54 protein-coding genes, 73 pseudogenes and 1 riboswitch are annotated in these 107,525 nt (G+C 72.8%); of the genes and pseudogenes, 53 read left to right on the top strand and 74 right to left on the bottom strand.

Translation table 11 applies throughout. The annotated features are described in order from the left end of the window. Nucleotides 1-5,164: 5,164 nt before the first annotated feature. The 9 genes and pseudogenes from UK94_RS64570 to UK94_RS24835 form a co-directional block, all read right to left on the bottom strand. Nucleotides 5,165-5,747 (bottom strand): annotated as a pseudogene (locus UK94_RS64570) (non-ribosomal peptide synthetase); the annotation flags it as partial. Between the two features lies 1 nt (nucleotide 5,748). Beyond that, nucleotides 5,749-7,060: pseudogene (locus UK94_RS64565) on the bottom strand (condensation domain-containing protein); the annotation flags it as partial. A gap of 1 nt (nucleotide 7,061) precedes the next feature. Continuing rightward, nucleotides 7,062-9,555 (bottom strand): annotated as a pseudogene (locus UK94_RS64560) (amino acid adenylation domain-containing protein); the annotation flags it as partial. A gap of 1 nt (nucleotide 9,556) precedes the next feature. After that, the coding region (locus tag UK94_RS64555) for a condensation domain-containing protein (protein ID WP_268761606.1) at nucleotides 9,557-9,781 on the bottom strand (225 nt) is incomplete at its 3' end. Between the two features lie 1,236 nt (nucleotides 9,782-11,017). After that, nucleotides 11,018-11,590 (bottom strand): dihydrofolate reductase family protein, encoded by a 573-nt coding sequence (locus UK94_RS24850; protein WP_055751755.1) that lies wholly within the window; start codon nucleotides 11,588-11,590, stop codon nucleotides 11,018-11,020. 158 nt (nucleotides 11,591-11,748) lie between these two features. Continuing rightward, nucleotides 11,749-12,582, bottom strand: coding sequence for a sulfatase-like hydrolase/transferase (locus UK94_RS64550; RefSeq protein ID WP_235489694.1), 834 nt, complete (start codon nucleotides 12,580-12,582; stop codon nucleotides 11,749-11,751). A 239-nt stretch (nucleotides 12,583-12,821) separates the two neighbouring features. Beyond that, nucleotides 12,822-13,272 (bottom strand): annotated as a pseudogene (locus UK94_RS64545) (alkaline phosphatase family protein); the annotation flags it as partial. Nucleotides 13,273-13,748: 476 nt separating this feature from the next. After that, the coding region (locus tag UK94_RS24840) for a polysaccharide deacetylase family protein (RefSeq protein WP_235489691.1) at nucleotides 13,749-14,475 on the bottom strand (727 nt) is incomplete at its 3' end. A gap of 217 nt (nucleotides 14,476-14,692) precedes the next feature. Then, nucleotides 14,693-15,548, bottom strand: an 856-nt coding sequence (locus UK94_RS24835) for a polysaccharide deacetylase family protein (RefSeq protein ID WP_235489675.1), incomplete at its 3' end; no start/stop codon positions are given. A gap of 1,702 nt (nucleotides 15,549-17,250) precedes the next feature. On the opposite strand from UK94_RS24835, the gene UK94_RS24825 reads away from it, so the two are divergent. Continuing rightward, on the top strand, nucleotides 17,251-17,604 hold the full coding sequence (locus tag UK94_RS24825; RefSeq protein ID WP_055751754.1) for a VOC family protein: 354 nt from the start codon (nucleotides 17,251-17,253) through the stop codon (nucleotides 17,602-17,604). A 112-nt stretch (nucleotides 17,605-17,716) separates the two neighbouring features. Here UK94_RS24825 and UK94_RS24820 read toward each other — a convergent pair. The 3 pseudogenes from UK94_RS24820 to UK94_RS31880 form a co-directional block, all read right to left on the bottom strand. Then, nucleotides 17,717-18,096 (bottom strand): annotated as a pseudogene (locus UK94_RS24820) (Uma2 family endonuclease); the annotation flags it as partial. A 1-nt stretch (nucleotide 18,097) separates the two neighbouring features. After that, nucleotides 18,098-18,271, bottom strand: a pseudogene (locus UK94_RS64540) (Uma2 family endonuclease); the annotation flags it as partial. A gap of 137 nt (nucleotides 18,272-18,408) precedes the next feature. Beyond that, nucleotides 18,409-19,359, bottom strand: a pseudogene (locus UK94_RS31880) (TIGR02679 family protein); the annotation flags it as partial. Between the two features lie 770 nt (nucleotides 19,360-20,129). On the opposite strand from UK94_RS31880, the gene UK94_RS64535 reads away from it, so the two are divergent. Then, nucleotides 20,130-20,330: hypothetical protein (locus UK94_RS64535; protein WP_235489674.1), on the top strand; the 201-nt coding region annotated here is incomplete at its 5' end. 238 nt (nucleotides 20,331-20,568) lie between these two features. On the opposite strand, the gene UK94_RS64530 is transcribed toward UK94_RS64535, so the two are convergent. Then, nucleotides 20,569-20,775, bottom strand: a 207-nt coding sequence (locus tag UK94_RS64530; RefSeq protein WP_235489671.1) for a hypothetical protein, incomplete at its 3' end; no start/stop codon positions are given. A 184-nt stretch (nucleotides 20,776-20,959) separates the two neighbouring features. On the opposite strand from UK94_RS64530, the pseudogene UK94_RS64525 reads away from it, so the two are divergent. The 4 genes and pseudogenes from UK94_RS64525 to UK94_RS64510 form a co-directional block, all read left to right on the top strand. Further along, a pseudogene (locus tag UK94_RS64525) lies at nucleotides 20,960-21,623 on the top strand (helix-hairpin-helix domain-containing protein); the annotation flags it as partial. A gap of 1 nt (nucleotide 21,624) precedes the next feature. Further along, a pseudogene (locus UK94_RS64520) lies at nucleotides 21,625-22,354 on the top strand (AAA family ATPase); the annotation flags it as partial. Between the two features lies 1 nt (nucleotide 22,355). Continuing rightward, a pseudogene (locus tag UK94_RS64515) lies at nucleotides 22,356-22,797 on the top strand (ATP-dependent RecD-like DNA helicase); the annotation flags it as partial. Between the two features lie 12 nt (nucleotides 22,798-22,809). After that, nucleotides 22,810-23,188 (top strand): ATP-binding domain-containing protein (locus tag UK94_RS64510; protein ID WP_235489669.1); only part of this gene is annotated, 379 nt, incomplete at its 5' end. A gap of 67 nt (nucleotides 23,189-23,255) precedes the next feature. Here the strand turns inward: UK94_RS64510 and UK94_RS64505 are convergent. From UK94_RS64505 to UK94_RS64495, 3 genes and pseudogenes are all read right to left on the bottom strand, one after another. Further along, a pseudogene (locus tag UK94_RS64505) lies at nucleotides 23,256-23,529 on the bottom strand (DUF1298 domain-containing protein); the annotation flags it as partial. Nucleotide 23,530: 1 nt separating this feature from the next. Beyond that, a pseudogene (locus UK94_RS64500) lies at nucleotides 23,531-23,738 on the bottom strand (DUF1298 domain-containing protein); the annotation flags it as partial. A 16-nt stretch (nucleotides 23,739-23,754) separates the two neighbouring features. Then, a partial coding sequence (locus tag UK94_RS64495; RefSeq protein WP_313949590.1) for a wax ester/triacylglycerol synthase family O-acyltransferase occupies nucleotides 23,755-24,578 on the bottom strand: 824 nt, incomplete at its 3' end. A gap of 630 nt (nucleotides 24,579-25,208) precedes the next feature. Between UK94_RS64495 and UK94_RS24790 the strand changes: the two genes are divergently transcribed. The 7 genes and pseudogenes from UK94_RS24790 to UK94_RS74975 form a co-directional block, all read left to right on the top strand. Continuing rightward, complete coding sequence (locus UK94_RS24790; protein WP_095212969.1) at nucleotides 25,209-25,964, top strand: hypothetical protein; 756 nt, start codon at nucleotides 25,209-25,211, stop codon at nucleotides 25,962-25,964. Between the two features lie 6,432 nt (nucleotides 25,965-32,396). Further along, nucleotides 32,397-33,167: CHAT domain-containing protein (locus tag UK94_RS64490; protein ID WP_235489667.1), on the top strand; the 771-nt coding region annotated here is incomplete at its 5' end. 159 nt (nucleotides 33,168-33,326) lie between these two features. Next, nucleotides 33,327-34,349 (top strand): annotated as a pseudogene (locus tag UK94_RS24770) (BTAD domain-containing putative transcriptional regulator); the annotation flags it as partial. 1 nt (nucleotide 34,350) lies between these two features. After that, the coding region (locus UK94_RS64485; protein ID WP_235489663.1) for a response regulator at nucleotides 34,351-34,703 on the top strand (353 nt) is incomplete at its 5' end. Nucleotides 34,704-39,089: 4,386 nt separating this feature from the next. Next, a pseudogene (locus UK94_RS64480) lies at nucleotides 39,090-39,796 on the top strand (aldehyde dehydrogenase family protein); the annotation flags it as partial. A gap of 1 nt (nucleotide 39,797) precedes the next feature. Next, a pseudogene (locus tag UK94_RS64475) lies at nucleotides 39,798-40,545 on the top strand (aldehyde dehydrogenase family protein); the annotation flags it as partial. Nucleotide 40,546: 1 nt separating this feature from the next. Continuing rightward, the coding region (locus UK94_RS74975; RefSeq protein WP_268761602.1) for a hypothetical protein at nucleotides 40,547-40,622 on the top strand (76 nt) is incomplete at its 5' end. 906 nt (nucleotides 40,623-41,528) lie between these two features. On the opposite strand, the gene UK94_RS24735 is transcribed toward UK94_RS74975, so the two are convergent. Then, nucleotides 41,529-41,822: a hypothetical protein gene (locus UK94_RS24735; RefSeq protein ID WP_231861073.1), complete on the bottom strand. Its 294-nt coding sequence runs from the start codon at nucleotides 41,820-41,822 to the stop codon at nucleotides 41,529-41,531. Nucleotides 41,823-42,043: 221 nt separating this feature from the next. On the opposite strand from UK94_RS24735, the pseudogene UK94_RS24730 reads away from it, so the two are divergent. Continuing rightward, nucleotides 42,044-42,366: pseudogene (locus UK94_RS24730) on the top strand (MarR family transcriptional regulator); the annotation flags it as partial. Between the two features lie 90 nt (nucleotides 42,367-42,456). Here the strand turns inward: UK94_RS24730 and UK94_RS64470 are convergent. Both UK94_RS64470 and UK94_RS74970 read right to left on the bottom strand, forming a co-directional pair. After that, nucleotides 42,457-42,638 (bottom strand): annotated as a pseudogene (locus UK94_RS64470) (helix-turn-helix domain-containing protein); the annotation flags it as partial. Between the two features lies 1 nt (nucleotide 42,639). Beyond that, nucleotides 42,640-42,777, bottom strand: a pseudogene (locus tag UK94_RS74970) (transcriptional regulator); the annotation flags it as partial. A 304-nt stretch (nucleotides 42,778-43,081) separates the two neighbouring features. Here UK94_RS74970 and UK94_RS64460 point away from each other — a divergent pair. Both UK94_RS64460 and UK94_RS64455 read left to right on the top strand, forming a co-directional pair. Then, nucleotides 43,082-43,563, top strand: a pseudogene (locus UK94_RS64460) (MFS transporter); the annotation flags it as partial. A 1-nt stretch (nucleotide 43,564) separates the two neighbouring features. After that, nucleotides 43,565-44,212 (top strand): annotated as a pseudogene (locus UK94_RS64455) (MFS transporter); the annotation flags it as partial. 384 nt (nucleotides 44,213-44,596) lie between these two features. Here UK94_RS64455 and UK94_RS64450 read toward each other — a convergent pair. From UK94_RS64450 to UK94_RS24690, 10 genes and pseudogenes are all read right to left on the bottom strand, one after another. Then, nucleotides 44,597-44,983 (bottom strand): annotated as a pseudogene (locus UK94_RS64450) (hypothetical protein); the annotation flags it as partial. Between the two features lie 1,191 nt (nucleotides 44,984-46,174). Further along, nucleotides 46,175-46,957: cytochrome P450 (locus tag UK94_RS24705; protein WP_313949589.1), on the bottom strand; the 783-nt coding region annotated here is incomplete at its 3' end. A gap of 937 nt (nucleotides 46,958-47,894) precedes the next feature. Continuing rightward, nucleotides 47,895-48,038 (bottom strand): DUF1059 domain-containing protein, encoded by a 144-nt coding sequence (locus UK94_RS31875; protein WP_011605334.1) that lies wholly within the window; start codon nucleotides 48,036-48,038, stop codon nucleotides 47,895-47,897. A gap of 199 nt (nucleotides 48,039-48,237) precedes the next feature. After that, nucleotides 48,238-48,328: pseudogene (locus tag UK94_RS76480) on the bottom strand (hypothetical protein); the annotation flags it as partial. 1 nt (nucleotide 48,329) lies between these two features. Continuing rightward, nucleotides 48,330-48,375: pseudogene (locus UK94_RS76475) on the bottom strand (hypothetical protein); the annotation flags it as partial. Nucleotide 48,376: 1 nt separating this feature from the next. Next, a pseudogene (locus tag UK94_RS76470) lies at nucleotides 48,377-48,432 on the bottom strand (hypothetical protein); the annotation flags it as partial. Nucleotide 48,433: 1 nt separating this feature from the next. Then, the coding region (locus tag UK94_RS76465; RefSeq protein WP_313949588.1) for a DUF6624 domain-containing protein at nucleotides 48,434-48,792 on the bottom strand (359 nt) is incomplete at its 3' end. Between the two features lie 132 nt (nucleotides 48,793-48,924). Continuing rightward, on the bottom strand, nucleotides 48,925-50,070 hold the full coding sequence (locus tag UK94_RS24695) for a sigma factor (protein ID WP_041940717.1): 1,146 nt from the start codon (nucleotides 50,068-50,070) through the stop codon (nucleotides 48,925-48,927). Between the two features lie 14 nt (nucleotides 50,071-50,084). Beyond that, nucleotides 50,085-50,226, bottom strand: a pseudogene (locus UK94_RS74965) (hypothetical protein); the annotation flags it as partial. A gap of 1 nt (nucleotide 50,227) precedes the next feature. Beyond that, a partial coding sequence (locus UK94_RS24690; RefSeq protein WP_235489661.1) for a YciI family protein occupies nucleotides 50,228-50,504 on the bottom strand: 277 nt, incomplete at its 3' end. A gap of 531 nt (nucleotides 50,505-51,035) precedes the next feature. Here UK94_RS24690 and UK94_RS24680 point away from each other — a divergent pair. From UK94_RS24680 to UK94_RS24670, 4 genes and pseudogenes are all read left to right on the top strand, one after another. After that, complete coding sequence (locus UK94_RS24680; RefSeq protein ID WP_055751749.1) at nucleotides 51,036-52,154, top strand: NADH:flavin oxidoreductase; 1,119 nt, start codon at nucleotides 51,036-51,038, stop codon at nucleotides 52,152-52,154. Between the two features lie 164 nt (nucleotides 52,155-52,318). Further along, nucleotides 52,319-52,646, top strand: a pseudogene (locus UK94_RS64440) (hypothetical protein); the annotation flags it as partial. Between the two features lies 1 nt (nucleotide 52,647). Next, nucleotides 52,648-53,311, top strand: a 664-nt coding sequence (locus UK94_RS24675; protein WP_235489659.1) for a TauD/TfdA family dioxygenase, incomplete at its 5' end; no start/stop codon positions are given. Between the two features lie 772 nt (nucleotides 53,312-54,083). Continuing rightward, on the top strand, nucleotides 54,084-55,217 hold the full coding sequence (locus UK94_RS24670; RefSeq protein ID WP_083866839.1) for a hypothetical protein: 1,134 nt from the start codon (nucleotides 54,084-54,086) through the stop codon (nucleotides 55,215-55,217). Between the two features lie 955 nt (nucleotides 55,218-56,172). Here the strand turns inward: UK94_RS24670 and UK94_RS64435 are convergent. The 3 genes and pseudogenes from UK94_RS64435 to UK94_RS64425 form a co-directional block, all read right to left on the bottom strand. Next, a pseudogene (locus UK94_RS64435) lies at nucleotides 56,173-56,398 on the bottom strand (bifunctional 5,10-methylene-tetrahydrofolate dehydrogenase/5,10-methylene-tetrahydrofolate cyclohydrolase); the annotation flags it as partial. Between the two features lies 1 nt (nucleotide 56,399). Next, nucleotides 56,400-56,534 (bottom strand): annotated as a pseudogene (locus UK94_RS64430) (bifunctional 5,10-methylene-tetrahydrofolate dehydrogenase/5,10-methylene-tetrahydrofolate cyclohydrolase); the annotation flags it as partial. 1 nt (nucleotide 56,535) lies between these two features. Further along, the coding region (locus tag UK94_RS64425) for a bifunctional 5,10-methylenetetrahydrofolate dehydrogenase/5,10-methenyltetrahydrofolate cyclohydrolase (protein ID WP_235489657.1) at nucleotides 56,536-57,039 on the bottom strand (504 nt) is incomplete at its 3' end. A 183-nt stretch (nucleotides 57,040-57,222) separates the two neighbouring features. On the opposite strand from UK94_RS64425, the pseudogene UK94_RS24660 reads away from it, so the two are divergent. Beyond that, nucleotides 57,223-57,847: pseudogene (locus UK94_RS24660) on the top strand (class I SAM-dependent methyltransferase); the annotation flags it as partial. Nucleotides 57,848-58,008: 161 nt separating this feature from the next. Here the strand turns inward: UK94_RS24660 and UK94_RS24655 are convergent. The 10 genes and pseudogenes from UK94_RS24655 to UK94_RS64390 all read right to left on the bottom strand — a co-directional run. Continuing rightward, nucleotides 58,009-58,578: an adenylate kinase gene (locus UK94_RS24655; RefSeq protein WP_063822720.1), complete on the bottom strand. Its 570-nt coding sequence runs from the start codon at nucleotides 58,576-58,578 to the stop codon at nucleotides 58,009-58,011. A 180-nt stretch (nucleotides 58,579-58,758) separates the two neighbouring features. Continuing rightward, nucleotides 58,759-58,877 (bottom strand): annotated as a pseudogene (locus tag UK94_RS64420) (Scramblase); the annotation flags it as partial. Between the two features lies 1 nt (nucleotide 58,878). After that, a pseudogene (locus tag UK94_RS64415) lies at nucleotides 58,879-59,009 on the bottom strand (Scramblase); the annotation flags it as partial. Between the two features lies 1 nt (nucleotide 59,010). Next, nucleotides 59,011-59,063, bottom strand: a pseudogene (locus UK94_RS64410) (hypothetical protein); the annotation flags it as partial. A 1-nt stretch (nucleotide 59,064) separates the two neighbouring features. Further along, nucleotides 59,065-59,361: pseudogene (locus UK94_RS64405) on the bottom strand (Scramblase); the annotation flags it as partial. Between the two features lies 1 nt (nucleotide 59,362). Next, on the bottom strand, nucleotides 59,363-59,658 hold a 296-nt coding region (locus tag UK94_RS64400; RefSeq protein WP_235489656.1), incomplete at its 3' end, for a DUF2510 domain-containing protein. Nucleotides 59,659-59,771: 113 nt separating this feature from the next. Continuing rightward, a complete protein-coding gene (locus tag UK94_RS24645; RefSeq protein ID WP_055751748.1) occupies nucleotides 59,772-61,415 on the bottom strand; it encodes an ABC-F family ATP-binding cassette domain-containing protein in 1,644 nt (547 codons plus the stop codon). Between the two features lie 82 nt (nucleotides 61,416-61,497). Next, nucleotides 61,498-62,248: pseudogene (locus tag UK94_RS24640) on the bottom strand (radical SAM protein); the annotation flags it as partial. A gap of 1 nt (nucleotide 62,249) precedes the next feature. Further along, nucleotides 62,250-62,436 (bottom strand): annotated as a pseudogene (locus UK94_RS64395) (radical SAM protein); the annotation flags it as partial. Nucleotide 62,437: 1 nt separating this feature from the next. Then, nucleotides 62,438-62,598: pseudogene (locus UK94_RS64390) on the bottom strand (radical SAM protein); the annotation flags it as partial. A gap of 63 nt (nucleotides 62,599-62,661) precedes the next feature. On the opposite strand from UK94_RS64390, the pseudogene UK94_RS64385 reads away from it, so the two are divergent. Then, nucleotides 62,662-62,998 (top strand): annotated as a pseudogene (locus UK94_RS64385) (pyridoxamine 5'-phosphate oxidase family protein); the annotation flags it as partial. Nucleotide 62,999: 1 nt separating this feature from the next. Beyond that, nucleotides 63,000-63,216, top strand: a pseudogene (locus UK94_RS64380) (TIGR03668 family PPOX class F420-dependent oxidoreductase); the annotation flags it as partial. A gap of 156 nt (nucleotides 63,217-63,372) precedes the next feature. Here UK94_RS64380 and UK94_RS64375 read toward each other — a convergent pair. From UK94_RS64375 to UK94_RS64345, 12 genes and pseudogenes are all read right to left on the bottom strand, one after another. Next, a partial coding sequence (locus UK94_RS64375) for a DUF402 domain-containing protein (protein WP_235489687.1) occupies nucleotides 63,373-63,672 on the bottom strand: 300 nt, incomplete at its 3' end. A 556-nt stretch (nucleotides 63,673-64,228) separates the two neighbouring features. Continuing rightward, complete coding sequence (locus tag UK94_RS24625; RefSeq protein ID WP_157734420.1) at nucleotides 64,229-64,849, bottom strand: dephospho-CoA kinase; 621 nt, start codon at nucleotides 64,847-64,849, stop codon at nucleotides 64,229-64,231. A 174-nt stretch (nucleotides 64,850-65,023) separates the two neighbouring features. Continuing rightward, nucleotides 65,024-65,206: pseudogene (locus UK94_RS64370) on the bottom strand (N-acetyltransferase); the annotation flags it as partial. Between the two features lies 1 nt (nucleotide 65,207). Further along, the coding region (locus UK94_RS24620) for a GNAT family N-acetyltransferase (RefSeq protein ID WP_235489654.1) at nucleotides 65,208-65,563 on the bottom strand (356 nt) is incomplete at its 3' end. 569 nt (nucleotides 65,564-66,132) lie between these two features. Then, nucleotides 66,133-66,471, bottom strand: a pseudogene (locus tag UK94_RS64365) (hypothetical protein); the annotation flags it as partial. Nucleotides 66,472-67,353: 882 nt separating this feature from the next. After that, on the bottom strand, nucleotides 67,354-67,677 hold a 324-nt coding region (locus UK94_RS24605), incomplete at its 3' end, for a hypothetical protein (RefSeq protein WP_235489652.1). Nucleotides 67,678-68,999: 1,322 nt separating this feature from the next. After that, nucleotides 69,000-69,281: a hypothetical protein gene (locus tag UK94_RS24595; RefSeq protein ID WP_157734419.1), complete on the bottom strand. Its 282-nt coding sequence runs from the start codon at nucleotides 69,279-69,281 to the stop codon at nucleotides 69,000-69,002. 1,342 nt (nucleotides 69,282-70,623) lie between these two features. Continuing rightward, a pseudogene (locus UK94_RS24585) lies at nucleotides 70,624-71,654 on the bottom strand (alpha/beta hydrolase-fold protein); the annotation flags it as partial. A 163-nt stretch (nucleotides 71,655-71,817) separates the two neighbouring features. Further along, nucleotides 71,818-72,151: pseudogene (locus tag UK94_RS64360) on the bottom strand (phosphatidylglycerol lysyltransferase domain-containing protein); the annotation flags it as partial. Between the two features lies 1 nt (nucleotide 72,152). Further along, a pseudogene (locus tag UK94_RS64355) lies at nucleotides 72,153-72,711 on the bottom strand (phosphatidylglycerol lysyltransferase domain-containing protein); the annotation flags it as partial. A gap of 1 nt (nucleotide 72,712) precedes the next feature. Then, nucleotides 72,713-72,938: pseudogene (locus UK94_RS64350) on the bottom strand (phosphatidylglycerol lysyltransferase domain-containing protein); the annotation flags it as partial. 1 nt (nucleotide 72,939) lies between these two features. Next, nucleotides 72,940-73,653: pseudogene (locus UK94_RS64345) on the bottom strand (hypothetical protein); the annotation flags it as partial. 643 nt (nucleotides 73,654-74,296) lie between these two features. On the opposite strand from UK94_RS64345, the pseudogene UK94_RS24575 reads away from it, so the two are divergent. Next, a pseudogene (locus tag UK94_RS24575) lies at nucleotides 74,297-75,116 on the top strand (ParA family protein); the annotation flags it as partial. Between the two features lies 1 nt (nucleotide 75,117). Beyond that, nucleotides 75,118-75,232, top strand: a pseudogene (locus tag UK94_RS64340) (ParA family protein); the annotation flags it as partial. Nucleotides 75,233-76,033: 801 nt separating this feature from the next. On the opposite strand, the pseudogene UK94_RS24565 reads toward UK94_RS64340, so the two are convergent. Continuing rightward, nucleotides 76,034-77,447, bottom strand: a pseudogene (locus UK94_RS24565) (MFS transporter); the annotation flags it as partial. A 416-nt stretch (nucleotides 77,448-77,863) separates the two neighbouring features. Continuing rightward, complete coding sequence (locus UK94_RS24560; protein WP_256788931.1) at nucleotides 77,864-78,433, bottom strand: TetR/AcrR family transcriptional regulator; 570 nt, start codon at nucleotides 78,431-78,433, stop codon at nucleotides 77,864-77,866. Nucleotides 78,434-78,579: 146 nt separating this feature from the next. On the opposite strand from UK94_RS24560, the pseudogene UK94_RS76460 reads away from it, so the two are divergent. From UK94_RS76460 to UK94_RS64290, 13 genes and pseudogenes are all read left to right on the top strand, one after another. Further along, nucleotides 78,580-79,464: pseudogene (locus tag UK94_RS76460) on the top strand (alpha/beta hydrolase); the annotation flags it as partial. Nucleotide 79,465: 1 nt separating this feature from the next. Further along, nucleotides 79,466-79,550: pseudogene (locus UK94_RS64330) on the top strand (hypothetical protein); the annotation flags it as partial. A gap of 1 nt (nucleotide 79,551) precedes the next feature. Further along, nucleotides 79,552-79,845: prolyl oligopeptidase family serine peptidase (locus UK94_RS64325; protein ID WP_235489650.1), on the top strand; the 294-nt coding region annotated here is incomplete at its 5' end. A gap of 406 nt (nucleotides 79,846-80,251) precedes the next feature. Then, a pseudogene (locus UK94_RS64320) lies at nucleotides 80,252-80,839 on the top strand (universal stress protein); the annotation flags it as partial. A gap of 1 nt (nucleotide 80,840) precedes the next feature. After that, on the top strand, nucleotides 80,841-81,163 hold a 323-nt coding region (locus UK94_RS64315; RefSeq protein WP_235489649.1), incomplete at its 5' end, for a universal stress protein. 88 nt (nucleotides 81,164-81,251) lie between these two features. After that, nucleotides 81,252-81,320: pseudogene (locus tag UK94_RS74960) on the top strand (hypothetical protein); the annotation flags it as partial. Nucleotides 81,321-81,340: 20 nt separating this feature from the next. Next, nucleotides 81,341-81,827, top strand: a pseudogene (locus UK94_RS64310) (sulfite exporter TauE/SafE family protein); the annotation flags it as partial. Between the two features lies 1 nt (nucleotide 81,828). After that, nucleotides 81,829-82,157: sulfite exporter TauE/SafE family protein (locus tag UK94_RS64305; RefSeq protein WP_235489647.1), on the top strand; the 329-nt coding region annotated here is incomplete at its 5' end. After that, entirely contained in the window at nucleotides 82,154-82,594 is a 441-nt protein-coding gene (locus tag UK94_RS24540; protein WP_011605371.1) for a DUF1634 domain-containing protein, read from the top strand. The genes UK94_RS64305 and UK94_RS24540, both read left to right, overlap by 4 nt. Nucleotides 82,595-82,801: 207 nt before the next feature. Continuing rightward, complete coding sequence (locus tag UK94_RS24535; protein WP_231861079.1) at nucleotides 82,802-83,065, top strand: cold shock domain-containing protein; 264 nt, start codon at nucleotides 82,802-82,804, stop codon at nucleotides 83,063-83,065. 205 nt (nucleotides 83,066-83,270) lie between these two features. Beyond that, nucleotides 83,271-83,385: riboswitch (SAM riboswitch) on the top strand. Between the two features lie 23 nt (nucleotides 83,386-83,408). After that, nucleotides 83,409-84,227: pseudogene (locus UK94_RS64300) on the top strand (aminotransferase class V-fold PLP-dependent enzyme); the annotation flags it as partial. 1 nt (nucleotide 84,228) lies between these two features. Next, nucleotides 84,229-84,480: pseudogene (locus UK94_RS64295) on the top strand (aminotransferase class V-fold PLP-dependent enzyme); the annotation flags it as partial. A gap of 1 nt (nucleotide 84,481) precedes the next feature. Further along, nucleotides 84,482-85,001, top strand: a 520-nt coding sequence (locus tag UK94_RS64290) for an aminotransferase class V-fold PLP-dependent enzyme (RefSeq protein ID WP_235489643.1), incomplete at its 5' end; no start/stop codon positions are given. Between the two features lie 123 nt (nucleotides 85,002-85,124). Here UK94_RS64290 and UK94_RS24525 read toward each other — a convergent pair. Then, nucleotides 85,125-86,018 (bottom strand): class I SAM-dependent methyltransferase, encoded by an 894-nt coding sequence (locus UK94_RS24525; RefSeq protein WP_050997409.1) that lies wholly within the window; start codon nucleotides 86,016-86,018, stop codon nucleotides 85,125-85,127. Nucleotides 86,019-86,406: 388 nt separating this feature from the next. On the opposite strand from UK94_RS24525, the gene UK94_RS24520 reads away from it, so the two are divergent. The 9 genes and pseudogenes from UK94_RS24520 to UK94_RS64255 all read left to right on the top strand — a co-directional run. Further along, entirely contained in the window at nucleotides 86,407-87,600 is a 1,194-nt protein-coding gene (locus UK94_RS24520; RefSeq protein WP_083866841.1) for a methylenetetrahydrofolate reductase C-terminal domain-containing protein, read from the top strand. A gap of 1,384 nt (nucleotides 87,601-88,984) precedes the next feature. Next, nucleotides 88,985-89,146, top strand: a pseudogene (locus UK94_RS64285) (ATP-binding cassette domain-containing protein); the annotation flags it as partial. Nucleotide 89,147: 1 nt separating this feature from the next. Further along, nucleotides 89,148-89,598: pseudogene (locus UK94_RS64280) on the top strand (ATP-binding cassette domain-containing protein); the annotation flags it as partial. A 1-nt stretch (nucleotide 89,599) separates the two neighbouring features. Then, a pseudogene (locus UK94_RS64275) lies at nucleotides 89,600-89,704 on the top strand (ABC transporter ATP-binding protein); the annotation flags it as partial. 191 nt (nucleotides 89,705-89,895) lie between these two features. Beyond that, nucleotides 89,896-90,594 (top strand): ABC transporter permease subunit (locus UK94_RS24505; RefSeq protein ID WP_235489641.1); only part of this gene is annotated, 699 nt, incomplete at its 5' end. A 119-nt stretch (nucleotides 90,595-90,713) separates the two neighbouring features. Beyond that, nucleotides 90,714-91,010 (top strand): annotated as a pseudogene (locus UK94_RS64270) (ABC transporter substrate-binding protein); the annotation flags it as partial. Between the two features lie 57 nt (nucleotides 91,011-91,067). Further along, nucleotides 91,068-91,409: pseudogene (locus UK94_RS64265) on the top strand (ABC transporter substrate-binding protein); the annotation flags it as partial. A gap of 1 nt (nucleotide 91,410) precedes the next feature. Further along, nucleotides 91,411-91,865, top strand: a pseudogene (locus UK94_RS64260) (ABC transporter substrate-binding protein); the annotation flags it as partial. A gap of 57 nt (nucleotides 91,866-91,922) precedes the next feature. After that, nucleotides 91,923-93,021: pseudogene (locus UK94_RS64255) on the top strand (FAD-binding oxidoreductase); the annotation flags it as partial. Nucleotides 93,022-93,492: 471 nt separating this feature from the next. On the opposite strand, the pseudogene UK94_RS74955 reads toward UK94_RS64255, so the two are convergent. The 14 genes and pseudogenes from UK94_RS74955 to UK94_RS24450 all read right to left on the bottom strand — a co-directional run. Next, a pseudogene (locus tag UK94_RS74955) lies at nucleotides 93,493-93,541 on the bottom strand (PPOX class F420-dependent oxidoreductase); the annotation flags it as partial. A 1-nt stretch (nucleotide 93,542) separates the two neighbouring features. Continuing rightward, nucleotides 93,543-93,804 (bottom strand): annotated as a pseudogene (locus tag UK94_RS24490) (pyridoxamine 5'-phosphate oxidase family protein); the annotation flags it as partial. Between the two features lies 1 nt (nucleotide 93,805). Next, nucleotides 93,806-93,891 (bottom strand): annotated as a pseudogene (locus UK94_RS64250) (PPOX class F420-dependent oxidoreductase); the annotation flags it as partial. A 111-nt stretch (nucleotides 93,892-94,002) separates the two neighbouring features. Beyond that, the gene (locus tag UK94_RS24485; RefSeq protein WP_055751696.1) at nucleotides 94,003-95,619 is read right to left on the bottom strand and encodes an NAD(P)/FAD-dependent oxidoreductase; all 1,617 of its coding nucleotides are present in this window, start codon (nucleotides 95,617-95,619) and stop codon (nucleotides 94,003-94,005) included. Continuing rightward, a pseudogene (locus UK94_RS64245) lies at nucleotides 95,616-95,941 on the bottom strand (creatininase family protein); the annotation flags it as partial. The pseudogene UK94_RS64245 and the gene UK94_RS24485, both read right to left, overlap by 4 nt. A 1-nt stretch (nucleotide 95,942) precedes the next feature. Next, nucleotides 95,943-96,389, bottom strand: a 447-nt coding sequence (locus UK94_RS64240; protein ID WP_235489639.1) for a creatininase family protein, incomplete at its 3' end; no start/stop codon positions are given. After that, complete coding sequence (locus tag UK94_RS64235) at nucleotides 96,386-97,003, bottom strand: hypothetical protein (RefSeq protein WP_235489685.1); 618 nt, start codon at nucleotides 97,001-97,003, stop codon at nucleotides 96,386-96,388. The genes UK94_RS64235 and UK94_RS64240, both read right to left, overlap by 4 nt. 84 nt (nucleotides 97,004-97,087) lie before the next feature. Next, nucleotides 97,088-97,612, bottom strand: a 525-nt coding sequence (locus UK94_RS64230) for an LLM class flavin-dependent oxidoreductase (protein ID WP_235489637.1), incomplete at its 3' end; no start/stop codon positions are given. 108 nt (nucleotides 97,613-97,720) lie between these two features. Next, a complete protein-coding gene (locus UK94_RS24470) occupies nucleotides 97,721-98,281 on the bottom strand; it encodes an XRE family transcriptional regulator (RefSeq protein ID WP_041939474.1) in 561 nt (186 codons plus the stop codon). After that, a complete protein-coding gene (locus UK94_RS24465) occupies nucleotides 98,278-99,444 on the bottom strand; it encodes an amidase family protein (RefSeq protein ID WP_235489636.1) in 1,167 nt (388 codons plus the stop codon). The genes UK94_RS24470 and UK94_RS24465 overlap by 4 nt, the downstream gene beginning before the upstream one ends. Then, nucleotides 99,441-99,645, bottom strand: a pseudogene (locus UK94_RS64225) (DUF3225 domain-containing protein); the annotation flags it as partial. The gene UK94_RS24465 and the pseudogene UK94_RS64225, both read right to left, overlap by 4 nt. Nucleotide 99,646: 1 nt before the next feature. Beyond that, the coding region (locus UK94_RS24460) for a DUF3225 domain-containing protein (RefSeq protein WP_235489634.1) at nucleotides 99,647-100,886 on the bottom strand (1,240 nt) is incomplete at its 3' end. Further along, the gene (locus UK94_RS24455; protein ID WP_063845345.1) at nucleotides 100,883-101,311 is read right to left on the bottom strand and encodes a cupin domain-containing protein; all 429 of its coding nucleotides are present in this window, start codon (nucleotides 101,309-101,311) and stop codon (nucleotides 100,883-100,885) included. The genes UK94_RS24460 and UK94_RS24455, both read right to left, overlap by 4 nt. Nucleotides 101,312-101,357: 46 nt before the next feature. Beyond that, a pseudogene (locus UK94_RS24450) lies at nucleotides 101,358-102,006 on the bottom strand (cysteine hydrolase); the annotation flags it as partial. A gap of 1,058 nt (nucleotides 102,007-103,064) precedes the next feature. Between UK94_RS24450 and UK94_RS64220 the strand changes: the two are divergent. From UK94_RS64220 to UK94_RS64205, 6 genes and pseudogenes are all read left to right on the top strand, one after another. Beyond that, a pseudogene (locus tag UK94_RS64220) lies at nucleotides 103,065-103,190 on the top strand (acetamidase/formamidase family protein); the annotation flags it as partial. Nucleotide 103,191: 1 nt separating this feature from the next. Continuing rightward, nucleotides 103,192-103,346 (top strand): annotated as a pseudogene (locus UK94_RS74945) (acetamidase); the annotation flags it as partial. Between the two features lie 309 nt (nucleotides 103,347-103,655). Further along, a complete protein-coding gene (locus UK94_RS24440) occupies nucleotides 103,656-104,417 on the top strand; it encodes a helix-turn-helix transcriptional regulator (RefSeq protein WP_235489681.1) in 762 nt (253 codons plus the stop codon). Between the two features lie 25 nt (nucleotides 104,418-104,442). After that, nucleotides 104,443-104,836: pseudogene (locus UK94_RS64215) on the top strand (LLM class flavin-dependent oxidoreductase); the annotation flags it as partial. Between the two features lies 1 nt (nucleotide 104,837). After that, a pseudogene (locus UK94_RS64210) lies at nucleotides 104,838-105,308 on the top strand (LLM class flavin-dependent oxidoreductase); the annotation flags it as partial. Nucleotide 105,309: 1 nt separating this feature from the next. Next, nucleotides 105,310-105,528 (top strand): annotated as a pseudogene (locus tag UK94_RS64205) (LLM class flavin-dependent oxidoreductase); the annotation flags it as partial. Nucleotides 105,529-105,620: 92 nt separating this feature from the next. On the opposite strand, the gene UK94_RS24430 reads toward UK94_RS64205, so the two are convergent. The 3 genes from UK94_RS24430 to UK94_RS64195 all read right to left on the bottom strand — a co-directional run. Then, on the bottom strand, nucleotides 105,621-106,400 hold the full coding sequence (locus UK94_RS24430) for a class I SAM-dependent methyltransferase (RefSeq protein WP_055751689.1): 780 nt from the start codon (nucleotides 106,398-106,400) through the stop codon (nucleotides 105,621-105,623). A gap of 526 nt (nucleotides 106,401-106,926) precedes the next feature. Then, nucleotides 106,927-107,187 (bottom strand): ATP-dependent Clp protease proteolytic subunit (locus UK94_RS64200; protein WP_235489632.1); only part of this gene is annotated, 261 nt, incomplete at its 5' end. A gap of 22 nt (nucleotides 107,188-107,209) precedes the next feature. Continuing rightward, on the bottom strand, nucleotides 107,210-107,523 hold a 314-nt coding region (locus tag UK94_RS64195; protein ID WP_268761600.1), incomplete at its 3' end, for an ATP-dependent Clp protease proteolytic subunit. Nucleotides 107,524-107,525: the final 2 nt, after the last annotated feature.

The raw sequence follows: 107,525 nt of genomic DNA, 5'->3' as shown, positions 1-107,525 counted from the left end.
TCACCAAACGACAACGACACACCCCCACACACCACCGCCACCTCACCACCACCAGCAGCCACCACCCCATCCCACACACCCACCACCGACGAGAATCCGCCGGAACTCGACGGAGTGCCCGCGACGCTCACCTGCGCGCCGCTCCATTCCTCCACGAGGTCGCGGCGCTCCTCCGCCGACAGGACGTCGAGCTGGGAGAGGGAGATTTCCGGCTGGCTCGCGAGGCGGCCGAGCACGTCGAGGAAACGCCGCAGAATGGTCCGGGCGGTCTGCTCGGAGAACAGGTCCGGGCGGTATTCCAGTTTGATGCGCAGCTTGTCCTGGTCGGGCATGAGCAGCAGGGTCAGCGGGTAGTGCGTGTATCCGCGGGGCAGGCCGACTTCGGCGGTCACTCCGCCGGAACGGGCCGGGTCGAGCAGGTCGGTCGTCTCCAGCGGGAACGTCTCGAACACCATGAGCGTGTCGAAAAGCCGGCCGCCGCCGATGCCGGCGGCGCCCTGGATCTCGGTCAGGCCGAGGTACTGGTGGTCGAGTACCGCGATCTGAGCCTCGTGCAGCCGGCCCAGCAGGACCCCCGCGGTCTCCCCCGGCGACCAACGGACCCGGACGGGAATGGTGTTGATGAACAGGCCGACCATCGACTCAACCCCGGTGATCTCCGGCGGCCGGCCGGAGACCGTCACCCCGAAGACGACGTCGTCGGAGCCGGTCAGCCGTCCGAGCACCAGGCCCCAGGCGGCGCTGAGCAGCGTGTTGACCGTGACGCCACGCCGGCGGGCGGTGCCGGTGAGCTGCGCGGTCACCGCGGCCGGNACGACGTCGAGGACGGCGTCGGGGATGACGCCGGTCTCGCGCACGTCGGGCCCGGCCAGCAGGGTGGGCTCGTCGACCCCCTGGAGGATCTCCGCCCAGGCGGCTCGGGACTCTGCGCGGTCCTGGCCGGCCAGCCAGGCGAGGAAGTCCCGGTAGGGCCGCGGCCGGGTGAGGGTGACGTCCGCCTGGCCTGACGACTGGTAGAGGGCGAGGAGGTCGCGGATGACCAGCGGGGTGGACCAGCCGTCGAGCACGAGGTGATGGGTGGTCACCACGAGCCGGTGTTCGCGGGCTCCGAGTCGGACGAGGGTGAACCNCAGNGGNGGCTGGACGTCCAGGTCGAACCGGGTGGTGCGATCGGTCGCCAGGAACTCCTCGAGCGCGGTCGCGGCTGCCGCCTCGCTCTCCGCGGTGGAGTCCTGGGTGGTGGTGGTGTCCTGGACGGTGGTGGGGTCCTGGACGGTGGTGGGGTCCTGGACGGTGGTGGGGTCCTGGACGGTGGTGGGGTCCTGGACGGTGGTGGGGTCCTGGACGGTGAGGTCGAGGACGCCGAACGCGGGTTCGACGTCGCCCAGCACGACCTGGACGGGTGCGGTTTCGTCGTCGACGAAGACGGTGCGCAGGGCCGGGTGCAGGTCGAGCAGTGCGCGGGCCGCCGTCCGCAGCCGGCGGACGTCCAGTGCTCCTCGCAGGTCGATGACCAGTTGGACGGCGTAGAAGTCCACGCCGTCCGCGTCGAAGCGGGCGTGGAAGAACAGCCCCTCCTGTAGCGGGGACAGCGGCAGCACGTCGACGAGCCCGGGGTGGCGGGCCTGCCAGCGTTCGATGTCCGCCGGGGTCGCGGCGACCAGGGGAAGGTCGGCGGGCGTCCACCCGCCGGCGCCCCGGCTCCGCGTCCCCGGGGCCGACGGTTCCACTCCGGTGGCCTCGGGCGGGGCGGTGGCCGCCGCGAGCGCGGCGACGGTGCGAAGCTCGAAGACCTGACGGGGGCGCAGGGGCAGGCCGGCCGCGCGGGCCCGCGCGACGAGCTGGATGGACATGATGCTGTCGCCGCCGAGCTCGAAGAACGAGGCGTCGGCGCCGACGTTCTCCCGACCGAGGACCTGAGCGAACAGGTCGGCGAGGATTCGCTCCGCGCCGTCGGCGGGCGGTCGCCCGCCGGGCGGCGCCGCGGCGAGGTCAGGGGCGGGCAGTGCCGCGCGGTCCAGCTTGCCGTTCGCGGTGAGGGGCAGCGCGTCGAGCACCGTCAGCACCGCGGGCACCATGTGCTCGGGCAGGCGTCCGGCCNGGTACTCCCGAATCGCTGCGACGTCCGGCCGCCGATCGTCGCCCCGCCCGTCGCCCTGCCCGTCGCCCTGCCCGTCGCCGTGCCCGTCGCCGTGCCCGTCAAGGTGCCCGGGGGCGTGTCCGGCGGTGTGCCCGCCGCCGTGCCCGGCGACGTAGCCGGCGAGGTAGGCGCCGCCGGGCCGGTCGGTCCGGACGGTGACCGCGGCGGCGGCGACCGCCGGGGCGGTCGCGAGGACGGACTCGATCTCGGCGGGCTCGATCCGGAACCCGCGGATCTTCACCTGGTCGTCGGAGCGACCCAGGTACTCCAGCTCACCGGCGGCGGTCCAGCGCGCGAGGTCACCGCTGCGGTAGAGCCGACCGCCCGGCGCGCCGAACGGGTCGGCCACGAACCGGGTCGCGGTCAGCCCGGCGCGGCCCAGGTACCCCCGGCCGACCTGCGGACCGGACAGGTACAGCTCGCCGACGGTGCCGTCGGGCACCGGGCGCAGCCCGCCGTCCAGGACGTACACGCCGAACCCGGGCAGGCCGGCGCCGATGACACTCGANGACGAGGTGAACGCGTCCGCGGTCAGCTCGCGGTGCGTCACGTGCACCGTGGTCTCGGTGATCCCGTACATGTTGACCAGCCGCGGCGCGTCGGGACGGCGCGCGTGCCAGCCGGCGAGCCGGGCCGGGTCGAGGGCCTCCCCGCCGAAGATCACGGTCCGCAGCGCGAGGCGGCTGCCCGGCTGGTCGGCGTCCGCGGCGGCAATCTGGTAGAAGGCCGACGGCGTCTGGTTGAGCACGGTCACGCCGTGGCGGGCGAGCAGGTCGAGGAAGTCCGCGGGCGAGCGGGAGACGTCGTGCGGGACGACGACCAGCCGGCCGCCGTGCAGCAGCGGCCCCCAGGTCTCCCAGACCGAGAAGTCGAACGAGAAGGAGTGGAACAGCGTCCACACGTCGTCGGGGCCGAACGTGAACAGCGGCCGGGCCGCGGTGAACAGCGCGACGACGGACCGGTGGGGGACGATCACCCCCTTGGGCACGCCCGTCGACCCCGAGGTGTAGATGACGTACGCGGCCTGCTCGGGCCGGCCGGGCAGGCCGGGCCGGGCCGTCGACGCCGCACCGTCGGGCGCGAGTCGGGGCGGGGCGGTGGCGGGCAGGTCGCGCCCGGCCTCCGTGATCACGGCGACGGGCCGTGCGTCGCGCAGGGTGAACGCGATGCGGTCGGCCGGGTAGGCGGGGTCGACCGGCAGGTAGCCCGCGCCGGCCTTGAGCGCGGCGAGCGCGGCGACGACGAGGTCGGCCCCGCGGGGCAGCAGGACGGCGACCAGCCGTTCGGGGCCCGCCCCGAGGGCGATCAGGCGGTGGGCCAGCGCGTTCGCGCGGGCGTCGAGCTCGGCGTAGGTGAGGGTGTGCGTGTCCCACTCGACGGCGACGGCGCCAGGCGTGCGGTCGACGACCGCCTCGAACAGCTCGTGCAGCGTGGCATCGGCGAGGTCGAGCGGGCCGTCGCCGAGGGCGCGGCGCAGGATCGCCGCCGACTCGTCGTCCGCCAGGACCCGCACCGACGCGACGGCGGCCCCGGGGTCCGCGACGATCGACGCGAGCACGCGGCGCAGCCGGGCGAGCAGCAGCCGGGCGCCGTCCGCGCCGACCTCGCGCGGGCGGTACTTGAGCGTGACCTCGAGGCCCCCGCCGGACGGCATCACCATGAGCGTCAGTGGGTAGTGCGTGGAGATCGGCCGGTGCACCCCGGCGGCGCGCAGGCCACCGGCGGCGAGGGCACCGTCGATCGCCGCGCCGTCGAACGGGAACGACTCGAACACCACCAGGCTGTCGAACAGCTCGCCGGTGCCGAAGCCCACGGCCTGCTGGACGTCGGCCAGCCCGCAGTGCTGGTGGTCGAGCAGGTCGACCTGCTCGCGCTGCAGGCGGACGGCGAGTTCGGCCACCGACTCGGCCGCGCGCAGCCGGACCCGCACCGGCACCGTGTTGATGAACAGGCCGACCATGGCCTCGACCCCGGGCAGGTCGGCGGGCCGGCCGGAGACCGTCGCCCCGAAGACGACGTCGTCGGTGCCGGTGAGCCGGCCGGCGAGGATCCCCCAGGCGAGCTGGACCAGCGTGTTCAGGGTGACGCCCAGGGAGCGGGCGAGCCCGGTCAGCCCCGCCACCAGCTCGGCGGGCAGCATCTCCACCAGCTCGTCGGGCAGGACCGTGGGTTCCCCCTGGGCGGCGGGCACCAGGTGCGTCGCCGCCGTGACGCCGTCCAGCGCGGCCCGCCAGGCGTCGAGGGACGCCGCCGTGTCGCGCGCGGCGAGCCAGGCGAGGTGGTCGCGGTACGGACGGACGGCGGGCAGCGCGGGCACGGCCCCGTCGCTGGCCCCGTCGGTGGCCCCGGGGGTGGCCCCGTCGCTGGCATAGAGGGCGAACAGGTCGCGCATCAGCAGCGGCGTCGACCAGCCGTCCATGATCACGTGATGGTTGGTGAGCACGAACCGGTGCCGGTCCGGGCCGAACACCAACAGCATGGCGCGCAGCAGCGGCGGCCGGCGCAGGTCGAAGCTGCGCCGGCGGTCGGCCGCGACGAGCCCGTCGGCACGGCGCTCGGCCTCCGCCAGGTCAACCCCGGCCCGGTCAGCGCCGGCCCGGTCAGCGCCGGCCCGGTCGGAACCGATCGCGTCGGAACCGGTCAGGTCGGAACCGGTCAGGTCGGAACCGGTCAGGTCGATCTGGGTCCAGGGAACCTCGACCGTGCGCAGCACGATCTGGACCGGCTTGCCGACGTCCAGGACGAACCCGCTGCGCAGAGCGGAGTGCCGGGCCGCCAGCGCGTTCGCGGCGCGGCGCAGCCGGGCGGGGTCGAGGGGGCCGTCGAGGTCCACGACGAGCTGCGCCACATAGGCGTCCGTGCCGGCGCCCGCACCGGCTCCGGTGCCAGTGCCGGCGGTGGCGGTGGCGCCGATGTCGGCGGGGCCGGGGGCGGGGACGTCATCGGCCAGGGCGGCGTGGAACACCAGGCCCTTCTGCAACGGGGACAGCGGGAGAATGTCCTCGATCGCGGAACCGCCGGCGCTCACGTCGTCCTCCACATCGCCTCGAGGGCGTCGAGCTGGTTCTGGTCCACCGAGACCAGGGACAGGTCCGAGGGGGTCCGCCCGCCGGCTCCCGCGCCGGCGGCATGCCGGACGAGGGCCTCCAGGGCGGCGCACCACCGGGCCGCGAGGTCGGCGACCGGCGCGGCGTCGAAGAGCCCCTCGGCGTACATCCAGTGCGCCACCAGGCGCGGACCCTCGGGGGTGTCCTCGGTGACCGCGTTCACGACCAGGCCGGCGGGCAGCGGCATGCCCGGGCCGTAGGCGGCGCCGACGCCGTCGGCGGCGACCCGCCAGCCGGCGCCGCCCGATGGCTCGAAGCGGCCCAGGTAGTTGAAGCCGATCTGCGGCACGGGCCGGGCGGCGAGCTGCGCCGCCGAATCCGGATCGAGGTGGCGCAGCATGCCGTAGCCGATGCCGTGGTCGGGCAGGGAACGCAGGTGCTCCTTGACCCGCTTGATGACCGTCCCGGCGGCGGGGCCGCCGGCGAGCGCGTCGTCGAGGTCGACACCTCGGGTGTCGAGCCGGACGGGATGCTGGCTGGTGAACCAGCCGACGGTGCGGNCCAGGTCGCTGCCGGCGACCGCGGCCTCCTGGCGCCCGTGGCCCTCGAGTAGCACGAGCGCGCAGCGGCCCGCGTCCTCGGGGGCGGCCGGCCACGATCCGAGGGCGAGCGCGAGCCCGGCGAGCAGCACGTCGTCGACCCCGGCGAAGAACGCGGCGGGCACCGAGGTCAGCAGCGGCTCGGCGACGTCCGGGGCCAGCCGGACGGTGTGGGTCCGCACGGTCGACCAGGTGTCGCGGGCCGGATCGGCGCGGCGGCGGCCCAGCAGTCCGTCGGGACCGTCGAGCAGCTCCCGCCACCGGGCCGTCTCCGCCGAGCGCGCGGCGGCGGCGCGGGCGAGGCCGCGGGCCCACGTCCGGAAGGACGTCGGCACGGGCGCGAGGGCGGGTTCGCGGTCGGCCGCCGCGTCCTGGCAGGCCCCGGCCAGGTCCTCGACGATGATCCGCCACGACACCCCGTCGACGACGAGGTGGTGGGCGACGAGCAGCAGCCGCGCGGGCCGGGCCGGCCCGGCGTCGAGCAGCACGGCCTGCAGCAGTCGGCCGTCGGCGGGCGCCAGCCGGGACGCCGCCGCGGCGAGCTCGTCCTCGACGCGGTCCGCGGACACCGGGCCGTCGGTGGTGACCCGGCGCAGCACCGACGCCGCGGGCACCGACCCCACCGGGCCGAACGTGAGCGCGGGCGGCGCGGCGGCCCGGTCGAGCCGGGCCCGCAGCGCGTCGTGACGGTCGAGGACGGCCTGCAGGGCCCGTTCCAGCGCCGCCGCGGCGGGCGCCGCGGGGAGTTCCACGACGACCGACATCCGGTGCTCGTCGGCGAGGGGGCCGCGCTCGGCGAACGCGCGCATGATCGGCGTCAGCTCGACCGGGCCGACGCCGTCGGCGTCCCCGGGTGCCGCGGTGGGCCCGCCGTCCGCATCGGTGACGACGGTCGTGGCGGCGGCCGCCAGCGACTCCACCGTGCGGTGCGCGAACACCTCCCGGGGGGTGAACAGCAGGCCCTCCCGGCGGGCGCGGCTGACCAGCCGGATCGCCAGGATGCTGTCGCCGCCGAGCTCGAAGAACGACGTGTCGAGCCGCACCGACTCGACTCCGAGGATGTCGGCGAACAGGGCGGCCAGCGTCGTCTCGGCGCCGCTCGCGGGCGGTCGCGCCGGGCTGGCGGCGGCCGGGTCGGCGCCGAAGCGGGGGGCGGGCAGGGCGCGCCGGTCGACCTTGCCCGACGGCGAGAGCGGGAGCGCGGGCAGGAAGGTCAGCGTCGCGGGCACCATGTGGTCGGGAAGGGTCGCGGCGGCGTGGGCACGCAGGGCCGCNGCATCCGGTTGTGCGCCGTCGGCGAGCACCAGGTAGGCGGCCAGGTACCGGCCGCCGGGGCCGTCGGTGCGGGCGGCCACCGTGGCCTGGGCGACGCCGGGGGCGGCGAGCAGGACGGACTCGATCTCGCCGAGCTCGACCCGGTGGCCGCGGATCTTGACCTGGTCGTCGACGCGGCCGAGGAACTGCAGCGCCCCCGACGGCAGCCGCCGCATCAGGTCGCCGGTGCGGTAGAGCCGCGCACCGGGCGGCCCGTAGGGGTCGGCGACGAACCGGGACGCGCTCAGCCCCGGCCGGTTGAGGTAGCCGCGGGCGAGCTGCGCCCCGCCGATGTACAGCTCGCCGGGCACGCCGAGGGGGGCGAGGCGCAGGTTCTCGTCGAGGACGTGGCAGGTCGTGTTGGCCACCGGCGACCCGACGGGGACGGCGCCGACGGTTCCAGTCCCGTCGGGGGCGGCGTCCACCGGGTGCAGCAGGGCGCCGACCGTCGTCTCGGTCGGGCCGTACTCGTTGATGACGGCGAACCGGTCGTCCGCCGGCCGCCTCCACTTCCACTGGTCGAGGGCCTCGCCGCGCAGCTCCTCGCCGGCGATGACGAGGGTGCGCGGGCCGTCGTCGGCGAAGCGCACCGACGCCAGCAGCGGCAGGTGACTCGGCGTGATCTTGAGGAAGGTGGCCGCGCCGGCGGCCCGGGCGATGGCGTCCGGCGAGTCGGCGCACAGCTCGACCGCGCCGCCGCAGGTCAGGGTCGCCAGCAGCGGGGTGACCGAGAAGTCGAACGAGATCGAGGAGTGCATGAGGGTGTGGCCGGCCAGTCCGGGGAAGCGCGCCACGGCCCAGTCCAGGTGGTTGGCGAGCGCCCGGTGGGCGACGACCACGCCCTTGGGCACGCCGGTCGACCCGGAGGTGTAGATCACGTACGCCGGGTGCTCGGGGTGCAGGGGGGCGACCAGCTCGGCGTCGGTCAGGTCGTGGTCGGGCAGCGCGCCGAGGCGGGCGAGGGTGTCCGCGGCGTCGAGCAGCACCGCGCGCAGGCCGTCGACGGCGGGCAGCGCCCCCTGCCCGGCGGCGGTGGTGAGCAGCAGGACGGGCCGGGAGTCGGTCAGCATGAGCCGCACCCGGTCGGGCGGATAGTCCGGGTCGACCGGCACGTAGGACGCGCCCGCCCTGGCGACGGCGAGCACCGCCACGACCATGTCGGCCGAGCACGGGATCCCCAGCGCCACCACCGACTCGGGGCCGGCGCCGTGCTCGACGAGCAGCCGGGCCAGCCGGTTCGCCCGGCGGTCGAGCTGCCGGTAGGTCAGCCGCTCGCCGTCGGCCAGGACGGCCGGCGCGTCGGGCGTCGCCGCCGCCTGGGCGGCGAACCGTTCGGGCAGCAGCTGCGGCGCCGGGACGGCGGCGGTGTCGTTCCACGCGACGAGGAGCTGGTCGCGCTCGGTGTCGCCGAGCAGCTCGATGTCGCGCAGCGCGACGTCGGGGCGGGCGAGCACCACGTCGAGCAGCCGGTCGAGGTGACCGAGCAGGCGGGCGACGAGGGCACGGGCCGGGCCGGTCGACGGGTGGTTGGCCTCGACGGTGACGGTGTCGCCGTCGATCTCGACGGCGAGGGTCAGGTCGAAACGGGCGTCGTCGCCGGGCACGTGCCGGCGCCGTGCGCTGATCCCGGCCGCCCGGAACGGCTCCAGCATCGAGGCCCGCAGCGAGAGCACGACGCCGAACAGCGCGGCGTCGCCCCGCGCCCGCTCGGGGTCCGCCGCCCGGCCGATGTCGTCGAGATCGACGTCCTGGTGGGCGTAGGCGGCGAGGCAGACCCGGCGCGCCTGGGCGACGACGGCGGCGAAGGTGTCCGCGTCATCCAGGCGCAGCCGCAGCGGGATCGTGTTGCCGAGGTAGCCGACGACCTCGGCGCCCCCGTCGACGTCCCGGTTGACGACCGGCACGCCGATGACCACGTCGCGCGCCCCGCCGTAGCGGCGCAGCAGCACGGCGACGGCGGCGGTGAGGATCATGAAGGTGGACGCGCGGTGCTCGCGGGCCGCCTCCCGGAACCGGGCGGCCAGCCCGGCGCCGAGCACCCGCGTCTGGTCGACGCCGCCGGCACCCCGGTCGGCGGCGGTGAGCTCGGGCAGGACGAGCGGCTCCGGCGGCGGGTCGAGGACGCCGCGCCAGAAGGCGAGCCCGGCCGCGGGGTCCTCCGTCACCGGGCGCAGCGCCACGTCGGCGAACTGCGGCGCGGCGGGCAGGACGGCGCAGCGATCGCGCAGGAACGCGACCAGCTCGCCGAAGAAGATCGCCGTGGTGCTGTCGTCCCAGGCAATGTGATGGGCGACGACGATCAGAGTCAGGGCCTGCGGGCCCGTGGTGAACAGGCCGAGGCGCAACGGGGAGTCAGCGGACAGGTCGAACGGGGTCGCGGCGAGCGCGGCGCACAGCTCGCCCGCGCGGGCGGACCGCTCGCCGGCGGGAAGGTCGGTGAGATCCCGCTGGTCGANGACCGGCGCGAGCGCCGGATGGACCACCTGAACCACCTGGCCGGCGCCGTCCATCCGGTAGGTCGTCCGCAGCACGTCGTGCCGGGCGACGACCGCCTCGGCCGCGGCGCGCAGGGCGTCCGCGCGTACCGGTCCGGTCAGGTCCAGCGCGAGCCGGACGTTGTACCCGGTCGTGCACGGGTCGAGGTTCTGCAGCGACCACATCCGGCGCTGTCCGGCGGACAGCGGCCGGTCGCCCCGGGCGGACGTCCCCCCGGCACCGACCGGCGCCGAGGTCGAGCCGGGCGCCGATGCGGATGTGGCGGCGGATACAGGCGTGGGCGCGGAGGGGGGTGTGGACGCGGGGGGACCGCTCGGGCGCGGTGTGGAGGCGAGGCCCTGTTCGGCGAGTCGCCGCCGGGCCAGCTCACGGCNCAGGGACCGCGGGTCCTTCGCTCGCTCGTCGACGCTCACGGCGCGGCCGTCCGGCCCCGGCCGTCCCGCGCCACAACCGGCCCCTCGCTGTTCGTCGGGTCGAAGAAGTGACCGCCGTCGTCGTCGAACGGGTTCACGGCCATGCGGCCAACCTCCGATTTCATCGCCTTTGGGCATGCGGAACCAAGCCGTTGGCTCTGTGCGTCGCAAACGGCAAAGAGAGAACGGATCAGAGAACGAATTGGCGCAGGGGAAAGCCCAGGTTCATCTCGGTCGGGTGAACACGAGGGCNACCCTGGCNCTAAGATCGGCGTCGCCTGGGTGGCATGCCTCCGGGCTTCGCGGAGATCGGGCCCACCGAGGCGGTGATCCGGTGGCGCGCGGAGCCGCGGGTCGGGTGTGTCCCGTGGGCGTGACACCTCCCGTCAGCGGTGGCCAGCGGCGCGCGTCGATAAGGTTAGGTTTAGCTAAGCTGGTGCCAGCTTGCAGTCGGTCATGCCTTCTGTCAAGGGAACGGCCCCTACCGACCCGGGCCGCGGGCAGCGCNAAGGACCCGGCACGGCCGGCCGAAGCCGCCGATCCGCAGGTGTTGGCTGCCAGCCTGGGTAGGCGATGACGCTCTGACGGCCTGTCCGCGCCACGCGATCCGGACCAACCAGGCGTGGACGTCGGAACACAGCGTGACCATGGAACTCGAGATCGCCATCACCCGGCGCCTCCGAGACACCGGAGTTCGCAGCCGACGGCGTGGCGGCGGAGTGGACACGACACCAGAACCGCCGCTCGCCGAGGATCGTCCACGACGCAGAGTCGACCGGAGCGGAGAGAAACGTGCTCCACCGGGCGCGTGACGCGGTTCCGCGGAACCCCGTGATGCAACAGGGCGGGGATGGGATCAGACTGCGATCTTCCCGTACCCCACCGATCACGCCCAGATGCGGAGATCGGTCCGCGGCAGTCCCCGGCCGGCGGGTAGCAGGCCGGGGACGGCGGCGGGGCCGTCCGAGGAGGCGGCGGCACGGCGCGATGCCGGCACCGGCGCCGGCATCAGTGGACGACGTCGAAGACGTTCTTCTGCAGGCCGTTGGCGTAGACGCCGTGCTCGACCAGGGTCAGCTTCTGGGTGTCCTTGTCCGTGGTGCTGAACAGGCGCTTGCCCGCGCCGAGCAGCAGCGGGAAGACGAGCAGGTGGTAGCGGTCGATCAGGCCCGCGTCGGACAGGCCGTGGTTCAGCGAGGCGCTGCCGTGGACGATGATCGGGCCGCCCTCGGTCTCCTTCAGGGCGGCGACCTCGTCGAGCGAGCGCAGAATCGTGGTGTCGCCCCAGTTCGAGACCAGGCCGTCCTCGGTGAGGGTGGTCGACACGACGTACTTCGGCATCGTCCTGTACTCCGCGAACTCCGCCATGTCCGGCCACACCGGACTGAACGCCTCGTAGCTGACCCGCCCCAGCAGGATCGCGGTGGCCTCCTGCTGCTCCCGTCCCTTGATCTCGAAGGCCTCGGGGAGAAACTCGACGTCCTTGAAGGTCCAGCCCGCGTTCCGGTAGCCGGCTTCGCCGCCCGGGGCCTCCACGACGCCGTCGAGCGAGATGAAGGCGGTGCTGATCAGGGTACGCATCCAGGTCTCCGTCATGTCTCGTGTCCGGTGGTGGGGACATGAAAGCGTGTCCGCCGCGCACGGCCTCCGGCCGGGTTCTGGCGTCGGACGCGGACGCCGCCACCCCGTCCCCACGCGGGACGGGGTGGCCTGTCTGGTGCCTCGGTACCCGCGCGGGCCTAGCGGGTGATCGGCGTGACGTCCAGGGCTCGGGTGTGCTCGTTGCGGACGGCGCTCAGCTCGTTCGGGTCGAGCCCGAGCAGCGTGAGGATGGTCGGGGCGATCGAGGTGGTCTCGACCGGAGCCCCGTCGACCCGGCCCGCGTGGGCGCCGGCGCCGGCGCCGGAGACGACGAGCGGGACGTTGCGGTCCTGCGGGTCCGCGCCACCATGCTCGGCGATCTTGCTCGTGCCGCCGGTGTAGACCACGCCGTGCGCGACGATGCCGACGACATCGGGATGGCGGGCGTCGCTCGCCGGGACGCCGAAGAAGCGGGCGGCGCCGGCGCCGGCGTACGCCGTGGTGAGCCCGGAGGCGGGCAGCGTGCGGCTCGCGCCGCTGATCGTGTTGCCGGTGGCGTCGTGGGAGAGCACGAAGGTCCGGGCGAAGTCGGCGGCGGCCTGCGACCGGTCGCTCAGCCAGAGCTGCAGGATGTCATCGTCCGTGGAGAAGGCGACCAGGTCGGCTGCGCCGGGGTGCGCCTTCGCCCAGTCCGCGTTCAGCGCCTTGATGACGGCGCCGTCGTCGATGCGGGTCAGCGCGTTCGGGTCCGTCGGCGACTGGGCGTGCTTGGCCGACAGAATGATCACGGTGCTGTCCGCCTGCCCCGTCCGCGTCAGCTCGGCGACCAGGGCGCCGACCTGGTGGTCGACGAAGTCGAGCGCGCCGGCCAGCAGCGGCCCCGGCTCGGTGCCGCCCGGCAGGTAACCGCCGGTCAGCCCGTCCGAGGTGGGCAGCTTCTGCGCGGTGGAGACCGACTGGAGGTTCAGCCCGAAGATCGCCGGGGTAGGCACCCGGCGGGTGCGGGTGTGATCGTACCCGTCGATCTCGTTGCGGACCGCGGTCACCTTGTACGCGTCGTACTGCCGGGTGGCCGCGTTGTCCTTCGTCCAGTCGCCGCCACCGGGGTAGCCGAGAGCGGTGCTGTTGATCTCAGGAGTGAACAGGTCCTGGACGCCGGTGCCCGACGGGCCGTTGAGGATCTCGTAGGCGGGATGTTTGTCCGACCAGGCCGTGCCCAGGCCGTGGGTGNGGGCCACCTCGAAGACGGTGTTCGCCGTGAGGTAGGAGTGCGGGTAGACCGGCGTGCAGGTCTTCGGGTCGACCGGAAGCGTCTTCGGGTCCAGCAGCGTCCGGGGCGACCCGGTCATCGACAGGATGCTGCCGGGCAGCCCGGCGAGACCCTGCCCCGCGTCCAGGGAGCTCGGGTCGCGGTCGGCGGCCTCGGTGAACGCGACCTCGGCACCCGGCTTCGCCCCGGCACAGGACGTCGTGCCGGCGGGCAGCAGGCTGTGGTTGAAGGTGTCGTCGTAGTAGATGCCCGTGGTCGCCGGATTGCCGCCCGTCACCTGAGCGATCAGCCCGGGGAACGAGTCGGACGGCACCGGGGTCGACGCGTGAGTGTACGAGACGCCGGCGCCGACCAGGCCGGCCAGCGCCGAACCCGGATGCGTCCGGACGTACGCGCTGAGATCCGCCTGGTGNAGTCCGTCCACGGACAGCAGCAGGACGTGCCGGACCGGAGACCNGGTGTGCTCGGGTGACCCGGCGACCGCGGGCGTGGCGGCCGAGAACNCCACCAGTCCGGACAGGNCCAGCCCGGATGCCGCCATCCCGACTGCCCGTCGGGTGGGAGAGCGGAACACGAATTCCTCCTCGAACGCACCGGACCATACCGGCGCGCTCCGTATTGCTAGCCCGCCCGGATGGNCGATCGTCGACGCCCGAGAGAACTGAGAGGTAAGAAATCACGCGTGCTACGCCGAATTTCTCGCCGCTTCTCATCCGTCACCCAAGAAATGACTGTCCGAGGCTTTTCACATCGTCCTCACATCAGCCATTCTGTAAAGCGGCCGAGCTCTCGCGCAAGATCNACAAGGCGCCCGGGAGACCGGTCAGGCGAGCAGGTCGTGGACCGCCACCGGGGTGAGGCCGGCCGCGCGGAGGTTCGCGACGATGNGGGGAAACGCCGCGACGGTGCCCGGGTAGCCGAAGTGCATGCTCACGATGGAGCCCGGTCGGGTGCCGGCCCGGACCCGCGCGACGACGGCGTCGGCTCCCGGGGAGGTGTAGTCGAGCGGGTCGACGTCGAAGTCGACGACCGTGCGGTACCCGGCGGCGCCGGCCTCGGTGAGGATCAGCGGTGTGGCGGTGCTCGTGCCGGAGGGTCGGAAGTAGCGGCCCTGGGTCGGCGCCAGGCGGGCCAGGACGTCCCGGCAGCCCGTGATCTCGGCGGCGACCTGGTCGGCCGGCAGTGCGGTCAGTGTCGGGTGGGTGTAGGTGTGGTTCGCCAGTTCGTTGCCGCCCGCGAGGATGGCCGGGACGAGATCCTGGTGGGCATCCAGCCATCGCCCGACGGCGAACACCGTGATCGGCACGGCGAGCCCGCTGGCGTCGGCGAGCAGCTGATGGGCCAGGGTCAGGTCCTGGCCGGTCTCGTGCGGGCCGAGGTGGAAGGTGAGCGCGACCCGGGGCCGATCCCGCGGACCGTTGGCCACCGCCACCGCGCTGCCCCCCGGGACCAGGCCCGGGCCGCCTGGGTCCGCAGCCGCCGCGGACGCGGCCGATGGGCCGCCGCCGGCCGCGGCGGATGCCGGCGACGGTGCCGACGGCGGCGACGAAGGCGATGGTTCGGTGCGGGTGGATCCGTCGGCGGCGCAGGCCGCCAACCCAGTGGCGGCGACCATCGCGCCGGCCCCGGCGAGGAAGCGTCGACGCGAGGAATCACGGGAGTCCGGCTCGGGCATGGGCGCAGGCTATCCGGCACGGAGGTGCGGCCGGCCGGCCACATCCGGCGGAGCCTGAGTGAGCCACGGGCCGTAGGCCGCCAGCCGGGGGCCGCCAGCCGTAGGCCGCCGGCCGGCGATCGCCGGCCGGGGGCGGTGTGCGGTCAGCCGACGGCCNGAGAGGTGCCGAACATGGTGTCCAGGGTGACCGGCTCCAGCTGACGCTGCTCGATCAGCTGCTCGATCTGGTCGAACAGGCCGAGGACGGTCTGGTGGTTGGCGTGGCCGAGCATGATCGTTCCTGGCTGGAGGTACTGCCGGGCGAGCCCGATGAGCTGTTCCGGGCTGAGCAGGGTCGAGTCGCCGAAACTGCCGTCCCACAGCAGGATCCGGGTGTACCCGAGTTCGCCGGCGAGTCCGTCGACGTGATGGTTGTGGGCACCGTAGGGCGGACGGAACCAGGGTCGGCTGGTGATGCCGAAGGTCTGCTGGATCCACTGTTCGTTCTTCTCGATGTCGGCGCGGATCGCGGCGTCCGTCTCGTGCAGCAGGTTCTTGTGGGTCCAGGTGTGGTTGCCGATCTGCAGCTGGCCGGTCTCCACCAGCGGACGCAGGACCTCGGCATGACGATCCCACACCGCCCGGTAGGCGCCGTTCGGCGAGAACGTGATGGGGATCTTCGATCGCTGGGCGAACGCCACGTAGCCGGCGACCGTCGAGGCGTCGTAGCCGTCGTCGATGGTCAGGGCGATTCTCCGGGTCCGGCCGGGCGCGTGCGAAACGACGACCGGACGGCCCGGATGCGGGGCGGGAATCGGCGCGGGCGACGGCGCGGGGCCTGCGTCGGCTCCCGGGACCGCCGCGGCGATCGGCGCCGCGGTCGGCGAAGGCGACGCGGCCGGCGAAGGCGACGCGGTCGGCGCGGTTTCGGGAACGGGGGCCGCGGAGTCCCTCGACGCGGAGCCGGTCGAGCATCCGACAAGAGCCTGCGCCGCGCCGATGCTCAGCAGCGACAGAAGCACTCTTCGGTCCATAGTCCGACATTCTATGAAACATGATCATGGTTGGGCCCGCGGTGTACCGCACCATCGCGCGACAGCGCGGAAGGATTGACGCCAAAACGGCCATCCGCCCGGACAGTCACAGGTCAGGATTCGTTCGGACCGGGAAAGATGCGGTGGCCCGTGGGTGGCTGCAGCAGGTCGACGGGACCGGCGTCGGCTGGCATGGCTAGGCTGACCGCGTGGCAGCCAGGGGATCCCCGACTCGCCACCGCGACCGGCACGCGTTCCGGCAGCGGGGGCTACTGCTGGCGGCCGGGGTGGTCACAGCGATCGTCGCTGTTGTCGCAGTCGCCCTGATCGCCTCCGGCGGCGGNGGCGCGAACGCCGAGGCGTCGCACGACCACGCGACCGCCTCCTCGCCCAGGCCGCCCTCGCACCTGCCGGCGGGCCCGGCCTCCGCTCAGGGCGACGACCCGCAGCCGGCCGTGGACGTCTACGCCCACGCGCATGGCGGGATGCTGAGCCCGGTCGTGAAGGACGATCCGGCGCTCGTCTACGTGCCGAACCTCGCCGACGGCACCGTCAGCGTCATCGACCAGCAGTCCCTGCGCGTGGTGGCCACCTACCGCACGGGACGCGCCCCGCAGCACGTGGTCCCGTCCTGGGATCTGCGGACACTGTGGGTGAACAACAACCTCGGAAACAGCCTGTCACCGATCGACCCGCGGACCGGGCGGCTCGCCGGCCCGGCCGTNCCGGTCGCGGACCCCTACAACCTGTACTTCACCCCCGACGGCACGAACGCGATGGTCATCGCCGAGGCGATCCACCGCATCGACTTCCGCGACCCNCACACCTTCGCCCTGCGCCACAGCCTCGACGTGGGCAGCCTGTGCGCGGGCGTGAACCACGTCGACTTCTCCCCGGACGGCACCTACGCGATCGCCACCTGCGAGTTCGCCGGCCGGCTCGTCAAGATCGATCTCGTGCACCAGAGCGTCCTGGGTTACCTCGACCTCGGGCGCAGCGCCNCCCCCCAGGACATCAAGATCGAGCCGGCGGGCCGGATCTGGTACGTCGCCGACATGAACGCAGGCGGTGTCGACCTCATCGACGGCGACGCCTTCACCAAAATCGGCTTCGTCCCGACCGGGCCGGAGGCCCATGGGATGTACCCCAGCCGCGACGGCCGCTACCTCTACGTCGCCAACCGGGGCGGCATGATGACCTCCGACATGGTCCCGTTCCCCCACCACGGCGACCAGGGCTCCGTGTCCGTGATCTCCTTCGCCACCAGGAAGATCGTCGCCACCTGGCCCATCCCCGGCGGTGGCACCCCCGACATGGGCAACGTCAACGCCGACGGGACCCGGCTGTGGCTGTCCGGGCGGCGCAGCAATGTCGTGTACGTGTTCGACACCGGCGGCCAGGGCGGAGCGGACCCGACGACCGGCCGGCTGCTGACCGAGATCCCCGTCGGCCACGAGCCGCACGGGCTCGCCGTCTGGCCACAACCCGGGCGCTACTCCCTCGGCCACACCGGAATCATGCGCTGACGTCCCCGACCCGCCGGGACGCCCGGCTGCCGGACGCGGCCCGCGACTTCGTCTCCGCCACGGNCGCCAGGGACTAGGTTGTTGATGTACCAACAATCGCGCGACCGGCGAACCCCCACCGGTTCGGCGACATCCCGGTGCGGGTCGCCGAACCGGTCCGGTCACAGGAGGCAGCCATGAGCGAACAGCAGGTACGGATGATCGTCCTGTCGACGGACGATCTCGAGGAATCGATCAAGTTCTACACCGAGACCCTCGGCTTCCCGCTGAAGTTCCGCGACGGCGCCCACTACGCGGCTCTCGACGGTGGCTCGGTGACCCTCGCCCTGGCCACCGCCGTCGATCACCCCATCCACGGCCAGGTCGTCGTGGGCATCAAGACCGACGACGTCGACGGCGCGGCCAAGGCGATCGAGGACAACGGCGGCGCCATCGTGAAGGGCCCGTACGACGACGCCCACGAGCGCCGCGCCGTGGTGTACGACAACAAGGGCAACGGCCTGGTCTTCTACAAGCCGCTCCCCCGCTGACGCACCCGTGATCCGCTCCCGCGCGGGCCAGGCATCGGCCGGCACGGGAGCGGATCACACCGACCGACGGCGGGGGCTGCGGTCGACCCCACGATGGTTCGCGTCCTCGTCGCTAGAGACGAGCAAGATCAATCTTGACCGGGAAAGGCGCGACGGCGTCGACGACGCCCGTGAAGACCTCACCGTCACGGTAGGCCCCGGTTGCCGGGTCGAGGACGTAGGTGTGGACGACCGGGACACCGGCGGGAGGCTGCTCGACCCTCCAGTAGTACGAGATCCCCGCCCTGGCGTACTGCTCGGCCTTGACGATCCGGTCGGTCGTCTCCGAACCCGGCGAGACCACCTCGGCGACGAGCAGAATGTGCTCGGGACGCGCCGGCATGATGTCGATCGTGTCAGCCCGATACAGGACGACGTCCGGACGCCGATTCGTCAACGGCACGTCCTGAAGCCGAACATCGAAGTCGAAGTCCGCGTTCCAGTCCGGCCCGGNCGCGGCCTCCAGCGCCACCGCGAGAATCTTGATCAGGCGATTGTGCCGCTTGGACGCGCTGGGACTCACGACGACCATCCCGTCCACGATCTCGATGCCCGCGCGCTGCTCCTCGGACCAGGAGTCGTACTGCTCCGCCGTGACCTGCTCGTGCATCCACGCGGGAGCGATCATCTCCGCGGTGATGACACACCTCCCTCAGAAGGCCCGACAAGCCTGATCCCTGCGAACCAGCGTAGCGCGGTCACCTGCCGGTGTCGGGCTGCAGTACGCGTCGGCGATGACGGATTCCCGGCGGGCAGGTCTCGGCGCTACGCGGCGGGCGCGGGGGCGCCGAGGTCGGCGAGCAGGGTCTCGAGGACCGACTCCTCGTGGATGGCGACCCCGCAGGCGATCATGGATGCGGCGAGCTCCGGATCCCAGACCGCCTCCACCGGCTCGCCGCGCAGGGCCAGTGCCGGAGCTGCACGGCGCTGGGACTCCCCGACCGCCCGTTCGTAGTCGTCCGCGGACATGCGCCACGGCTCGGCGCCGAACCGGGTGGCGACGCGGTTCGCGAGCGCGACCCCCGGCCAGTCGAAGTCGCCGTGGTAGCTCAGCCGCGCGCCGATGTCCCGCAGGCGTCCGAGCAGGTCGAGCACGACCGTCGACGGGTTGCCCGCCGTGCACACCAGCGCCACGTCGGTCAGCCCGGCCGACGCGGCGGCCTCCACCACCCGCGGGTTCTCGCAGACGCGGACAAGCGCGCCCGCCGCCCGGCTGCCCCCCGTGCCGGCGAGCGTGCCCCACTCGACGACGGCGACCTCGCGCAGCGTCAGATGGGTCTCCTGGCCGTGGTCGGCCCGCTCCACGAGGCCGCGTTCCCGCCAGCCCGTACCGGCCGGCCGCAGGCCGTAGGTGAGAACCGTGGAGGACACCTCGTCGACGACGACCCCTGCGGACCGCCACAGCGCGCGACGGGCGGGCGCGTCCCGGGTGGCCGACGCGGGATCCTCGCCGGCGGCCGTCGCGATCCCACGCAGGACGAGCCGGGCGAGGACGGTGCCGTCGTCGAGCCCGTGGGCGGTGCCGGTCACCTGCTGGGCGAGCTCGCCGCGACCGACGACCCGCTGCTCCGTCCCCGCGCGTCGCACGACCACGGCCAACGCCGTGACGGCCTGGGCGAGCAGGTCCGAGGCGCCCTGCGGGCCAAGGCGGGTCAGGCTTCCGGTCTGGCGGACGGCGTTGAGCCACCGGTGGGGCCACTCCTCGTCGCTGAGCGCNCCGGCGGCCTGCCCCGCGTCGACCCAGACCTCGTCCCAGGCATCGCGGCTGGCCCGCCGGGCACCGGCGCGGTCCTGCACCGGCTGACCGAGCGCGGTGAGCACGCCGACGACGCCGCGCGCCGCGGCCGAGGCACGAAGCCGGGCGTCCAGCAGGTCGAGGCGGATCGCCGCCGCACCGTCGCGCAGCGGGACGGTGCCGCCCAGCAGCTGGCCGAACGCCTCGCGTTCCTCGACGGTGACGTTGCCCAGCCGCAGGATGCCCCGGGCCTGCAGTCCGTTCGCCTCCAGCCGCCGGCGGGCGGAGTCCCACAGCCGGCTCAGCGCCGGCTGCCCGAGCCAGCCGGCGGTCGCCGCGGGCAGCGACGCAGTCAGCGCGTTTTGCGGTGCGGCCGCGACAGGTCGTGGCGCGGTCACGGCGCGACCAGGTGGATGCGGTGGCCGTTCCACTCGTAGTGGAGCGTGGCGACGCCACGGACCAGGGGATCGCGCAGGCACTCGTAGATGTGCAGGCTGGGCACTGCCGGGGCGTTACCCCACAGGCGTTCGCTGGTCAGGATGAAGTCGAGATCGAGGTCGACGAGCAGTTCGAGCAGCTTCGCGTGGGTCGGCTCGTCGACCTTCGCGAACGCGTCGTCGAGCAGGATCATGCGCGGGACCCGCGGCTCGTTCTGGGCGAGCGAGGTGAAGTGCGCGGCCGCCGCGGCGAACAGGACCAGGTAGGACACGACGCGCTGCTCGCCCTGGCTCAGGNCGGTGCGGGGGCCGANCCGGCGTTCCCGTCCGAAGGCGTCGGTCACCCGCACGTCGAAGGCATGCCAGTCCCGGTAGTCGAGGGCCTTGCGCAGGTGCGCCGCGTAGCCCGCGGACGGGTCCGCGGCCCGTTCGGCTTCGATCAGCCGCTGGAGCGCGCCTCGAGGCCGGCCCGCTCCGCGGCGTTGACGCCGTCGGCGAAGTCGACGAGCAGGTAGAGGGGCGCACCCGTGCCCGGGGCCCGGTCGTGAGCGCAGTACCGGGAGCGGGGCGGGGCGGGGCCGGGTCGGCCTGCGCGAGCACCGCGCGCTGCCGGTCACGGGTCTCGCCGAGCTCCCGCTCCCGGTCGCGGACCGTGCTGACCGCGGCGTCGCGCGCGTTGTCGACCATGCGGACGACATCCGCGAGGAGCTCGTCGGCGAGGCGTTCCACCTGGTTCGGAAGGTCGCGGGTGGNCTCGGCCCTCTCCGCGCGCACCTCGGCCGTGCCGACCGCCTCGTCGGCCGCGTCGGCCTTCGCCCGCGCCACCCCCACGGCCCGCAGCTCGTCACGCAGAGTCGCCGCGGCACGGAGGCGGGCCCTGACGGCGAGCCGCACGTCCCGAAGCCGGCGCTCGAGATCGTCCGCGCCCGCGCGCACGACGGCGACGTCGACCCTCGACACCTCCGGGGTCAGGCCCTCGACCGGGGACCGCGGCGCCGGTCCCAGTAGCGCCGCGTCGATGCCGGTCCTCGGGGTTCCCCAGCGTCGGACAGCGTGTGGGGTGCTGAACTGCCGTGCAGGGGACTTCGCATAATGGCTGGCTGTGACCACTGCCCGTTCTTCTGCTGACGCCGCGCGTCAGGNGGTGGTGGAGGGGGTGCTGGAGCGGATCACCTTCGTCAGCGAGGAGACCGGCTACACCATCGCCCGGCTGGCCACCGAGCGGTCCGGTCCGGACCTGCTGACGGTGGTCGGCCCACTGCTGGGTGCGCAGATCGGGGAGAGTCTGCGGCTGACCGGGCAGTGGGGTAGCCATCCCCGGTACGGCAGGCAGTTCCAGGTGCACTCGTACACCACGGTGCTGCCCGCGACAATCCAGGGCATTCGCCGCTACCTGGGCTCGGGGCTGATCAAGGGGATCGGGCCGGCGATGGCCGAGCGGATGGTCGCGCATTTCGACACCGACATCCTGCGGATCATCGAGGAGGAGCCGGCCCGGCTGATCGAGGTCCGCGGGCTGGGACCCAAACGCACCAAGAAGATCGCCGATGCCTGGGAGGAACAGAAGGCGATCAAGGAGGTGATGGTGTTCCTGCAGGGAGTGGGGGTGTCCACCTCCCTCGCGGTGAAGATCTACAAGAAGTACGGCGACCAGTCCATCGGCGTCGTGCGCACACAGCCCTACCGGCTCGCCACCGACGTGTGGGGAATCGGGTTCCGGACCGCCGACACCATCGCCCAGGCGGTCGGTATCCCCCACGACAGCCCCGAACGGATCAAGGCCGGCCTGCAGTACACCCTCTCGCAGGNCGCCGACGACGGGCACTGCTTCCTGCCCGCCCCGAACCTGATCACCGATGCGGCGAAGATCCTCGAGGTCGAGCGGGAACTGATCGGCCCGTGCCTGGACCAGCTCGCCGCCGACGAGGGTGTGATCCGCGAAGGCGTCCCCGCCGGGGACGCCACCGTCCCGGCGGTCTACCTGGTGCCGTTCCACCGCGCGGAGACGTCCCTCGCCGGCGGGCTGCTGACGCTGCTCACCTGCGCCGAGGAGCGGTTGGCGTCGTTCGCGGACGTGGACTGGGACAGGGCGCTGGGCTGGCTGCGGGGCCGGACCGGTCAGGACCTCGCCGACGAGCAGGCGGAGGCGGTCAGGCTCGCGCTCACCCGCAAGGTGGCGGTGCTCACCGGCGGGCCGGGCTGCGGCAAGAGCTTCACCGTCCGGTCGGTGGTGGAACTCGCCCGGGCCCGCAAGGCCCGCGTGGTGCTGGTCGCGCCGACCGGGCGGGCCGCCAAACGGCTGGCGGAACTCACCGGCCACGAGGCCTCCACCGTCCACCGGCTGCTGGAGCTGCAACCCGGCGGCGACCCCAGATACGACCGGGACCACCCGCTCGACGCCGATCTGGTGATCGTCGACGAATCCTCGATGATGGACGTCATCCTGGCAAACAAGCTGGTCAAGGCGGTCCCGCCGGGGGCGCATCTGCTGCTGGTCGGTGACGTGGACCAGCTTCCCTCCGTCGGCGCCGGGGAGGTCNTGCGCGATCTGCTCGCCGCCGACGCGATCCCCAGGGTCCGGCTGACCAGGATCTTCCGGCAGGCCCAGCAGTCCGGCATCGTCGTCAACGCCCACCGGATCAACGCCGGAACACCCCCGCAGCTGACCGGTTTCGGCGACTTCTTCTGGTTCACCTGCGAGCCGGCCGACGACTCCGGCCTGCATCCGGCGGAGGAGACCGCGAAGATGGTGGTGGACATCGTCGCCCGCCGGATCCCGCAACGTTTCGGGCTCGATCCCCGCCGCGACGTGCAGGTGCTGGCGCCGATGCACCGCGGGCCCGCCGGAGCCGGAAACCTCAACCTGCTCCTGCAGGAGGCCCTCACCCCGGCCCGCGAAGGCGCACCCGAGCGCCGCTACGGCGGGCGGGTGTTCCGCGTCGGCGACAAGGTCACCCAGCTGCGCAACAACTACGACAAGGGNAAGGCCGGGGNGTTCAACGGCACCGTCGGCGTCGTCACCGCCATCAACACCGAGGACCAGACGCTGACCATGCTCTCCGACGAGGACGAGAGCCTCGTCTACGACTTCTCCGAACTCGACGAACTCGCCCACGCCTACGCCGTCAGCATCCACCGCTCCCAGGGCAGCGAATACCCCGCCGTCGTCCTTCCCCTCACCACCTCCTCCTGGATGATGCTGCAACGCAACCTGCTCTACACCGGCGTCACCCGCGCCAAGAAGCTCGTCGTCCTGGTGGGCTCCCGCAGGGCGCTCGCGGCCGCGGTCCGCACCCCGGGCGCCGGGCGTCGCCACACCGCCCTCACCCACCGCATCGCCCCGTCGGTCGAGCCTGCGGCGCCGCGGACCTGAGGTACGACGTTCGGCTGGCACCCGCCACGGCTGGGCCGGCCGATCACCGGCCGTCTGGCCGCGCCGGTCAGCCGGCCAGCTCCGCGCGCTCCCCCAGGTCGGCCAGTTCGGCCAGTTCGGCCAGCCACAGGTCCGGCAGTGTCTCGTGGCGGGGGACGCTCTCGCTCGCCGTGAAGGTGGCACGGGCCTGCTCGCCGTAGCCGAACAGGCCCACGGTGAGGTGCTGGCGGCCGACGAACAGCGGAGGCAGCCCGACCAGTCCGGTGACCGGCCGCCCCGCGACGGCCAGCCGGCCGCGCAGGCTCCCCGGGTTGGAGGCGACGAGGGCGACCTCGCGGGTGNGCGAGCCCGAGCTCGCGACGTGAGCGAGGAAACGCTGCGAGGCACCGGGCGACAGCTCGGCGAGGGCCAGGTGATGACGCTCGACCACCCCCAGGCCACCACCCCGCTTCAACCGGCGCGTGCGCGCGGCGACGCGGGCGAGCCGCCGGCCGGGATCCGGTTCGCCGCAGGGCAGGGGGACGCGGACCCCGGTGGTGAAGTTCGACAGCAGGTCCTGCTCGGCNCTGGTCCGGATGCTGACGGGCATCAGCGCGTGGATGGGTCGACGGGTTCGGCCCCATTCCGGCAGCGACCACTGCCGCAGCGCGCCGGCGAGGGCCGCGAGAAACACGTCGTTGACCGTGACCGCCTGCCGGCGGGCGATCCGGCGCAGCGTGTCGAGTTCCGTCGTCGCCCAGGTGTGGCGGGCGGGGCCGCGCGACGGTCCACCCCAGGCCGCCAGGGCCCGGGTGGGCGCCAACCCCTGCAGGTTGCGACCGGCCAGGCGCAGGTAGTCGCCCGCCCGGGGGGCGGGAAACGCCGACGGCAGGGCCAGACCCGCCTCGTCCCCCTCGCCGAACAGCAGCTGTAACGCCCGGTAGAGGGCGCCGCCGTCCTGGTGCACGTGACTGGCCCGGTAGAGCACCAGGGTGCCGGGAAGGCAGTGCCCGCGCAGGAGGTGGAGCATCCACGGCGGTCGAGCGAGGTCGACGGGCCGGGTGGCGAGCCGGTCGATCGTGCGACGCACGCCGTCGTCGCCCGACCCCTCCGGGACGGTGGTGACGGTCACGTGGTCGTCCACGTCGACGTCGCCACGCGAGGCCCACCGGGGCAGGGTCTGCGTGGCCTGCGACCCACGACCGCGGCGGTCCCCGGCAGCCGCCGCGGCAGGCGCCGCGGCGGCATGGAGTCGTTCGGACAGCCGTGGCGCCCCGCGCAGCCGGTCGGCGACGTGCGCCCGCAGTCCGGCGAGGTCCAACGGCGGGCCGCCGACATACAACAGCGCCCCGATGTCGAGGAACTCACCGGGGAAACGGCGGGTGAAGGCCAGATAGGCGTGATCGCCCATCGTCAACGACCGATCGTGCACGGAGCCATCATCCTGCACAGCGCCATCCCCTCCGCGGTCGGGCATTCCCGGGGAATCATCGCAGCAGCCCGCGTTCCCGCGCTCTCCTCAGTCGGGGTAGGGATTCCTCAGGACCATGGGCGTGNGGGCGATGTCCAGTGCCGGTTGGGGGAAGCGGGGGCCTGCCGTGTAGTAGCGGGCCCGGGTCCGACCGACCGGTTCCAGGACTCCGGCGGTGGTGAGGTCACGGAGATCTCGTTGCGCCTGCTGCAGGCTCAGGCCCTCGGCGTGTTCGTAGCGTGAGCGGCGGACGCGTCCGGCCATGGCCACGTCGTGCCGGGCGGTGACGACCCGCTCGTCCAGACCGGTGGTCTCCGCGAAGGCGGCGAGTGNGCCCCTACCCGTCCGGAGCGGTCGAGTCGGCCCTGGACGGTCTGCGCCTGCTGATGGTAGGCGGTCAGGTTGAAGCGGATCCAGCTGGAGACGTCCTGGTCGGGAAGGTACGTCGGGCCCCGGTCGGCGAGTTCGCGGTAGTACTCCCAGGCGGCAGCGAGGGCGGCCGCCGCCGCCGCGGTGTCGTCATGAGGTCATGGCGCAGGTGGCGGCCGTGGGCCGTGGCAGAGTCCGGGCATGCGCGAGCCACGCGACGTCGTCGACGACCTCGAACACCGGTCACACGTGCGGCCAGCCCGGACGAACGGGGTGGCTCAGCAGGATCGGCGGCCTCCGGCGGGCGAGGACCGGTTCGCGGGCTACGGGGTCATGGGCCTTCCGTTCCGTTCCGGGCACGTCCTGGGTCTGCGCCGGTTTCCGGAGTCCTCGCTCGGCCCCGGCTACCGGTCGGTCTGGCATCGCGACCCCGCCGGCCGCTGGACCTTCTACCAGGACCAGCCCGCCGAGCTGGCCTGCACCCGCTACTTCGGCTCGGCCGTCGACGAGGTGCGCCAGGGCCCGATCCACCTCGACTGGACTGGTCCGCGGACATTCCGTGTCACCGCCGCCGACGGCGATCTCGACTGGACGGTGACGGTCGGGGCGACACCGGTGACCCGACTCTTCAGCACCCTGGGTTCCGCCCTGCCGGACCGCGCCTGGCGTTCCCGCCCGCTGCTCGGCGCCATGTCGCGGCTCGCCGGCGCCGCGCTCGGGGCGGGCCGGGTACGGCTGACCGGCCTCGCCCCGGACGGGCAGCAGTTCGCGGCCCATCCCCTGCGCCTGTGGGTCGTGACCGACAGCGCCGCGACGGTCCGCGGTGTACGTCTCGGCGAACCGGGACCGATTCCCGCCCAGGCATTCCTTCGCGATTTCGCCATTCCGCAGCGCGGAGTCCTCGTCGTCGGGCGGGCGGTTTTCAGTGACCCAGGCGCTACCGTCGCGAGTCGCTGACTCGCTGGCTGGCAGTAGGCGGCGAGGAGAACTTGGCGGTGACGTGTGTCTGAAGGAGGAGACTTGAGTACGCCACTCGACACCTTCGAGATCCTGGTCGACCACGAGGCGGCGACCGACGGCCCGACTCTGCGGCTGGCACCGAACGCGACACTCGACGACGCGCTGGCTGCCGTCGCCGGGATCTTCGCGCACGAGACCAGGTTGGAAGCGATTCGGCTGGCCGTCGGCGGGCGTTCGATCGGCAGCACCACCCGGTCGTACCTGCGCCTGTTGTTCGGATTAGGCGCACCCGGCGCGGGCTTCACCACGACGCGCGGCATCGGGGACAGCGACGGCGCGACACTTCCCGGTTCCTCGACCCGGTTTGTCGTGCTGCGGTACCTGTGCCCCACCGACGCCGCTCACCCGGCCGAGTTTCGCGTTGTCCATGACGACGACAGNCCGCCCCGCTGCGTGGCCTGCGACGCGGCAATGGGACTCGCGACGTGACGCTCGGGGAAATTGCCCGGCCGGCCCAGGCACTGCTGTCGGGTCGGTTGCTGCTGGTGGGTTACGTACCCACGGCTGCCGGCGCGCTGGCCGTCCTGACGTTGGTGTGGGCAGGAGCCCCGGGCAGCCCGCCGTCGGCACATCGGGCCTGGCAGACCGCGACCGACGCCAGCGCAGGCGAGGTCGTGGTGGTCGGCATGGCGCTGCTGGTCGTCGCGCTACTCGCAGCGCCGCTGCAGTTGTCGATGGTGCGGGTCCTCGAAGGCGGTTGGCCCCGATGGCTGGGCCTCGACCTCGCGCGGCGCCGCCAGGTGCGCCGANGCCGCCAGTTGGCGACGTTGGCGGTGCCCACCGTGTCAGGAACGGCGACCGCACCGTCCGTCGAGGAGGTCCAGCGGGCCGGGGCGGTCGCCGTGCGGCTGCGGACCCACTATCCGAGCGCGGAGTATCTGGTCCGTGCTACCGCGCTCGGCAATGTTCTGGCGTCCATGGAGGACACCGCCGGACGCGAGTATGGATGGGACGCGGTCGTGGCCTGGCCTCGGCTCTATCCTTTGCTCGGCTCGGCGAACCGAGCGATCGTTGACGACCGGCGCGACGGCTTGGACGTGGCGGCCCGGCTGACCGTCACCTTCGCCGCCGTGGCAGCCGCCGCGGTCGGGTTGCTCGCCACGACCGGGTGGTGGTTGCTGATAGCGGCGGTGCCGGTGCTCGCCTCGGCTGCGGCCTACCGAGGCGCGGTGGCGGCGGCAGTCGCTTACGCCGATGCCGTGCGAGTCTGCTTCGACCTGCACCGCTTCGATCTCATCGCGGCCGTCCATCTTCCTTTGCCGGCGAATCGAGGCGAAGAGGTTGCGGTCAGTACCGCGCTGAGCGTGCAATGGCGGCAGAACGTCACGACAGCGGTGACGTACCAACACCCCTGACGATTCCCACAGCGGGGGTGAACGGTACGACCGCCCAGGACGAACGGCATGGCACGCAGGTGGACGGGGAACTACGGGGATGACGACACAGCGCGCCGACCAGCTTCGCGGCCTGGGCCGGTGGGAAGAGGCGCTCACGGCCTACACCGACCATCTCGCCAGCCACCCCGACGACGTCGGGGCGCGGTTCGGTCGAGGGTTGGCGTTGCTCGCGGTGGGGCAGGTTCCAGCCGCGGTCGACGAATTGAGCTGGGTGTTGGTTCGCGCCCCTGGTAATGCCGACGCCAGGTACAACCGGGCAATCGCCTATTCGCTGGAGAACCGCGTCGCCGAGGCTTTGGCGGACCTCGACCGCCTGATCGACGACGATCCCGAAGCGTGGTACCTGTGGTCGGATCGCGGCGGGGTGCGGGCGCGCTCCGGCGACCTGCGCGAAGCGCTGGCGGACCTGCGAGAAGCTGTTCGGCTCGGCCCCGGCGAACCAGCCGCCCATCTCAACCTCGGCGTGGTCCTCCAGGCCGACCCGGAATCGATCGACCAGCTCGCCGAGGCCCACACCCACCTGTCGATCGCCACCCGCGCCGGACTCCCGGCCGCAGCCGCCGCCCGAGACGACGTCCGCGACCAGATGTTTCTGCGCATCGACCCTGACCTGCGCAACGACGTCGTCGGTCACCTGCTCGACCTCGACCTCGGATCAGACGGGCAGGTGGCCGAGCTGGTCAAGGAATGGCCCTTCCTGCTGTCCCGACGCTTCCTCAAGACCATGGAGACCCTCGCGCAGGAGCATCCTGATGTGGTCTCCCCCGTCGCGTGGCGACGAATCGCCGACCTTCGCCGGTTGGCATCAGCCGCGAGGCCGGCGGCGCCCAGTCGCGAAGCAACTGCGGCCCAGGTCGACCGCTCAGACCAGGGCGTCGCCCGCCGGCCTGCCGACGACGACGGCGGCGACGGCGGCGACGGCGGCGACGGCGACGGCGACAGCCAGGCCGAGCTCGCTCGCTACCAACGACTGGCACGCCGACTACTCGCTCTCGAAGCCGAGGGCGCGCTGACCGCAGCCGCCGAGCTGGCACCCGAGGTGACAGAACTCGCGCGGCGGATCTACGGCCAGGGCTCCGCCGAGCACGGCCAGCAGTTGGCCAACACCGCCGTTCTGCTGTACCGGACCGGCTCGACGCAGGAGTCTCTCGACGCCTTCGACCGCGCGCTCAGCGTCCTGCAGCGAGGTGACAGAGCAAGGCTCCCAGGTCTGCTCGCCAGCTACGGCACCGTGCTCACCGAGCTGGGCCGGTTGGACGAGGCGACGACGGTCTACGAGCAGGCGCTCGGCATCCTGCGCGACGGCGAGGCGACGGTCGCCCCCGCCGACGCGGCCCGCGTGTTCCGCGGCCTGGCTGCAGTCCTGGTCGGCAACGGTCTGCCCGGCGAGGCCGAGTCGGTGCTGCGGGAGGCCGTCGACGACCCGCGCTTCGAGACCGCCGACGCAGTCGACGCGCTGGCGCGGCTGCTGACCAGCCTCGCAGAGGTGATCTTCGACCGGGGAGCGCCAGCCGATGCCGTCGACCTGTGCGAGCGGTCGCTGCGGCTGCTACGCGACGCGCACGGCGACGTCCACCCGCGAGTCGCGCAGTCGATGCGTGACATCGCGCGGGTGTGCGAGGCGGCCGGCCGTACCGACGACGCCCGCGCCTGGCTCACCCGTTCCCTCCACGTGTGGCGGCAGCTGGACGCAGGCGTCGCCGATCGCGCCGAGCAGGCGCTGACCGAAAGCGATCTTGCCGCGCTGAACGCCTCGGTCGGCGCCCGTGACGACGCGCTCGAGGCAGCCGCGGCGGCGCTGGCGACCGTCGCCGCGTTGGACGACCCGCTCGACCAGCAGATACCCGAGGTGCTCGGGAGAGTCGCGGCCGCGTATTTCGGGCTCGGCGACATCGAGGCGGAGCTGCGGGTGCGCCAACAGGTCGTCGACGACGCCCGCCGTCGCCCCGGCGGGCCGCGCGGGCACCAGCTCAATGCCGTCGCGGACGTCTACTACCGGATGGAACGGTACGACGAGGCGCGCGCGTGGTACACCGGCGCGCTCTCCTACGTCCGAACGCACACTCCCGACGACCAGACGGCGCTGTTCGCGATCAGCCACAACCTCGCCAACGTCCACTACCGCACCGGTGACTTCGCCGCGTCCGTCGAGCTGCACGAGCAGGCACTCGCGACGCTGCGGGGGCACTGCCGACCCGATGACCCCCGGCTGGTCGAGGAACTGGTCGAGCTCGCAGAGGCGTACGCGGACGACGGTCGCGGGCAGGAGGCGGCTGCTCGCCTCGCAGCGGCCGTGCCCTACCTCTCGGCGCTACCGCGTCTGGAGGCGCGCGCCGCGGTACTCGCCGAACAGCTCGCCGCCGACCGCAGCGCCACCGCCGACAGCACCAACAGCACCAACAGCACCACCAGCACCGACGACGCGGCCGTGGGCGCACTCACGCCCGGCTGGAAGCGCTATCGCCTGCTTGCCGAACAGGCGCGCGAAGCCACCGACAGCGGCGACCTCGCCGAGGCCGAACGACTGCTCGACACCGCGCTGTCCGTCGCCAAGGATGNGGTCGGCCGGCGCGACCCGGACGTGGCGGCGTTGCAGTCCCGACTCGCCGAGACCCAGTCTGCGCGCGGCAACCTCACCGGAGTTCCAGAGCTCCTGCGCGATGCCCTCGACATCCTCACGACTGCCGACGAACGGGACGAGACCCGCATCGACAACGTCCGCCTTCAGCTCGCGCTGGCCCTCGCCGCGACCGNCAAGGACCAGGCTGCCGCCGAGCACCTGACCGTGCTCGCCGAACGCGCATCGGCGCTGCGCGGCAGCATGCTGGGGCAGACTCACACCGCTCTCGGCGGCGTCAGGCAACGGCAGGGAGACGTCGATGGCGCTCGGCAGCATTTCGAGCAGGCCCTCCAGCTCGCCGAGCACCGCGATTCCAGCACGGACAACCGGGTCACCGCTCGCACCAACCTGGCCTCGCTGCTACTCAACAACGGGCAGTCCGCGCTGGCGCGGCCACTGACCGAACAAGCTGTGGAGCTCGCGGCGAACGCCTGGGGTCCGGACGACCTCCGCACGGCGGAGGCGCTGCTGGTGTATGCCATGNCACTGCGCGCCGAGGGCAGCTTCGCGCAGGCCGAGACGTTCGTGCGGCACTGCCTGGGCCGCCTCGAGCTGGCGCACGGGCGCGGCAGCCCTCGGACCGCCAACGCGCTGAACGAACTCGCGGTCTGCCTCACCGGTCAGGGGCACCCCGAACGCGCCAGATCCTTTATCGAACTCGCCCGCGCCGCTTTGTCCGGCTCCGGTCAGGACGACACCGCCCTGCTGCTCAGCCAGGCACGGATCGTGGCCGAGCTCGGCGAGATCGACCAGGCGATCGAGCTCGCCACGACGGCCACCGAACGCCGCGGGCGGGAACTGGGCAGCCAGCACCCCCGCTACGGCGCGGCCCTCGGGATCCTCGGCGAGCTGGAACTTCTGAACGGAAACCGGTTCGCCGCGTCACAACATCTGACGACCGCGATTCAGATCGTCCGCGCCGCCCTCGGCGACGACCATCCGCTCGAGCTGCAGCCCCTGGCTCCACTGGTGGCGCTCTATCTGAGTATCGGCGCGCACCGGACCGCGATGTCGTTGGCCGAATCGGCGGTGCGGATCGCGGGGGCCGTCTACGGGCCGACGCATCCCGGCTGTGCTCTGCACCTCACCCAGCTCGCCCGTTGCCAGGCGGTCACCGGCAGCCCTCGCGCCGCCCACCAGCTGCTACGTGAGGCGGTCGACATGGCGCCCACGGCGACGGGCAGCCTGCTTGCCCTCGCGCACCTGCAGGCGGCGCTCGGCGAACGAGACGCCGCCAGGCAGCTGTTGGACCGAGTCGTCACGATCGAGGACGAGCGGCTGGAAGACGTTCTGTCCAGCAACTCCGAACGAGCCAGGACCGTCTATCTCGCGCAGCGGTGGGCCACGGTCGAGGCCTACCTCACCGTGGTCTTCGCCGACCCGGACGTCGGGTCGGACGTCGGGTCGGACGTCGGCGACGGTTCCGCCGCGGCCGAAGCAGGCCAGCCTGGTCCCATCGGCGCCGCGCTCGCGCGACGGCTGTGGGACCTCGTCGCCGGACGCCACGCGCTGAATGCCGCCTACCTTCGGTACGAGCGGGAGATCGGGCTGCGCGGGGACGCGCCGGAGCTAGCCGGAATCCTCCGCGAGTTGGCGCGGGTGCGGGCTCGGCTGGCGCGAACGGAACTGGATCGGCGGCCATCCGGCGACGGGCCGGCCGAAGCGGACCGTCTTCGGCGGCGTCGGGAGGAACTCGAGCGACTGCTCGCCGGCCGCCTGCCCTTGCGGGACCGCGACACCCGGCTCGGCTCGGTCGATCTCGATCGGCTGGTCGAACGGCTTCCGGCAGACGCCACTCTGGTGCATTTCGTCCGCACTGCGGTGGTCGACTTCGCCAACGCAGCGCTCGGTCACCCGCCTCGGCACCGCGCCCCGGAGGGCGACCTGTTCGACGTCAGCCATCCGATGCGCTATCTGGCCTTCGTCGTCGTGCCCGATCCCGAGACGCCGCTTGAGGTGGTGGACCTCGGCCCTGCCGGGCCGATCGACGAGCACGTCGCGGGTTTGNGTAGCCTGCTCGACTCCGGCCGGCTGCCGGCCGAGGCACCCGACCAGGCCTTCCGTCGCGCCGTCGCGCGCGAGACGCATGCCCTGGCCCTCTGCCGGGCGCTGGTCGACCCGATCCGCCTGCACCTGAACGGCGCGGGCAGCACCCTCCTGGTCGTCGCGGACGGCGACCTGACCCAGCTACCACTACAGATACTGCCGACCGCAGGGGGACGGCGATTGATCGACGAATTCACCATCAGCTACCTGGCGTCGCCACGTGACGTCCTGACCTGGGGACCGTCGAGACCCGGGACCAGCGGACCGTCCCTCGTGCTCGCCGACCCCGACTACGACCTCGCTTCNTCCCGTCCCCGTCCAGGTTCTGCTGGCGACCAGGGCACGCCGTATTTCCCTGCACTGCCGTCGACCCGGTCGGAGGGGCAGGCGATAGCCGACCTGCTGGCCGTCGCACCGCTGCTGGGTACCGACGCGCTGAAGGGCTTCGTGGCCGACGTCCGCTCGCCCCTCGTGCTTCATCTGGCCACCCACGGTCTGTTTCTGCCGGAACCGACCAGCGCCGACACGAGCCACTACGAGACGTTTTACGTCCTCGACGTTCCCGGCGAAGGCGTCTTTCCGCTTGCCGGGGAGTTTCCGGCCGCCGCCGAGACACCCGCCGGCCTGCCGGCAACCGGCACCGATCCGCTGCTACGCTCGGCGCTCGCGCTGGCCGGCATCAACACGTGGCTGTCCGGTGGTGCGACTCCTCCCAGCGCCATCGACGGGATGCTCACCGCCGACGACGTCTGCGCGCTCGACCTTCGGCACACCCGACTCGTGGTCCTGTCCGCCTGCGAGACGGGCCTTGGGGCGAACCGGCGGGAAGAAGGCGTCGTGGGGCTGCGATGGGCGTTCGCCGCCGCCGGTGCCCGAGCCGTCGTGACCAGCCTGTGGCGCGTCGCGGACAGCGCGACCGCGGACCTGATGACCACCTTCTACCAGCGACTTCTTGACGGCGCCCCAGTTCCCGTCGCACTACGGGACGCCCAGACCGGGGTCCGCGACAGGTTCCCAGACCCCTACCTGTGGGGAGCCTTCGTCTGCCACGGCGACCCGGCCGCGTTGTTGCGATGAACTCGATCCCGACGACAGAACCCGGCCCATCACCAACAACCACCATGTGATTACCGACAGGCTCACTCGAAAGACGCCAGCGCACGCCACGACGGGCGCGCCATGTGAACGTAATCTGTCACTTACGTGTTGTGAATACCGGTTTGTGACGATCGAGCGATGGTGGGCCTCGAGTTCCGGCTGCTCGGCCGCGTCGAGGTGTACCGGGACGGTCAGCCGGTGGACCTCGGCGGGCCCAAGCATCGCGCTGTCCTGGCCTCGCTGCTGCTCCGCGTCCGCCGCGTGGTGTCGGTCGATCAGCTCATCGACGACCTGTGGCCGCAGCAGCCCCCGGCCCGGGCGGCGGCCACGGTGCAGGTCTTCGTCTCCCAGCTGCGCCGGGCACTCGAACCCGGCCGTTGCCGTGGCGAGGCGGCGACCGTCCTGGTCACGGCGTCGCCCGGCTACCTGCTCGACGTCTCCCCCGACGCCGTGGACGCGCATGCCTTCGCCGACCTGGTCGTGCGCGGCCGGGCGGCCCTCGACGCCGGGGATCCCGAGCGGGCCGCGCGGGTGCTGCTGCACGCCGAGGGGATGCTGCGCGGCCCGGCACTGGCCGACGTCCCGGTCACCCCGTTCGTCGGGGCGGCGGCGGCCCGGCTGACCGAGCTGCACCTCGGCGCGGCCGAGGACCGGATCGACGCCGAACTCGCCCTGGGCCGGCACGCCGCTGTCGTCGCCGAGCTGGAACAGCGGGTGCGCAGCCACCCGCTGCGCGAGCGACTGCGGGCACAGCTGATGCTGGGGCTGTACCGGTGCGGGCGGCAGGTGGACGCGCTGGCCACCTATCGCGAGACCCGCCGGGTGCTGCGTGACGAGCTGGGGCTCGAGCCGGGCGTGCGGCTGCGCGAACTGGAACAGGCGGTGCTGCGGCAGGACCCCGGCCTGGCCTGGCAGCCGCTCGCGCCCGCGCCCGCGCCCGCGCCGCCGAGCGTGCCCGCCACGGCGGCCCAGGCGGCGACGCCGGGCCGCCGGAGGACGACACCGGACCACCGGGCACCGTCCGTGGATCGGCCGGGCAGGGTGCTCGTGGTCGACGACACCGCCGTCAATCGCACGCTCCTGGCCGCCGCGGTGACCGAGCTCGGCCACGAGGTGGAGACGGCCGAGAACGGCCACCAGGCGCTCGAGGTCCTGCGGGCCNCCGATGACGGTACGCGCGGATTCGACATCGTCCTGCTGGATCTGCTCATGCCGGTGCTGGACGGCTACGCGACCCTGGCCGAGATCAAGGCGGATCCCGCCCTGGCCGCCGTCGGTGTGATCATGGTGTCGGCGGTGCCGGAACTGGAGAGCGTGGTGCGCTGCATCGAGCTGGGCGCGATCGACTACCTGCCGAAGCCGTACAGCTCGACGATGCTGCGGGCCCGGCTGCGCGCCTCCCTCCAGGCCAGACGCTCGACCGCCGAGCGGGAGTCCGCCCTGCGCACCGAGATCGCCACGCTGCGCGCCGAGGTCTCCCGGGCTCGGACCGGCACCGCACCCGAACACCGATGACCTCCGCGCCGACGACCTCCGCGCCGACGACCTCCGCGCCGACGACCTCCGCGCCGATGTCGCTGCGCGGCCTGGTCCGTAGCGGTGTCGGCATCGGCGTGGTCCTGCTGGCCGCGCTGCTGCTGGTCAGTCTGAAGGCCGAGAGCAGCACGCGGCAGGCGGCCTCGGCCGAGGCCCGGCGGTCGCAGTCGCTGCGCCTGGCCTACGAACTGCGGCAGACCTCCGACGACCTGACCCGGATGGCGCGGACGTACGTGGTCACCGGTCAGCCGCGCTACCGCGCCTGGTTCCAGGAGATCCTGGAGATCCGCGACGGCACGGCGCCGAGACCGCAGAACTACGGCAACATCTACTGGGACGTCGTGACCGACACCGGCCGGCGGCCCTCGCCGTCCGGTCCCCCGGTCGCCTTCGCCACGCTGGCCGCACAGGCCCGGTTCACCCGCCCGGAGCTGGACCTGCTCGCCACGGCCAAGGCGCGGTCGGACGCCCTGGCCACCGTCGAGGAGCAGGCGTTCACCCTGGCCGTCCACGGGGGTGCGGCCAACCGCCAGCGGGCCACGGACATCCTGTTCGACGCGTCCTACCTGCGGGCCAAGGACGAGATCATGCGGCCGATCGGCCAGGTGCTCACGCTCGTCGACACCCGCACGGCCCGGGAGACCGCGCGGGCGACCGACCGGGCCCGGGCCTGGTCGGCGGCCGCGATCGCGGCGGCGCTGCTGCTGCTCGCGGGGATGGCGGTGTTCGCCGCCGTGACCCGCCGGGCGGTGCTCCGCCCGGTCGCGGAACTCGACGCCGCCACCGCCCGCATCGCCGCCGGGGCGCCCGACGTCCGGGCGCGGGTCGCCGGAGTCGGCGAGCTGCGCACCCTGGCCAGGCGCTTCAACGAGATGACCGAACGGTTGTTCCGCACCGCCGACGCCCTGCGCGACGCCGCTTCCACCGCCCAGAGCGCCAACGCCGCCAAGAGCGCCTTCCTGGCCACCATCAGCCACGAGATCCGGACCCCGATGAACGCGGTCATCGGCATGTCGGGGCTGCTGCTGGACAGCCGTCTGGACGCCGACCAGCGCCACCTCACCGAGGTCGTCCACGACAGCGCCCACGCCCTGCTCCTGCTGATCAACGACATCCTCGACTTCTCCAAGATCGAGGCCGGCCGCCTCAGCCTGGAACAGGTTCCGTTCGACGTCGCCGCCTGCGTGCAGGCCGCCCTCGATCTCGTCTCGGCCGATGCCGCGGCCAAGGACATCGCTCTGGCCTGCACCCTCGAACCCGGCACCCCGCAGGCCATGGTCGGCGACCCCACGCGGGTCCGCCAGATCCTGCTCAACCTGCTGAGCAACGCGGTGAAGTTCACCGAACGAGGCGAGGTGACCGTCACCGTCGGGGCGGCGCCGCGCGGCGCCGAAGGGCTGGGCGGCACCGACGGCACGTACGCGTGGCGCTTCCTGGTGCGCGACACCGGCATCGGCATCCCGGCCGGCCATCTTGAGTCGATCTTCGAGGCGTTCACCCAGGTCGACACCTCCACCTCGCGGCGCTACGGCGGGACCGGGCTGGGCCTGGCGATCTGTCGCCGGCTGTGCACCCTCATGGGCGGGACGATCACCGCCGCCTCCCCGCCCGGAGCCGGCACCACCATGACCGNCACCGTGCTCGCCGCGGCGGCGACGGTGGTACCGCACCACCCGGACCGACCGATCCACCCGGCCCCGCTGCCGCGCGCAAGGACCACCGCAGCCCTGCGGCTGCTGGTGGCCGACGATCAGGCCGTGAACCAGCGACTCGTGCTCCGTCAGCTCCACGGCCTCGGCCACCGTGCCGACCTGGTGAGCAGCGGCGCCGAGGCGGTGGCCGCGGTCCAGCGCGGGCGCTACGACGTCGTGCTCATGGACGTCCAGATGCCCGACGTCGACGGCCTGGAGGCCACCTGCCGGATCCGGGCTCTCTGTGACGGCCGCGGACCCTGGATCATCGCGCTCACCGCCAACGCACAGGCCGGCGCGCGGGAGGCCTGCCTGGCGGCCGGCATGGACGACTACGTCACCAAGCCGCTGGTGACCCCCGACCTCGTCGCCGCGCTGGCTCGGGCCCGGCCGCCGGGGGGCCGGCCCGTGCTGGACCCGGGCGCGCTCGAGCGGCTGCGTGAGCTTCTCGGTGGGAACGCCGCGGCCCTGTCCGGCCTGATCACCGACTTCCTCACCGACACGTCGGTGCTGGTGGACACGCTGTCCGCGACCGGCTGCGACCCCGACTCGGCGCACCGCGCCGCGCACACGCTGAAGGGCCTCGGCGCCACCTTCGGGGCCACCGACCTGGCCCGGTTGTGCCAGCAGGTCGAGACCCACACCGGTGCCGCCGGCGAGGTGGGCCCGCTGGTGCGGAAGATCGTCGCCGAACACGAACGCGTGGCCCGCGCCCTGCGCGCGCTCGACTGAGGCCGCCCGAGCCCCGCTGAGACCGCCCGAGCCCCGCCGAGGCCGCCCGAGCCCCGCCGAGACCGCCCGCGCCCGGCGGTGGCGGGGCCGCTTGGCCGTTGCTTAACACTTGCTTAGCGGCCGGATGTTGGCTGGTCGGCAGGGGTCAGCGTCGCTCCCGTCGCCCGTTCGTCCGTGTCCTCGGACCCGCGCCCGCTGAAAGGCCAGCCTGCGATGAGCACCGTCAGTCCCCCGCACGAACCCGCAACCCACCACCTCGACGACACCGGGTCCGCGAAGGAGACCCTGGAGGACTACACGCTCCGGTTCGCGCCGCGCAGCTACCGGCGTTGGGGCACCGGCATGGTCGCGATCTCGGCCCTCGGCGGCATCGCCTACCTCGCGGACTTCGCCATCGGGGCCAACATCGGCATCTCCTACGGAACGACGAATGCCCTGTGGGGCATCGGCGTCTTCGCCGTCGTGATCTTCCTGACCGGTTTCCCCCTGGCCTACTACGCCGCCCGTTACAACCTGGACCTCGACCTGATCACCCGAGGCAGCGGATTCGGCTACTACGNCTCGGTCGTCTCGAACGTGATCTTCGCATCCTTCACGTTCATCTTCTTCGCCCTCGAAGGCTCGATCATGGCCCAGGGCCTGAAACTGGGCCTGCACATCCCGCTGTGGCTTGGCTACGCGACCTCCANGATCATCATCTTCCCGCTCGNGGTCTACGGCATGAAACTGCTCTCCACGCTGCAGCTCTGGACCACACCACTGTGGCTGGTGNTGATGGTGCTGCCGTTCGCCTACCTGTTGATCAGCCATCCCGACTCGATCAGTGGGTTCTTCGACTACGGCGGGCAGGACGGCAAGGGCGGCTTCAACCTCGGCTCGGTCTTCCTGGCCGCCGGCGTCTGCCTGTCGCTGATCGCCCAGATCGCCGAGCAGATCGACTATCTGCGCTTCATGCCGCCGCGCACACCGGAGAACTCGCGCCGCTGGTGGACCGCGATGGTGCTGGCCGGCCCGGGCTGGGTCGTCTTCGGCGCCATCAAGCAGATCATCGGCATGTTCCTCGCCGTCTACATCATCGCGAACGTCGCGGACGGCGCAGGGGTGGCCAACCAGCCGGTGCACCAGTTCCTGGAGATCTACCAGGACATCCTGCCGCACTGGGCCGCACTGGCCCTCGCTGTCGCGCTCGTCGTGATCAGCCAGGTCAAGATCAACGTCACCAACGCCTACTCCGGCTCNCTGGCCTGGACCAACTCCTTCACGCGAATCACCAAGACCTATCCCGGTCGGCTGGTCTTCCTCGGCTTCAATCTGGCCGTGGCGCTGATCCTGATGGAGGCCGACATGTTCAGCTTCCTGAACACGATTCTCGCGTTCTACGCCAACTGCGGCATGGCCTGGATCGTCGTCGTCGCCTCCGACATCACGTTCAACAAGTATCTGCTCAANCTCTCTCCGCTGCAGCCCGAGTTCCGCCGCGGCATGCTCTACGCCGTCAACCCGGTCGGCTTCGGGTCGATGGTGCTGTCGGCCGGCATCTCGATCATCGACTTCTACGGGGGCCTCGGCTCCGGCCTCAAGCCCTATTCCCCGCTCGTGGCGATCGTGCTCGCGCTCGTCCTGCCGCCGATCCTGGCCGTGGCCACGAAGGGCCGGTACTACCTGCGCCGCACGGACGACGGCATNGACCTGCCGATGTACGACGAGTACGGCAACCCCTCGGGCGAGACCCTCACCTGCCACGTCTGCCACCAGGAGTACGAGCGGCCGGACATGCTCCGGTGCCAGACGCACGATGCCTACATCTGCTCCCTCGACCTCTCGACCGACAAGGTCGGCGACCACGTGCTCCCGGNCCAGTCCTCACTCGTCCGTCCACGGAGCTGAACGTCTGGTCAGGTTACTGAGCAGACCTTTGACTGCGGATCGGGGTGCCGTGACGATGGACACACCTCGCTGCCCCCGTTCCGAGAGCGGCGACATCTCAGAAGGGTGCGCCGTAACCATGGTCATCCGTGAGCAGTTATACGTCGGCGGCCGCTGGGTGGACAGCGACTCCACCGAGACTCTGACCGCGATCAACCCCGCGACCGAACAACCACTGGGGGTGGTGCCACAGGCGTCCGCGGAAGACGTCACCCGGGCGATCATGGCCGCGCGCGAGGCCTTCGACGACGGCCCTTGGCCCGGAATGAAGCCGTCCGAACGGTCCCGCGTACTGATGCGGATGGCCGAGGTCATGCGGCGACGTCAGGCCGAGCTCGTCGACCTCGACGTCGCCGAGGTGGGTCGAGCTCGGATGCTGGCCGAGTCGGTCTTCGTCGACGTGCCGATCGAGCACTTCGAGGACATGGCCGAGCGGGTGCTGCTCTCGTTCGAGTTCGACGAACCCATGCTGCCCTACGAGACCCCGCTCGGCGTCGGCCAGGGCGTCGTGCGCCGCGAGCCCTACGGCGTGGCTTCGATCATCACGCCGTACAACGCGCCGTTCTTCCTGGCCGCCTTCAAGCTCGCACCGGCGTTGGCCGCCGGGTGCACGACCGTGCTCATGCCGTCGCCCCACACTCCCCTGTCGGCGTTCCTGGTCGCGGAGATCGCCGAGGAGGCGGGCCTGCCGCCGGGAGTGTTCAACGTCGTCACCGGCACGCCNGCGGCCGGTGAACTGCTCACCTCGCACCCGGCGGTGGACATCGTCAGTTTCACCGGCTCCGACACGGTCGGTCGCAAGATCGTGAAACAGGCGGCGGACACGCTCAAGAAGGTCGTGCTCGAGCTGGGCGGCAAGTCGGCGAACATCGTCTGCGAAGACGCCGACCTGACCAAGGTGATTCCCGACGTCGTCATGAACTTCACGGTGAACTGCGGTCAGGGCTGTTCGATGCTGACCCGGACCCTCGTGCACGAATCGATCCACGACGACCTCGTCGCGGGTCTGAAGAAGGCCATGGACCATGTCAGAATCGGCGACCCGGCCGACCCGACGGTGACCATGGGCCCGCTCATCAGCGCCGCCCAGCGGGACAAGGTGGAGACGCTCATCCGCGCCGGCCTCGACGAAGGAGCGCAGCTCGCCTACGGCGGCGGCCGCCCGACCCACCTGCCGAAGGGCTTCTTCGTCGAACCGACCGTGTTCGTCGGGGTCGAGAACTCGATGACGATCGCGCAACGCGAGTTCTTCGGGCCGGTCACCGTCGTCATCCCGTTCCGGGACGACGACGAGGCTGTCCGGCTGGCGAACGACAGCGACTTCGGACTCGGCGGCGGAGTCTGGTCAGGTGACCCGACGCGGGCCTACCGCATCGGGGGCCGGATCCGCGCAGGCATGGTGTCCCTCAACGGCGGCACCGGCGGACTGAGCCCGCACGGACCCTTCGGCGGCTACAAGGCCAGCGGGATCGNCCGCGAATGGGGCAAGTGGGGGCTGTCCGAGTTCCTGCAGCACAAGTCGCTGGTGTGGCCGATGGCGTCGGGCTAGGTCGCGTATGTGGTTGTGATCAGGCGGCGTGATGGTGCCACCTGACTCCGGATCGTCGAGGCATGGCCGTGGGACGGTGTGGTCGTGGGCGTCGGGGTCGCCCTGACGTCGGGGTCGTCGGTGACGTCGGGCTGGCCGCCGGCGGCGCCGGCGCGGTTCCGCGGAACCGTCGGCCGCGGTGCCCCCACCGTGATCACCGTCCTGCGCGTGCCGACGCGCCAACGACGTCCAACCGAGATACCCAGGAGTACCCCGCGGCCCGACCGGAGGAGACAGCAAGCGAACGTGGACGCAGAGTCATCGAAATCCTGTGCGTGCATGACGCGCGGCTGGGTTTCGATGTGGCCCGCGAATATCCGGTTCCGGGCGGCCGGCTCGACGTCGTCTNGCTTGCAGCCCAGGGCTGCGCGATACCGAGATTCGAACGTCCGCTGCCAGTGGTCGGCTTCGAGGTGGAGTCGGGCCACCGGACGCGCAAGTACATCAAGGGCGATTACCTGAACCTCGCTGATCTTGGCGCCGGGCTCGGAGTCATCGTCCTCCTCAGAGACGGCGAGAAGGTGGCGGCAACCCGCCGATTCGCGGAGACCTTCATCGACCGGCCCGGCCCGCGGATCCTCGTCTGGTCCGAGCAGGACGTGTACCGGCTCCCGCCCACGAGCCCCAGGCACCGGTCATGACACCGGACACTGCCGACCAGGCACCGTCTGGCGGCCGGCCACCGTCGGCGACGACGCGGGCACGTCGCAGGCGGCGACGAATACCCATCCCGGGAAGTACGGCGCGTTGTGGGCCTGGCTCCGTGCCCAGACCGCGGATCGTCCCCCCTGCACCTTCGCCGAGATCGAGGACATCATCGGCATGCCCTTGCCGCCGTCGTCCTGGTGCACCGGCGCGGCGGCCGCGCTAGGACTGCGCCGGTCCCGCGGGGCAGCGCGAGGCGGTGTGGTCGGCGAGCCGCTCGAGTTCGTGGGCGTCCCGGGGCTGCCCGCAGCTGCGGCAGATGTCCACCCGCGCCGGCGCCGGGCGCGGCGGCGCGTCGAGCGAACCGAGCTGCGCCGGCCCCATGACGCTCAACAGGAAACGGTAGAAGCGGCTGGGCCGGTCCCCCACGCCACTCGCCGTGCCCAGCCCGCCCACCGTGCCCGTCTCGTCCGCTCCGGCTGCGCTGCCGACGGTGGTGCTCCCCTGAACCTTCATCCGTCGCCCTCCCTCGTCGGCGCCGCGGGTGTCGCGTCGCGGGCCGAAGCTTGGCACCCAATTAGTTCGTGCGCATAAGAATCGTACGCGATCGCTTCGTCGGCGTGCCAGGTATCCTGGACCATGACGCACGCCACGAAGGGAGGGACCGGCCCGTGATCGAGGACGACGCAAGNATCGGCGAGGACCTCGGGGAGGACCCCCTCGCGCTGGACCGGCAGGTGTGCTTCGCCCTGTCCGTCGCGTCCCGGCTGGTGATCGGGGTGTACCGGCCGCTACTGGAGCCCCTCGGTCTCACCCATCCCCAGTACCTGGTGATGCTGGCCCTCTGGGAACGCTCACCGCGCTCGGTGAAGGACCTCGGCGCCGCCCTGCTGCTGGACTCGGCCACGCTCTCGCCGCTGCTCAAGCGGCTGGAGTCGGCGGGCTACCTGTCCCGGCGCCGGGCCGCCACCGACGAGCGCCTGCTGACGCTCGAACTCACCCCGGCCGGCAGCGCGTTGCGGCAGGAGGCCCTGAAGATCCCCCACGCCGTCGTCGATCGNCTGGGTGTCGAGGTCGCCGATCTCCAGGAGCTGCACGGCGCGCTCACCCGGATCATCGAGGCCGCCCGCCAGGTACCGGCCCGCCGACCCTAGATCTTCGCGGCCGGGGTGAGGACGGCGGCGAGGAGGCCGGGGAAGCGTGCTTCCAGGTCCTCGTGGCGGATGGTGATGACGCGGCGGCGGCCCTCGACGGTGGTCGTGGTCAGGCCGGCATCGCGCAGCACGCGGTAGTGGTGGGAGACGGTCGGGGCGCCGACCTCGACCCCCTGGGNGATCACGGCGCAGTCGACCGGGCCGGTCCGGGAGTACATCGCCTGCATCAGCGCGAGCCGGACCGGGTCGGCCAGGGCGGCAAGGACCGTGATCAGGTTGATCGAGTCACGGCTTGGCTGAGGGAGCTGTCGAGACACCGCAGGCTGCCCGCTTCAGCCTCTCGGCCGACCAGTCGGCCGGTCACCCAGCCGGTCGGTTCGCCAGCCACCTCGCCGACCGCCCGACCGGTCGCTTCGCCGATCCCGATGCTTTGACACCCATCGAACGTACCCCTAGCCTCACCTTGTGACGGTTCGACAAGGATCGAATAAAGAGCCCGGGAGCGACGAGCCCGGGAACGACGAACCCGAGGACGACGAGCCCCGGAGCAAGGACGGACTGCGCGGCTGGCAGCTCGGGGTGCTGGCGGCCGNCACGTTCACGCTCGGCGTCGACGGGTTCGTGCTCGCCGGCCTGCTGCCCGCCATCGCCGACGACCTGTCCGTGCGGGTGTCCACCGCCGGCCAGCTCACCACGATCTTCTCCGTCACCTACGCGGTCGGCTCGCCGGTGCTCGCGGCCCTCACCGGCCGCTGGGACCGGCGCCTGCTGCTCGGCGGCGGGCTGGCGCTGTTTCTGCTCGGGATGGCCGGCCAGGCCCTGGCCCCCTCGTACGCCGTGATGGCCGCCGGGCGGGCCGCCGCGGCCCTCGGTGCCGCCGCGTTCCAGTCCAACGCCTACGTCATGGCCGGCATGCTCGCCGGCGGCGCACGGCGCGGGCGCGCGCTGGCCGCCGTCACCGCGGGGACCTCGCTCTCGACGGTGCTCGGGGTTCCCTTCGGCGTCCTGGCCGGGCAGTGGTTCGGCTGGCGAGCGGTGCTGTGGGTCATCACGGTGCTCGCGGCGCTCACCGCGCTCTGCGTGCCCCTGCTGCCCCGGGCCCANGTCCCGCCGACGAGCATGCGCGCCCGGCTGGGCGTGCTGACCCGGCCGCCGGTGCTCATGGTTCTGCTCGCGACGGTCGCGGTGGTCACGCCGCCGTTCCTGCTGATCTCGTACCTTCCGGTCGTCCTGGGCATGGACGGCACGGACGGCCGGCTCGTGGTGATCCTGCTCGCGTTCGGGCTGGGCAGCCTGACCGGCAACCGGCTGGTGGGACGCCTGGTCGACGGTCGCGGCGCGCTGGGAGTGCTGCTCGTCGCCGTCGCCGGGCTCGCCGCGTCGTTCGCCGTGCTGGTGCCGGCGCGCGAGGAGTACGTAGCGGCGCTGGTCGTCCTCGTCGCCGTCGGCGCCTTCCAGGGACTGTCGATCACACCGCAGCAGCACCGGCTCTTCGTCCTCGCCCCGGACGTCGCCACCGTCGCCCTCGGTCTCAACGGCTCGGCGATCTACCTCGGCAGCGCCCTCGGCGCCGCGCTCGGTGGCGTGACCCTCGACGCGGCCGGGGCGGCCACGATCCCGGCCACGGCCGCCGTGCTGGCCGCGGTAGCGCTCGCCCTCATCGCCACCACCGCCCCGGAACGACGGCGTCGATCCGCCGCCCCGCCCGTGGCCACACCCGCCATCGCCACCGACTCCCACAGCCGATCATGAATTCGCATCACGACCGCTGAACGACGTGCCGCGGAGTGGGTCCGGCCCCGCGGTAGTTCAGGGGGCGGTGGCGACGAAGTCGGCCGTCGTGACGGGGACGGTGGCCAGGGGGCCCGTGACGTCTCCGACCAGAACGGTCCAGCGCCTGCTGGTCCTGTCGATGCCGCCGGTGGGCGAGTTCTGNGGCGCCCACACGATGTCGCGCGGGCCGCAGGAGTAGTAGCCGACATAGTCCGGATGGTTCTGCGGGGATCCCCAGGCGCCGCCGTCGCGCAGCCGGCAGCGGTCCCCGTTGGCCAGATCCAGGCCGAGCGGGACGGGGTTCCTGGGCGGGGAGACCCGGGCGACGAGCGACTGGGCCGTGAGCGCGGCGAGCGTGGCCGNGTAGGGGTCGCGCAGGCAGAGCATCCGGCGGGCCTGGGGTGTCGGCCAGCAGGCATCGGCGCCGGCGGCGCTGGGCGAACAGTAGTAGATGTCGCCGCTGACGGCGGCGGGCGACGGGTCCGCCCGACTGGTGTCGCCGCAGTCGATCGGCGCGTCCGGATCATCATCGTGCCCGTCGACGGTCCAGCCCCTCGCCGGTTGTCCGCTGCGCCCGACCGGAGCCAGGTTGACCAGCTGTGTCACCGGGCCGCCGCGCGCGCCGGCCGCCCCCGAACTTCCCGCCCCGGCGCCTGTCCCCGCGGCCGAAGCCGTCCCCGCGGCCGGCGCCCTCGTCGCAGCCGGCACCCTCGTCGCAGCCGGGACCGTCGTCGCGGCCGGGACCGTCATGGCGGTGGAAACCATCGGCGGCGTCGTCGCAGCCGCCTGCCCGCCAGGCCGCCCCTCGCTGGCACAGCCTGCAAGCACCGTGACCGACGCTGTCACGAAGACGGCCGCCCACCGGCGCAGGCCTGTCTCTCGCCGACCCGTTCTGCCTGCCCACACGTCCGCCTCCCGGCCAGGTCCCGCCGAGTCGACACGTGACCCGACCCGCGGAATGTAAGCCGCCCGCGGCCCGCTACCGCGCGCCCTGTCCGACACCCGACGACCGCACGCCAGGTTCTTCTCCACGGGCTGGAGTTGCGGCGTCTCGGGCCGAGGGTCACCGTCCCCGCCTCTGGCAGCCGGCCCCCGGCTGCTCGAGATCGCGCCGACCGCACGCGCTGGTCCTGTCACAAACCCGTCAGCTTCCCGGCGGTCGAGGTCGAGCCGACGATAGTGGCCGCACTGCCATCCACGGCGGTGCGTGCACGAGTTCGAGGGGGACGCACAATGACGGTGGACGAGCCATCACCCGGCATGCCAAGGCGGACCCTTCTGGTGGCCGGACTGGGGTTGGNGGCCGTCACGGCAACGGCCGCGCTGTCCTCACCTGCCGAGGCGTCAGGGATATGGCACCCCGACTGGCGCTTCTGCAACAAGTGCTTCGGCCTGGTCCGGAACCTGCGGCAGGTCCACAACCGATGCCCCGCGGGCGGCCTTCACGTGATACAGGGCTGGACCTTCGGGATACCCTTCACCAACAGCACCGACCACCACGCCGGCGAGACGGCGTACCAGCAGAGCGACTGGCGGCAGTGCTCGTCCTGTGGCCTTCTCTACTACCACGACTTTCCAGGTGTCTGCGCCGGGCGCGGCGGCGGGCCGCACACCGGCGTCTACCCGCAGAACCTTCTCTGGNACGACCGGAACCCAGTTCCGCGGGACTTTCAGAGCNCATGGCGCTTCTGTTTCAAATGCAGCTCGCTCTATTTCGATGGATACCAGCCGAATCGCGGCGTCTGCCCAGGGAATCCGGGATGGGGACATGCCGCCGCCGGCTACCTGTTCCAGCTGGAGGTGTACTCGTACACCTGAGTACCTCTTCTTTCTGAGGTCTGCGGGCACCGGTGACGAGACGCAGGATCTCGCGGAGCGGTACCGGACCGCGATCCGGCCACTCCGGACGAGGCCCCGTCGTTCACTTCCTCGCGGTCAGGNGGCGAGCCGCAGGGGGAGCGTCTGCAGCCCGCGGATGATGCTCTGGTTTCGGTATGTCGGCGTACTCCCGATCAGAGCGAGCTCGCTGGTGCGCTCGAGAAGCAGACGGAAGATGATCTCCGCCTCCATCCGGGCCAGGGGGGCGCCGAGGCAGTAGTGGACACCCGTCCCGAACGCGAAGTGGCGCGCGGCCGGAGTGGATCCCGCGTAGCGGGCGACCAGGAAACGGTCCGGCTCGTCGAAGGCGTCCGGATCGCGGTTCGCCGAGCCGACGAGCAGCAGAGCGCCCTCACCGCGGCGGAACTGTCGTCCACCGACCTCGGTGTCGCGCAACGCCGTCCGCGGGATGAACTGCACCGGAGAGTCGTGCCGCAGCATCTCCTCGACCGCGGCGGGGATGAGGCCGGGGTCCGCGCGCAGAAGTGCCAGCTGGTCGGGGTGCTGCACGAGGGCGAGAACCCCGCCGCCGATGAGGTTGACCGTCGTCTCATGCCCGGCCACCAACAACACGGCGCAGAGCGCGAGGACCTCGCTTTCGGTCAGCGCATCCTCCCCGAGGTGGATCGCGACGAGCTGGCTGACGAGATCGGTGCCCGGCCTGACCCGGACGCGCGCGATGAGGTCCCGGAAATAGGCGTCCAGCTCCCGCGCCGCCCGGCGGCGCTCGGTGATTTCGTCGGGAGTCAGCAGAAAATCCGGGTCGATGCCGCGAATCAGCGTCTCCGACCACTCGCCGAATATCTTTTCGTCCGCGGCCGGAACGCCGAGCAGTCGGCATATCATGCGGGTCGGCACGGGCCGGGCCAGCGCCCTGATCGCGTCGATCTCACCAGCCTCCAGCGCCGCATCCAGCAGCCCGGCGACGAAGGACGTGAGGTCGGGGGCAAGCTCGACGAGAGTGCCGGGCGTGAACGTCCTGCTGACCAGTCGACGTAGCCGCGTGTGATCTGGNGGATCGGATCGCAGGAGCGACTCCAGCCCGTCGTCGGCATCACCGTCGGGACGGAAGGGACTGATGTTCTCCTTGTAGCCGTGCCCGAAGGCGGGGTCCTGGAGCACGGCGGCGGTGTCGCCGTGCCGGGTGACCAGGGTCACCCGGTGGCCCGCCAGGTCATGCCCGGCCAACGGGTCGGCCTCGCGGATGGCTCGGTAGGTGGANTAGGGATCGACCTGGCGCGCGGCGTCGAAGGCCGCCAGCAGCGGCGAGCGCCGCTCGCTGGCAGAGCGTGAGGCCGGGACGGTGGCCATCTCGTCAACTCCCTGTCTACGCGTGCGTGGCGTCACCGACGCAGTCCGATCCTGCGGTACGAATGGTGACGGCGGGCACCGGTGCCCTCCCCCGCCGGGTCGTTGACACCTGCAGATCTTCAAGAGATTCCCTGCCGACAGATTTCGTCACGATTGTGGCTATGACCGGCCGGTCATGTCCAATAGGCACTCCTAATCGGCCGATCGGTTTCGGCATGGGATTTTGATGGTGCGTCCTTCGTCCGCTCGCATGTTTCGCGACAGGGCCGAGCGTGATCGCGGGGATCTGCATTGTTCGGCGCCACGAGCTGCGTGTGCAACGCTGGGCGGACCTCGTCGATCCCGGGCGGATGAGGCGTGGCCACGCGACAGGCGGTGCGGCGCCGACGTGCCAGCGATCGAGCGGCTCCAGGGAGACCTACTGGCCGCGTCGGTGAATCTCGCGAAGCGGGTCGCGCCCGAGATCGCGGTGTCAGTAGGCGAGGAAGAGGATCTCCTCTCGGCTGTATTCGTGGCTGGGATGCTGCTCGGCAAGATGTTCCTGGGTCTTGCGGACCAGGTCGTCCTCGTCGACGCCCTCGATGTGCTCACCACAGGGGCAGTTGAGCCTCTTCACCGCGACTCGTCTCCTCTCTCACCTGGCGGTCGTGCGGCCGCCCCTCCAGTATGTGCACGCCGCAGGCGCCAGCGAGACCGTCTTCCCATTCCGCCGGGCCGCGCCGGAGNGAACATGGCGTCGAACGGCGAGCGGAGCCGCCCAAGGAGCAGCGGTTCTCCTCGACGGGGGCGTGGTCCTGCCCGAGGGCACGACCTGCTCACCAGTCCCGTAGGGCGAGACAGCGCTGGCCCTCGTACGTGTCCATCATCAGGGCCTGATACTCGGCGAATGGTCCAAGCCCGACGGCGNCTCGTCGTTCGTCAAGGCGGTCCAGATCAGCGATCGGTTGGGGCTGNAGGCCGCCATCACCGTCGGGTCCGTACCAGAACTGGGTGCCGTAGAGCTGGGGATCNCCGCGGACACGCCGGACCCGGTCGGTGAGACACCTCAGGTCGGCCGAGGATGCCTCGCCGGCGTCGACAGCCGCGACCAGCAGGGTGAGGCAGTCGGCCTGGAAAGCGTGGTCGTGATCGGCATGTTGGGCCAGCAACCAGGCGTCGTGCGCGCCTTTCTCACCGACCAGGGATCGGCCTGGCCAGCCGTGCTCGGCGACAACGCGACGCAGCCACGCGGTGTTGTCCTCGTCGACCGCGCCACACTCCGCCCGTTCTTGCTCGCTGATACGGCCGCTGCGGCGAGCCGTCCACGCCCTGCGCATCGCCTGGTCCGCGTCGACCCGCCGCGCCAACTCGGCCCGCAACCCTTCGTCCACACGGCCAGTGTGCAACGGCCTCCCGCGAATCGGACGCGTCTCCTCCGCTCACGCCCAACCCAGTGCGGCCGGGCATCGTCGGCAACCGCGACCACATGATCGTTATCCTGGCGGACGGACCAGCGCGACCCGTCAGCGGCCCCGGCGGGTGTTGAGCCGGGCGGCCTGGCGCGTCAGGTGGTCGCGCTCCGCGATGGTGGAGGCCGCGTGGGCCGCCTCGGCGTACAGACGTGCCGCCGTCGCCAGGTCGCCGTCGCGTTCGTGGAGGTACGCCGCCACCGCGGCGTGGCGGGGCAGTGCGTCGTCCAGCGCGGCCAGCGCCGCCAGGCCGGCGCGTGGCCCGTCCGCCTCGCAGACGGCCACCGCGCGGTTGAGCCGGACGACCGGGCTGTCGGTCAGGCGGGCGAGCTCGTCGTACCACTCGACGATCTGCACCCAGTCGGTCTCCGCGGCGGTGGGCGCGTCCGCGTGCAGTGCCGCGATGGCGGCCTGAGCCTGGAACTCGCCCAGCCGGTCGCGGGCGAGGGCGGCCTGCAGGATCGCGACGCCCTCGGCGATCAACGCGGTGTCCCACCGGCCGCGATCCTGCTCGGCGAGGGGCACCAGGCTGCCGTCGGGCGCGGTCCGGACCGCGCGCCGGGCGTGGTGGAGCAGCATGAGGGCGAGCAGGCCCGCCACCTCCGGATGGTCGATCGCGGCCGCGAGCTGCCGAGTGAGCCGGACGGCCTCGACGGCGAGGTCGACGTCGCCGGAGTAGCCCTCGTTGAAGACCAGGTAGAGGACGCGCAGCACGGTGGCGACGTCGCCGGGCCGGTCGAGGCGCACACCGGACACGGTGCGCTTGGCCCGGCTGATGCGCTGCGCCATGGTCGCCTCGGGGACCAGGTAGGCCCGGGCGATCTGGCGCGTGGTCAGTCCCCCGACGGCGCGCAGCGTGAGCGCGACGGCGGACGACGGCGTCAGCGACGGATGGGCACACAGGAAGTAGAGCTGGAGCGTGTCGTCGACCGCGGACGCGGGTCCGGGCGCCGGCTCGTCGTCGACGAGGCCCTCCCGACGGCGGCGCGCGACGTCCGCGCGGGTCGCGTCGAGGAACCGGCGCCAGGCGACGGTGACCAGCCAGCCCTTCGGGTCCCGCGGCGGGTCGGCCGGCCAGACGCGGACCGCCTCGACCAGCGCGTCCTGCACGGCGTCCTCGGCCGCCGCGAAGTCCGCTCCGCGGCGGACGAGGATCCCGAGCACGCCCGGCGTGAGGCTGCGAAGCAGGACCTCGTCCACCCGCGGAGGTCCGTTCACTTGAAATGGCACTCTGTGACGGTGTGCGTCGCGGACAGGAACGGGCGCAGCTCGAGCCACTCGTGGATCGGCCTCCCGCCCGCCCCGGGGGCGGCCGACAGCTCCCCGGCCAGCTCCACGGCGCGCTCGTAGCTGTCGNCGTCGATCACCATCCAGCCGGCGACGAGGTCCTTGGTCTCGGCGAACGGGCCGTCGGTGACCGGCGGGCGGCCCTCGCCGTCGTACCGGACGAACGTCCCCGTGGGGGCGAGCGCCAGGCTGTCGACGAACTCGCCGGTCCCCTCGAGCCGGGCCGCGAAATCGTTCATGTACTGCACGTGGGCCGAGACCTCCTCGGGCGTCCACTGCTCCATGGGCACGTCGTTGACCGCGGCCGGGGCGCCGCGGTAGTGCTTGAGCAGCAGGTACTTGGCCATCGTGGTTCTCCTCGGTGCTGGTGCGACCCTCTCGTCGCGTTCTCCCCCGGGACGGAGTCAACCACCGGTTCTCGACATCGCCGCCGCATCTTCTTGGCGCTCTCGGGGGCGAGTCCGGGTGAGCCGTCGCGCGGTGTCCGGATCTGCGGCGTCGGGCGGGGGGCGAGACCATCCCGCGGCGTGCGGCGTGCGGCGTGCGGCGTGCGGCGAGCGGCGAGCGGCGAGCGGCGAGCGGGATCGGGATCGGGATCGGGATCGGGATCGGCTCGGTCGCGCCGGGGACAGCCCGCCGCACGGGCAAATGCGGGGAATCTCCGCTGCACGGGACCGTCGTCGACGAGGGCCAGGGCGGCGCACAGGTGAGCCAGGAACCGATTGTCTCAGCGGAACATCCGCGATGGCGCCGGGATTGAACGCGACATGACTGTGTCTTCGAGTGATACGGCGCCNCCGAATCGTGCGGCATCTTCAGGTGTTACGGCAACTTCGGGTGTTGCGGCGTCCGCGGGTGTTGCGGTGGCGCCGTCCCCGTTGAGTAGCGAGCGCCTGCTGGACGGGACGGACGCCGCGCCGCTGTTCACGCCGTTCTCCCTGGCCGGCGTCGAGCTGGCCAACCGGTTCGTGATGGCGCCGATGACCCGCAGGTTCTCCCCGGGCGGCGTGCCGGGCGAGGACGTGGCCGGCTACTACGCGCGGCGGGCCGCGCACGTGGGCCTGATCGTGACCGAGGGCACCTACGTGGATCATCCCTCCGCCGGGAGCAGCGACCGGGTGCCCCGGTTCTACGGCGACCAGGCGCTCGCCGGCTGGCGCCGGGTCGTCGACGCCGTGCACGCGGTGGGCGGGCGGATCGTCCCGCAGCTGTGGCATCTCGGCGCCGGCCGCGAGGCGGGTGCTCCGCCGCATCCGGAGGCGGCGGTGTTCTCCCCGTCGGGCCGGCGGGGCGACGGGACGGTGGTCGGCGACGAGGCAAGCACCGCGGAGATCGACGAGGTGATCGCCTCCTTCGCACGCGCCGCGGCCGACGCGCGCCGCGCCGGATTCGACGGCGTCGAGCTGCACGGGGCGCACGGCTACCTGCTGGACCAGTTCTTCTGGCTGCGGACCAACCGGCGCGCCGACGGCTACGGCGGCAGCCTGGCCAACCGGGCCCGGCTCGGGGCCGAGGTCGTCGCCGCGGTCCGTGACGAGGTGGGCCCGGACCGCCCGGTGATCTACCGGTTCTCCCAGTGGAAGGGCGGCGACTACGACGCCCGTATCGCCGAGAACCCCGAGGAGCTCGAGACGCTGCTCACCCCGCTCGTGGACGCCGGCGTCACCGTGCTGCACGCCTCCACCCGCCGCTACTGGCAGCCGGCGTTCGACGGCTCCCCGCGGACCCTGGCCGGCTGGGCCAGGAACATCACCGGCCTGCCCACCATCGCGATCGGCTCGGTCGGCGTGCCGACGGCCTTCCGCGGCGACGACGAGAGCCCGGCGGCGACGCTGAGCCTCGCCCCGCTGCTGGAGCTGTTCGAGCGCGGCGAGTTCGACCTGGTCGGCCTCGGCCGCGCCCTGCTCTCCGAACCCGCCTGGGCCACCAAGCTGCGCGATCGCCGCCTGGCCGAGATCCGCACCTACGACAGCGCCGACGACTCCCGCCTGACCTGACCACCGGCAGCCGGGGCCGCCGGCCGCCGCCGGCGACCTGACGTCCGGCTGCCGGGACGTCCGGCCGCCGCCACCGTCGACGTCGCGGCCCTCGGGCGAACTCCCGATCGCCCGAGGGCCGACGGGATCTGTCGTGACCCGGACCAGGAAAGTGTTGCACATTCATGGCCGAGAAATGTCCGTGGCCCCGGCGAGGATTGCGGTTTCCGGGCGCCAGAAGTAATGTTCGCATGCGCCATGACGGTTCGTACGCGGGAGGTACGCCGTACGGCATTTCCCGCCCGATCGGCGCACCGGCCCGCGCCGCGCCCCCTTCCGGATCGCGGTCCTCTTCGGCAGGAATTGCCACGCACCCCGAGGGAGTCACGGTGACCGCTATCCGTACCGCGCCCCACGACATCCGCCCGGCCAGCCCCGTCCTCGGCGCCGAGGTCGTCGGCGTCGATCTGGCCGGTGGCGTCGACGACGCCACCGCCGAAGCCCTGCGCGAGGNGTTCTGGCAGCACAAGGTCCTCGTCTTCCGCGACCAGCACCTCTCGCCCGACGCGCACGTGCAGGCAGTACGGATCTTCGACGAGCCCTTCGACCACCCGAAGTGGCTGTACCGCCACGAGGACAACCGGCTGGTGTACGACTTCCAGCTGGAGAAGGCCGGGGGCGCCTCGACCTGGCACGTCGGCGGCACGTGGCGGACCCCGCCGTTCCATCTGGAGTCGCTGACCTACCAGGTGGTCCCGGACATCGGCGGGCGCACGCTGTGGGCCGATCTGCAGGCGGCCTATGACGGCCTGTCCGAGCCGTTCCAGCACCTGCTGGAATCCGTGAGCGCCGTGTACAACGCCGATCCGGGCGACGGGACCTACAACCGGCCGCCGGTGACCGAGACCGTCGAGCACCCGGTCGTGCGCACCCACCGCCACACCGGTCGCAAGGGACTCTTCCTCAGCTCGTCGGCGCTGCGGCTGACCGGCGTCGGCCCGGCCGAGGGCGCGGCCCTGCTGCCGTTCCTGCTGGCGCACGCCTCCTCGCCCAACTACACCGTCAGCTTCGGCTGGAAGCCCGGGGACTTCGTGATCTGGGACAACCTGGCCACCTGGCACTTCGCGGTCAACGACTACGACGGCCCGCGCGTCTACCGCAAGGTCATCGGCGGCTGACCCACGGCCACGGCGGGTTCGCCCCCCCAGCTTCGATCGCCGCCCCGCCGGCTCCGACAGTCGAGGAAACCCTGCTCTATGGGGCGGGACCGCGTCTCTACCGTCGGTCTCCGTTTGCCCGAAGGCCGCGCCGAGCTTCTTCATCGCCGACGGTGATCCGACGTGCGACAGCACCGACTGGGCGACGATCCGCGGAAACGGGGTGTTCGGCTTGGCCAGCGTGACCGCGAGCGTCCGGGCGTCGACCACCGAGGTCGACGCGATCCGCCGGGCGTAGCCGGCAGCGGCCGAGCCTCTGGCCGGGTCGGCGTCCACCTGCCAGTTGTACTGGACGGCCGCGGCGTCGAAGGGCGTGCCGTCCGAGAACGTCACCCCGTCGCGCAACGTCAACGTCCCGTGCACGTTGTCGTTGGTCGTCAGTGACTTCGCAATACGATTGCGCAGTCCGCCCGACGTGTCGAAGGCGATGAGCGCGTCGTCGATGGCGAACCGCTCGTCGGTGCCGCTCTGCGGGCCGGCGCCCGCGACCGNGCGGTACGGGGACAGATCCTTGATGGCGGCATCGGTGCCCGACCACACCCAGGTCAGGGTCCCGCCGTGCGTGGGCGCACCGTTGGTTCCCCCGGTGCCCGTGCCCGTGGTGGACGACGATGCGCCGCCCGCGCCCGCCAGGAGGACGGCTGCAACACGCACAGCCGACGCCGCGGGTGTCGGCGCGTCGCTACCCCGCCTGCGACTCGAAGAGTGATTGCCTGACTTCAATGCGTATTCGATGGCGTGGCGAGGGTCGGCCACCGTCCGGGAGGCGTCGATGGGTGCGGTGCGGGCGATCAGGGTCGCGGCGGCAGCGACGGTGATGGCGGCGGCGACAGTGACCGGCGCCGTCCTGTCGTCCGGAGTGGCGGTGGCTGCCGCACCCGCTGCCGGGCCCGTACGGCCGGTCGATCTGGGCGCCCTGCCGGGCATCACCCACAACGGCGCCACCTCGATCAACAACCGCGGTGACGTCGTCGGCTCCGGCTACAGCAGTCCGTACGACAGCCACGGATTCCGCTGGTCGCGGGGGGTCCTCACCGCCCTGCCCGACACCGCGCGAGCACCCCTCCTGATCAACGACGCCGGGCAGATCGCCGGTGTCCTGCCGGGTCGCTTCACCTCGTCCGGCTTCGTGATCCGTCCCGACGGCGCCGTGGTCGATCCCGGGTTCACCCCGGTTGACCAGAACGAGCGCGGCCAGGTGGTCGGGACGGGTCCGGCCGGCGGGGGGACGCACGCGATGAGCTGGCGCGACGGCCGGACCGTCGATCTCGGCGCGCCCGCGGGCTACACCAGCCAGGCCATCGCGGTGAGCGACAACGGGTGGATTTTGGGTGAGCTGCAGCGCAAGGACCACCCCGACGACCAGTTCGCCCGCTGGTTGCGCGGCCGCTGGGTGCCGCTGCCCGGCCCGCACGGCCGCGCCGTCGACATCAACGACCGCGGGGACGTCGTCGGCTGGGCCACGACCCCGGCGGGCATCACCCACGCCACGCTGTGGCAGCGCGACCGCGCCATCGACCTGGGCCCCGAGGACGCGGCCCTCAGCCAGGCACTGGCCGTCAACAACGGCGGCCAGATCGTCGGCTCCACGTTCGATCCGGACACCGACGCCGGGCACGTCCTGCTCTGGGACCATGGCCGCCAGAGCGACCTGGGCACGTTCGGCGGCTCCTTCGCCCGGCCGCTCGCCCTCAACGACCGGGGCGACGTCGTCGTGCAGACCAGCACCGGAGCCTTCCGCTGGCGCCACGGCCGGACCGTGCGCCTCGACGGCTCCGCCGAACCGGCGGCGATCAACAACCTCGGTCAGGTCGTGGGCTCCGTGCTCCGGCCCGACGGCACGAGCCACGCCGCCCTGTGGAACTGACCGACCGGCGATCCGTAGGCAATCCGTTCGGGGAAGTACGCGTTCCGCCAGGTGGTCCGAATCAGTTGGGTTGCGTGCCGTCCGTCCAATTCTTCCAATAATCTCCAGCCATCTCCCTCGAGGTTCACCGAGAATCACGGAGATCGCAGGGAGATCACACGCAAATCACCGTGTACTTGCCGCTCGAATTTTCCAACCATTTTTGCCGCGAACACGCCGACCACAATCCTTCCGGTCAGCACCACGCGCCGCTAGCCTTTTCACTGCAAGGAGATGGTCAACAATCTCGATGACGGGAGAACCATGGGAAGACCGCTGAAGGGGAAAGCTGCCGCCGCCGGCCTGTCCGCCGTGGCGGCGGTCTGCATGACGGTGGGGCCGCTGGCTTCGGGCGCCTGGGCCGGCGGACATGTTCCGCCGCCAGCCGTCAACCAGTGGCACGGCCCGGACCGCTGGGACTGGAACAGGAACAGGCCGGTTCAGAACTGGGACCGCCAGAACTGGGACCGTCAGAACTGGAACCGCCGGAACTGGTGGCGTCAGGACCAGAGCCGTAGGGGCGGATGGTACCCGGACAGGTGGCACCCACAGCCAGGTCCGGGTTGGTACGGCCCGCGGGACCGGGATCAACGGCCGATCGTGATCGTCCGATAGCGCGATAGCACGGAACATCGCCCGGCCGGCCGGCGCCTTTGCGTCGAATCGGCCGGGCGGGTGCCGGCAACACGGCCGGTGAAGGCAACACGGCCGGTGAAGGCAACACGGCCGGTGAAGGCAACACGGCCGGTGAAGGCAACACGGCCGGTGAGAGCAGCCCGTCGGTGAGGGCAACACGGCCGGTGGAAGGCGACCCGCGTCCGTCGGCATGATGTCCGGCCAGCCGAGGTGTTTTCGCGTTTCTCCGCCGCCCCCGGGATCGCCGCGCCCGGCTTCGGACGACGACCCCCGACCTGCGTCAGACGAGGCTGCCCACCTCTGCGGCGGCCCGCGCGGCGAGCAGTGTGTTGCGCAGCAGCATGGCGATGGTCATCGGCCCGACGCCGCCGGGGACCGGGGTGAGCCGGCCGGCGACCTCGCGCACGGCGTCGAAGTCGACGTCGCCGCGCAGACCCTGCTCGGTGCGGTGCATGCCGACGTCGATGACGGTCGCTCCGGGCTTCACCGCGTCCGCTCCGATGATCNCCTGCTTCCCGGCTGCGACGACCAGCACGTCCGCGCCACGGCAGACGGCGGCCAGGTCCCGGGTGCGGGAGTGGCAGATCGTGACGGTCGCGTTGCGCCCGACCAGGAGCTGGGCGACCGGGCGGCCGACCAGCTNGGACCGGCCTACGACGACGGTGGGAGCACCGCTGAGCTCCACGTCATAGGCGTCGAGCAGCTCGATGATCCCCGACGGCGTGCAGGGCCGCAGGCCGGGCAGGCCACGGGCTAGCAGGCCGACGCTGGCCGTCGTCAGGCCGTCGACGTCCTTCTCCGGGGGAATCCGGCCGACCAGGGCCGCGCCGTCGAGCCCCTCGGGAACGGGAAGCTGCAGCAGGATCCCGGAGACGGCCGGGTCCGCGGCGAGGGAGTCCAGCAACGCGGCGATCTCGTCCTGGGGGGTGTCGGCGGGCAGGTGCTGGTGCAGGTCCGCCATGCCCGCCTCGACGCAGGACCGACGCTTGCCGCCGATGTAGACCGCGGACGCCGGGTCGTCGCCCACCAGCACCGTCGCGAGGCCCGGCTGGCGGCCCGTGGCCGCGCGGAACTCGGCGACGTCCCGGGCCACGTCCGCCCGCACCCGGGCGGCAACGGCCTTACCATCGATGATCACAGCGCTCATGTCGGCCTTTCGCCCTCACGTTGTCCGGTCGGATCCGCCGTCGCGACCCGGCTCGCCGCCCCGCCGCGCGCCGCGTCACGCGGCCGGCGTCGGCGACGGCCCGACCGAGCACGCTACGCCATCGCGGCCCGGCGTGACCTGCGGGCATCGCCGGCCACCCGTCGAGAGGCCTAGCCTCGACGGGTGGCGGAATCCGTGAGCTTCGATCGCATCGCCGACCGATACGACGCCACCCGGGGCGGTGAGGAGCGGGGCCGGCTCGTTGCCGAGGCGGTCGCCGCGCACCTGCCCGGGCGGCGGTTGCTGGAGATCGGTGTGGGCACGGGACTGATCTCGCACGCCTTCGCCGCGCGGGGCCGGTCGGTGGTCGGCGTCGACCTGTCGGCCCGCATGCTCGCGCAGGCCCGTGGGCGGCTGCCCGGGCGGATCGTCCGCGCCGACGCGGCGGCCCTGCCGTTGCGCACCGCCACCGTGGATGCCTGCCTCGCCGTGCACGTCCTGCATCTCGTCGGGGATCCCGATCGGGTCCTCGCCGAGGTCGCCCGGGTGCTGCGGCCCGGTGGTCGGCTCGCGGTCGTCGGCGCGGGGCAGCACGAGAGGCACAGCGACGTGACCGCCGTGCTGCGAGACCTCGACGAGGCGCTGCGAGCCGAACGACCCCGCCGAGACCGGCCGGAGCTCCTGCTGCCGGCCGCGCAGCGCAGCGGGCTGCGGCTGGTCGAGGAGTTCTCCTTCGCCCGGGAGGAGCGCGAGACGCTCACCCCGGCCGAGGCCCGCGCGCAGATCGAGAGCCGGGTGTGGTCGACCCNGTGGGACCTCTCGGATCGGCAGTGGGCGACGATCGTCGAGCCGGCCGTGGCCGCGCTGCGCCGGCTGCCCGACCCCGACCGGCCTCGGCCCGGCGGCCGTAGTTTCCACGCGATGATCCTGCGACTCGCGGACGGCGGCGGCCGGACGGCGGAAGGCGGATCAGGTGCCGAGCGGGCCCGCGGACAGTGACCGCACCATCGGCAGGCTCGGGGCGGCCACCGCCCCGAGCCACAGCCGCACCTCCCGGGCGGTGCACAACCGCACCACCCGGGCCGCGGCACCGTGCGTGTCGAGGGCCCGCAGCAGGCGGACCCGGCTGTCGCGCGGGTAGTTCCACAGCCAGCGCAGGAACGCCAGGTCCAGCTTCTCCGGGCACCCGGGGGCGGCGTCGGGACGGTTGCGCCCACGCCACCGGGCCCACCGGCGCAGTACCCGGGTGATCGTGATTCGCCGCGGCAGGTCGAGGAAGACGATGAGCTCGGCGGCGGGGATGCGCAGGTCCAGCGTGCCGCTGTAGTTGCCGTCCATCACCCACGCGGGCTTCGCGACGAGGCTGGCGACGATCGCGCGCCACTCGTCCACCGGCGTCGCCACCCAGCCGGGCCGCCAGAAGTGCCGGTCGAGGTGCACCGCCGGCAGGCCCGCCTGGCGCGCGAGCTCGCGGGCGAGGGTGCTCTTGCCGGCGCCGCCGCTACCGACGACGAGGACCCGCTGGACGTCGGAGGTCATCGACGGCGGGCCCTGCCTGCCCGTCCCGAGCGCATTCACGACGCCATTGTCCCACCGAGGCGATCGTTCCGCGTGCGGAACGTGCCGCTTCGACCCACCCGTGCCCACCCGGACGGCAGGGCCGCCGACGGTGCAGGAGAGGGAACCGGAGGTGGTCACGGTGAGTGCCGCCCGGACGGTTCAGCCGAGGCCGCGGGAATCCTGCTTGAGCGCCGTGTCGATGGTGAGGGCGGCGGCGACGACCATGCTGTGCAGCGGCTGCGGCAGCGGCCGGTGAAGCTGGACGACGTAGTTGTCGGNCGTGGTGAACATCGCCCGCGCGAGGCCCTCCCAGGTCTTGGTGACCCGGGCGACCTCGACGTCGTTCTGGTCGACGATCGAGAAGTTCCACGCCCGCCAGTTCTCGGCCTTGATCGCGCCGATCGTCGTGCNGCCCGCCTGCAGGTCGAACCGGATCTTGCCGAAGACGTTCTGCTGCGCGATGANGCCGAGCTCGGACCCGTCCGGCAACGAGACGATCACCTTGGACTTGAACACCTTCGCCGGGCGGTGCAGGAGCAGCTGGACGGTACCGGCGGCGTCGCGGACCTCCAGGCGGTGGGAGAAGAACTGGTCCCACGAGGTGAGCACCCGGGCAGCCTTCTTCAGCGCGCTCTGGCCGACCTCGACGACCGAGCCGATCTGTTTGCCGCCCTGGTCGAAGACGGCGTACTCGTTGGTCACTTCAATGATCTTGGACTTCTGGTTGACCACGAGCACGGGCTCGCTGAACAGCGTCCCCCCNCCCGGGCCCGCCGGTTGCACCCCGGCCTGCTCCTGGACCTGCCGCTGCACCTGCTCGGCGCTGTGCTTCGTGTACACCGCGCCCGGCTGCACTCCCAGTGGCGCGCCCCACGCCTGCCCCGGCACGGCCGCGGCCTGGTCCTGCCCGTACTGGCCGATCTGCCCGCCCTGGCCGTACCCCCCGCCCTGGCCGGGGGGCGGCTGGGTGTGCTCGGTCCACTGGCTTCCGTCCCACCATCGGGATCCGTGCTGCCCGCTCGGATCGGCGTACCAGCCGGGCGGGATGGTTTGCGTCATGGGGTCACTCTGGCATCCTCGGCCGGCGACGGGCCAGGCCCGTGCCGATGTCGGCATCCCGACTGCTCAGGGGCCACGTCGCCGCGGCGCGTCGTCGTCCCACGCCTACCGGGTCACAGCGGCTTCTCGGTGACCAGACCGCCGTCGACATGCAGACGGCGGGTGACCGCGACGGTGTCGAGCATGCGGCGGTCGTGGGTGACGAGCAGCAGCGTGCCGGTGTAGCCGGCGAGCGCCTGTTCGAGCTGTTCGATGGCGGGCAGGTCGAGGTGGTTGGTGGGCTCGTCGAGGACCAGGCAGTTCACTCCGACGGCCTGCAGCAGCGCGAGACCGGCCCGGGTCCGCTCCCCCGGCGACAGCGAGTCGGCGGGGCGGGTCACCTGGTCCGGCCCGAGGCCGAACTTGGCGAACAGGGTGCGGACCTCGGCCGCGGGCCAGGTCGTCGCCCGTTCGGCGACGGCGAGGGCGGTGGTCTCGCCGCGGAACAGGCCCCTGGCCTGATCGATCTCACCGAGTCGCACGCCGGCGCCGAGGGACTGGTTGCCCGCGTCGAGCGGGAGCCTGCCGAGCAGGGCCGAGAGCAGGGTCGTCTTGCCGGCGCCGTTCGGCCCGGTGATGACGATCCTGTCGGCCCAGGCGACGGTGAGGTCGATCGGGCCGACGGTGAAGGTGGGCCGGTGCACGACCGCGCCGGTGAGGGTCGCCACGACGTCGCCGGAGCGGGGAGCGGCCGCGATCGACATGCGTAGCTGCCACTCCTTGCGCGGCTCCTCGACCTCCTCCAACCGGTCGAGGCGGGACTCGATCGACCGGACCCGCGCGGCGCTCTTCGTCGCCGCCTCGATGCGCGCGCCCCGGGCGGCCCGGTCGTTGTCGGACATCCGCCGCTTGGCCCGCACAGAGCCTCGCACGGACTGCTCCCGCTGGCGCTGCGCCTGCGCGGTAAGACCGTCACGCTGGTCGGCGTAGTCCTCGTAACGCTCGCGGGCCTGCCGCCGGGAGACCTCGCGGGCCTGCAGGTAGGCCGCCCACCCGCCGGCGAACAGGGCGAGGCCGTGCTTGTGCGGGTCGATCTCGGCGACGCTGTCGATGGTGCGGTCCAGGAACTCGCGGTCGTGGCTGACGACGACGAGCGCACCGGACACGCCGCGGACGAAGCGTTCGAGCCGGTCCAGCCCGTCGAAATCAAGATCGTTGGTGGGCTCGTCGAGCAAGGTGATGTCGAACCGGGACAGCAGGACGCTGGCAAGCGAGCCGCGGGCGGCCTGCCCGCCGGACAGGGCGGTCGTCGGGCTGTCGAGGGCGTCGGCGGGCAGGCCCAGCTCGGCGCAGACCTCCTCGGCGCGGACGTCGAGGTCGGCGGCGCCGAGGGCGAGCCAACGCTCCAACGCGATGCTGTACCGGTCGTCGGCGCCGGGGGCGCCCGCCGACAGCGCCTCCCCGGCGGCGTCGAGTTCCCGCTGCGCGGCGCCGACCCCGGTGCGGCGGGCGAGGAACGCCCGCAGGGTCTCGCCGGGCAGCCGGTCGGGTTCCTGGGGCAGCAGGCCGACGCCCGCGGTCGGCGGCGCGAGATCGACCCGTCCCTCGTCGAGGGCGACCAGGCCGGCGAGGGCACGCAGCAACGTCGACTTGCCGACGCCGTTCGGCCCCACCACCCCGAGCCGGTCACCAGGTGCGACGGTGAGCGAGACGCCGTCGAGAACGGTCGCCCCACCGCGGGTGACGGTGAGGCCGGAGGCGACGAGAGTTGCAGACACCTGGCCAGTCTCGCGCATAACCGGCGCGCGTCCGCCGCCCGCCCGCGCAGGGCGGCGACGAGGGCAGCCAGGCCGCACATGATCACCCTCCGAACCCGGGCAGGGCGAGCTGCTCGTCACGGCAGCCCGGCCCGGCAGACGTGGCTGGCGTTGACGGCTCGGCCGCCCCGCCGGACCGCGCCGCGGACCCCGCCAGGCGCCGGACCGGACGCGGCATCCCGGCTCCGATGCGGGCCCGCTCGGCGAGCTCCCGCACCTGCGTCGCGATCCGGTCCCGGTAGGCGCGCGGCGCGTACGCCCCGGACCCGTAGAGCCGGCGGTACGGGCCGACCAGCGCGGGATGGTGCTCGGCAAGCCAGGCCAGGTACCACTCCCGCGCCCCGGGCCGCAGATGCAGCACCAGCGGCGTGACCGACGACGCCCCGGCCTGCGCGATCTGCTCCACCGCCCGGGAGAGCGCCGCAGGGGAGTCGGTGAGATACGGCAGAATCGGCGCCATGAGGACCCCGGTGGGGATCCCGCGCTCGCCCAGCGCCGCGCACGCCTCCAGCCGCCGCCGGGGATGCGGGGTCCCGGGCTCGACGAGCCGCCACAGCTCGTCGTCGACGAAGCCGACGGACAGGGCGACACCGACCTGCGTCACCTCCGCGGCGGAGGCGAGCAGGTCGAGATCACGCACGATGAGCGAGCCCTTCGTGAGCACCGAGAAGGGGTTGCGTGCGTCGCGTAGGGCGGCGAGGACACCCGGCATGAGCCGGTAGCGCCCCTCCGCCCGCTGGTAGGGATCGACGTTGGTACCCATCGCGACGTGCTCACCGCGCCACCGGGGTGCGNCGAGCTCCGCCCGCAGCCGCTCGGCGACGTTGACCTTCACGACGATCTGGGTGTCGAAGTCGCGCCCGGTGTCGAGATCGAGGTAGGCGTGGGTGCCCCGGGCGAAGCAGTACCGGCAGGCGTGGGAGCAGCCACGGTAGGGGTTCACCGTCCAGCGGAACGCCATCCGTGACGCCGGCGGAACCCGNTTCAGCACGGACCGGGCGTGGATCTCGTAGAACGTCAGACCGGCGAACCCGGGGGTGTCGAAGGTGCGGGTGACGGCGCCCCGGGCGAGCAGTGACGGCGCACTCGCGCCGGCCGCGACGGGCTGCTCGGTGGCGGCGAGCCGGAGGTTGTCCCAACGCATGCCTTATGGGAACATGTGTTCGACAGATTGTCCAGTCAGGGAAGCTGCGGGGAGAATGATGGAATGCGGCTCAGTGCCCTTGAGGCCCGGAGACGGTTCGCGGGGGCCCGGGTGGCGCGGCTGGCGACCGCCGGCGCGGACGGTCAGCCACTCGTGGTGCCCGTGACCTTCGCCGTCGAGGCGGGGGACGCGCCTGTCGAGGCGGGGGACGCGCCTGTCGAGGCGGGGGGAACGCCTGTCGAGGCGGCCGGCGAGCCCCGCGAGGTGGGGGGCGCCGGCGGCGGCGCGGACCCGCCCGTGACGATCGTGACCATTGTCGATCACAAACCGAAGAGCACCTCGACCGGGCTGCGACGCCTGCGCAACATCCACGACAACCCGCTGGTCAGCCTGCTGGTCGNCCATTACGACGACGACTGGGCGCGGCTGTGGTGGGCCCGGGCCGACGGGCTGGCCCGCATCCTCGAGGTCGGGAATCCGCGGCACGCCGCGGCCGTCGCGGCCCTGTCCGTGCGCTACCGTCAGTACCGGCAGGTGCCGCCGACCGGTCCGGCCATCCTCGTGGCCGTGACTCGCTGGTCCGGCTGGTCCTATTCCGCCTCTCCCGCAGCCCTGTGAACCGCGCCGGGTCCCTCCGCCCGGGTCCCGCGACCGGCCCCCGGGGACTGGCCGGTATCAGGCGCGGGGGCGGTCCCAGCCGGCGGGCAGCGCGTCGGGAGTCTGCCAGGACGGGTCCGGGCGGAAGTCGGTCCAGGTGCCGTCGAAGGGGAACGNGCCGGCCTCCACCAGCCGCAGCAGCCGCTCCCCCTCGGACCGCACCGCGTCCGGGTCGGGCACCCAGTAGTGCTCGGGGAAGGCAAGACGCTCCTCCAGCTCGTGTTCGTCCTTCCACTCCCAGGTCCGCTCCGGCGTCACCCACAGGTCGAGGTCATGATCGGTGGTGTCGACGCCGACGAGACCGTCGTGGCGCCAGGCGACGGCGGGCTCCTCCAGGTTGATGTACCAGCGGACGAACCTGCCCTGCCAGTCCCAGAACCACCACACCGAATTGGCTCCCTGCGGCGGGACCAGCATGAAGATGTTCGGCCCGCGCCAGACGGTCGTCGTCATCACCGTCGGCTGGCGGATCCACTCGGCGAAGGGCATGTCCCGCAGCCCGCGGCCGTCCGCGCTGAGTTCGACTGCCATCGGGCAGCCGTGCGGGATCCACAGCCGCAGGCCGCGCTCGTCGTGGCCGACAACGTGGCCGGTACGGACGAACACCAGCCGCTTCGTGGTGAACGACCGGTGCACGACCACCTCACCCGGGCGGTACGGCCCGGCCNCCGTCAGGCTCCGGGCGGCCCCCTGTGTTGCCGGGTCCGCAGCGAGGCGGGAGGCCGGGTCGGTCGGAGACCTCCCCGCGGACGAGGCCCCCGCCGGCAGGGGCGGCGGCGAGGCGGGACCGTTGACCGCTGGGCTCTCCGGCATCGTCACCGCCTGACTGTACGGCGAAGGCACGTGCGGGCCGCGACGTGCCGCCCGCCCGCCCGTTCCCGCCGGCGCCACCACGTGCCACGAGCCGCCGCGACGCCCACGCCCGCTCCGACCCCGGTGTTCTGGCGATCCGCCGGTTCTGGACCGGATCTGGTCACCCGCCGCTGGCCCCCCGCCTGGTAGCCGACCCGTCTGCGACGGGCGCGCCGTTCACGAGGAGGTCGGCCCGCCCGGCGACGTCCTCGGCGGCGAAATACCGGTCCTCGTGGCGCGCCCAGCGATCCCAGTGCGGGGCGAAGGTGTGCCCGTCCCGGGCAAGCGCGCGCCGCCGCCGCACCGGCCCCGGCGCCGCGACGCACACCAGCCCGCTGAGCAGGGGGGATGCAGCCCGCGCACCGGCACCGACGCCCTCGACGACGAGAATCGCGGTCGCCGGGTCCAGCGTCTGTCGGGGGCCGTATCGTCCCTCGTGCCAGTCGTAGCGGTGCCAGCATGCCCGCTCCCCGCGGGCAAGCGGGCGCAGGATCCGCGCGACGAGCTGGTCGATGCCGGCGTCGAGCCCGTCCCAGCCGTCGTACAGGTCGTCCATGCGCAGCACGGGCGCGTCAAGGCGCTCGGCGACGGCCCGCGCGAGCGTCGTCTTACCCGCGCCGGAGCGCCCGTCGACGGCGAGCACCCGCGCCTGCCCTGCCCGCGCCCGCCGGCCGACCATCCACTGCGCGATCTGCACCGCCGGGCCCGTCCCGACGCTCCCGTCAGCGCCACCGTCCGCCACGCCGCGCCTCCCCTCCCCGACCGCCTCCCCGCCGGCCCGGGTCGCGTCAGGGGGAAGAGGTTCTCCGGCGGACCGGTGTCCCAGCCGGTATCCCGACCGTCGAGCACAACGTGCACAGAGCACCGCCGTGNGGCCATCCCCGGAGTGTCGATGTGACCGTACCGGCCGGCGGGGTCACGAGCCGGCGTCCGGCCGGCCCGACCAGTCCTCGCGGCTGACGGCGTAGATGGTGTGCGTCTCCTCGTGCAGGTACTCGGCACCCGTCCGGCGCATCCCGAGGCGCTGCGCGACCCGGACCGAACGGAGGTTCGCCGGGACGATGGCCGCGCACACCCGCTCGAGTTCGGGCCGTAGCCGNAGCACCCAGGTGATCGCCGCGGCAGCCGCCTCCACCGCGTATCCACGTCCCCACCAGGGCCGACCGATGTACCAGAGCGCCTCCACGCCCGGCCAGCCCGGCTCGTCCCACAAGCCCGCCCGCCCGACGAGGGTCCCGCTCGCCCGCTCCACCACCGACCAGGGCCCGACCCCGGTGAGCAGCCAGCACCCGAGGCAGCCGGCCATCTGGTGCCACACCGCATCCGGCGACGTGACCGGCCCGCCGACGTGGCGAGCGAACTCGGGGTCGGACCAGATCCGGGTGAACCCGTCGACGTCACCGTTCTCGATCGGCCGCAGAATCAGCCGCGACGTCGTCAGCGTCGGAATGGTCACAGCGGGGTCGTTACGCTCACGGCGTTGATCTGGAACGCCCCTCTGATGTCAGCTTGGGAGTATCGGCACTCCGAGCAATCGACCCGACTCGGACCGCCCTGTGGATAGACGCCGTCACGAACGGCGAAGCGCATCCAGGACCTCGTACGCCGCGTCCAGCTCGTCGTCCGTTGCATCGTGCGGTTCGTAACTCTGACCGCGGATGTAGTCGACAAATTCCGGCTCAGGCGCGATCCCGTACGCGTCAAGGTAGTAGGCGATCCCGTCCGACCAGACCCACGAACCATCGGAACGATAGCTCATCGGCATGACCTCCCCTTTCGAGAGATCGAGCGGATCCGTGGCGAGAGCGGTAGTACGCAGTAGAAACCGAGCACTCCGCAGGAAATGGAGAATGCCTTCCTTCTCCGCCTGGTCGGACACAAGCGCGCGTTGCGAAAAATCAACAGCGCCGTCTACATAGGAGTCATACAGCCGGGCTACGCGCGGACTCCGTCCACGGACTTCAGACATGGTCACTTCCCTGGCCGATCCGGATCGAAGCTGCGCCAGCTNCCCTCTTCGGTGGNCTTCGCACCATACCAGCTTCGTGTCTCGACACTGTCGACCACAGGCACCCCGCGATGGTTGACCCAGACCGGGCCCGTCGGTGCCTCGACCCGCACGCCCAGCTCGTTGGCCAGACCCTGGGCGATCGGCATTCTTCCCGCTCCCGTGGAGCACGACAGCAGCCGCACGGAGCGGCTCTGCCAGGTTTCGTCGACCCGGATGAGATCGGCGAGATCCGCTGCACCGAGCTTCTCCTCGCCCACCCGGAATCCGGCCGAATTGCCGTGTAGATCTGCCGTATAGAAATCCGGCCGTGGCCTTGTGGTGAGCGCCGATTGGCGCAGCCGCTCGTCGGTCACCTCGAAGAAGGCACGGCCGGCGGGGGTCGGCAGACTCTCGTCGTAGATCTTCCCGAGTCTGCCCTCGAGCCTGGGAGCCTCGCCAGGACTTCTCGCGTCCCGGCTACTCGCACCGTCCGACAGTCCCAGTCCCAGTCCCCTTGGACTTTCCGCGGCTGCCGCCGCAGCACCCCCACGATCGGAGGTCGGACCTACCGGCAACATCCGATCAACCGCTTGATCGAGTTTTGCAAGTTTCTCCTCGATCGCGGAGGCGGCACCCGCCGACCTTGAGGAGGGCGGCTCCGGTGAACCGGCACGTACATCTCTTTGCCGGGCCGGGTGCTCACGTGCATCCAGCCTGGAGTCGATCCGTGCTCGGTCACCTGACGGGGCCGCCGGCGAGCCAGGGCCTCCTTCACCGCCAGCCCGCGCCGCCGAACTGTCCAGCAGGCCGAGTTTCCTCTCGATCTCGGCCGCCGACGATGGTGAATGGCCGGAGTCCCTCCGGCCTGCCGGCGCCCCGACGTCCAGTAACCCTTCATCACGGGCCATCGGCACTCACCGCACCAGTATTGCCGCTCGTGCCCTTCCACTGCCAGGCAGATCGGATGGGAAGGCCAGGGCTACTTGCGGAGGACAAGCCGCCCACAGTGCCGTGCCGCGGCTGGCCAGCCCGACGAGGGTGGATCCCGCGACACGGCACAGTCTTGCNTGATCACTACTTCGTCCCCCGGCCCCACCGTCCCTCGCAGCCGCCGGCGATCACGCCGGTGTCCTCAGTACAGGAACAAGGGCGGACTGTCAGCCGGCGGGCTGGAGGGACCAGCCGCGGTCCTCCTCGAAGTTCGGCGACAGGGCTACCAGCGGCGGGAAGATCAGTGCCGGGTGTAGTCCGAGGGNGAGGTCGTTCTCGACGACGCCGATGGTCACCGTGCCCGGCCGCGGGCCGTCGACGATCCGCCATTCACGGGCCTCCGGGAGGGGGCGGACCCGCTCGAAGACGTCCGGGGAGCCGTCGAAGCCGACGAAGAGCGGCGCGGAGGTCTGCCGGATCGTGTAGGTGTTGTTGCCGTTGCTGCCGTTTCCGGTCTGCTGGATCTCCCATTCCTGCCCGGGGCCCTCGCCCGGCAGGAGGAAGATGTTGTTGCGGTCGGGCGCGCTCAGAGTCAGGTTCTCCCGGCCGTCGATGCGGATCCGGTACACGCCGTCAGCGATCTTTCCCACGGTCAACCCCGTTTCTGGTCGTCAAACAGCCGGACGTGACACGGCCGGCTTCGGGCGAGATGATGCCACGCCGCGGCGGGATCTCCCCTTTCGCGGCCGATACCGGCATGGTGCCGGTGTGGCGGGTGCTGCGACGCGCTCGGGCAGGTGGATGCGCGGTGAAACAGGAGGTTCGGAGGTGAGGTGCGCGGCCCGTGGCGCCGGCCACCATCATGCCCGTGCACGGTCCGGCAGGTCGTGCGCGCCACACCCGGATTCCGCGAGTACGCGAATTGACCACGACCGGGTTTTCTCGTCGCTCTCGTACTGGCCCGNCCCCCGATCCCGCCGCTTCCCGTCCTTGCGGGGAAGATCGATGATGAGGTCGAGGCCGTCCGTTGAGNCACACGACGAGATCACGCATGGGCGATGAGGTATTTCCACCGGGCTCGCGGAGGGAAAACCACCAGGCGAAGGCGGTGAATGCGCCGCAAGACACTCTGGCCGACTACGCCGCGGACGACCAGGGCGGGTCATCCACGGCGCGGGCGGCCGGTCCGCAGCAGCCGGCCGCACGTCCGGTCGGTCGGTCGGTCGGTCGGCCGGTCAGTCAGTCAGTCAGTCAGTCAGAACTCCCGAGGGGCCCCGGGTGGGACGGTCGTGGCTAGTCGATTTTCTCGAAGCTCCAGCCCTTGTCCTCGCCGAAGGACGGCGAGAGCGCGATCAGCGGCGGGAAGACGAGCGCCGGGNGCAGCCCCAGCGTCAGCCCACTGTCCGGCGCGCCGATGGTGAAGGTTCCGGACTGCGGGCCGTCGATGATCCGCCATTCGCTCGGCTGGCCGGACACCCGAACGCGTTCGAAGGTCTCCGGCTCGCCGTCGAAGCCGAGAAAGTGCGACGAGTCCGCCGGACGGATCACCCAGGTCTCCTTCTCCGTCTTCTGGACGTGCCATGCCTGCCGGTCGGTACGCTCCGGCAGAAGAACGGCATCACCGCCACCGAAGGCGGTCAGGATCTGCCGCCCGTCAAGNGTGATGCGATAAACACCGTCGCCGACACCTGCCATGCTCCACCCCGTTTCCTGGTGCGCGGACAAACCAACCGACAAGCGTCGAGGTTCCTCGCGAGAATCACCATTGATGTCAAATCGATTGTTCGTGGGTGGGATCCCGCCGTCAACCTGAATGAGGATTTCAGATCGGATCCGTGACGGACACGTCGAGATCCTTCACGAACACCAGGGATAACCCGGGCGAAAAAGCTCCACACTTCCTGCCCGACGGCGGCAGAACATGGCAGGTGCGCCGAGCAGGTGACGAATTCCCCCAAACACCCCGTCGCCGTCAGCCGGGCGGATCCTGGGCTCGGTCGTCGAACGGACCGGGCGGGTAGATCGCTCGCAACCGCCCGTCGAAGTCCTCGGCAGGGTTCCAGCGGTGCAGGAAGGGTCCGAGATCGCGGGCGAGAAGGTTCCGGCGGGCGTCGCCCGGCGTCGGTAGCACGCAGGCGGCGAGCGCCCGGGGCCGGAACTGACAACGTGTGCCGGCGCGGACGAGCAGCTGCCAGAGTTCCTCGCCGAGCAGGGCCCGCATTCCCCGCCGGACAGGTCGGATGACATCGGACATTCCGCAGGGTTATCGCAGCCGANGAGACCGACGCCGAACCGAGAACGGATTCGGGTGACTGCCGTGACGCATTGCACCGGTATGAGACGAAGATCCTCATTGACGTCGCTGTCGCGCCGTCTGAGCGCCGTCGCGGCGGCCGTTGGCGAGGATGTGCCGCAGCTCAGTGGCGGTTCGCCGGCCTCGGAAACGCCGTCAGCCGCCAGCAGTGCGCCGCGCGAGCACGAGCCATCCAGCGCCTCGGGCGCTGCCACGGCAGGGACGAGCTCAGGGACTCGACCGGCAACCGGTGTCCCGCCGGTGACGGGGGCTCGGTCGGCGACATGGACCCCGCCGGCGACGCGAACCCGGGCGGCGACGGGGACCCGGGCGAGGTCGCCGACTGCGATGCGGACAGCGCGTGAGCGGGTGCCGGTGCGGGTGCGGGTGCGTGCATGGGCGCCGGTGCCGCTGCGGCGCGGGCGGCGCGGCGGCGCAGGGCGGGGATGACGGCGGCGAGTGCGCCGAGAGCGAGGGCGGCGGTGTGGCCGATCCCGTCGAGCTCGCCGTCGGTCACCCCGTACATCATCGCGGGGGCGACGGCGACGAGCGTGGCGCCGGCGACCGTGCGCAGCCGGCGGGGGGTGGGCAGCGCGACCAGGGCGGCCAGCGCCGCACCGGCGGCGTAGCTCGGGCCGACGTCGAGCACGTGCAGCGCGCTGGACGGCAGGTCACCGGTGACGACCCGAAGCCCCAGGATCCCCTCGGAGATCAGCGTCGCCGCGGTGTGGCCGCCGAACGCGACCGCGAGCGCCGCGACGCTTCCGACCGTCGCCTCCAACCCGCCGACGGCCAGGGCGGCGAACGCCAGCCACGGCGCCACCGGCCCGTCGGTCACCCAGGGGATGCTGCCGACGAGGACTCCGACAGGATGGTGCAGCATCTGGTGCAACGTCGTGCTCGTCGCCCACTGCCAGCGGGTGGCACGATGCGGGTCGACTCCGCGCAGCACCCTCGCCGCGAGGAGCAGGGTGAGCAGGGCGGTCGTCACCGGGAAGCGCCGCGGCGAAGCGTGCAGCCACGACAGCGCCNCCCTCGCCGCAGTCCGGTGGTCGGCCGAACCCTCGCGCGACGACGCCTTGCGCGACGACGACGCCTTGCGCGACGGCAGGGCGGCGGCGCGCGGCGAGGCGGTGGTCAGGTACGCGGCGTCGCGGCGCCCACCCGGCAGCATCACCGAACACCCCCGCCCCACGAGGATCACTGTCACCGTCATGACATCGTGACCTCCCGGGGCATTCCCTGCCACCCGTCGCGGCAGCGTGGATGTGCCCATCGCCACATCCACCCGCGGCGGGCCGGGTCAGGCCGCCGCGGGGACCCCGGTGCCCGGGCGGAGTGCCGCACGCGCCGCCGGCAGCCCGACGGGGACGCCGGACGCCGGCGCGAGCGCCCAGGCCAGGCCGTCGCGCAGCGCCGGGCGCCAGACGCCGAAATCGTGCGCGCCGGGGCGAAGCCGCAGGCGGACGGTGAATCCCGGCCGCGCGCCCAGGATCGACGCCATCGCCCGGGTGTCCCCCAGCGCCTCGTGGTCGCCGAGGCCGCAGTCGAACCAGATGCGCATCGGCGGGTCCGGCGCCAGGGTGGCGGCGTAGCGGGCGGGGGTGTTCGCCTCGACGACCTGGGCGAGGTCGAGACGGTGGCCGAACAGCCCGACCATGCCCCCGTCGTGGGTGGGCCGGTCCATGCCGGACATGTCGACGATCGTTCCGACCAGGTCACGATGGCGCAGGCCGAGGTTCAACGCGCAGAAGCCGCCGGCGGACATGCCGGCGAAGACCCGGTCGGCGCGGTCGGGCAGGGCACGCAGCCGGGCGTCGACCGTCGGGATCACGTCGTCGACGACGTAGGTCTCGATGTGCTCGCCGGGCCGGTCGACGCATTCGCTGTCGTCGAGCCAGCCGTGGCTCAGCCGCGGGGCGACGAGGATCACCGGCCGGTGGTCGTCCGCGAGCCAGGCGCCGGTCTGCGCGGCCCGGTTCGCCCGGTACCAGTCGACCGGCACCCCCGGCGAACCGTGCAGCAGGTAGACCACCGGAAAGCGGGCGTGCGGCTCGGTGAAGTACTGCGGCGGCAGGTAGACCAGCGCCTGCTGGACCCCGAAGCCGCTACGGACCCCGGGCACCGGCAGGTCGACGACCGAACCGTGCGGATGGGTCCGCGCCGGTGTGGCGGTGACCGCGTCGTGGGTCGACGCGGTCGGCCAGGACCTGACCCCGATCACGTCGTCGACCCGCGGCAGGTACCCGTAGTGGGCGTTGACGAGGTCCGCGGCGGTGGCGAGGGTGAGCACGACGGCGACCCCCGCCATCCCGGCCGTGACGGCCCGCCGTCNGCGCCNCGCGAACCGCAGGCAGCCCACCCAGGCCGCCAGCGTCGCGCCCGCGAACGCCAACAGGAACCACTTCCCAATGATGACCAAGGAGCCCACACCACACCCCCGCAGCGCCGTCCGAGTCCGCCCGCAGTCCGTGTCCGAGTCCGCTCACCGGCGGGGTCAGGGGGCGCCCGACGCCTGCGTCGGTTCCTCCTCGGGCAGGTGGGGCTCGCGGCCGGGGCGGCGGGCGGCGGCGAGCAGCGCGCCGGGGCGAGGAAGGTGGTCGCGCCAGCGGGGCCAGACGAGGAACGCCTCGGCCTCGAGCATCGCCAGGGCGATCCGCGGCAGTTCGGCGGTCGACGGATAGCACACGAACCGGGGCTGCCAGGTGGGCTGGAACTTGGCGTTGAACCGGTAGAGGCTGTCGATCTGGAACCAGCGCGACAGGAACATCAGCGTGCCGCGCCAGGAGCGGACCACCGGCCCGGCGCCGAGGCGCTCGCCGCGTTCGAGGNCAGAGCGGAAGAACGCAAAGTTCAACGACACCCGCGCCACGCCGAGCTGCGGCGCCTGGCGCAGGGTGCTGACGATGAGGAACTCGTTCAGGCCGTTGTCGGCCGCACGGTCGCGCCGCATGGCGTCGAGGGACAGCCCGTCACGCCCCCACGGCACGAAGTGCAGCAGCGCGCGCAGCCGCGGCTCGGCGTCGGACGAAATCCCTGCGGCGGACGGAATCCCTACGGCGGACGCCGATCCGTCGGGCGCGGCCCCGGTGCCGGCGTCCCGCGCCGGGCTCTCGTAGGCGAGGACGACGACGCAGTCGCCGTCCTCGCCGTCGCCCAGGCGGCCGAGTGCCATCGAGAAGCCGCGTTCGGTCTCGCTGCCGCGCCATGCCGCCGCCTGGGCCTTCAGCCGCGCGACGTCGGGCGGCGCGAGATCGCGAACCCGACGGGCGACGGCCGTGTACCCGGCGCGTTCCACCCGCGCGACGGCCTGGCGGACGTTGCGCATCGCCCGACCGTCCAGAGTGAACGTGGCGGCGTCGACCACAGCCTCGTCGCCGAACTCCAGCGCNGTCAGTCCGGCGCGGGTCCACGCCGTGCCGCCGGCCTCCGAGCAGCCGATCACCGCCGGGGTCCAGGCGTGGTCGGCAGCCTCGCGCAGGAACTCGCGGATCGCCCCCGGCCATGCCTCCCGGTCCCCGAGCGGATCGCCGCTGGCGAGCATCACGCCGGAGACCACCCGATAGGCCACGCACGCCTTGCCGGACGGCGACCAGATCACCGACTTGTCGGAACGCANCACGAAGTAGCCGAGCGAGTCGGCGTCACCGTGCCGAGCGAGCAACGCCCGCACCCGCGCCCGGTCCTCCTCGGTCAGCCGCGGCCGCGGCTGGGGTGGACGCAGCGCCAGGTAGCCGGTGGTGCCGATGGTCACCACGCCCAGGGTGAGCAGCACCCGGTCGGCGAGGTCGGCGAACCGGTCGGAGGTGAAGTGCAGGGGGCCGGGGACCCCGACGAGCCCGAGCACGATCTGTTCTAGCTGGGCCGACCAGGCGTGCGGGCCGGCGATGCGGTGCTCGCGCAGGTGCAGCAGCAGGAAGCCGATCACGATCGAGACGGCGGTGAGCAGCAGGCCGACACCAAGGGCCCGCCAGCGGGTCGTCGGGTCGCCCTTGGCCCGAAACTCCCCGCGCACCAGCACGAGCGCGCCGAACAGGGCCGCCGACGCCGACGCCTCGTCGTAGTCGAGCCCCTTGGCGACGTGCAGCAGGACGCTCAACCCGAGCAGGACGACGACGGCCCGCCACGCCCGCCGCTTGCGCCGACGCAACCCGGCGGCGAGCAGGACCAGCAGCATGCCGACGACGACGGTGAAGGCCGCCGCCTGCCGGGACGCAGCCGCCGGCAGCAGAACCCGCAGGTCCGCCAGGCGGGACCGCCATTCGGGGGTCAGCGCGGACACCACGTCGGCCAGCCCGACGGCCAGGGTGAGCAGCGCCGCGACCCGCGGCACCCACGGCCGACCCCACGCTGGCAGGCCCGGACGCCGGCGCCCGCGGGCGTCGCGCGGACCCGGCCGGAGGGCGCCGGGCCCGCCGCCGGTCTCGCCGGCGGCGTCCGGGCCCGGGTGGACCCCACGGGCCACGACCGACCCGGGCACTCGGGCGGTGAAGGGCGCGCGCCCCCGCGCACGCCGCCGACCGAGTTCCGTGCCGGGTCCGGCCCCGCTGGAGCTACTCATGTATGGCATCGTCCCCCGAGGTCACGACAGCGATGGCAGATGGTCCGCCGAGACGATAAACCGCCGCTCGATCGCTCCCGCGACGAACCACCCNAACGTGACCGTCCGGTACGCAAAAGCCGGCAGGACGGCGTCGCAGACCTGCGGCTCCCGCGACCGGGGTAGCGCCGACATCACCCACCGTGCCCCCAATACGGGGTGGAACGCACCACTACCGACCAAGGTGCACGCATCGCGGTCACCCGGCACGGATCCGCACTCCTGCCGCCCGGGTGTCCCGTGGTGTGCTGTTCGGCACCCCGCCGNCACGGGTCACGCAGGGCGCGGGAACGGGGGGCACCGCAGCGACGCCGGAGACGGAGCGACGGGGGAGACGGATGGCCCGGTCAACGACGGAGCACGGGAGCGGATCGCCGTGCGGGTGATCTCGATCGTGAACTACAAGGGCGGTGTCGGGAAGACCACGCTGACCGCGAACATCGGCGCCCAGATCGCCGCCTGGGGGAAGCGGGTCCTGCTCCTCGACCTGGATCCGCAGGCCAGCCTGACCTTTTCGTTCTACCGACCCGAGCAGTGGCGGGCGGCCCTCGCCGACAACCGGACGATCAAGCAGTGGTTCGAGGCGTGGCGGATGGACGGCCCGGTACCGCCGTTCGCCCCACTGATCACGTCGCCGGCGGTGGTGAACTCCCGCATCGCGCAGGGCAGCGGGGCGCTCGACCTGATCGCCTCTCATCTCTCCCTCGGCGACGTCGAGATGAACCTCGCCGCGCGCCTCGGGGGCGCGCAGGCGCATCGCTCGACCCGCCACTACTTCGACGTCTACCTGCGCCTCGCCGCCGGGCTGGCGACTCTGCCCTCAACCGCCTACGACCTGGTCCTGCTGGACTGCCCGCCGAACTTCGGTGTCATCACCCGCGCGGCGGTCGCGGCCAGCGACCAGCTGCTGATCCCCGCACGCCCGGACGAGCTGTCGACCCTGGGCATCGAACACCTGCAGTCCCGGCTGCGCCGGTTCATCTGGGAGTTCAACCGGATCGTCGACCTGCAGTCGGACCTGCATCCGGCGGTGAAGAAGCTGGAGCCGATCATCCTCGGGGTCGTCTTCACGATGGTGCAGTACTACTCGGGCAAGCCGATCGCGGCCCTGCGCCCCTACATCGCGCAGACCCGGCAGCTCGGGCTGCCGGTCTTCGAGGCGATGGTCCGCGAGAGCAACCACCACTTCGCCGGGGNGGCGCGCACCCAGCTTCCCGTCATCCTCTCCGACCAGGTCACCCCCGCTCTCGCCTGGGAGCTGCACCGCCTCGTCGAGGAGTTCCTCAAGCGAATCAGGACGCCTGCGCCGTGACCAACATCCGCAACGCCCCCGGATCAGCCGGAGCAGCCGGAGCAGCCCCCGAAGCCCTGAACGCCCTCGGGTCCGTCGGGATCCCGGAAGCCGCCCGGCTGAGCACGCTGCTCCTGCGCCAGCTCGCCGACCTGGTGGCCGGACTCGACGACCACCAGGTCGGCGCGCTGCTGGCCGGCCGGGCGCGGCTGACCATCGTGGCCGCGCCCGGCCCCCGGGCGGCGGATCCCGCCGCCGACCCGGCCGTGTCCTCTCCCGCGGCGCTCCGCGACACCGCTGCGCGGCGCACCGCCGCACCGTTGTCCGCCGCACCGTTGTCCGTCCCCCCGGCGAAGGCGAAGACCGGCCCAACAGCCAGGACCGGCCCGAAGACGAGGACCGGCCCGAAGACCGAGGCGCCGGTCTCGGTGGACGTCGAGGCGCTGCGGGCGGNGCTGCTCGGCGCGGCGAGCCGGGAGGAGGCCGCCGAGCACCTGGCCGCCCTCGGCCGGGTGTCGGTGCCGCAGCTTCGGGCGCTGGCCGGCGCCCTCGGCGTCGACGGGGTCGGCGGAAAGGACCCGAAGACAACCGTCATCCGCAAGATCGTCGACGGCACCGTCGGCTTCCGGCTCAGCTCACAGGCGATGCGGAGCGAGGAGGCCGACCTCTAGCACGGCGGCCGGCGCCTGAGCAGGGAGACCGACCTCCCCCGAGCGAGGGGGCCGACCCCTGGCCAAGGAAGGCGGCCTCGGAGACCCACGCCGGGCCGGTACGGACCCGTTCGGGGCCCGCACCGGCGACCGGCAGGGTCAGCCGACGTGNGCCGGGGCACCCTCCACGTTCGCCGCGGACTCCCGCCCGGCACGGATGAACACGAAGATCACCACCGCGGCGATCGCGATGAGGATCGCGCCCCAGAGGAACGCCGTGGTGTAGCCCTCGATCTGCGACTGCGCGAGGGCGGCCGGACCGTGGCCGTGGCCGTCGAGGTAGCTGCCGACGGCGGTCGCGTAGACCGTGTTGAGCAGAGCGGTTCCCAGCGAGCCACCGATCTGCTGGGTGGTGTTGACCAGGGCGCTTGCGACCCCGGCGTCGTGTGCGGCGACGCCGACGAGCGCCAGGCTCGACAGCGGGACGAACGAGAAACCCATGCCGAAGCTGATGAGCAGTTCCGACGGCAGCACGTGGGCGACGTAGCTGGAGTCGACCCCGATGGACAGCAGCAGCGCCATGCCGACCGCGGCCATCGTCGTCCCGACGCCGGCGAGCACCCGCGGACCGACCCGCGGCAACAGCTGGCTGGCCGCGCCCGCGGAGACGATGATTCCCGCGCTGAACGGCAGGAAGGCGAACCCGGTCTTCAGGGCGCTGTAACGCAGCGTCTGCTGGAAGTAGTAGGTCAGGAACAGGAACATCGCGAACAGTCCGGCGCCGATCAGCAGCGAGGCCAGGAACGACCCACCGCGGTTACGTTCCCACGCGACCCGCAGCGGCAGCAGCGGAGCGGCGGAGCGCGCCTCGATGACGACGAACGCGGCAAGCAGCGCCACCGAGCCGATGAGCAGCCCGAGGGTGCGGGCGTCGCTCCAGCCGTCCTCGGCGGCCACCGTGAAGCCGTAGACGAGGGCGACGAGGCCAGCGGTGACCGTCACCGCGCCGGGCAGGTCGTAGCGGGCCTCGCCCTCGGCGCGGCTCTCCCGCACCACGGGCACCGCGAAGAACGCGGTGACGAGCGCGATCGGCACGTTCACGAGCAGGCACCACCGCCAGGAGGCGTACTCGGTGAGCAGGCCGCCGACGATGAGCCCGATCGCGGCGCCACCACCGGAGATCGCGCCGTACACCCCGAACGCCTTGGCCCGCTCGCGGCTCTCGGTGAACGCGACGGTGATCAACGACAGCGCCGCAGGCGCGAGCAGCGCGGCGAACGCGCCCTGCAGGGCCCTGGCGGCGAACAGCAGGGCGGCGTTGGGCGCCAAACCGCCGAGCGCCGAGGCAAGCGCGAAGCCGATCAGCCCCCAGACGAAGGCCCGCTTGCGGCCCAGGTAGTCGGCGATGCGGCCGCCCAGCAGCAGCAGACCGCCGAAGGCGAGGGTGTAGGCGGTGACCATCCACTGCCGGTTGGCGGTGGAGATGCCCAGGTCAGCCTGGGCGTGCGGCATCGCGATGTTCACGATCGAGGCGTCGAGCACGACCATGAGCTGCGCGACGGCGATGATGCACAGCGCCAGCCACCNCCGGGGATCGGGCTCGCCGTCGGCCACGCTCACCCGGGGATCCCCGGCCTTGCGGTCGACAGTTGTGGTCACAGGAGGCTCCTTGCCGGAGAGGACGAGCTGCTGGGACATCGAGCGGACGTTCACATCAAGCGGGACGTTGCACATCAGGCGGAAGGCCGTCCCGCGCAGGCAGCGGTGACCGGCGCACGGGACAGCGACGCGCGGCGGCACACGGAAGCGGATGCCGGCCACTCACGTCGGGCTGGCGTCAGGTGGTGGAACCGNGCGGGTGGGACGCGGCGGGGNGGGTGTGACACACGGGCTGGGTCGGCGCCATCATCGCCGCCCCCTGGTTGCCCTCTCCACTCGTTTTCAGGTCAGCTGGGCGGCATGCCAGGACCAACCCGCCGTCGCGCGGGTGTTCGAATCCATATTAGCTCAGGTGTTCGATCCCCATCGCGGGTGGGGCCGATCGACCGGCGAGCAGCGGAAGCACCACGTCATCGACGACGTGGTCGGCGAACGCCTCGTCCAGCGGCTCCCCCGTGACGAGCAGGCGAGTAAAGATCATCGCGAGGATGACCTCGACAAGCACCGCGGGTTCGGTCTTCGCGAGCAGTTCCCCCCGCTGCGCCGCCCGCTCGAGCAGGCAGCGACCGAGCTCCACCTTGCGTTGCAGGATGTTGGCCTGGATCACCGCAGCCAGCCGGGGAGACTCGCTGGCCGCCCGCAGGACGCCGACGAGCAGCGCCCCGCCCGGACCCGAGGCGGTATCGATCATGAGGCGGACCTCGGCGGCCACGTCGTCCCGCAGGCAGCCGGTATCCGCGGGGACGTGATCGGCGGGACCGTGCCGACGCAGCGCCTCCACGACCATCTCGTCCTTGCAGGACCATCGACGGTAGATCGTCGCCTTGCTGGCCCGGGCCCGGGCCGCGACGGCGACCATGCTCATCCGCTCGTAGCCGACCTCGACGAGCAGATCCAGCGCCGCGTCCAGGATCGCCTGCTCGCGGGACTCGTCCCGGGGCCGACCCCGGCCGGTGGCGGCCGGTGGCGAAATGGCCTGCCACCCCCTTCCCTCGGATCAACGCCCGGCGGACAACTCCGGGGCGGGTCACCGGCTCCCCCGACGGGTTCCGCGCGACCATGAAAACAGTACCGTACTGTACCGAAAAAACTGCCCCGTGGATCCGCATGGCGTCGGTCACATCCCGCCGACGCCTCGACCCGCCATCCGGCGCCGGACTGGCGGCAATCCTCCCTATCCGGGCAGGCATGATGGCACGCGACCCGCCCGTCGCCCGGACCGCCAGCCGCCGCCCGGCCCCCGAGAGGACCGCCGCCATCCACCACGTCCCGCACCGCCTTGTGGCTGCGGCCACGGGCGGCCTGCTCGCCCTGGGCCTCGCCGTCGCCGCCTGCTCCCGGCACGACTCCGCCCAACCCGTAACGCCGACGCCGACCGGCGGTCCCGGCCGGGTTGGTGGCCCGGCCGGGACACGCGACCAGGTCGACGGGATGTGGGTGCTGCGGGACGTGCCCTACGCGCGGGTGTCGCCCGCCCAGCGGCTGGACCTCTACCTCCCCGAGGCACCCACCGCCGCCGGCGCACCGACCGCCGCCGCGACACCGTCCGCCGCCGGCGCACCTCGCGCCGAAGCGGGGCTGCCGGTGGTCATCACCATCCACGGCGGCGCGTTCGCGCTCGGCGACAAGCACGACGACCTGCCCGTGGTCCGATCCCTGGTGCGCGCCGGCTATGCCGTCGCCAGCCTGAACTACCGGCTCTCCGGTGAGGCCCGCTTCCCCGCCGCGGTCCAGGATGTCAAGGCCGCGGTGCGCTGGGTGCGCGCGCACGCCGCCGACCACGGTCTCGACCCGGACCGGATCGCGGCGAGCGGGGCGTCGGCCGGGGCGTACCTCGCGGTCATGCTGGGGACGACGCCGGGGGTCACGATGTACGACGACCCGGCGCTGGGCAACCCCGGCGTCTCCAGCGCCGTGCAGGCCGTCGTCGACTTCTACGGCCCGNTCAACTTCGGTTCCATGGACGACCAGCTTCGCGCGAACGAGCGCTGCGCCGCGTCCGACGCCGGGCACGACCGCCCCGACTCGCCNGAGTCCCGCTTCCTCGGCCGCACGGTGGCCGCCGCGCCCCAGCTCGTCCGGGTGGCGAGCCCCCTGAACTACCTCGGCCGCGCCCCCCTGCCGCCGTTCCTCATCGAGCATGGCGACGCCGACTGCACCGTGCCGCACCGCCAGTCCCTCGAGCTCGCCGGGGCGCTACGGGCCGCCGGCGCGCCGGCCGTCGAGGTCACGATCGTCCCCGGCGCCGGTCACGGTGGCGCGTTCCCGACCGCCGAGCGGATGCCCACCGTCCTCGCCTTCCTCTCCCGCACGCTCGGTCACTGACCCCCCCGCCACCCCCGCACCCACGTCACCGGCCAGCGCCGCTGGTGACCGCCACCCCTCCTCGCGCAGCAAGAACCACGATCGGGATCAAGGGTCCTCCGGCCCTGCCCGGCCCGGCCACCCGGCCTTCCCACGAGTGGCGTTCGGCGCGTCACCGCAGGTCACAGCACGGGCATGGTGGACGGTGTCGGGGATCACGGTGGCGAGAAGGGTGGCAACGATGGCGCAGACCGCAGGCCGCACGGACGGGGCAGNCCAGCCGAACGCTGACGGTCGGTCGGACGTCGTTCAGCCGGAGGCAGTTCAGCCAGATGCGGACGGCACGGGCGGCACAGGCGGCACAGGCGGCACAGGCGGCACAGGCGGCACAGGCGGCACGGACGGCACAGGCGGCACGGACGGCATCGTGGTGGGGGTCGACGGCTCGCCGGGGTCCGCCGCCGCCCTGCGCTGGGCCGTCGACGAGGGTGCGCGGCGCCACCTGCCGGTGACGGCGGCACTGGTCTGGGACGCCGTGGGGGAGCCGCGCGCGGTCTTCGACACCGCGGGCGTCGCCGACCGTGCGGGGCTGGCGCAGGCCGCGCGGCGGGTTCTGGCGGACACGGTGGCGGCGGTGCGCGTCCCCGACCCGGCGGTCACGGTGACCGAACGCGTCGAGGAGGGCAGCCCGGTGCCGGAGCTGCTGCGGATCGCGACCGGAGCGCGGCTCGTCGTCGTCGGCGAGCGCGGGCCCGGCGCGCTGCACCGGCTGGTGGCGGGGTCGGTGTGCCAGGGGGTCGTCCACCACGCACCGCTGCCCGTCGTCGTGGTACGCGGCGGCGCCGACCGGTCCAGCGCGGCGGCGGGCGCGGCGGGCGCGGCCGACACGGCCGCTGCGGCGGCGACGTCGGTGGACGAACGTCCGGTGGTCGTCGGCGTCGACGGGTCTGCCGGTTCGCTGCGGGCGCTGCGCTGGGCGGTGCAGGCCGCCGCCGTGCGTAAGACCGCCCTGCGCNCCGTACATGCCTGGTATCTCGACGTGCCGGCGTACCTGGGGATCTACACGGACTTCGGCTCCGCGCTCGCCGAGCAGGCGCAGCACACCCTCGACGACGCCGTGAACACGATCATCGCCGAGCAGGGAGGCCGCCTGCCGGTCCAGGTGGTCAAGGAGACCGTCGCCGACAGCGCCGCCCGGGCCCTGCTGCGCGCCGCCGCCGACGCGCAGGTGCTCGTCGTCGGCAGCCGCGGCCACGGCGGGTTCGCGGAGCTGCTGCTGGGCTCGGTCAGCCACCAGTGCGTGGCGCACGCCCCCTGCCCGGTCGCCGTGATCCGCTAGGAGCGGGATGCGTCACTCGCGCCAGCGGGATAGTTCTGGTACAGATATTCTCTGTACCAGAACTAATCTTCTGACCTGGTGAGGCGCCATGAGCCCGTTGGCCGAGATCGTCGCCATCACCGCCGTCTGCGTGGCGTCCGGCTGCCTCGGCAGCCTGNTGGGACTCGGCGGCGGCANCTTCGTCGTGCCGATCCTGACGCTGGCCTTCGGCCTCGACGTGCGCCTGGCGATCGGCGCCTCGGTGATCTCCGTGGTCGCCGGCAGCGCCGCGGCGTCACCGCGCTACCTCGACGAGGGCTTCGCGAACCTGCGCGTCGCGGTCACCCTGGAGGTGGCGACGGTGAGCGGCGCCGTCGCCGGTGCGCTGCTCGCCGGGCATCTCGGCGCCCGCACGCTGTACACGGTGTTCGGGGTCGTGCTGGCCTTCAGCGCGGTGCAGATGCTGCGCAACCGGCAGGACCGCGCCGGCGCGGCCGTGCCGGACGACCGCATCGCCGACGCCCTGAGCCTGCACGGCACCGGAACCGGAACCGGTGCAACCAGCACCAGCACCGGCACCAGCAGCGGCAGCGGCGCCGGCACCCGAACGGCCGCCGGTACGGTCGTTCGCGACGTCCGTCCCTACCGGGTCACTCGCACCGCGACCGGCCTGACCATGATGACCNCCGCCGGAGCGGTCAGCGGCCTGCTCGGCATCGGCTCGGGGGCGATGAAGGTGCCGGCCATGGACCTCGCGATGCGGCTACCGCTCAAGGTCTCGACGGCGACGAGCAACCTCATGATCGGGGTGACCGGCGCGGCGAGCGCCGTGGTCTACCTGCAGCGGGGCGACGTCGTGCCGGCCCTGGCCGGCGCGGTGGCGCTCGGGACCGTCGTGGGCGCGCACCTCGGGTCGCGGCTGCTGGCGGTGGTACCCGTCGGGGCGTTGCGAGTGATCTTCCTCGTTGTCCTGCTCGTCATCAGCGTCCAGATGCTGCTGCGGGGCCTCGCGTGAGGGCGCTCCAATCGCCTGACCGGCGGTCCACCGGCCGGGCGTCGGAGCCGACGTCGCCGGCGGGGGCACCCGAGGCGGGTGCCCGTCAGGTCGCGCTGGTGCTGCGGATCGGTGGGGCGCTCGGAGCCGCGCTGGTGCTCGCCGGGCTCACACTCGCCGTCGCCCAGGGCGGCGCGAGCTGGCTGCACGGCCCGGGCGGGGATCCCCTCGGCGCCGACGCGGCGATGCGGCTGACCGACCTCAGTGGCGGGCTGCGCCACGGGCGGGCCGGCGCGGTCATCCTGCTCGGCACGATCGTCCTGGCGGCGACGCCGGCCGCCGGCGTGATCGCGGCCGGACTCGCCTGGTTGCGGGCGCGCCGGGGGTGGCTGGTCGGCGCAGCCGTCGTCGTGCTGCTACTGCTCGTCCTCGCCGGTGCCCTCGGCGCCGCCGAGTAGCGCGGCGGACGCTCAGCCGGCGCCGCTGGAGCGTCGGCGACGCGATGTGCGCGTGTCTGAGGGACAGTCCACGCGGCTGGACGCGGCCGCGTCCAGCCGGCAGGCCGATGCGCCTGCCGGCCGACCGGATGTCCATCGCCGATCCTCCCGCGCGGCGACGGCGAAATTCCATCGACAGCCGCGGGTGGGACGAGCATCGTGATCGCCGTGACCGACGAAGGCCCCGCGGCGACCCGCGGCGTGGTGCGCACCTACGACGCCGAGCGGGGCTGGGGCGTGATCGACGCGCCGGAAGTCCCGGGCGGCTGCTGGGTCCACTACTCGATGATCGAGATGGACGGCTACCGGGACCTCGTCGCGGGCAGGCAGGTGACGTTCCGCTGGGAGCCGGTTGCCAACCAGGACGGCTACCGGTTCCGGGCGCTCACCGTGTGGCCCGGGACGGGGTCGCAGGCCGCCGAGAAGGCGTGACCGTGCACGACGCGCCGCGAACCGCCCCCTGAAACGGACCTGGTTGTCTGGCCCGGCCTTACGTGGGGGTCGCGGGCCTTCAGCGGCCTACGCGCTCGTGGTGGGCACGCCGCAATACTCACCGCCTTTCGCCAGCAGACGCACCGCCGCGACGGCAGCGCCGCGGACGCCCACGTGATTCCGAGCTTTGCTAAGGTTTCTCCCACGTCTTGAGTGCCAGCGTTCAGCCCCGGCTTGCTGGCCGGCAACCCTCCTTATGCAGCGGGGTGCCCCGGGTGGTGACGAGGCCGCGGNAACCCCGCCGACGGCAAGTGCCGACCCTGTGAGGGTCCTACCAGGAGCGATGATGACGTCGATCATCTCTGCCGTGTCCCCGTCCCCTGCCCGGCAGGCCTGCCCCGACCAGCCGACCGGGCAGCGGATCGGCCGGGCACCCACCGGCGGCGAGCCCGCGGGTCACGAGCCCGCGGGTCACGAGCTCAAGGATCACGAGCTCACGGGCGCCGCCGAACTTTCGGACGCCCATCGGGTGCAGGGTGACCCGCCCGGTGCGCTGCTGGCGGTGCAGGGAGCGGGGCTGGGCGTGCCGCTGGTGGGCGGCGGCTGGGCGGAGTACGTCAACCTCGACCACGCGGCGAGCGCGCCGTGCCTGACCACGGTGGCCGAGCACGTCGCCCGGCTGCTGCCCTACTCGGCGAGCGTGCACCGCGGCGCCGGCTTCGCCTCCCAGGTGTGCACGACCCTCTACGAGGGCGCCCGGCGCGACGTCGCCCAGTTCGTCGGCGCCCGCGACGGTGACCTCACCGTGTTCACCCGCAACACCACCGATGCCGTGAACCTGCTCGCCCGGTGCCTGCCCGCCGCCGACGTGGCCGGCGGGGTCGTCGTGTTCGACGTGGAGCATCACGCGAACCTGCTGCCCTGGCGCGCCCGCGCGGGCTACCGGACCGTTGCCGCCCGGTCGACCCTGGCCGAGAGCCTCGCCGCGCTCGAGGCCGAGCTGAGGGCCGCGCCGACGGCCCTGCTCGCGGTGACCGGTGCCTCCAACGTCACCGGGGAGACGCCCCCGCTGGCCCGGCTCGCCCGCCTGGCCCACCGCGCCGGCGCACGCATCTTCGTCGACGCCGCCCAGCTCGCCCCGCACCGGCGCCTCGACATGGCCNCTGACGACGTCGACTACCTGGCGTTCTCCGGGCACAAGCTGTACGCGCCGTTCGGCGCAGGAGTGCTGGTTGGGCGGGCCGACTGGCTCGACGCCGCGCCCCCCTACCTGGCCGGCGGCGGCGCCGTCCGCGAGGTGAGCACCGACGCCGTCGACTGGGCCACCGGCGCGGCCCGGCACGAGGCCGGCACCCCCAACCTCGCCGGCGCGACCGCGATCGCCGCCGCGTGCCGCACGCTCGCCGCGCTCCCCCNGGGCGCCTGGGAACGCCACGAGGCGGGCCTGCGCGCGCGGCTGCTCGACGGGCTCGACGGGCTCGACGGTGTCGTGATCCACCGCATCTGGTCCGACCCCGAGACCATCCCGAACAGCACTGGCGGCCGGCGTACCGGTGACGGCGCCTGGCAGGACGCGGTCGGCGTCGTCACGTTCTCGTTGCCCGGGCACGACCCGGCCCGGGTGTCGGCGTACCTGTCGGCCGAGCACGGCATCGGGGTGCGCGCCGGCCGATTCTGCGCGCACCCGCTGCTGGCTCGGCTGGGTGCGCCGGGCGGGGCGCTGCGCGCCAGCATCGGCGTGGGCACGACCGCCCACCACATCGATCGACTGATCGCCGCGGTGGCACGGTACCTGCGGGTCGGGCCCGGCTGGGGCTACGCCCTGCGCGACGGGCAGTGGCAGCCGACCCCGGACGATCGGCGGCTGCCGGACTGGGCCGAGGAGTACGCGGCCGCGGCCGTCCACGACCTCCCGGCCGCGCCCTGCGGGACCTGACGACCTCGGCGACCCGGCGCCGGCCGGCTCCGGGCGGTCAGGGCCGCCGTCCGTCCGGGGCCTGGCGGACGCTCCCGGTCGGACGCTCCCGGGCGGTTGGCGGCTCGCCCACCATGCGCCGGGTCACGCCGAGGCCCGGGCCTCCGGGTCGGGCTCCTGGGTGACCGCCACCAGCAGCTCCTCGGCGCTGGACGGGACGAGTCCGTCCGACCTGCCGGCGAAGTAGCGGCGGGCGAGGCTCGCCGCCGACACGTGCCGTGCGCCGCTCAGGCCGGCGTCGCGGGCCAGCGCCAGCATCTCCTCCGGAACGAAGAAGCTGATGAAGGGCGTGCCGGCGGCACGCGCGGCGCGCTCGGTCGCCTCCCGCACGGGACGTTCCGCCGGTTCGACGAGCTCCAGCGGCAGCATGAACGACATGGCCAGGGTGGAGCCGGGGGCAAGGGCCGCGACCTGGCGCAGCGTGGCCGCGGTCGCGTCCCTGGTGAGGTACATGACGACGCCGGCGGAGGCGACCACCGCCGGGCGACCCGCGTCGAAACCGGCGCCCACCAGGCCCTGCCACCACGACTCGCCCGCCTCGAAGTCCACGGGCACGAACCGCAACCAGGGCGGGACGCCGAAACCGAGCTCGGTCAGCCGCCGCCGCTTCCACTCCTGCGGACCCGGCCGGTCGACCTCGAACACCCGCATGCCGGCGGCGAGCTGCGGCCGACGTTGGGCGAAGGTGTCCAGGCCGGCACCGAGGATGACGTACTGGTCGACGCCGAGGCCGGCCTGCTCGACGACCAGATCCTCGATGACACGTGCCCGCGCCACGATGGAGGCCCGGGTGCGGCGGGTGGTGGAGGGGTCCATGTCCGGGCGGCGCGGCCATCCGTCGGCCGGGGCCGCCAGCCGCAGGCCGAGCTCGTCCTCGAACACGTGCGGCGGCGGGTCGGCCTGGACGTGGACAGCCCGCCACAACGCGACCCGCACCGCCGTGCTGTCCGGCTCCGCGGTTCGCAGCCCGTTGGTCATCATGCCGCTCCTCTCGACGATCCGTCTGCGGCGGCGCCCGGTGTAGTGCTTCACCGCGCGGATGGGCCTCAGCGCGCGAGCGCACGTCGATCGATTCGGGTGGCCGCTTGGTAGGATGCTAGCATTCTAAGATGTACCGAGCTCGCCCAGAGACGCACAATGTTCCCGGNCGAGGAGGCGACCCATCGCCGGAGGGAACGCCCGAGGCGCGCGCCGAACCCGGCACGGGGTGCTCCTCCGACGACGGGACGTAGAGAGCACCGGCGCCACACGGCCCGATCACGACCCAGGGTTACAGCTTTCCGCACCCATGGTCACCGTGGTCGAAACTCACCTTTTATCGACCCGAAACCCCCCGTCGACCGCCGAGCTGGACAGTGTTGGCGTGATGAACATCGGAACGTCCGCGGACGCCACCTGGCGTGGCGCGGTCGCCCGGTGCCCCAAGACGATGGAGCACGGCCCCTGCGGAGGGGTCCGGTCCGACGGTCGCTGCGAGGTCCCGGATTTCGGTCGGTGCCCCTTCCTGGACGCCCTCGCCGCCTGGCCGTACCCCGCCCCGCCCGCCGTCGCCCCGTCGCTCGTCGCCCCGCCAGTGGCCGCCGGATCCGTCGCGGCCTTGTCCCCGGCCGTTCCTGCGTCCGACGCGCCGGACGCCGCGAGCCGACCGGCCCTCTCCGCACCGGCCCGGCCCGCACCGGCCCGCGCCGCCGCGGCGGCGGCGTTCGTCGCGGCCGCGGCGGTGCGACCGGTGATCGTGGCCGACCTGCCGGCGGCGGCGCTGTCCGCGGACAGCCTGCGCGCGTGCGGCGCCCAGCTCGCACCGGTGGCCGACGCCTGCCTCATCGGCGATCACGGCGATGCCCGCGTCCAGTTCCCACCGTCCTACCGGGCCCGGCTGCTGACCGACGCCGGCGTGCCCGTCTGGGCCGGGATCAACTGCCGGGACCGCAACCGGGTGGCGATCGAGGGGGAGATCGCCGCCTGCGTCGACGCCGGCGTGACCGGACTGCACTGCGTGACCGGCGATCATCCGGCGCTCGGTCACCGCGCCGACGCGGTCGGCGTGTTCGAGCTGGACAGCGTGGACGTCGTCGGCCTGGCCCGGGACCGCGGGGCGCTGGTCTCGGTGGCACACGCGCCGGCCGCACCGCCCGTCTCCCGCCGGACCTCCCGCCTGCTCGCCAAGGCCGACGCCGGAGCCGAGGTGGTGTTCGTCGACCACTGCGGCGGCCCGGCGGCGGTCGGCGACGCGGTGGCCGAGCTGCGCGCGGCCGGGTTCGGCGGCCTCGCGCTGGCCTGCGTGCCGGTCGTGACGAGTGCCGCGACCGCCACCGTCGTCGCGTCGTTCGCCGGCGGCCGCCTGCCGGCCGGCTACCTGGAGGAGATCATGGCCGCGGACGATCCGCACGCCGCCGGTACGCGCGCCGCCACGAAGCTCGCCGGCCGGCTGCTCGACCTGCCCGGCGTCGACGGGATCAATCTCTCCGGTGGCGCGCAGCCGGGCCACGAACCGGCGGCGGCCCGCGCGACCGCCGAGATCGCCCGCCGCATCGTCGGCACCCGGGCACGGACGTCATGAGCTGGCTTCGCGGCGCGATGACCGCGCACGGCGGCGTCGTGGACGTCGAGCTGTCGGGCGGCGTCATCGGGCGGGTCGTCCCGAGCGGCGCGGGCGCCGAGGTCGTCCGGGTCGGCCCGGGTGACGTCGACCTGACCGGCCAGGTGCTGCTGGCGTCGTTCGTGGAGCCGCATGCGCATCTGGACAAGGCGCTCACCGCGTCGCTGGCCCGCAACGTCACCGGTGATCTCGCCGGCGCGATCGCGGCGATCCAGACCCTGCTGCCCGCCTCCACGGTCGAGGACTTCACGACCCGGGCCGAGGCGGCGCTGCGCATCCAGCTCGCGATGGGCACCACCCACGTCCGCACGCATGTCAACGTCGGGGTGCAGTCGGGCATGCGGGCGCTGGAGGCGCTCGTCGACGTGCGGGAACGCTGGCGCGGCCTGGTCGACCTGCAGCTCGTCGCTCTCGTGTCCAACCCGCTGGACGGCCAGCCCGGCCGCGACCTGCGCCGCGCGCTGGCCGAGGGAGCCGACGTGGCCGGCNGCTGTCCGCACCTCGACCCGGAGCCGCACCGCGCGGTCGCGATCTGCCTGGACGCGGCCGGTGAGGCCGGCCGACCACTGGACCTGCACACCGACGAGACCCTCGACCCGCGACTGCTCACCCTCGCCACGCTCGCCGACCTGGTCGGCCGCACCGGTTTCCCGCACGGCGTGACGGCGAGCCACTGCGTCAGCCTCGCGATGCAGCCCCCGGACGTGCAGGTCCGGGTCGCCGAGCAGGTCGCCGCCGCCGGCATCGCCGTCGTCGCGCTGCCCCAGACCAACCTGTTTCTGCAGGGCCGCAACCACGCGGTCGGCACCCCGCGCGGGCTGACCGCCGTCGCGCCGCTGCGCCGCGCCGGGGTGACCGTGGCGGCGGGCGGCGACAACCTGCGCGACCCGTTCAACCTCGTCGGCCGCGGCGACGCGCTGGAAACCGCGTCGCTGATGGTCACCTGCGGGCATCTCACCCCGGACGAGGCGCTGGCATCGGTGAGCGACGCGCCGCGGCGCGCCCTCGGCCTGCCGGCCGTCTCGCTCGCGCCGGGCAGCCCGGCCGACTTGGTCGCGCTGCCCGCGGCGAACGCCCTCGAGGCGCTGGCCGCGGCCGGCGAGCAGCGAACCGTCTGGCGGGCCGGCCGGATCGTGGCCCGCACCACCGTGCACGCCGAACTCGCCGAACCACAGCGACCGGCTCCGCGCGCCGAGCCGGTCCGGCGCCCCGGGACCGAACCGTACGACGCCCAACCGGACCAGTGGGAGGCCGCATCATGACGATCGCCGACACCACCGCCGCCGACACCNCCCCCGCCGGCGACACCACCGCAGCCAACTCCGCCGGAGCCGACGCACCGGCCCTGCACTTCGCGGGGGTACGCAAGCGGTTCCGGGACGGCACCGTCGCGCTCACCGACACCGACCTGACGATCCACCCCGGCGAGTTCGTCTCGATCGTCGGACCGTCGGGGTGCGGCAAGAGCACCCTGCTGCGCATCGCCAGCGGACTGGACGAGGCCACCNCCGGAACCGTCGACGTGGCCTCGACGAACGTCGGCTACGTCTTCCAGGACGCCACCCTGCTGCCGTGGCGCACCGTGCACGACAACGTGCGGCTGTTCGCCGAGCTGGAGCATCTCGACAAGGCCGAACGCGAACGCCGGGTCGCCGACGCGATCAGCCTCGTCGGCCTCACCGGCTTCGAGAAGCACCTGCCCCACGAACTGTCCGGCGGCATGCGGATGCGCACGTCGCTGGCCCGCTCGCTCGTGCTCGACCCCTCGATCTTCCTGTTCGACGAGCCGTTCGGCGCGCTGGACGAGATCAGCCGCGAACGCCTCAACGACGAGCTGCTGCGGATGTTCCAGCTGCGCCGGTTCGCCGCGCTGTTCATCACCCACTCGGTGGCGGAGGCGGTGTTCCTGTCCACCCGGGTGGTGGTGATGAGCGGCCGGCCGGGACGGGTGAAGGCCGANCTTGCCATCCCGTTCGACTACCCGCGCTCGCCGCACCTGCGCTACAGCGCCGAGTTCGCCGCCCTGTGCGGCGAGGTCTCGCAACACCTCAGGAGCGATTCATGAGCGTGACGGTGCCTTCCGTGGTCGAGACGGACGCGACCGGCGACGCGGCCACGGCGACGCCGGCGACCGACGTGACACCCNCCCGCCCACGGTCTCGCCGGCGTGGCGCCGGGCTGGTCAGCTTCGTGCTGCTGCCCGGGGCGGTGTTCGCGGTGTTCATCGGCCTCTGGTACGCGGTGTCCGACGGCGTNCTCAACGACCAGCAGCGGTTCATGCTGCCGCCGCCGCACGAGGTCGTCCGGGTCGGCTTCCTCGACTGGTCGAACTTCACGACGATGATGAGCGCGCTGCGGCTGACCTGCGAAGTCACCTTCTCGGGGCTGGCCATCTCGATTGTCATCGGGGTCGCCGTCGCGGTGGCGATGAGCCAGGCCAAGTGGGTCGAGAACTCGCTGTACCCGTGGGCCGTCGTGATCCAGACGGTGCCGATCCTCGCGCTCACCCCGGTGCTGAGCTTCTTCTTCGGGTTCGCGCTGACCAGCCGGATCATCGTCTGCGTCATCATCGCGTTCTTCCCCATCGTGTCGAACACGCTGTTCGGGCTGCAGTCGGTCGACCGGGGCATGCACGAGTTGTTCAGCCTGCACCACACCGGCAGGCTGACTCGGCTGTGGAAGCTGCAGCTGCCGGCGGCGCTGCCGTCGATGTTCACCGGATTCCGCAACGCCGCCGGCCTGTCGGTCATCGGCGCGATCGTCGGCGAGTTCTTCTTCAAGCAGGGCGAGCCGGGGCTCGGCACGAACCTGTCGGTGTTCACCTCCCGGTTGGAGGGCGAGCGCCTGTGGGCGACCACGCTCACCGCGAGCCTGCTCGGCGTCGCGGTCTTCGTCTTCTTCGGCTGGCTGGCGCGGCGCGTGGTCGGCCGCTGGTACCAGCCGAAGCGCGGCTGACCCACTTGGCGCGACCCACGCGACGGCGGCGCGCCCTGCGCGCCGCCGCTGCCCGCCGCCGCGCCCCCACCGCACCACACTCACTGGCCCGAACGGCCTATGAACTCGGGGAGACCTAGTTGACCAGATCTCGGCGACGGCCCGCGCGGCTCGTCGCGCTGACCGCGACCGCGACCGCGCTCGCCCTCACCGCCGCCGCGTGCGGCAGCGGCGGCAGCGACGGGGGGTCCACCGGCGCCGCGGCCCCGTCCGCGGCGGGCGCGGCACCGGCGGCGCTCGACCTCAAGGCCGCCGGCTGCCCGTCGACGATCGTGCTGCAGACCGACTGGAACCCGGAGTCCGAGCACGGCGGCCAGTACCAGCTCCTCGGGCCGAACCCGAAGATCGACGCGGGCAAGAAGTCCGTCACCGGTGAGNTGACGGCCCACGGCGGCGTCGACACCGGGGTGAAGCTGGAGATCCGCGCCGGTGGNCCGGCGATCGGCTTCCAGACGGTGACCTCCCAGCTCTACAAGGACTCCGGGATCACGCTGGGCTACCTGGGCACCGACGAGCAGATCGCCCTGTCCAAGACCCAGCCGACCGTGGCGGTGCTGGCGGGTCTGGAGAAGAGCCCGCAGGTCATCCAGTGGTCGCCGGACAAGCACCCGGACTGGAAGACGATCGCCGACATCGGCAGGACCGACACGAAGGTCCTGTACTTCCAGGGCGCGTCCTACATGGACTACTTCACCGGCTCCGGCATCCTGAAGAAGGGGCAGGTCGACGGCAGCTACGACGGCACGCCGACGAACTTCGTGGCCTCCGGCGGCGCCNACGCGGTTCAGGGCTTCGCGACGTCGGAGCCCTACACCTGGTCCCACGAGGTGCGCTCCTGGGACAAGCCACTGAAGTACCAGCTGATCGCGGATGCGGGCTTCAACTTCTACCAGCAGGCGATCGGCATCCGCAAGGACAAGCTCGACGCGCTCAAGCCCTGCCTGAGCAAGCTCGTCCCGATCATGCAGCAGGGCATCGTCGACTTCATGGCCGCCCCGGCAGCGACGAACAAGCTGATCCTCGACCTCGTCGACAAGTACAACAACGGCTGGGTCTACTCCCAGGGCGTCGCGGACTACGCGGTGCAGACCATGAAGTCGCTGGGCATCGTCGGCAACGGGGCCGACAGCACCCTCGGGGACTTCGAGGACGCGCGGCTGCAGAAGCTCATCGAGATCCTCGACCCGATCTACCAGTCGCAGGGCAAGCCGATCCTGTCCGGGCTCAAGCCGNCGAACCTCGTCGACAACAGCTTCCTCGACACCAAGATCGGACTTGGTACCTGAGCGATGTCGGATTCGACCCTCGCGGCGTCGCGCGGCCGGGCCGGGGAGCGCGCGCTCCCCGGCTTCGGCCGGGCGGCGCTGCCCGCCGTGACCCCCCTGGACCCCGGTGTGCTCGACGCGCTGGCCGCCGAGCTCGCCACCGTGGTCGGCGCCGACGCCGTGCTGCGCGACGAACCGGCCCGCCTGTCGGCCTCGACGGACTGGGCGCACATGAGCCCGGTGCTGGCGCCGCTGCTGCCCGGCGGTGTCGCCGACGTGGTGGTCCGCCCGCCCGACGTCGCCGGGATCGCGGCGGCGGTCGGGGCCGCGCACCGCCACCGGGTGCCGGTGACCGTGCGCGGCCAGGGCACCGGCAACTACGGGCAGGGCATCCCGCTGTTCGGCGGGCTCGTCATCGACACCACGGCAGCCGCCCGGATCCTCGCGGTCGAGGACGGCTGGCTGACCGCGGAGGCCGGCGCGTCGTTCGTGCTGATGGAGAAGGCCGCCCTGGCCACCGGGCAGGAGCTGGCGATCCTGCCCTCGACCGTGGGAAGCACGGTCGCCGGATTCATCGCCGGCGGCTCCGGCGGCACCGGCTCGATCGCCAACGGCGCGATCTGGGACGGCTACCTGCGCTCGCTGCTCGTCGTGCCGTGCACCGACGACGCCGTCCCGGTGGAGGTGCCCTTCCCGGACAACACCGCGATGGCGCACGCGTTCGGCGTCAACGGGGTGATCGCGCAGGCGACCGTGGCGCTGCGTCCCGCGCGCCGCTGGACCGGACTGTTCGCGTCCTTCCCGGAGCTGGCCGGCGCCGTCGCCGCCGGCGAGGAGCTGTTCGACCTGGCGCCCACGCCGCGGCTGCTCTCGCTCGACGAGGCCGGGATCATCGCGACCTACCGGCCGGTGGACCCGGCGATGCCCGCCGACCGGGTCAGCCTGCGCGGGATCGTCACCGAGGACAGCGTCGCCGCGGCGAGGGCCGTCGTCGAGCAGCACGGCGGGCGGGTCGACGCCGTGCGCCCCAAGGGCCCGGCGCACATCGCCTCGCTGTCTTACAACCACACCACCTACCGCGTCCGCAAGGTCCGCCCGGAACTCACCCACCTGCAGTGCATGGNCCCCGGTCTCACCCGACGCCGCGCGGAGGTCGCCGCGCTCGCCCCCGAGTCGCTCATCCACCTGGAGGGCTTCCTCACCGCGAACGGCCGCGACTGGGTCTCGATGCTGTTCCTGCGCTACGACGGGCCCGACGACCTGTACGAGCGGATGGCCCGGCTGGCCGACGTCGAGGTGTACGTCGACGACCCGCACACCTGGGAGCTGCACCACGGGCGCCTGGACCTGGTCCGTGAGGCCGCCGCCCGGTTCGACCCGGACGGCCTGCTCAACCCCGGCAAGCTCCCCGCCCCCACCCCCGCCACACCGTCCTGAACCGTCGCGTCGACGCACGGCGACCAGCGCGAGGGCGAACAGCCACCATGCGAGCGGCGACCGAGGACGGGTGGCGAAGGTCATGCGTCAACGCTAGGACTTACCCGGCCCCGATGTCGAACAGATGTTCGGATCCGTGACCGAGTGGGCCGCGGGCTCAGCCGAAAGTGTTGACCTTCGTCGGGGTCACGGCGATGCTGTAGCGGNGCTCGCCGGGCGGGGTGAGCTTGCGGATGTCGTCGGCCGTGCGGCCGCGGCTCTCGGCGATCTTCGCGGCCCAGGTGTAGTCGTCGTCGAGGATGACCTCGGCGGTGCCGCGGACCTCCACCGTGCGGTAGACGTTGGTGATGTCCAGCAGGAACAGCGAGCACTGCGGCGTGCGCTGCAGGTTCTTCAGCTTCTGCTTGTCCGAGCTGACCGAGATGCGGAAGACGCCGTCGTCGAGCAGGTAGCCCACGGCCGTGGTCTGNGGAGCGCCGTCGGGGCCGAGGGTGGTGAGGATCGCGACCTCGGCGTTCTGGGCGAGGTCGCGGTGGGTCTCTGGGATGAGGGTCACCGGAAAATCGTACGCACACCGCGCTTTAACGGGATGACGGCGGTCCGGGCATGAATGTCGGGACCACTGGAGCGGTCTCGGTCTCCGGTCGGCCGGTCGCGCCGGCTCGGCTCAACGGTCCCGGCGACGGGAGGCGAGGACGACCTCGGCGGTGTTGCGGCCGCTGGCGCCCCACACACCGGCGCCGGGGAAGGTCCCGGCGCCGGTGAGGTAGAGCCCGGCCACCGGCGTGCGGTAGCGGCTGAGCTCGCGTTGGCGGCCGAGCAGCGCGGCGACGACGCCGCCCGGGAAGGACGGGGCGTACCCGCGGGGCAGGGAGAACTCGCGCTCGTAGTCCGGTGGGGTCATCGCGCGCCAGTCCCGCACGGATGCCACCAGCCCCGGGTCACCCAACGAGGCCAGCCGGCGCAGCCAGGACCACGGCTGGGTCGAGTCGGTCCAGCCGCCGCGCAGCGTGTACGGCGTCCACAGGACCTCCAGGCTCAGCAGGTGCGCGTCAGCGGCCGGCCGCAACGACGGGTCGAGCACCGACGGCGTGTTGACGAGGAACATGGGCGGGTCGCTGACCAGCCCGCGCCCGCGCGCCGCCGCGGCGGCGACCTGCTGGGAGACGGTGGGGCTGACGATCGTCGTCGGCACCTGCCGGGCCTCGGCGGGCAGCACGTCCGCACCGATCCGCGCCACCGCGCGCAGCGCCGGCAGGGCGGTGACGACCGCGTCAACCTTGGACTCGTAGCCGTCGACCGCGGGCGCCGCGGCCCAGCGGGCATGCAGCCGGGCGGCGGCCGGCACGCCGTCGAGCCAGTCGACGAGCAGCGTGCGCGGATCGGTCGCCGTGACCACCGTCGGGGCGCTGACCTCGCGGCCGTCGTCGAGACGCACGCCGCGTACCCGACCGTCGCGGACCAGGACACCACCCACCCGGGCCCCGGTGACCAGCAGGCCGCCGTGGGCGCGCACGCAGGCGGCGAGCGCCGCGGGCAGGGCGCCGCTGCCGCCCACCGGGCGGCCGACGCCGACGAGGTGGCGCATCGCGAAGCCGAGGGCGCCCAGCCCGCTGCCGGGCGCGTCCGGCGCCAGGCCCCACACGGCCGGTCCGTTCGTGCCGGCTGCGGCGATGAGCCACGGCGGCAGACCGAACGAGGTCAGCACGTCGAGCAGGCTGCGCCGGGCCCAGTCCAGCACCGCGGCGCTGCCGCGCAGGCGGCGCCGCGCGGCGGTCGCCGCGATCGCCGCGGTGCTCGGGCGGGTGCCCTGCACGGACTGCACGAGCCGGGCGGCGGGCAGGGCCACGTCCAGGTAGCGCCGGTAGGCGGCCGCCGCCGCGGGGTCCGTGCGGGCCAGCCCGTCGATGGTCCGTTCGACGCTGCGCCAGTGGACGAACGCCGGCTCGTCGCCCCAGCCGACGGCGATGCCCATCGGGTCGACGTCGAGGTAGCGCAGCCCGTACGCGCCGAGTTCGAGGTCGTCGACGATCCCGCTGGCCAGGACCATCGTGTGGTCGCAGTTGCAGATGTTCACCCGGGCGCCGATCGCGTCGACGGTCGCGGCGCAGCCGCCGAGCTCGCCGCGGGCCTCGACGACGACGACCGACCAGCCCGCCCGGGCCAGGTAGGCGGCGCAGGTCAGCCCGTTGTGACCTCCCCCGACGACGACCACGTCCGCCTGCGCGGGCAGGTCGTCGGCGGAGGACAGCCCGGACGGGGGGCGCTGGGCGGTGCGGGTCACCGCGTCGGTCGCGGGTCGAACCGGGCGATCTCGGCGAGCGACTGGCCCGCCGCGACCACCATCGCCTCGTAGAGCCGTTTGCCGCGCTCGGCGGTGGCCCCGGTCGGGTCACCGATCGTTCCGTCGGTGCCGAAGTCGTCGCTGAGCCACCCGAACGAGACCGCACCGCCGAAACGGACCCGGTCGAACGACGCGAGCTGCTCGGGGACGCTGCGCACCCCGAGATCGAGGCGGACCAGGTCGGGACGCAGATGCAGCAGCAACGAGGTCTCGTCGATGCCGGCGTGGATGCCCATGCCGAGCTCCGCGGCCGGCGAGGTGCNGCCGTGGTCCGCCGGCAGGGACGGGTGCATGACGAACGTGCTCAGCCCGTGCGCGAGGCGGATGTCGCGGCTGGCGACCTGCAGTAACGCGCTGTTGCCGCCGTGGCCGTTGAGGAACACCAGCCGGCGCACCGGGGTGGTCGCGAGGCAGCGGGCCAGGTCGTCGAGGACCGCCAGCAGCGTCGTCGCCGACAGCCACATCGTGCCCGGCGACCAGGCGTGCTCGTTGGACTTCGTGTAGGCCAGCGCCGGCAGCAGCCACAGGTCACAGGCGTCACCGAAGGTGTCGACGGCGTCCCGGGCAAGCGTCTCGGCGACGACGAGGTCGGTCGACAGCGGCAGGTGCGGGCCGTGCTGCTCGATCGACCCGATGGGCAGCACGGCGACCGCGTCCGGCGAGAGCCCGGCGGCCTCGGGTGCGCGCAGGTCGGCGAAGTGACGGCTCATGCAGGCTCCTCGGACGGGATTGGGCCGAACAGGCCCGAAGCGGGGGTGCGTGCCAGGGCTGCCGTCGGCAGCCGGGGGGCCACGTCGCGGGCGAAGCGCTCCATCTGCTCCCGGACCCGGTCGTAGGGATCACCGGGCATGCCCGGAAAGATCACCAGGTCGGTCAGGCCGAGCAGGTCGTCGAGGGCGACGATGTGCGCGGCGACGTCGTCGGCGGTGCCGACCGCCCACGGCCCCTGCGCCATCGAGTCCTCCAGAGTGGGGACGAACGAGCCGTCGGCGGGCCGCCCGTCCGGGCCCACATAGCCCCGACCCCAGCCGTAGGGGGCCAGAAAGCGCCAGAACTCGTCATGGCCCGCGCGGACGGTGGCCATCGCCTGCGCGCGGGTGTCGCCGACGGCGACGTTGAGCACGAGCATCCGCCGTTCCCCGCGTTCGAGCGGCCGACCGTGGACCTGCTCGAACGTCTCGGCGAACGCCCGCCAGTCGGCGGCGAGGCGGTGTCGTTCGCGCAGCCAGAAGACGCCGCCGAAGCCGCGGGTCGGCGCGGCGCGCAGCGTCGGCGGGCTGGTCACCGCCTGCCAGGTCTGGAACGGATAGCGCGGACGGGGCACCAGGGTGAGNTCGCGGACCTCCCCGCCGCGGTCCGGGATCCCCGGCGGCGGCACGCAGAAGTGCCTGCCCGAGTAGCTGAACCNCTCGTGGGTGAACGCGGCGTGCAGGACGTCGAGGCTCTCCTCCGTGATCTCCCGGTTGAGCCGGTCGGCCGCCGCCGCCGACGGGTTGTCGTAGGAGCCGACGGACACCGCTCCCGCCGTCAGCGGCAGCATCTCGCGGGGCACGGTCCCGCGGCCGACGCCGAGGATTCCCCGCCCGCCGCTGAGGTTGTGCAGCAGCGCGAAGTCCTCGGCCAGGCGCAACGGATGCCACTGGCCGACCACGTTGAACATCGTCCCGATCCGGATCCGGCCGGTGCGGGCGGCGAGGAAGGCGGCGAACATCAGGCCGTTCGGCACGACCTCGTAGCCCTCGTGCTGGAAGTGGTGCTCGGTCAGCCAGAAGCTGTCGTAGCCGAGCCGCTCGGCCAGCTCCCCGCAGGACAGCAGCTCCCGGTGGGCGTGCTCGATCGCCGCCTGGTCGTAGCGGCGCTCGGTGGGCTCGGTGCCACCGAGCCCGGCGTCGGCCATCTCGACGCCGCCGAAGAGGAACACGCCGATCCGCACGCTGCCTCCGAATGTTGACGGGATCAACATCGTCGCGCGGGTGCGTGACGGGNCCGTCAGCTCCGAATTTCGGCGGCGCTAAACGTATGGCCGCCCAGGTGGTGGGGGTCAGGCGTTCTGCTGGACGACGACGAGGCGCACCTGCTCGCCGTCCAGGCCGCGCCAGCGGTGGCGCACTCCCCCGGCGTAGTAGACGCTCTCGCCGGCGGCCACGGTGTGCAGCACGCCGTCGACGTCGACCTCGATGCGGCCGGAGACGACGTAGACGAACTCCTCGCCGTCGTGCTGGAAGTAGTCGTGGAACGACGCCGGGGCGCCGGTGTACTCCGAGGGCAGCATCGCCCGGGCGCCGCGCACGAGGCTGCGGACCGACCCGCCGGGCGAGTCCACGGCGACGGTGTCGTGGCGCACCACGCTGACCGGTTCGACGAGGGGGACGTTCGCCTCCGCCGCGGCCATCAGGGCCTGGGCGCTGGTCCCGAGCGCGGAGGCGATCGCGGTCAGCGACCGCATGCTCGGCCGGGCCAGCCCCCGCTCGAGCTGGCTGAGGAAGGGATGGCTGAGGCCGGCCCGGCCCGCCACGTCGACGAGGGTGAGGCCGAGTGCGTGCCGCTGCGCGCGGACCGCCCCGCCGAGCCGGACGCCCACATCCTCCGCGAAAGCGGTCACGACGCGGCCGCGGCGGCGGCCACCACCGCGTCGAGCAGCCCCCGGTCCGCGCCGGGCGGGCCGACCAGGGCTAGTCCCACCGGTCCGCCCTGGGTCCTGGGGGTCGGCAGGACGCAGCTCGGCAGGCCGTACGCACTAGCCACAACGGTGCAGCCTAGCGTCGCCTGGCGCCAGGCGTCCCGATCACGCGCGCCGCTGCCGCGAAGATGGCCGGGACCGCCGGCGGCGGGCAGCACGAGCCAGGTGTCGGCGCCGAGCCGGTCCAGCAGCCGCGCCCGCCCGGCGGCGATCTGGCGTCGGGCGACGCGTTCGGCGCCCGCGTCGACCCCGGCGCCGAACCGGAATCGCTCCTCGACGTCGGCACCCAGCGCGCGGGGGTGCGCGGTGATCCAGGCACCGTGCAGCCGCCACGCCTCGGCGGCCTGCACCACGCGGAACGCCGCGACCAGTCCCGGGATGTCGCCGAGCTCGTGGACTCCCCCGGTGCGGACGTCCGCTCCCAGCGCGTCGGTGAGCGTGCCGACGGCCGCGGCCGGCAGCGGCCCCGCCACGAACAGCCGCGCCGCCGGCCGGGGGGCACCTGCCGGCGGCGGCAGCAGGACGTTGCCGACCGCGCGCAGCAGGCCCGGATCGGCGGTGAGCCAGCCGACCGTGTCGAAGGACGGGGCGAGCCCCAGCACGCCGCCTGCCCCGACCGTGCCATGCGTCGGCCGCAGCCCGTACAGCCCGCAGACGGAGGCGGGCACCCGGATCGACCCGGCCGTGTCGGTCCCCAGCCCGACGTCGGCCTGCCCGGCGGCGACCGCCGAGGCGGGCCCGCTGGTCGACCCGCCGGGCACCCGGTCGGGGGCCGCCGGATTGGGCGGGGTGCCGTAGTGCACGTTCGCCCCGGACAGGGAGAAGGCGAGCTCGTCGGTCTGCGCGATCCCGGCGATCGCCGCGCCCGCGGCCCGCAGCGCCCAGACGGCCTGCGCGTCAACCGGCTCCACCGGCGCCTCGGCGAGCCATCGGGGGTTGCCCGCGCCGATCCGGTACCCGCCGACGGCGAAGAGGTCCTTCACGGCAACCCGCAGCCCGTCCAGCGGGCCGCAGCCGGTCGGCGCCAGCAGCGGGTCACCGTGTTCCCGCCACACAGCCCGCGGCCACCCGTCGTCCAGGCTCACCGACGCCCCTCCGGCGGTTCCATCCCCGGCGGGTCCGCCGACGGGACGCCGGCCCACGAGGCGCCGGCCACCGGAGCACCGGAGAGGTTCCCGTCACTCATCGGGGAGACGCAGGCGGCGATCACCCGCCAGCCGTCGTCGGTGCGGGCCCACACCTGGGTCTGGGTGCTGAGGCCGACGATCCGGCCGTCAGGTCCCAGCNGCTCGTTCGTCGACACGGTGACGACGGTCTCCCCGGGGCTGCGCACCACGTGCAGGGCGCGCAGCCGGCGCGGGCCGGGGGTGGGCCGGGCTGCCCGGTAGGCCGCGAGCGCCGACGGCCCCACCAGTGGCCCGTCCCCGTCGACGCGCACCACGTCCGCACCGGTGGAGAAGGACGCCTGCTGGGTTGCCACGTCCCCGGCCATGAGGGCCCGTTCGTAGGCCGCGAAGGCGGCGCCGAGTGCCGGGTCGATGGCGGCCAGCTCCGCCGGCGCCCCCTCTTCCGCCTGCGCCCCCTCCTCCGCCGAGACGGCCGCCGCCGCCGACGCGGCCGCCGCCGTCTCAACGCCGAGGGGACGCAGAATGCTGAAGTCGGCGAAGTCGTGGCGCAGCGCCGGACGGCGCAGCAGGTCGGTGCCGGGGCGGCCGGGCGCCTTGCCGGCGGCGACCGCCTCGAACGCGTCCGCGGTGCGGCGCAGGAAGTCCGGGCCGACCCGGTACCGCAGCGTGTGCGCGGGGTAGATGTCCCGCACCGAGCCGGCCAGCCGCGACGCGAGGCTGCGCAGGGTCGCGGCGAACACGTCGACCTCGGCGTCGGGCATGTGCACCCAGAAGTCGCCGGTGATGAGCGTGTCGCCGGCGAACAGCTGGCCGTCGCGCTCGTCGAACAGGCACAGCGAGTCCGGCGAATGGCCGGGGGTGTGCAGCACGGTGAGCTCCCGGCCGCCCAGGTCGATGCGCTCGCCGTCGGCCAGCGCGACCGGCGCGGGCCCCGCGGGCACGGTCCAGGCGTCGGCGGACGGTGGCAGCGGGCGCGGCGTCGTCTCCTCGGTGAGCAGGTGGAAGAACCGCTCGTCGTCGGCGCGCAGCCGGGCGTAGGCGGCGTACTGCTCGCGGGCGACGGTGAGGTAGGCGGTCAGCCGCTCGGCGGGCACCGGTGCGGTCACCGCCGGTGTCGCCAGCGGGTGCGCCGCGACGTCGCGGAACAGCCAGTTGCCGCCGCGATGGTCGTCATGACCGTGGGAGTTGACGGCAAGGATCGGCCGGTCGGTCAACGACCGGGCCGCCGCGTGCACGTCGGCGAGCCCCAGCCCGGTGTCGACGAGCACCGCCCGCTCGTCGCCCTCGACCAGAAAGCAGTTGACGTGGCCGGGCTCGGCGACCAGCCAGGTCCGGGCCGCGACGGGCCGCAGCGCGAACCAGTCCGCCGCAGCAACCGCCACCGCGTCGACGCCGGTCATGGCGCGGTGGACGGCACGGTCGACGGCCTGGTGGACGGCACGGTGGACGGCACGGCGGCCAGGACGGCGCGGTCCTCGTCGTCGGTACCGGCGAGGGGCCCGCGGCGCACCATCGCCGCGAACCCGTCGTCCGGGCTCATCAGGGTCAGCGCATACAACCGGCCCGGTCCCGTGTTGGTGATGTGGTGCAGGGACGTGGGCGGAAGCACCAGCGTGCCGCCGGCGGCGACGGCGACCTCGGTGCCGTCGCAGACGGCCACCCCGTGCCCGCGCAGGAACACGAACAGCTCGGTGGACGCCGGATGACTGTTGGGCGGCTGCGCCCCGCCGACGTCCCAGGACTCCAGGATGACGGTGACCGGCGAGACCTCCGGCCCGGCGAGCACGCCGAGGCGCACGGTGTCCCCGGCGCTGATGTGGTGCATCTCCAGGGCGTCCGGGGTGATCAGGATCGGGGTGGTCGGNACGGCTTCACCCCTGCCCGGCGGACTCGGCGAAAGCGACGGGATCGACGGGATCAGCGAGGGAGTCGGTGAACGACGCCGAGGAGGCGACGAACCCGAAGCACTGGGCGACGTTGTAGACGGTGGCGTCGTGGCAGAACGGCGGTGACGTGGTCGCCGCACAGTCCTCGAGCAGCACGACGTCGTAGCCGAGGCAGGCCGCGTCGGTCAGGGTGGCCAGCACGCACTGGTCGGAGTTCACCCCGGCGAACAGCAGCGTCGTCACCATGAGGTTGCGCAGCACGGCGTCCAGCGGCGTGTCGAAGAAGCCGCTCATCCGGTACTTGTCGACGTGCACGTCGCCGGGCTGCGCCGCGAGCTCGTCGACGATCGCCGCCGACCAGCTTCCGGCCTGCAGCGTCGGGCTGCCGCCGGGGCGGGCCGGCGCGCCGATGCCGCCGCTGGCCCCGTCCGGGTTGTAGACGTGCAGCACGCCGGGCGGCAGGTTCGCCGCGTCCGGCCGGTTGCCCCAGTTCAGCCAGACGACGGCGACGCCGGCGGCGCGCAGCACCGGCAGGGCGCGGCGCAGCGGTGCGATGGGCCGGCGCGCCGGGGTGATGTCGACGCCGATCGAGGCGAGCCAGCCGTCGGGATGGCAGAAGTCGTTCTGCATGTCGNCGACGACGACGGCGGTGCGGGTCAGGTCGAGGGTGAGCCGCTGCGGGCGGGCGTCGACGGTGGCCGGCAGCGGCGCGACCGGAACGCGGCGCAGATCGACGTGTTCGGACGACACCGCCCACGAGTTCCGGGGGCCACCCAGCCGGATGTTGACCACGCGAACATCCTGCGGCCGGCCGTTTGCCGCGGCATTACCGAGCCGTTGCGGCCCGGTGGCGACCGCCCTGGGCGCCGACCCGATCGCGATGCTTGCCCGGGATGCCAGCTCGGGATGCCAGCCCGGCAGCTCGGGAGGCCAGCCAGCGACGCCCGCCCACGACGCCCGCCCGCGATGCCGGTGGGCGTCGCGGCTACCCGATGCGGCCAGGGATGCGCTGGTCACGACGGTAACGACGCCGACATCGGGGCGTGGCAGGGTTCCGGCCCGTGACTGTCTTGCACAGCGGCATCGGGGTCCCGGCGGGCGAGCCCTACCTGCCGTCCCGGCCGGACGAGGTCTGGTGGGGGCTGCTGCCGAACGCGGCGAGCCGACCGGTGCTGACCGTGCCCTCCGGGCAGGCCGTCCGCATCGACACGATCAGCCACGAGGGCCTGCTCGCCGACCAGGGCGGCGATCCGCGGGCCTTCTTCGGCGCCGCGGGCATCCCGGCCGACGCGCTGCTCGACGACGTGCTGGCGTTGGCGGGCAGCGGCCGACGCCACCAGCCCGACGTCGCCGGCCCGCACGTGGTCACCGGCCCGGTGGCCGTGGCCGGGGCCCGGCCGGGGGACGTCCTGGAGGTCGAGGTGCTCGACCTGGTCCGCCGGGCCCCCTACGGGGTGATCAGCAACCGGCACGGACGGGGGGCGCTGCCCGGCGAGATGCCGATCGCGCCGCCGGGCCTGCCGCCCGGGGCCGCGGTGCCGCCGGTGTGCCTGGTCGCGCACACCCGCGGCGAGGCCGGGGTGCTGCCCGTGGGCGACGGCCGCGAGATCCGTTTCCCGCTGCGCCCCTTCCTCGGGATCATGGGGGTCGCGGTCGCGACGACCGGACCGGTCCACTCGGTGCCGCCCGGGNCGCACGGCGGCAACCTCGACATCCGCCACCTCGGCGTCGGCGCCCGTCTCTACCTGCCCGTCCAGGTCCCGGACGCGCTGTTCTACGCCGGGGATCCGCACTTCGCCCAGGGCGACGGCGAGGTGGNGCTCACCGCGTTCGAGGCACCGCTGCGCGCCCTGCTGCGCCTGACCGTGCACTCCGACGAGTCCGTGCGCCGCACCGCCGGAGCCCTGAGCGCGCCGTGGGCGCAGACCGACGCGCTGCACATCGTCGCCGGGCTCGACCCGGACCTCGGCGAGGNGATGCGCGCGGCCACCCGCAACGCCGTGGCGTTCCTGCGTGAACGGTTCGCACTGCCGCCGCAGGTCGCCCTGGCCTACCTGTCCGCCGCCGGCGACTTCGCGGTGAGCCAGGTCGTCGACCAGGTCGTCGGCGTGCACTGCTGCATCCGCCGTGACGACCTGCGCGGACTGGACGGATCCAAGGGGCCGGCCGGGCGGGACGGATTGGACGGACCGGACGGCGACATCAGCGGATGAGACGACGCGGCAGCGGATACCCTCGGCTTCTGAGCGGTTCCGCGGGCGTCGGAAGGTGGTCCGGGTGGCGATGGCCGAGCAGGTCGAGGTGCCGCTGCTGCGCGGGCTGATCGGGCAGGCGCTGCGGCGCCGCCGGCTGGCCCAGCAACGCACCCTGCGCGACGTCGCGGCGGCGGCGCTGGTGTCGACGCCCTACCTGTCCGAGATCGAACGGGGCCGCAAGGAGGCCTCCTCGGAGATCCTCGCGGCGATCTGCCGCGCGCTCGGCGTGCGCCTGACGGACCTGCTCGACGAGGTACGCCTCGAACTCGCCCGCGTCGAGCCCGAGATCGCCCCCGCCGCGCCGCCCGCCCCGCCGGCCGAGGTCGGCCAGCCGATCACCGCGCAGCTGAGCGTCTCGCGCCCTTCGTGGGCGTCACTCCCGTTCCAACCCCGTGCCGCGGCGGGCGGCCTGCTCGCGGGGGACGGTCTGCTCGCGGGGGACGGTCTACTCGCGGGGGACGGTCTACTCGCGGGGGACGAGGCGGCGATCTGGGACGGCGACGGCACCGTCACCGGTCCGGGGCTCGCCTCGTCGGCGCACCAGCACGGCGTGTCGCCGAACCTGGGGCTCTCGGCCGGGTACGAGGCCGTGCTCGGCGCGGGCCGGGTCGTCGTGCCGGCCGGCGCGCGGGTCGGCCGCCGTTCCTCCCCCGGGTGCGCCGCCGGAGCAATCCGCGCCGCCCGCCGCGGGCTCCCCGTCTGTGCCGGCCGGCCCGGCGGGCCGACGAACCCACGGCCTGTGGGCGGGCCGACCGTCCGCCGGTCGGCTTCGGTCGTCCTCGCAGGCTGACCGTCGGACACCCCGGGAGGGCAGCATGCGGTTCCTGGTCATCACCCTGATTGTTCATCGGCCGGACCCGGTCACCGGCATCACGCCGTCCGCCCGGGACCGGTTGCGCGAGGTGGTCGACAGCGCGGTGCTCGCCGAGGAGCTGGGTTTCGACGGGTTCGGCGTCGGTGAGCGGCACGAACGGCCGTTCATCTCCTCCTCGCCGCCGGTCGTGCTCAGCCACCTCGCGGCGCGTACCTCGCGCATCCGGCTGTTCACCGCGGTGACGACCCTGAGCCTGCTCGACCCGGTGCGCGCCTACGAGGACTACGCCACCCTCGACAACCTCTCCGACGGCCGCCTCGAACTGATCATCGGCAAGGGCAACGGCACGGCGCAGCGGGAGCTGTTCAACGTCACCCCCGAGGACCAGTGGGACCNCAACGCCGAGTCCTACGAGCTGTTCCGCCAGATCTGGCGGCAGGACACGATCACCGCGCAGCCGCGCTACCGGCCCGCGCTGCACGAGGCCGAGGTCTGGCCGCGCCCGTACCAGCAGCCGATCCGGGTCTGGCACGGCAGCGCGACCAGCCGGGAATCGGTGGACCTCGCCGCCCGCTACGGCGATCCGCTGTTCTCCGCCAACGTCACCAACCCGATCGAGCCCTACGCCGAGCTGGTCCACTACTACCGGCAGCGCTGGGCGGAGTACGGCCACGACCCGGCGCTGGCCGCGGTCGGCGCCGGCACGGCCGGTTTCCACGTGGCCCCCCGCTCGCAGGACGCCGTGGCCGCCTACGCGCCTGTGTTCGCCGGGCAGCTCGCCTTCCAACGTTCGATGGGGATGGAGCCGGTGTTCCCGACCCTCGAGGACTTCATCGAACGCAGCTCCGCGCTGATCGGCAGCCCCCANCAGATCATCGACAAGGTCCACCGCTACCACGAGCAGTTCGGCCACAGCGTGCTGCACCTGCACGCCGAGGCCGGCGGCCTGCCCCCCGCCGAGCACCGCGCGAGCCTCGAGCTTTTCCAGTCCGAGGTCGCCCCGGCACTACGCCGCACCATCCCCGACCCGCCGTGGCCCTGGGCGCCGGTCCTGCCCGAGGCAGCCGTGACCGCGGCCGCGGACTGACCTGAGCGTCGGCGTCGAACCCTCCACAGCGGCGGTCGGCGCCGGTGGGGAGTCAGAGGTCTCCTTAGCGCATTGTCGATCGCCGATGACCTTCACAGCCGCCGGACGCGCAGCACGCAGGTCAGCATCGGCAGGGTGAACGCGCCGCGGGCGGTCTCCGGTCGGCTCGCGAGGAAATCGCGGATCCGCTCCAGCGTGACCTCGCGTTCCTGTTCGGGCATGACCAGCATTCCCGCCCTCGTCGCGAGGGTCGCGACGAGGGAGTCGGCGCTGCGACGCTGCCCATGCCGGAACTCGGCCTGCTCCGGCGAGCCGAACCGGGCGGCCACGCCGGTCCTGGGAAGGTGCATGCCGGCCGTCTCAGCCCGCCAGCCGGTGGGCGTGTCCCGCGGGCCGATGGCCGCACGTCCGCTGACCTGCGCCAGCCCGGCAACCCAGTCGACCCGGTCGTCCACGACATTCCACAGGCCGGCAAGGACGCCATCGGGGACGAGGACTCTGGCCATCTCGGGTCCCGCGACGTCCATGTCGAACCAGTGCATGGCGTTGCCGGCCAGCACGGCGTCGACGGACGCGTCCGGCAGCGGAATCGCCTCGGCGCTGCCCGGCAGGGCACGGACGGCCGGCAGCGCGCGGCGCAGCTCGGTCAGCATCGCCGGGTCGGGCTCGACCGCGATGACCTCGGCGCCCGGCGCGAGCAGCGTGGCGGTCAGCTTGCCGGTCCCAGCGCCGAGGTCGAGCACGCGCGGACCGGGCGCGCGCCCGAGCGCCCACCGCACCGCCGCCTGGGCGTAGTCCGGGCGGTGCTCGGCGTACGCCACCGCCGCGGCGCCGAACGACGAGCCGAGAGGTGGCCGGCCATCCTGGTCCACACGATCACCCTAGCGGTGCTGCCGAATCGAGGCGCCGAAACTCGGTGGTCCGGGCGCTCGCACTTCATCTTCGTGTCCACCGGCAGTGTGCAGCGCGGTTCCAGCGCCGCTGCCGCGCCACGCACCTGCCCAGGCTGGCGAGACACATCCACCGCCGCGTCGAACTCCCCCGGCAGGAGATCGTAGGTGGCCGGATCGCGACGATCACCGCGAACCAGCTGCACACCCTCGGCGGCCTCACCCGACTCACCACGGGCCAGGCACACCACGTTGTCACCCTCGTCGCGCGCCGCCTCGGCCACAGCCCGACCGAGCCAGGCGGTACCACCCAGGACGAGCAGTCTCATGGCACACATTCCACTGCGCGATGATCCGTGGCATTACCAGATTCCGCGGTCGTCGAACGAACGGTCCTTCTCAAGCGCCTGTCACCACAACCTACGATCAATCTGGAAACCTAGATTCAGGACACCGCCCGGTGATCCGACCTGACGGGATGATCCGCGGTCGGATCACCGGGGTGAGGTCACGCCGCGCCGGTTACGGGGCGGACCGTGGTCGACTTGCGGCTGGTGATGACGTCGTCGACGAGGCCGTACTCCTTGGCCTCGGCGGCGCTGAAGATCTTGTCGCGTTCGGTGTCGCGGCGGATCTCGGTCTCGCTGCGGCCGGTGTGCCGGGCGAGCAGGGTCTCCTGCAGGGCGCGGACGCGCAGGATCTCGCGGGCCTGGATCTCCAGGTCGCTGGACTGGCCCTCCCCCTGCGCCGACGGCTGGTGGATCAGGATNCGGCTGTNNNCCAGNGCGAANCGCTTGCCCGGCGTCCCCGCCGCCAGCAGCACCGCCGCCGCCGACGCCGCCTGCCCCATGCAGATCGTCGAGATGTCCGGCCGCACGAACTGCATCGTGTCGTAGATCGCCGTCAACGACGTGAACGACCCACCCGGCGAGTTGATGTAGATCGAGATGTCCCGGTCCGGATCCTCCGACTCCAGGAACAGCAACTGCGCCATCACGTCGTTCGCCGACACATCGTCGACCTGCACGCCGAGGAAGACGATCCGCTCCTTGAGCAGCTTCGAGTACGGGTCCATCGAGTACTCGCCGCGCGACGTCCGCTCCACGA

The sequence above is a fragment of the Frankia sp. AvcI1 genome (genome assembly GCF_001420875.1).
GTDB classification, from domain to species: domain Bacteria; phylum Actinomycetota; class Actinomycetes; order Frankiales; family Frankiaceae; genus Frankia; species Frankia alni.
Note: the sequence above shows the minus strand (reverse complement) of the source record. Positions and strands in the feature narration are given on the sequence as shown.

What these genes read in the sequence shown, in the direction of transcription:
- UK94_RS24850 (WP_055751755.1), bottom strand. Translation starts at nt 11,590, where the DNA reads ATGCGTACCCTGATCAGCACCGCCTTCATCTCGCTCGACGGCGTCGTG.
- UK94_RS24825 (WP_055751754.1), top strand. Translation starts at nt 17,251, where the DNA reads ATGAGCGAACAGCAGGTACGGATGATCGTCCTGTCGACGGACGATCTC.
- UK94_RS24790 (WP_095212969.1), top strand. Translation starts at nt 25,209, where the DNA reads ATGCGCGAGCCACGCGACGTCGTCGACGACCTCGAACACCGGTCACAC.
- UK94_RS24735 (WP_231861073.1), bottom strand. Translation starts at nt 41,822, where the DNA reads ATGAAGGTTCAGGGGAGCACCACCGTCGGCAGCGCAGCCGGAGCGGAC.
- UK94_RS24670 (WP_083866839.1), top strand. Translation starts at nt 54,084, where the DNA reads ATGGCGTGGCGAGGGTCGGCCACCGTCCGGGAGGCGTCGATGGGTGCG.
- UK94_RS24655 (WP_063822720.1), bottom strand. Translation starts at nt 58,578, where the DNA reads ATGACCTCCGACGTCCAGCGGGTCCTCGTCGTCGGTAGCGGCGGCGCC.
- UK94_RS24595 (WP_157734419.1), bottom strand. Translation starts at nt 69,281, where the DNA reads ATGTCCGATGTCATCCGACCTGTCCGGCGGGGAATGCGGGCCCTGCTC.
- UK94_RS24525 (WP_050997409.1), bottom strand. Translation starts at nt 86,018, where the DNA reads ATGACCAACGGGCTGCGAACCGCGGAGCCGGACAGCACGGCGGTGCGG.
- UK94_RS24520 (WP_083866841.1), top strand. Translation starts at nt 86,407, where the DNA reads ATGAACATCGGAACGTCCGCGGACGCCACCTGGCGTGGCGCGGTCGCC.
- UK94_RS24455 (WP_063845345.1), bottom strand. Translation starts at nt 101,311, where the DNA reads ATGCACCACATCAGCGCCGGGGACACCGTGCGCCTCGGCGTGCTCGCC.
- UK94_RS24440 (WP_235489681.1), top strand. Translation starts at nt 103,656, where the DNA reads ATGGCCGAGCAGGTCGAGGTGCCGCTGCTGCGCGGGCTGATCGGGCAG.